Annotated in this window: 109 protein-coding genes and 2 tRNA genes (1 of these 111 only partly in view); 46 read left to right on the forward strand and 65 right to left on the reverse strand. The window is 51.9% G+C overall.

Annotated elements, in window-relative coordinates:
* From rnhA to MWU62_RS09315, 3 genes are all read left to right on the forward strand, one after another.
* Window positions 1-258, forward strand: the 3' portion of a protein-coding gene (gene rnhA, locus MWU62_RS09305) for a ribonuclease HI (protein WP_247114592.1). The gene continues 180 nt to the left of window position 1, outside the view; 258 of the gene's 438 nt are visible here — the last part of the coding sequence; its start codon lies off the left edge, out of view; its stop codon occupies window positions 256-258.
* A 10-nt stretch (window positions 259-268) separates the two neighbouring features.
* Window positions 269-979, forward strand: coding sequence for a DNA polymerase III subunit epsilon (gene dnaQ, locus MWU62_RS09310; RefSeq protein ID WP_247114593.1), 711 nt, complete (start codon window positions 269-271; stop codon window positions 977-979).
* A gap of 172 nt (window positions 980-1151) precedes the next feature.
* A complete protein-coding gene (locus MWU62_RS09315; protein ID WP_247114594.1) occupies window positions 1152-2858 on the forward strand; it encodes a chemotaxis protein in 1707 nt (568 codons plus the stop codon).
* A gap of 90 nt (window positions 2859-2948) precedes the next feature.
* Here MWU62_RS09315 and MWU62_RS09320 read toward each other — a convergent pair whose 3' ends face one another.
* Window positions 2949-3263: an SCP2 sterol-binding domain-containing protein gene (locus tag MWU62_RS09320; protein ID WP_216008966.1), complete on the reverse strand. Its 315-nt coding sequence runs from the start codon at window positions 3261-3263 to the stop codon at window positions 2949-2951.
* 228 nt (window positions 3264-3491) lie between these two features.
* On the opposite strand from MWU62_RS09320, the gene sohB reads away from it, so the two are divergent.
* Both sohB and MWU62_RS09330 read left to right on the forward strand, forming a co-directional pair.
* The gene (sohB, locus tag MWU62_RS09325) at window positions 3492-4556 is read left to right on the forward strand and encodes a protease SohB (protein WP_247114595.1); all 1065 of its coding nucleotides are present in this window, start codon (window positions 3492-3494) and stop codon (window positions 4554-4556) included.
* A gap of 22 nt (window positions 4557-4578) precedes the next feature.
* Window positions 4579-5577 carry a YhdH/YhfP family quinone oxidoreductase gene (locus MWU62_RS09330; protein WP_247114596.1) on the forward strand — a complete coding sequence of 333 codons (999 nt, stop codon included), beginning with the start codon at window positions 4579-4581 and terminating at the stop codon, window positions 5575-5577.
* Between the two features lie 146 nt (window positions 5578-5723).
* Here MWU62_RS09330 and MWU62_RS09335 read toward each other — a convergent pair whose 3' ends face one another.
* The 4 genes from MWU62_RS09335 to metH form a co-directional block, all read right to left on the reverse strand.
* Window positions 5724-6230: a DUF934 domain-containing protein gene (locus tag MWU62_RS09335; protein WP_247114597.1), complete on the reverse strand. Its 507-nt coding sequence runs from the start codon at window positions 6228-6230 to the stop codon at window positions 5724-5726.
* Window positions 6223-7875, reverse strand: a complete 1653-nt coding sequence (locus tag MWU62_RS09340; RefSeq protein WP_247114598.1) for a nitrite/sulfite reductase — start codon at window positions 7873-7875, stop codon at window positions 6223-6225. The genes MWU62_RS09335 and MWU62_RS09340 overlap by 8 nt, the downstream gene beginning before the upstream one ends.
* Window positions 7876-8237: 362 nt before the next feature.
* Window positions 8238-8474, reverse strand: coding sequence for a DUF2970 domain-containing protein (locus MWU62_RS09345; protein ID WP_247114599.1), 237 nt, complete (start codon window positions 8472-8474; stop codon window positions 8238-8240).
* 33 nt (window positions 8475-8507) lie between these two features.
* On the reverse strand, window positions 8508-12206 hold the full coding sequence (gene metH, locus MWU62_RS09350) for a methionine synthase (RefSeq protein ID WP_247114600.1): 3699 nt from the start codon (window positions 12204-12206) through the stop codon (window positions 8508-8510).
* Window positions 12207-12447: 241 nt separating this feature from the next.
* On the opposite strand from metH, the gene nfuA reads away from it, so the two are divergent.
* The 3 genes from nfuA (at window position 12448) to MWU62_RS09365 (ending at window position 14980) form a co-directional block, all read left to right on the forward strand.
* On the forward strand, window positions 12448-13035 hold the full coding sequence (gene nfuA, locus MWU62_RS09355) for a Fe-S biogenesis protein NfuA (RefSeq protein ID WP_247114601.1): 588 nt from the start codon (window positions 12448-12450) through the stop codon (window positions 13033-13035).
* A 334-nt stretch (window positions 13036-13369) separates the two neighbouring features.
* Window positions 13370-14569 carry a hypothetical protein gene (locus MWU62_RS09360; RefSeq protein ID WP_247114602.1) on the forward strand — a complete coding sequence of 400 codons (1200 nt, stop codon included), beginning with the start codon at window positions 13370-13372 and terminating at the stop codon, window positions 14567-14569.
* Between the two features lie 33 nt (window positions 14570-14602).
* Complete coding sequence (locus tag MWU62_RS09365) at window positions 14603-14980, forward strand: hypothetical protein (protein ID WP_247114603.1); 378 nt, start codon at window positions 14603-14605, stop codon at window positions 14978-14980.
* Between the two features lie 45 nt (window positions 14981-15025).
* Here MWU62_RS09365 and MWU62_RS09370 read toward each other — a convergent pair whose 3' ends face one another.
* The 5 genes from MWU62_RS09370 to MWU62_RS09390 all read right to left on the reverse strand — a co-directional run bounded on the left by MWU62_RS09370 (window position 15026) and on the right by MWU62_RS09390 (window position 17261).
* On the reverse strand, window positions 15026-15352 hold the full coding sequence (locus MWU62_RS09370; protein WP_247114604.1) for a TusE/DsrC/DsvC family sulfur relay protein: 327 nt from the start codon (window positions 15350-15352) through the stop codon (window positions 15026-15028).
* Window positions 15353-15355: 3 nt separating this feature from the next.
* Window positions 15356-15640, reverse strand: a complete 285-nt coding sequence (gene tusB / locus MWU62_RS09375; RefSeq protein ID WP_200364701.1) for a sulfurtransferase complex subunit TusB — start codon at window positions 15638-15640, stop codon at window positions 15356-15358.
* Window positions 15641-15671: 31 nt separating this feature from the next.
* A complete protein-coding gene (locus MWU62_RS09380) occupies window positions 15672-16022 on the reverse strand; it encodes a DsrE family protein (protein WP_247114605.1) in 351 nt (116 codons plus the stop codon).
* Between the two features lie 2 nt (window positions 16023-16024).
* Window positions 16025-16441, reverse strand: coding sequence for a sulfurtransferase complex subunit TusD (gene tusD / locus MWU62_RS09385; protein ID WP_247114708.1), 417 nt, complete (start codon window positions 16439-16441; stop codon window positions 16025-16027).
* A gap of 103 nt (window positions 16442-16544) precedes the next feature.
* Entirely contained in the window at window positions 16545-17261 is a 717-nt protein-coding gene (locus tag MWU62_RS09390) for a Bax inhibitor-1/YccA family protein (protein WP_200364697.1), read from the reverse strand.
* A 257-nt stretch (window positions 17262-17518) separates the two neighbouring features.
* On the opposite strand from MWU62_RS09390, the gene MWU62_RS09395 reads away from it, so the two are divergent.
* Together MWU62_RS09395 and MWU62_RS09400 are read left to right on the forward strand one after the other, a co-directional pair.
* Window positions 17519-17609, forward strand: a tRNA-Ser gene (locus MWU62_RS09395).
* A 183-nt stretch (window positions 17610-17792) separates the two neighbouring features.
* Complete coding sequence (locus MWU62_RS09400; protein ID WP_247114606.1) at window positions 17793-18011, forward strand: hypothetical protein; 219 nt, start codon at window positions 17793-17795, stop codon at window positions 18009-18011.
* 8 nt (window positions 18012-18019) lie between these two features.
* On the opposite strand, the gene MWU62_RS09405 is transcribed toward MWU62_RS09400, so the two are convergent.
* The 6 genes from MWU62_RS09405 to MWU62_RS09430 form a co-directional block, all read right to left on the reverse strand.
* A complete protein-coding gene (locus tag MWU62_RS09405; protein WP_247114607.1) occupies window positions 18020-19927 on the reverse strand; it encodes an acyltransferase family protein in 1908 nt (635 codons plus the stop codon).
* A 71-nt stretch (window positions 19928-19998) separates the two neighbouring features.
* Window positions 19999-21108 (reverse strand): ferrochelatase, encoded by a 1110-nt coding sequence (gene hemH, locus MWU62_RS09410; protein WP_247114608.1) that lies wholly within the window; start codon window positions 21106-21108, stop codon window positions 19999-20001.
* 38 nt (window positions 21109-21146) lie between these two features.
* Window positions 21147-21575, reverse strand: a complete 429-nt coding sequence (locus MWU62_RS09415) for a TIGR01244 family sulfur transferase (RefSeq protein WP_247114609.1) — start codon at window positions 21573-21575, stop codon at window positions 21147-21149.
* An 86-nt stretch (window positions 21576-21661) separates the two neighbouring features.
* On the reverse strand, window positions 21662-22132 hold the full coding sequence (locus MWU62_RS09420) for a YeeE/YedE family protein (RefSeq protein WP_200364688.1): 471 nt from the start codon (window positions 22130-22132) through the stop codon (window positions 21662-21664).
* Between the two features lie 4 nt (window positions 22133-22136).
* Window positions 22137-22574 carry a YeeE/YedE family protein gene (locus MWU62_RS09425; RefSeq protein ID WP_200364687.1) on the reverse strand — a complete coding sequence of 146 codons (438 nt, stop codon included), beginning with the start codon at window positions 22572-22574 and terminating at the stop codon, window positions 22137-22139.
* Between the two features lie 16 nt (window positions 22575-22590).
* The gene (locus MWU62_RS09430; RefSeq protein WP_200364686.1) at window positions 22591-22752 is read right to left on the reverse strand and encodes a hypothetical protein; all 162 of its coding nucleotides are present in this window, start codon (window positions 22750-22752) and stop codon (window positions 22591-22593) included.
* A gap of 227 nt (window positions 22753-22979) precedes the next feature.
* Here MWU62_RS09430 and MWU62_RS09435 point away from each other — a divergent pair, with 227 nt between their 5' ends.
* Window positions 22980-23396: a phasin family protein gene (locus MWU62_RS09435; protein ID WP_200364685.1), complete on the forward strand. Its 417-nt coding sequence runs from the start codon at window positions 22980-22982 to the stop codon at window positions 23394-23396.
* A 44-nt stretch (window positions 23397-23440) separates the two neighbouring features.
* Here the strand turns inward: MWU62_RS09435 and MWU62_RS09440 are convergent, their stop codons facing one another.
* The 10 genes from MWU62_RS09440 to MWU62_RS09485 form a co-directional block, all read right to left on the reverse strand.
* Window positions 23441-24073 (reverse strand): TetR/AcrR family transcriptional regulator, encoded by a 633-nt coding sequence (locus tag MWU62_RS09440; protein WP_200364684.1) that lies wholly within the window; start codon window positions 24071-24073, stop codon window positions 23441-23443.
* A gap of 18 nt (window positions 24074-24091) precedes the next feature.
* A complete protein-coding gene (gene xthA / locus MWU62_RS09445; RefSeq protein ID WP_247114610.1) occupies window positions 24092-24904 on the reverse strand; it encodes an exodeoxyribonuclease III in 813 nt (270 codons plus the stop codon).
* Window positions 24905-24985: 81 nt separating this feature from the next.
* Entirely contained in the window at window positions 24986-25729 is a 744-nt protein-coding gene (locus tag MWU62_RS09450) for a hypothetical protein (RefSeq protein ID WP_247114611.1), read from the reverse strand.
* The gene (locus tag MWU62_RS09455) at window positions 25726-26244 is read right to left on the reverse strand and encodes a DUF2878 domain-containing protein (protein WP_247114612.1); all 519 of its coding nucleotides are present in this window, start codon (window positions 26242-26244) and stop codon (window positions 25726-25728) included. The genes MWU62_RS09450 and MWU62_RS09455 overlap by 4 nt, the downstream gene beginning before the upstream one ends.
* Complete coding sequence (locus MWU62_RS09460; RefSeq protein WP_247114613.1) at window positions 26241-27515, reverse strand: cyclopropane-fatty-acyl-phospholipid synthase family protein; 1275 nt, start codon at window positions 27513-27515, stop codon at window positions 26241-26243. The genes MWU62_RS09455 and MWU62_RS09460 overlap by 4 nt, the downstream gene beginning before the upstream one ends.
* Entirely contained in the window at window positions 27503-28387 is an 885-nt protein-coding gene (locus MWU62_RS09465) for a DUF1365 domain-containing protein (protein ID WP_247114614.1), read from the reverse strand. Before MWU62_RS09465 ends, MWU62_RS09460 begins: the two co-directional genes overlap by 13 nt.
* 2 nt (window positions 28388-28389) lie before the next feature.
* The gene (locus MWU62_RS09470; RefSeq protein ID WP_247114615.1) at window positions 28390-29655 is read right to left on the reverse strand and encodes an FAD-dependent oxidoreductase; all 1266 of its coding nucleotides are present in this window, start codon (window positions 29653-29655) and stop codon (window positions 28390-28392) included.
* A complete protein-coding gene (locus MWU62_RS09475) occupies window positions 29655-30449 on the reverse strand; it encodes an SDR family NAD(P)-dependent oxidoreductase (RefSeq protein ID WP_247114616.1) in 795 nt (264 codons plus the stop codon). The genes MWU62_RS09470 and MWU62_RS09475 overlap by 1 nt, the downstream gene beginning before the upstream one ends.
* Window positions 30446-30913, reverse strand: coding sequence for a nuclear transport factor 2 family protein (locus MWU62_RS09480; protein ID WP_247114617.1), 468 nt, complete (start codon window positions 30911-30913; stop codon window positions 30446-30448). Before MWU62_RS09480 ends, MWU62_RS09475 begins: the two co-directional genes overlap by 4 nt.
* Window positions 30910-31866 carry an acyl-CoA desaturase gene (locus MWU62_RS09485; RefSeq protein ID WP_247114618.1) on the reverse strand — a complete coding sequence of 319 codons (957 nt, stop codon included), beginning with the start codon at window positions 31864-31866 and terminating at the stop codon, window positions 30910-30912. The genes MWU62_RS09480 and MWU62_RS09485 overlap by 4 nt, the downstream gene beginning before the upstream one ends.
* Before the next feature lie 115 nt (window positions 31867-31981).
* On the opposite strand from MWU62_RS09485, the gene MWU62_RS09490 reads away from it, so the two are divergent.
* On the forward strand, window positions 31982-33025 hold the full coding sequence (locus tag MWU62_RS09490; protein WP_247114619.1) for an FAD-dependent oxidoreductase: 1044 nt from the start codon (window positions 31982-31984) through the stop codon (window positions 33023-33025).
* Here the strand turns inward: MWU62_RS09490 and MWU62_RS09495 are convergent.
* Window positions 33015-34499, reverse strand: coding sequence for a phosphohydrolase (locus MWU62_RS09495; RefSeq protein WP_247114620.1), 1485 nt, complete (start codon window positions 34497-34499; stop codon window positions 33015-33017). The genes MWU62_RS09490 and MWU62_RS09495 overlap by 11 nt on opposite strands.
* Before the next feature lie 113 nt (window positions 34500-34612).
* Here MWU62_RS09495 and MWU62_RS09500 point away from each other — a divergent pair, with 113 nt between their 5' ends.
* From MWU62_RS09500 to MWU62_RS09530, 7 genes are all read left to right on the forward strand, one after another.
* Window positions 34613-35833, forward strand: a complete 1221-nt coding sequence (locus tag MWU62_RS09500; protein ID WP_247114621.1) for a SpoIIE family protein phosphatase — start codon at window positions 34613-34615, stop codon at window positions 35831-35833.
* A 16-nt stretch (window positions 35834-35849) separates the two neighbouring features.
* Window positions 35850-36341 (forward strand): STAS domain-containing protein, encoded by a 492-nt coding sequence (locus tag MWU62_RS09505; RefSeq protein WP_200364666.1) that lies wholly within the window; start codon window positions 35850-35852, stop codon window positions 36339-36341.
* Window positions 36342-36404: 63 nt separating this feature from the next.
* On the forward strand, window positions 36405-37472 hold the full coding sequence (locus MWU62_RS09510; protein WP_247114622.1) for an NAD(P)H-dependent glycerol-3-phosphate dehydrogenase: 1068 nt from the start codon (window positions 36405-36407) through the stop codon (window positions 37470-37472).
* Window positions 37473-37487: 15 nt separating this feature from the next.
* Window positions 37488-37937: a phosphohistidine phosphatase SixA gene (sixA, locus tag MWU62_RS09515; protein ID WP_247114623.1), complete on the forward strand. Its 450-nt coding sequence runs from the start codon at window positions 37488-37490 to the stop codon at window positions 37935-37937.
* A 43-nt stretch (window positions 37938-37980) separates the two neighbouring features.
* On the forward strand, window positions 37981-38877 hold the full coding sequence (locus MWU62_RS09520; protein WP_247114624.1) for a radical SAM protein: 897 nt from the start codon (window positions 37981-37983) through the stop codon (window positions 38875-38877).
* Window positions 38878-38901: 24 nt separating this feature from the next.
* Window positions 38902-39468: a DUF1285 domain-containing protein gene (locus MWU62_RS09525; RefSeq protein ID WP_247114625.1), complete on the forward strand. Its 567-nt coding sequence runs from the start codon at window positions 38902-38904 to the stop codon at window positions 39466-39468.
* A 200-nt stretch (window positions 39469-39668) separates the two neighbouring features.
* Window positions 39669-40130 carry a peptidylprolyl isomerase gene (locus MWU62_RS09530; RefSeq protein WP_247114626.1) on the forward strand — a complete coding sequence of 154 codons (462 nt, stop codon included), beginning with the start codon at window positions 39669-39671 and terminating at the stop codon, window positions 40128-40130.
* A 158-nt stretch (window positions 40131-40288) separates the two neighbouring features.
* Here MWU62_RS09530 and MWU62_RS09535 read toward each other — a convergent pair whose 3' ends face one another.
* Complete coding sequence (locus tag MWU62_RS09535) at window positions 40289-41941, reverse strand: electron transfer flavoprotein-ubiquinone oxidoreductase (protein ID WP_247114627.1); 1653 nt, start codon at window positions 41939-41941, stop codon at window positions 40289-40291.
* A 523-nt stretch (window positions 41942-42464) separates the two neighbouring features.
* Between MWU62_RS09535 and MWU62_RS09540 the strand changes: the two genes are divergently transcribed.
* The 3 genes from MWU62_RS09540 to MWU62_RS09550 all read left to right on the forward strand — a co-directional run bounded on the left by MWU62_RS09540 (window position 42465) and on the right by MWU62_RS09550 (window position 45106).
* Window positions 42465-43214: an electron transfer flavoprotein subunit beta/FixA family protein gene (locus MWU62_RS09540; RefSeq protein WP_247114628.1), complete on the forward strand. Its 750-nt coding sequence runs from the start codon at window positions 42465-42467 to the stop codon at window positions 43212-43214.
* A complete protein-coding gene (locus MWU62_RS09545; RefSeq protein ID WP_247114629.1) occupies window positions 43215-44156 on the forward strand; it encodes an FAD-binding protein in 942 nt (313 codons plus the stop codon). It begins immediately after the preceding gene.
* Between the two features lie 107 nt (window positions 44157-44263).
* A complete protein-coding gene (locus MWU62_RS09550; RefSeq protein WP_247114630.1) occupies window positions 44264-45106 on the forward strand; it encodes a putative RNA methyltransferase in 843 nt (280 codons plus the stop codon).
* Window positions 45107-45119: 13 nt separating this feature from the next.
* Here MWU62_RS09550 and MWU62_RS09555 read toward each other — a convergent pair whose 3' ends face one another.
* Window positions 45120-45599, reverse strand: a complete 480-nt coding sequence (locus MWU62_RS09555) for a hypothetical protein (RefSeq protein ID WP_247114631.1) — start codon at window positions 45597-45599, stop codon at window positions 45120-45122.
* 12 nt (window positions 45600-45611) lie between these two features.
* Window positions 45612-45953, reverse strand: coding sequence for a hypothetical protein (locus MWU62_RS09560; protein WP_247114632.1), 342 nt, complete (start codon window positions 45951-45953; stop codon window positions 45612-45614).
* Between the two features lie 200 nt (window positions 45954-46153).
* Between MWU62_RS09560 and MWU62_RS09565 the strand changes: the two genes are divergently transcribed.
* The gene (locus MWU62_RS09565; protein ID WP_247114633.1) at window positions 46154-47395 is read left to right on the forward strand and encodes a saccharopine dehydrogenase NADP-binding domain-containing protein; all 1242 of its coding nucleotides are present in this window, start codon (window positions 46154-46156) and stop codon (window positions 47393-47395) included.
* 9 nt (window positions 47396-47404) lie between these two features.
* Here MWU62_RS09565 and cydC read toward each other — a convergent pair whose 3' ends face one another.
* Genes cydC through MWU62_RS09585 form a run of 4 tightly spaced genes read right to left on the reverse strand, consistent with a single transcriptional unit; the run spans window position 47405 to window position 53161 of the window.
* Window positions 47405-49021: a thiol reductant ABC exporter subunit CydC gene (cydC, locus tag MWU62_RS09570; protein WP_247114634.1), complete on the reverse strand. Its 1617-nt coding sequence runs from the start codon at window positions 49019-49021 to the stop codon at window positions 47405-47407.
* Window positions 49014-50729 (reverse strand): thiol reductant ABC exporter subunit CydD, encoded by a 1716-nt coding sequence (cydD, locus tag MWU62_RS09575; RefSeq protein WP_247114635.1) that lies wholly within the window; start codon window positions 50727-50729, stop codon window positions 49014-49016. Before cydD ends, cydC begins: the two co-directional genes overlap by 8 nt.
* On the reverse strand, window positions 50730-51731 hold the full coding sequence (gene cydB, locus MWU62_RS09580) for a cytochrome d ubiquinol oxidase subunit II (RefSeq protein ID WP_247114636.1): 1002 nt from the start codon (window positions 51729-51731) through the stop codon (window positions 50730-50732).
* 2 nt (window positions 51732-51733) lie between these two features.
* Window positions 51734-53161 (reverse strand): cytochrome ubiquinol oxidase subunit I, encoded by a 1428-nt coding sequence (locus MWU62_RS09585; RefSeq protein ID WP_247114637.1) that lies wholly within the window; start codon window positions 53159-53161, stop codon window positions 51734-51736.
* Window positions 53162-53344: 183 nt separating this feature from the next.
* On the opposite strand from MWU62_RS09585, the gene MWU62_RS09590 reads away from it, so the two are divergent.
* The 5 genes from MWU62_RS09590 to MWU62_RS09620 all read left to right on the forward strand — a co-directional run bounded on the left by MWU62_RS09590 (window position 53345) and on the right by MWU62_RS09620 (window position 61633).
* Window positions 53345-53983 (forward strand): class I SAM-dependent methyltransferase, encoded by a 639-nt coding sequence (locus MWU62_RS09590; protein WP_247114638.1) that lies wholly within the window; start codon window positions 53345-53347, stop codon window positions 53981-53983.
* Window positions 53984-54056: 73 nt separating this feature from the next.
* Window positions 54057-54143 (forward strand) — tRNA-Leu (locus MWU62_RS09595).
* 136 nt (window positions 54144-54279) lie between these two features.
* On the forward strand, window positions 54280-55251 hold the full coding sequence (locus MWU62_RS09600) for a helix-turn-helix domain-containing protein (protein ID WP_247114639.1): 972 nt from the start codon (window positions 54280-54282) through the stop codon (window positions 55249-55251).
* Between the two features lie 112 nt (window positions 55252-55363).
* Window positions 55364-60811, forward strand: a complete 5448-nt coding sequence (locus MWU62_RS09615) for an autotransporter domain-containing protein (RefSeq protein WP_281494847.1) — start codon at window positions 55364-55366, stop codon at window positions 60809-60811.
* Between the two features lie 174 nt (window positions 60812-60985).
* A complete protein-coding gene (locus tag MWU62_RS09620) occupies window positions 60986-61633 on the forward strand; it encodes a glutathione S-transferase (protein WP_247114640.1) in 648 nt (215 codons plus the stop codon).
* A 12-nt stretch (window positions 61634-61645) separates the two neighbouring features.
* On the opposite strand, the gene MWU62_RS09625 is transcribed toward MWU62_RS09620, so the two are convergent.
* Window positions 61646-61789: a hypothetical protein gene (locus MWU62_RS09625; RefSeq protein WP_247114641.1), complete on the reverse strand. Its 144-nt coding sequence runs from the start codon at window positions 61787-61789 to the stop codon at window positions 61646-61648.
* A 173-nt stretch (window positions 61790-61962) separates the two neighbouring features.
* Here MWU62_RS09625 and MWU62_RS09630 point away from each other — a divergent pair, with 173 nt between their 5' ends.
* Complete coding sequence (locus tag MWU62_RS09630) at window positions 61963-62748, forward strand: enoyl-CoA hydratase (protein ID WP_247114642.1); 786 nt, start codon at window positions 61963-61965, stop codon at window positions 62746-62748.
* Here the strand turns inward: MWU62_RS09630 and MWU62_RS09635 are convergent.
* From MWU62_RS09635 to MWU62_RS09645, 3 genes are read right to left on the reverse strand one after another with little or no spacing between them, the layout of a single operon-like run.
* Window positions 62745-63239: a DUF192 domain-containing protein gene (locus MWU62_RS09635; protein WP_247114643.1), complete on the reverse strand. Its 495-nt coding sequence runs from the start codon at window positions 63237-63239 to the stop codon at window positions 62745-62747. The genes MWU62_RS09630 and MWU62_RS09635 overlap by 4 nt on opposite strands.
* Window positions 63239-64000 carry an ABC transporter permease gene (locus MWU62_RS09640; protein WP_247114644.1) on the reverse strand — a complete coding sequence of 254 codons (762 nt, stop codon included), beginning with the start codon at window positions 63998-64000 and terminating at the stop codon, window positions 63239-63241. Before MWU62_RS09640 ends, MWU62_RS09635 begins: the two co-directional genes overlap by 1 nt.
* A gap of 12 nt (window positions 64001-64012) precedes the next feature.
* Window positions 64013-64945 carry an ABC transporter ATP-binding protein gene (locus MWU62_RS09645; RefSeq protein WP_247114645.1) on the reverse strand — a complete coding sequence of 311 codons (933 nt, stop codon included), beginning with the start codon at window positions 64943-64945 and terminating at the stop codon, window positions 64013-64015.
* A 170-nt stretch (window positions 64946-65115) separates the two neighbouring features.
* Between MWU62_RS09645 and MWU62_RS09650 the strand changes: the two genes are divergently transcribed.
* A complete protein-coding gene (locus MWU62_RS09650) occupies window positions 65116-65589 on the forward strand; it encodes a hypothetical protein (RefSeq protein ID WP_247114646.1) in 474 nt (157 codons plus the stop codon).
* Window positions 65590-65679: 90 nt separating this feature from the next.
* Window positions 65680-65982 carry a hypothetical protein gene (locus MWU62_RS09655; protein WP_247114711.1) on the forward strand — a complete coding sequence of 101 codons (303 nt, stop codon included), beginning with the start codon at window positions 65680-65682 and terminating at the stop codon, window positions 65980-65982.
* A gap of 4 nt (window positions 65983-65986) precedes the next feature.
* Here the strand turns inward: MWU62_RS09655 and MWU62_RS09660 are convergent, their stop codons facing one another.
* Window positions 65987-66559 (reverse strand): hypothetical protein, encoded by a 573-nt coding sequence (locus MWU62_RS09660; protein WP_247114647.1) that lies wholly within the window; start codon window positions 66557-66559, stop codon window positions 65987-65989.
* A gap of 178 nt (window positions 66560-66737) precedes the next feature.
* Here MWU62_RS09660 and cls point away from each other — a divergent pair, with 178 nt between their 5' ends.
* Window positions 66738-68168 carry a cardiolipin synthase gene (gene cls / locus MWU62_RS09665; RefSeq protein ID WP_247114648.1) on the forward strand — a complete coding sequence of 477 codons (1431 nt, stop codon included), beginning with the start codon at window positions 66738-66740 and terminating at the stop codon, window positions 68166-68168.
* Window positions 68169-68202: 34 nt separating this feature from the next.
* Window positions 68203-69615: a MipA/OmpV family protein gene (locus MWU62_RS09670; RefSeq protein WP_247114649.1), complete on the forward strand. Its 1413-nt coding sequence runs from the start codon at window positions 68203-68205 to the stop codon at window positions 69613-69615.
* Window positions 69616-69636: 21 nt separating this feature from the next.
* Here the strand turns inward: MWU62_RS09670 and MWU62_RS09675 are convergent, their stop codons facing one another.
* The 3 genes from MWU62_RS09675 to MWU62_RS09685 are packed head-to-tail and all read right to left on the reverse strand — an operon-like array spanning window position 69637 to window position 72641.
* Window positions 69637-71103 (reverse strand): ABC transporter permease, encoded by a 1467-nt coding sequence (locus MWU62_RS09675; protein WP_247114650.1) that lies wholly within the window; start codon window positions 71101-71103, stop codon window positions 69637-69639.
* 15 nt (window positions 71104-71118) lie between these two features.
* The gene (locus tag MWU62_RS09680; RefSeq protein WP_247114651.1) at window positions 71119-71769 is read right to left on the reverse strand and encodes an ATP-binding cassette domain-containing protein; all 651 of its coding nucleotides are present in this window, start codon (window positions 71767-71769) and stop codon (window positions 71119-71121) included.
* Window positions 71769-72641 carry a putative selenate ABC transporter substrate-binding protein gene (locus tag MWU62_RS09685; protein WP_247114652.1) on the reverse strand — a complete coding sequence of 291 codons (873 nt, stop codon included), beginning with the start codon at window positions 72639-72641 and terminating at the stop codon, window positions 71769-71771. Before MWU62_RS09685 ends, MWU62_RS09680 begins: the two co-directional genes overlap by 1 nt.
* 196 nt (window positions 72642-72837) lie before the next feature.
* Between MWU62_RS09685 and senB the strand changes: the two genes are divergently transcribed.
* Window positions 72838-73824 carry a selenoneine biosynthesis selenosugar synthase SenB gene (senB, locus tag MWU62_RS09690; RefSeq protein ID WP_247114653.1) on the forward strand — a complete coding sequence of 329 codons (987 nt, stop codon included), beginning with the start codon at window positions 72838-72840 and terminating at the stop codon, window positions 73822-73824.
* Between the two features lie 2 nt (window positions 73825-73826).
* Here the strand turns inward: senB and selD are convergent, their stop codons facing one another.
* From selD to MWU62_RS09710, 4 genes are all read right to left on the reverse strand, one after another.
* Window positions 73827-76103: a selenide, water dikinase SelD gene (selD, locus tag MWU62_RS09695; RefSeq protein WP_247114654.1), complete on the reverse strand. Its 2277-nt coding sequence runs from the start codon at window positions 76101-76103 to the stop codon at window positions 73827-73829.
* A complete protein-coding gene (locus tag MWU62_RS09700) occupies window positions 76103-76732 on the reverse strand; it encodes a phage tail tube assembly chaperone (RefSeq protein ID WP_247114655.1) in 630 nt (209 codons plus the stop codon). The genes selD and MWU62_RS09700 overlap by 1 nt, the downstream gene beginning before the upstream one ends.
* 38 nt (window positions 76733-76770) lie before the next feature.
* Window positions 76771-77169: a hypothetical protein gene (locus MWU62_RS09705; RefSeq protein ID WP_247114656.1), complete on the reverse strand. Its 399-nt coding sequence runs from the start codon at window positions 77167-77169 to the stop codon at window positions 76771-76773.
* A gap of 116 nt (window positions 77170-77285) precedes the next feature.
* Window positions 77286-78806: a bifunctional GNAT family N-acetyltransferase/carbon-nitrogen hydrolase family protein gene (locus MWU62_RS09710; RefSeq protein ID WP_247114657.1), complete on the reverse strand. Its 1521-nt coding sequence runs from the start codon at window positions 78804-78806 to the stop codon at window positions 77286-77288.
* 114 nt (window positions 78807-78920) lie between these two features.
* On the opposite strand from MWU62_RS09710, the gene MWU62_RS09715 reads away from it, so the two are divergent.
* Complete coding sequence (locus MWU62_RS09715; RefSeq protein ID WP_247114658.1) at window positions 78921-80807, forward strand: methyl-accepting chemotaxis protein; 1887 nt, start codon at window positions 78921-78923, stop codon at window positions 80805-80807.
* A 7-nt stretch (window positions 80808-80814) separates the two neighbouring features.
* On the opposite strand, the gene MWU62_RS09720 is transcribed toward MWU62_RS09715, so the two are convergent.
* Window positions 80815-81828 (reverse strand): transporter substrate-binding domain-containing protein, encoded by a 1014-nt coding sequence (locus tag MWU62_RS09720; protein ID WP_247114659.1) that lies wholly within the window; start codon window positions 81826-81828, stop codon window positions 80815-80817.
* A 218-nt stretch (window positions 81829-82046) separates the two neighbouring features.
* On the opposite strand from MWU62_RS09720, the gene MWU62_RS09725 reads away from it, so the two are divergent.
* Window positions 82047-82601 (forward strand): DUF4442 domain-containing protein, encoded by a 555-nt coding sequence (locus MWU62_RS09725; RefSeq protein WP_247114660.1) that lies wholly within the window; start codon window positions 82047-82049, stop codon window positions 82599-82601.
* 20 nt (window positions 82602-82621) lie between these two features.
* Here the strand turns inward: MWU62_RS09725 and recQ are convergent, their stop codons facing one another.
* Window positions 82622-84490, reverse strand: a complete 1869-nt coding sequence (gene recQ / locus MWU62_RS09730) for a DNA helicase RecQ (protein ID WP_247114661.1) — start codon at window positions 84488-84490, stop codon at window positions 82622-82624.
* Window positions 84491-84679: 189 nt separating this feature from the next.
* Here recQ and MWU62_RS09735 point away from each other — a divergent pair, with 189 nt between their 5' ends.
* Together MWU62_RS09735 and MWU62_RS09740 are read left to right on the forward strand one after the other, a co-directional pair.
* Window positions 84680-85873: a 1-acyl-sn-glycerol-3-phosphate acyltransferase gene (locus MWU62_RS09735; RefSeq protein ID WP_247114662.1), complete on the forward strand. Its 1194-nt coding sequence runs from the start codon at window positions 84680-84682 to the stop codon at window positions 85871-85873.
* A gap of 37 nt (window positions 85874-85910) precedes the next feature.
* On the forward strand, window positions 85911-86570 hold the full coding sequence (locus MWU62_RS09740; RefSeq protein WP_247114663.1) for an alpha/beta hydrolase: 660 nt from the start codon (window positions 85911-85913) through the stop codon (window positions 86568-86570).
* Window positions 86571-86601: 31 nt separating this feature from the next.
* Here the strand turns inward: MWU62_RS09740 and MWU62_RS09745 are convergent, their stop codons facing one another.
* Window positions 86602-88014, reverse strand: a complete 1413-nt coding sequence (locus tag MWU62_RS09745; protein WP_247114712.1) for a TrkH family potassium uptake protein — start codon at window positions 88012-88014, stop codon at window positions 86602-86604.
* A 249-nt stretch (window positions 88015-88263) separates the two neighbouring features.
* On the opposite strand from MWU62_RS09745, the gene MWU62_RS09750 reads away from it, so the two are divergent.
* The 3 genes from MWU62_RS09750 (at window position 88264) to MWU62_RS09760 (ending at window position 91280) form a co-directional block, all read left to right on the forward strand.
* Window positions 88264-88839, forward strand: coding sequence for an ACP phosphodiesterase (locus MWU62_RS09750; RefSeq protein WP_247114664.1), 576 nt, complete (start codon window positions 88264-88266; stop codon window positions 88837-88839).
* Entirely contained in the window at window positions 88836-89468 is a 633-nt protein-coding gene (locus MWU62_RS09755; RefSeq protein ID WP_247114665.1) for an ATP-dependent zinc protease, read from the forward strand. The genes MWU62_RS09750 and MWU62_RS09755 overlap by 4 nt, the downstream gene beginning before the upstream one ends.
* A gap of 171 nt (window positions 89469-89639) precedes the next feature.
* The gene (locus MWU62_RS09760; RefSeq protein ID WP_247114666.1) at window positions 89640-91280 is read left to right on the forward strand and encodes a carboxypeptidase regulatory-like domain-containing protein; all 1641 of its coding nucleotides are present in this window, start codon (window positions 89640-89642) and stop codon (window positions 91278-91280) included.
* 74 nt (window positions 91281-91354) lie between these two features.
* Here MWU62_RS09760 and MWU62_RS09765 read toward each other — a convergent pair whose 3' ends face one another.
* Window positions 91355-92158, reverse strand: coding sequence for an alpha/beta hydrolase (locus MWU62_RS09765; RefSeq protein ID WP_247114667.1), 804 nt, complete (start codon window positions 92156-92158; stop codon window positions 91355-91357).
* A 172-nt stretch (window positions 92159-92330) separates the two neighbouring features.
* Here MWU62_RS09765 and MWU62_RS09770 point away from each other — a divergent pair, with 172 nt between their 5' ends.
* Both MWU62_RS09770 and MWU62_RS09775 read left to right on the forward strand, forming a co-directional pair.
* Complete coding sequence (locus tag MWU62_RS09770) at window positions 92331-92900, forward strand: NAD(P)H-dependent oxidoreductase (RefSeq protein ID WP_247114668.1); 570 nt, start codon at window positions 92331-92333, stop codon at window positions 92898-92900.
* Entirely contained in the window at window positions 92897-93823 is a 927-nt protein-coding gene (locus MWU62_RS09775; RefSeq protein WP_247114669.1) for a pirin family protein, read from the forward strand. The genes MWU62_RS09770 and MWU62_RS09775 overlap by 4 nt, the downstream gene beginning before the upstream one ends.
* A gap of 159 nt (window positions 93824-93982) precedes the next feature.
* On the opposite strand, the gene MWU62_RS09780 is transcribed toward MWU62_RS09775, so the two are convergent.
* On the reverse strand, window positions 93983-95662 hold the full coding sequence (locus MWU62_RS09780; RefSeq protein ID WP_247114670.1) for a diguanylate cyclase: 1680 nt from the start codon (window positions 95660-95662) through the stop codon (window positions 93983-93985).
* Between the two features lie 144 nt (window positions 95663-95806).
* On the opposite strand from MWU62_RS09780, the gene MWU62_RS09785 reads away from it, so the two are divergent.
* The gene (locus MWU62_RS09785; RefSeq protein ID WP_200364539.1) at window positions 95807-96253 is read left to right on the forward strand and encodes a DUF1499 domain-containing protein; all 447 of its coding nucleotides are present in this window, start codon (window positions 95807-95809) and stop codon (window positions 96251-96253) included.
* Here MWU62_RS09785 and MWU62_RS09790 read toward each other — a convergent pair.
* From MWU62_RS09790 to MWU62_RS09810, 5 genes are all read right to left on the reverse strand, one after another.
* Window positions 96250-96528, reverse strand: coding sequence for a DUF6172 family protein (locus tag MWU62_RS09790; RefSeq protein WP_247114671.1), 279 nt, complete (start codon window positions 96526-96528; stop codon window positions 96250-96252). The genes MWU62_RS09785 and MWU62_RS09790 overlap by 4 nt on opposite strands.
* Window positions 96529-96682: 154 nt before the next feature.
* Complete coding sequence (locus MWU62_RS09795; protein ID WP_247114672.1) at window positions 96683-98374, reverse strand: protein adenylyltransferase SelO family protein; 1692 nt, start codon at window positions 98372-98374, stop codon at window positions 96683-96685.
* Window positions 98375-98394: 20 nt separating this feature from the next.
* Complete coding sequence (locus MWU62_RS09800; RefSeq protein ID WP_247114673.1) at window positions 98395-101514, reverse strand: CusA/CzcA family heavy metal efflux RND transporter; 3120 nt, start codon at window positions 101512-101514, stop codon at window positions 98395-98397.
* On the reverse strand, window positions 101514-102797 hold the full coding sequence (locus MWU62_RS09805; RefSeq protein ID WP_247114674.1) for an efflux RND transporter periplasmic adaptor subunit: 1284 nt from the start codon (window positions 102795-102797) through the stop codon (window positions 101514-101516). The genes MWU62_RS09800 and MWU62_RS09805 overlap by 1 nt, the downstream gene beginning before the upstream one ends.
* A gap of 5 nt (window positions 102798-102802) precedes the next feature.
* Window positions 102803-104122 carry a TolC family protein gene (locus MWU62_RS09810; protein WP_247114675.1) on the reverse strand — a complete coding sequence of 440 codons (1320 nt, stop codon included), beginning with the start codon at window positions 104120-104122 and terminating at the stop codon, window positions 102803-102805.
* Between the two features lie 226 nt (window positions 104123-104348).
* Between MWU62_RS09810 and MWU62_RS09815 the strand changes: the two genes are divergently transcribed.
* Entirely contained in the window at window positions 104349-104675 is a 327-nt protein-coding gene (locus tag MWU62_RS09815) for a hypothetical protein (protein WP_200364526.1), read from the forward strand.
* Between the two features lie 155 nt (window positions 104676-104830).
* Window positions 104831-105076 carry a hypothetical protein gene (locus MWU62_RS09820; protein ID WP_247114676.1) on the forward strand — a complete coding sequence of 82 codons (246 nt, stop codon included), beginning with the start codon at window positions 104831-104833 and terminating at the stop codon, window positions 105074-105076.
* Window positions 105077-105230: 154 nt separating this feature from the next.
* On the opposite strand, the gene MWU62_RS09825 is transcribed toward MWU62_RS09820, so the two are convergent.
* From MWU62_RS09825 to MWU62_RS09865, 9 genes are all read right to left on the reverse strand, one after another.
* Window positions 105231-105974, reverse strand: coding sequence for a glutaredoxin (locus MWU62_RS09825; RefSeq protein ID WP_247114677.1), 744 nt, complete (start codon window positions 105972-105974; stop codon window positions 105231-105233).
* 62 nt (window positions 105975-106036) lie between these two features.
* Window positions 106037-106459, reverse strand: coding sequence for a cytochrome c (locus tag MWU62_RS09830; RefSeq protein WP_247114678.1), 423 nt, complete (start codon window positions 106457-106459; stop codon window positions 106037-106039).
* A gap of 38 nt (window positions 106460-106497) precedes the next feature.
* Window positions 106498-108810, reverse strand: coding sequence for a heavy metal translocating P-type ATPase (locus MWU62_RS09835; RefSeq protein ID WP_247114679.1), 2313 nt, complete (start codon window positions 108808-108810; stop codon window positions 106498-106500).
* The gene (locus MWU62_RS09840; protein ID WP_200204630.1) at window positions 108803-109030 is read right to left on the reverse strand and encodes a hypothetical protein; all 228 of its coding nucleotides are present in this window, start codon (window positions 109028-109030) and stop codon (window positions 108803-108805) included. Before MWU62_RS09840 ends, MWU62_RS09835 begins: the two co-directional genes overlap by 8 nt.
* Window positions 109031-109060: 30 nt before the next feature.
* Window positions 109061-110413 (reverse strand): APC family permease, encoded by a 1353-nt coding sequence (locus tag MWU62_RS09845; RefSeq protein WP_200364516.1) that lies wholly within the window; start codon window positions 110411-110413, stop codon window positions 109061-109063.
* Window positions 110414-110424: 11 nt separating this feature from the next.
* Window positions 110425-110778: a hypothetical protein gene (locus MWU62_RS09850; RefSeq protein ID WP_200364514.1), complete on the reverse strand. Its 354-nt coding sequence runs from the start codon at window positions 110776-110778 to the stop codon at window positions 110425-110427.
* A 162-nt stretch (window positions 110779-110940) separates the two neighbouring features.
* Window positions 110941-111690 (reverse strand): copper resistance protein B, encoded by a 750-nt coding sequence (locus MWU62_RS09855; protein WP_247114680.1) that lies wholly within the window; start codon window positions 111688-111690, stop codon window positions 110941-110943.
* Window positions 111687-113420 (reverse strand): copper resistance system multicopper oxidase, encoded by a 1734-nt coding sequence (locus MWU62_RS09860; protein WP_247114681.1) that lies wholly within the window; start codon window positions 113418-113420, stop codon window positions 111687-111689. Before MWU62_RS09860 ends, MWU62_RS09855 begins: the two co-directional genes overlap by 4 nt.
* A gap of 94 nt (window positions 113421-113514) precedes the next feature.
* Window positions 113515-114048: a cupredoxin domain-containing protein gene (locus MWU62_RS09865; RefSeq protein WP_247114682.1), complete on the reverse strand. Its 534-nt coding sequence runs from the start codon at window positions 114046-114048 to the stop codon at window positions 113515-113517.
* Window positions 114049-114238 lie beyond the last annotated feature (190 nt).

The raw sequence follows: 114238 nt of genomic DNA on the forward strand, positions 1-114238 counted from the left end.
CGTGATTGTGAGGTTGAGCTGTATACGGATTCCCAATATGTACGCAAAGGGATTACCGAGTGGCTATCCGGCTGGAAACGCAATGGCTGGAAAACCTCTGCGAAAAAACCGGTTAAAAACGACGATTTGTGGCGAGAGCTGGATTTGGAAACTACGAAGCACAAAGTTAACTGGCATTGGGTAAAAGGCCACGCAGGCGTGCCGGATAACGAGCTCGCTGACGAGCTTGCGAACAAGGGTGTTGAAGAACTGGGTTAATGTGGAAATTATGAGACAAATTGTACTGGATACAGAGACAACCGGTATTGATCCGGCAGAAGGGCATCGGATTATCGAGATTGGTTGTGTGGAGATGATGGAGCGTCAGCTCACCGGCCGAAACTATCATGTCTACGTAAACCCTGAGCGGGAAGTGGAAGCGGAAGCTATTACCATTCACGGGATTACCAATGAATTTCTTGTGGATAAACCCAAGTTCGCAGATATTGCCGATGAATTTTTTGAGTTTATAAAAGGCGCAGAACTTGTTATCCACAACGCCGCGTTCGACGTGGGTTTTATGGATTCGGAATTTGGCCGGATCAAACCCGTGCGCAAAACCGCGGATTATTGCGGGATTGTGGATTCTCTGGCGCTGGCGCGGGCAAAACACCCTGGCCAGAAAAACAATCTTGATGCCTTGTGCAAACGCTACGGCGTTGATAACAGCAACCGTGAGCTGCACGGCGCTCTGTTGGATGCCGAGATACTGGCCGAGGTTTACCTTCTTCTCACCGGCGGGCAGACGGCGTTGTCTCTGGATGCTGGGTCTGAGAACGGCGGAATTAACGGAGGAATACGTCGGCTGAACCCAGATCGCCCGGCACTCCCGGTGGTAGAAGCCTCCGACGCGGAGCGTGATGCCCATCAGGCCTTTATGTCTGCTTTGGAGAAGAAAGCTGGCGCTACGATATGGAGCAGGCTTGAAGGTGCAGAATGAGAACTGTGTCGGCCTGTACTAATTGTTACAAGCCTGCTTTATTGAGGTACTTGAGTTTTATGTTATAAGTAATGATAAGTACGTCAGTTTTTTGATCACGCACAGGGTGTAATGCCCGGCCACAGCTCACTAGGAAGGTGCGGTAGTTTCCGCAGATTAACAGGAAGCGTTTATGGTCCAATCGTCTCTTGCGACGAAATCGCAGTCGTTTGATCTGGTCAAAGGTGAAATTGAGCAGACCATCAAGCAGGCAGAATCCAGTCTTGAGCGCTTTCAAGAGAACCGCGAGAGCGGTGAGGATTTGCAGAACTGTTTGGATTTTCTCAATCAGCTTCGCGGCATTTTCATTCTGGTAGAGCTTCGCGGTGGTACATTACTGTGTCAGGAAGCGGTCACCATGGCCAACGATGTTCCTGTCGGCGCTAATGATGACAAGAACATTCTGCTTACGACTTTGAGCAATGCGCTGTTTATTCTTCGTCGCTATGTGGAGTACTACCACCAACAACGTGCAGACCACCCTGAGCTGTTGTTGCCGGTGATCAACGAGCTACGTGAGGCCCGCCGTGAAAAACCCTATCCCGAGTCCTGCTTTTTCGATGTAGATCTTATTGATCCGCCAGATTTTTGTGCCGGTGTGTCGGTCCCTGTTTTTGAGGGCAACGAAGCCGACTATGAAATTGTGGCCCGGCGGATGCGCCTGACTTATCAAGTTGCACTACTGGGCATTCTCAGGGACCGCAACCCCGTGGTAAGCCAAAAGCTCATAAGCCGTGCCTCGCGCGGTTTTGTGCGTTTATGTCAGGGCGCGCCAATGGGGCAGATGTGGTGTCTTGTTGCCATTGCTGCAGATACTATGCTCGATCGCGCCATGCCATTCACCAAAGCCCGCAAGCGCACCTTCATGCGTATTGAAAAGTATGCTCGTGAACTGGTTTATGTCGGCAAGGTGGCCACCGCAAAAGATGCTCCGGATTCGCTTATTCGGGATCTTGTTTACTTGCTCTATCGTAGTGGCTCCGGCAACCCAGAAGTTATGCGTGTTCTTTCCGAATTTAAGCTCACCCCTGCGGAGTTTCCAGATTCTATTTTGGAAGCGCACGCGCGTCGCCTGTATGGGCCCGGCACGGACGTGTTGGAGTCTTTGTCTGAAGCTTTGCAAGATGAGCTCAATCAGCTAAAAGACAAACTCGACATAATCGAGCGAGGTATCGAGCCGGATCTTGCTGAGCTCTCGTCCATTGCTGATGCTCTGGAACGGCTATCCAATACTCTGGTTATGCTTGACCTCAATCGGTTGGCGACCATTGCTCGGGAAGAGGCGAGCAGGCTTCGCGACTGGGAAGCTGAATCCCGTTTGCCCGGAGAAGACGAGCTTTTCCGTCTCGCCGACTCGGTGCTAGGCATTGAAGACGCGGTTCTGCAGATTGTAAGCCGGGGCATCACCGCTGAAACAGACGCCCTAGCAGGCAGCGAGCGCAGCCGGGAAGAATCAACCTACCTGAAAGAAGCAGTGTACGTGGTTGCTGATGAGGCGCGTAGCGCGTTGACGCTTGCGAAGCGCGCGATTACGGCCTTTGTAGAATCTGACTACGACAAACTTCACCTCGCGAACCTACCCGCAACCTTACACAGCATTTGGGGTGGGTTGCAGATGGTAAATGACCCGGCCGCTGCTCACGTACTTGAACGTGTTGCCGCCTCGATTCAGGAGCGTTTGTTGGATGCCCGTGAGGCACCAGAAACACAGGTTCTGGAAGCGCTAGCGGATGCTCTTACATCCCTTGAGTACTACATTGAGGGCATCGGAAATCGTGAAGAAAGCAACGTAGATCTTTTGCGACTGGCAGAAACCTCATTGGATGATGTTGGGCTGTAAAAGCCGACCGTAAAGCTCGGCTCCAAAAACAAAAAACCCGCGCCAAGCGCGGGTTTTTTTATGAGCTGGTAGCAACTCAACAAGGCGCAATCAGCCCATGTTGAAAAGCTCACCTAGCTTGGTAGCTAGCATCATGTCGCCTTCAGCGCGCAGCTGACCAGCCATAAAGGCCTGCATACCGTCGGTTTCACCTGAAACGATGCCTTCAAGAGTTTCGGAGTTCATAATCAGAGTTACAGAAGGGTCGTCATGAGGGCCTTCGTGCAGCTTGCATGTTCCGTCTTTGATGACCAAGTGGTGAGTCTTGTCATCTTCGATATCAAACTGGAACACTAGGTCCAGGCCCTGAGCTGCGTCTGCGTTGAAGTTCTGCTCGAGTTTTTCAAAGATTTGATCTACAGACATTGTTTTACCCTTTTTGATGGTTGTCTTGTCATGATAACGGCTTTGTATGCTTGGCCTTACAAGCCTTGGCAGCTGCCGGATAGAGCCGACCTCGCTTTCCGACTTTATGGTGAGACGGAATCACTGTCAAGCTCGATCGAACGCTTGTTTTAATTATTTTGCTCTGCTTATCACTAGAGTTTCGGTAAGTTACACTCTCGTGCTTGCTTAACTAGTTGGAGAAGCGATTTGGAGTTCCTGACTGAATACGGTTTGTTTTTGGCCAAAGTGGTCACCTTTGTTATTGCCGCGGTGGTGGTTGTGTCCATTATTGTCGCCTCTACTCAAAAAGACAGAGGGGATGACGAACACGACGGCGAGCTGCAGATCCGAAAACTCAATGAAAAGTACCGAAAATTGCGCGAGTCAATTCAGGCACGCTTGATGTCTGAGCATGAGCGGAAAACCTGGAGTAAGGCAAAAAAGAAGAAAGAAAAGGCCGAAAAGAAAGCGGGTAAAACGAAAAAAACAGATGCGGACAAACCCGAGGAATCGCCTGCGCGCATTTATGTGTTGGATTTTGATGGTGATATAAAAGCAAGTGATACCGACCCGCTCCGCAGAGCCATCTCTGCTGTACTCAGCGTTGCAGAGCCGGGCAAAGATGAAGTGGTTATTCGGCTGGAAAGCGGAGGAGGGCTGGTGCACTCCTATGGCTTGGCTGCAGCGCAACTTGATCGAATCCGGAGCAAAGGCATTCATCTCACCGCGTGTGTCGACAAGGTGGCGGCAAGTGGAGGCTACATGATGGCCTGCGTGGCAGACCGAATTGTCGCTTCCCCCTTCGCCATACTTGGCTCAATTGGTGTAGTGGCACAACTGCCGAACTTTCATCGCCTGCTCAAGAAAAACAACGTCGACTTTGAAGTGCTGACCGCCGGAGAGCATAAGCGCACCATGACCATATTTGGCGAAAATACTGATAAAGGTCGCCAGAAGTTCCTTGATGATCTTGAAGATACCCATGACCTTTTCAAAGACTACGTAAGTGAGCGCCGGCCCGAACTGGATATTGCAGCGGTAGCGACTGGCGATATTTGGTTTGGCAAACGAGCGCTTGAGGTAAAACTCATTGATGAGATTAAAACCTCCGACGAATATCTCATTGAAGCCTGCGAGCGGGCAGACGTAGTCTCTGTATCCTTCGAGCGCAAACGAACCTTGCCTGAAAAGCTTGGGCTGGCGACCAGTAACGCACTTGAGCACACGGTATGGAAAGTTCTGAGCGCATTCCGCAACCAGAAAATCCAATAACTGACAGCAAACGGGGAAAGCCATGACGAGCGATACACAATTTAAAGCCTGGCGCGTAGAAGAACAGGATGGCGACTATAAAGGTTCCGAGCAGACTCTTGATATCGAGGAGCTACCGGCGGGAGACGTACTGATCAAAGTCAGCCACTCATCCCTGAACTACAAGGACGCACTCTCAGCCTCCGGCAACAAAGGCGTTACCCGCTCGTTCCCCCACACCCCCGGCATCGACGCCGCTGGTGAAGTTATCCAATCCGCCACTGGAACACCTGCCGTCGGCAGCCAAGTCATCGTAACCGGATACGACTTGGGCATGAACACAGACGGAGGTTTTGGAGAGTACATTCGAGTACCCGCCGAGTGGTGTTTAAGCATGCCTGCTGGCTGGAATGCAGAAACCGCCATGACTTACGGAACTGCGGGCCTCACAGCAGGCCTATGCGTGCAAAAAATCCTGACCATGGGTGCTGAGCCAGAGCAGGGCAAAGTAGCCGTTTCCGGCGCCTCAGGAGCCGTTGGCAGCATTGCCGTGGAACTGCTAGCAAAACTCGGCTTTGACGTAATCGCAATCAGCGGCAAAACCGATCACGCGCAAAGCCTGAAAGAACTGGGTGCCATAGAAGTAGTCGGGCGCGACGCACTGGCCGAGGGTAAAAAGCCAATGCTCAAGCCAGTTTTCGCCAACGCGGTAGATACGGTAGGCGGCGCACCTCTGGCGGAACTGCTAAAACAGATCCAACCCGGCGGTTCCGTCTCCTGCTGCGGCCTAGTTGCAGGCCCACAACTCCAAACCACGGTTCTCCCATTCATCCTCAGGGGTGTAAACCTCCTAGGTGTTGATTCGGTAGAAATCCCGCTGGCGGAGAAAGAGGCGGTATGGAAAAAGCTTGCAGGTGACTGGAAGTGTCCGAAGGCAGAAGCTTCTGCGAAACGCATTGGGCGCGCAGAACTGGATGCTGCGTTAAAAGCGTTCCTGAAAGGCGAGTCGGCTGGGAAAATTGTTCTGGATCACGCCATCTGAAACACCATAGTTTGAACAGCTAGGGGCGGAAGGCCTTGTCAAAACACGCTGTTAATACGTCCGTGTACGCTCGGCTCCGCCATCCATGGCTCCGCACGGTTTTGACAAGGCCTTCCGCCCCTCGCTGTGGACTCCAATATTTTCGATCAAGAAGCCCGACGCCTAAACAAGGGCAAGTCGGTATCCGTAGCCGCCTGATACCCCTGACTAAAGAAATTCAAAGCCCGAGCCGCCTTGCGAATATCCTTATCCGGCCGAAGCTCATAGGTATCAAAACCACAGCGCTTCATAAACTGAAGTTGATCCAGCAGCACATCACCAATCGCCCTCAGCTCATTTTTATATCCGAATCGCTCCCGCAACAACCGCGCAATACTGTAACCACGGCCATCACTAAACTTCGGAAAATTAACCGCTATCAAAGGCAACTCATTTACATGATCCGCCAGAACCTCTGGCTCATCATGGCTATCAAACCACACACCAACATTCTCATTGCCAGAAAACTGCTCACGGTTTTCAAGCCACAAGTCAGCAGGAATCAACACCCGCTTCTGCTCAGGAATATCCAGTGTCTCACCGCTCTCGGGACGTGAAATCACAAACCACTGATTCTGACGGATGCCGCCATCCCGAAAAATAATGTCAGGCATAAACCCGCTCCTTGAAAGGATCAATTCCAACACGACGATAAGTATCTAAAAACGATTCCTCATCCGTGCGTTTGTTAACGTATACATCAATGATCTTAGCGATCACATCCGGCATATCATCCCGGGCAAAAGAAGGCCCCAGAATTTTGCCGATGGTTGCATCATGCTGCGATGCGCCACCAAGGCTTACTTGGTAGAACTCCTGGCCTTTTTTATCAACACCCAGAACGCCGATGTTTCCTACGTGGTGATGGCCACAGGCATTCATACAACCCGATATATTCAAGTCGATTTCGCCAAGGTCGTACAGGAAATCCAGGTTGTCGAAACGACGCTGGATGGCATCAGCCACAGGAATCGATTTGGCGTTGGCCAGTGCGCAAAAATCACCACCAGGGCAGCAGATAATATCTGTTAGCGTGTTCAGGTTTGCCGTGCCAAAACCCATGGGGCCGAGCTGCTCCCAAAGTTCCAACAAGCGATCTTGACGCACATCCGCCAAAACCACGTTCTGTTGGTGGGTTACCCGTACCTCACCAAAACTGTACTCATCTGCCAGATCTGCAATCTGTTCAAGCTGCCGATCAGTAACATCGCCTGGTGGGGTTCCGGTTTTTTTCATGGTTAGTGAAACAATGGCGTACCCGGGCTTTTTGTGGACATCTACGTTGTGCTGCAACCACTGGTCGAACCCTCGGTTCTCGAACCGCTGGCGAGCAAGCAAATCTGTAGCATTGTCCAGCGCCGCATAGGCAGGCTCAGTGAAGTAGGCCTGAATACGCTCGATGGCCTCAGGTGTAAGGCGACTAGGGGAGTCCTTGATGTGTGCCCACTCAGCTTCGACTTTTTCTGCGAACCCTTCGGGAGTCAGCGCCTTCACCAAAATCTTGATGCGAGCTTTGAATTTATTGTCGCGGCGGCCGTACCGGTTATACACCCTAAGTACGGCTTCCAGGTATGTTAGCAGGTCAAGTTCCGGCAGGAATTCACGAATAACCGGCGCAACCATAGGAGTGCGGCCAAGGCCCCCTCCTACGTGCACGCGGAAGCCCAATTCTCCGGCGTCATTACGAACGATCTGAAGACCGATGTCGTGGACCCTTATTGCTGCCCTGTCGGTTTTTTCGGATGCGTTGACGGCAACCTTGAACTTTCTCGGTAGATACGCGAACTCCGGGTGAAACGTAGACCACTGGCGAATGATTTCGCAATAGGGGCGCGGATCTGTAAGTTCATCGGACTGCACACCCGCAAACTGATCCGTTGTGGTGTTTCGAATACAGTTGCCACTTGTCTGGTTGGCATGCATTTCCACTTCTGCCAGTTCGGCTAGAATGTCGGGTACATCTTCCAAATTTGGCCAGTTTAGCTGTACGTTCTGACGGGTTGTAAAGTGTGCATAGCCTTTATCGTAATCCCTTGTAATACGTGCCAGACGACGCAGCTGAACAGAGCGCAGCATGCCGTAAGGCACACAAATGCGCAGCATGGGTGCAAGCCGCTGAACATAAAGCCCGTTCTGCAGGCGCAAGGGCAAAAATTCGTCTTCTGCCAGCTCTCCAGCCAGTGCGCGTTCGGTCTGGTCACGGAATTGTGCAACCCGCTCGGCAGCCATCTGCCGATCGTGTTCGTCATATACGTACATAGAGGAAAGTCCTAAAAATAGCGTCGTAATGGCAGGCGCCAGAACATCTGTGCCTTATATCTGAAACGAAGGATAACAGGCGCTCCTTATTCTAGAAACGATTATTTCAAGATATGTTTATCGATTAAGGCGATAAGGCACTTTGTCGTGGGCTGGACGAATATCAATTTGCTGCTTTACTGATAAGGAGCGACCGAGGCGGGAGCTTATTTCGGTTAATGCAAAATTGGCAGACTCTGCACAAGGAGCAGGTAATGAAGAATTTAATGCGGTCAGACAGCAGTGCTGACGCCATAGCATCGGTAGTAATTATTGCGCTTGTGGTTACATTTGCGGTGATTTGGGTAGCTGGCCAGTAAGGGTTACTGGCCGGATAAAACCAACTGAACAACCACAACGAGTGTGCCTATGAAAAGGCCTGTGAATAACAGGCCTCCAATTATGTAGGGCCAGGGGCTGTGACTGCCAAAATCCTCTTCGCGGCGCTTACTGGACTGAACGCCCAGTGCGCCGGCAGCTACGCTTTGCATGACTTTTAAAACGCCGGGCCCCTGAGGTTTTTTGTTTTTATTGCTCTGTGAATTCGGCGAATTTGTCATATACCTCATCCTGTCTGCGTGTGAGCCTTGTCTTTACTCCGCAGGATCGTAGGCAAGGCTTGGCGCCAGCCAACGTTCTGCTTCCGCTTTGGAAAGACCTTTACGCTCAGCATAGTCCTCAACCTGATCAACGCCAATTTTACCGACTGAGAAAAACTTCGACTCAGGGTGGGAGAAGTACCAACCGGAAACCGCGGCAGTCGGGAACATTGCAAAGCTCTCTGTAATTTCGATGCCTGTTTGTGCGGTGGCATCGAGGAGCGTAAACAGGGTCGCTTTTTCAGTGTGGTCCGGGCAGGCCGGGTAGCCCGGAGCCGGGCGAATTCCGTGGTACCGCTCTTTAATCAGATCTTCGTTTGCCAGCTGCTCATCGCTGTTATATGCCCAGAACTCTTTCCGAACCCGCTCGTGCATGCGCTCTGCAAAAGCTTCTGCCAAACGGTCGGCTAGCGCTTTAACCATAATCGCGTTGTAGTCGTCGTTGGCGTTTTTGTATTCCATCGACATTTCTTCCGCGCCAATACCGGTGGTTACGGCGAAGCCGCCGATATAGTCACAGTGTTCCGAGCTTTCTTCCGCTACAAAGTCCGAGAGCGCCATCATCGACTTGTTTGGAGCCTTGTCGTCCTGCTGGCGCAAATGGTGCAGGGTGGTTAGCTCTTCGCTGCGGCTTTCGTCTTTGTAGACGACTATATCGTCACCCCGGCGATGTGCGGGCCAGAAACCTATTACGCCAGAAGCAGTTACACGCTTCTCATCAATCATTTTGCGAAGAATAATCTGGGCGTCATCAAATAGATTGCGGGCTGCCTCGCCACGTTTGGGGTCATCAAACACCTGTGGGTATTTGCCTGCAATATCCCATGAGATAAAGAACGGCGTCCAATCGATGTAGGGCTCCAGCTCACTCAAATCGTATTCTTCAAATAATCGGGTGCCTGTAAACGTGGGCTTGGGTGGTACGTAGTTTTCAAAGTTGATTTCCGGCGCCCGGGCGCGTGCCTCTTTTAAGCTGACAAGCTTGGTGCGATCACCACGCTGTTTGCGGCGCTCCCGAATCATATCGTATTCCTCGCGCGCGTCGCTCACCAGCTTTGCCTTGGCGGTTTTGCTCAGCAGTTGCGAGGCCACATTCACACACCGGGATGCATCTGAAACATACAGTGCAATGTCGTTCTTGTAATGGGGCTCAATTTTAACGGCGGTATGTGCCTTGGAGGTAGTTGCGCCACCAATCATTAACGGCAGGTGGAAGTCCAAGCGTTGCATTTCGCGGGCAACATGCACCATTTCGTCCAATGACGGTGTAATTAGACCGCTCAGGCCTATGATGTCTACGTTATGTTCCTTGGCTGCAGCGAGAATTTTATCGCTGGGTACCATGACCCCAAGATCGATCACTTCATAGTTGTTGCACTGCAGTACCACGCCTACGATATTTTTACCTATGTCGTGCACATCACCCTTAACCGTGGCCATCAGGATTTTACCTTTGGCTTGCTGGTCTTCGGATTTTTCTGCTTCTATATAAGGAATCAGGTGGGCCACGGCCTGCTTCATCACTCGCGCGCTTTTAACCACCTGAGGGAGGAACATTTTGCCGTCGCCAAACAGGTCGCCCACAACGTTCATGCCGTCCATCAAAGGACCTTCAATAACATGAATCGGACGCTCGGCCTGCTGACGGCACTCTTCTGTGTCTTCAATAATAAAGTTGGTGATGCCTTTCACAAGCGAGTGCTCTAACCGCTTGATGACAGGCCACTCGCGCCAGGCGAGATCTTCTTCCTGGGTTTTGCCGCCTTTGCCTTTGTAGCGCTCAGCAATTTCCAGCAATCGGTCCGTAGCGTCGTCGCGGCGGTTTAACACAACATCTTCAACCAGTTCTTTCAGTTCTGGTTCAATCTCATCGTAAATAACCAGTTGGCCAGGGTTTACGATGCCCATGTTCATGCCAGCTTTAATTGCGTGGTACAAAAACACCGAATGGATGGCTTCGCGAACCACATCATTGCCGCGAAAGGAGAAGGATACGTTGCTCACGCCACCTGAGATGGATGCGTGAGGTAGGTGTTCGCGTATCCAGCGACAGGCGTTAATGTAATCTACCGCGTAGTTGTTGTGTTCTTCGATGCCGGTTGCGATGGCAAACACGTTCGGGTCGAAAATAATGTCACCCGGGTTGAAGCCTATGCTAACCAGAACATCATAGGAGCGTTTACAAATTTCTGTCTTACGTTCAAATGTGTCTGCTTGACCATCCTCGTCAAAGGCCATGACCACGACAGCAGCGCCGTATCTCATGCAGTCGCGTGCGCGCTTGATGAACTCCTCTTCGCCTTCTTTCAGGCTGATAGAGTTAACTACCGCTTTGCCTTGGATGCATCGCAGCCCTGCTTCGATGACTTCCCACTTGGACGAGTCGAGCATGATCGGCACACGGGAGATATCCGGCTCCGATGCGACCAGATTCAAGAAGGTGACCATTACCTCCTTGGAATCCAACATGCCTTCATCCATGTTGATATCAATAATCTGAGCGCCGTTTTCGACCTGATCCCGCGCAACGCTTAATGCTTCTTCGTACTGTTCCTCTTTAATGAGGCGGAGGAATCGCTTGGAGCCGGTTACGTTGGTGCGCTCACCAACGTTGATAAATAGGGTGTTTTCATCACCGGTAAAAGGCTCCAAACCTGAAAGCCGCAGGGCTTTCGGGCGTTCTGGAATTTTGCGGGGAGGGTACTTTGATACGGCTTTGGCTATGGCTTCGATATGCTCCGGACGGGAACCACAGCAGCCACCTATAATGTTAAGAAATCCGTCACGCGCGAAACCTTCAATGATTTCGGCCATTTCTTCGGGTGTTTGGTCGTATTCGCCAAACTCGTTAGGTAGGCCAGCATTAGGGTGGGCACTTACGTAGGTTTCAGCTTTGCCTGACAGCTCTTCCACATAGGGGCGAAGAGCGTCTGCCCCCAGAGCGCAGTTAAGCCCAACCGAAATTGGCCGTGAGTGAGCTACGGAGTTCCAGAAAGCTTCGGTGGTTTGGCCCGACAGTGTGCGGCCAGAGGCGTCGGTTATGGTGCCCGAAATCATGATGGGCAGCTCGATACCGCTGTCTTCGAAGTACTGCTGGGTAGCGTAAATGCAGGCCTTTGCGTTAAGCGTATCGAAAATGGTTTCGATGAGGATAATATCGCAACCGCCTTCCACCAGACCCTCTACCGATTCATAGTAGTTGTCTACCAGACTTTGGAAATCTGTGTTGCGATAACCGGGGTTGTTCACATCCGGTGATAGCGACGCCGTTCGCGAAGTGGGACCAACAGCGCCTGCTACAAACCTCGGCTTGGAGGGGGTTTTAGCGGTATATTCATCCGCAACCTGTCTTGCCAGCTTTGCGGCGGCCACGTTTAGCTCTTTGGAAATTTCCTCAAGACCGTAGTCCGACTGGGACACGCGAGTTGAGTTAAAGGTATTGGTTTCGATAATATCCGCACCAGCGTCCAAGTAGTCCGCGTGTATGTTTCGCAGCAGGGAAGGCTGGGTGATGTTAAGAAGGTCGTTATTACCTTTTACCTCACGGTCGTAATTGGCGAACCGATCGCCCCGGAACGCTTGTTCGTCCAGTTGCAGGTTCTGGATCATGGTTCCCATGCCGCCATCGAGTATCACAATGCGCTCTTGCAGGGCTTTGTGAAGTTGTTTCAGGCGAGTGTTGCGATCGGTCATAGTCAGTATTCCGGATGTCGTCATTAACGGCGTATTAGGTTCAATGGCGCGGGATCATAGCAAAAATGCGAGGGCCAGTCGTAGTGCGTGCCCAGCAATTCTTTACTTGGGTCAAGTTCGTGAGCCCAGCTTATAGTAGGTGAAAATCACTAGTCTGTGAAAGACCAACTAAATTACTTGGTCTTTCATGTTGCCACAAACTCCCTTAAAATGAAGTCAAACTTACCAACGGGTTGAAAACATGGCATTGGTTACTGTGACAGATCCCGCACGGGATTATCTTGCACAACTTATCGAAAAGCAGGATGTGGAAGGCATGGGAGTGCGAATTTTCGTAACCCAGCCGGGCACCAAAAATGCTGAAACCTGCTTGGCTTACTGCCCGCCTAATGAGATTGTGCCCACGGATGAGCAGGTGGACCTCCAAAAGTTCACGCTGTATTTGGATCACAACTCCGTACCTTTCCTTGAAGAAGCCTACGTGGACTACTCCAAGGATCAAATGGGCGGCCAGCTGACCATCAAAGCACCGAACGCAAAAGTACCGAGCGTAGACGAAAACGCGCCTTTGCCCGACCGGGTGAACTACGTGCTGGCTTCGGAAATTAACCCGAATCTAGCCGCTCATGGTGGCGATGTGTCACTGGTAGAGATCGTTGACGAGTCGGTTGCTGTACTTCGCTTTGGTGGCGGCTGTCAGGGCTGTTCAGCTGTTAGCCTTACTCTTAAGCAGGGTGTGGAAACCACACTTAAAGACAGGGTGCCGGAAATCACGGCGGTTCGTGATGTCACAGACCACACCAAAACTGAGAACGCTTACTACCAGTGATGTCTAGTAGCCTATTCAGGGCTATTGCTACTAGGCTGGTCTTAATGCTTAATGCCCGAGGTAACCGCTTTAACTTTGGCGGATATCTCGGGTTCATTCGGTTCATTATTGCTCACATACACCTAAAACCCCTCCCTAATCCTATCTGTGATGCCGCACGAGATAACGGTCTGCAGCACTTGCTAATGCTCAATGGCTATTCGGCCAATGCCACGCACCCTTGAACGCCGCATGATTTGTCATTCAGCCAAAGGCGGTAGTTGCTCCCCGCCGATTTACCGTTAACAATAACCTGCAGGTTAATTGCCTGTATTTGTAAAGGCCGGGGTTTCACTTGTTCGACGTTGCACTTTTTTCCGTGCCCATTATGGCAGCTGTTGTGGGTTGGTTTACCAACTGGCTGGCTATACAGATGTCTTTCTACCCGGTTCAGTTCATCGGCATTGGTGCTGTTGGTTGGCAAGGGGTGATCCCCCGTAAATCGGAAAAAATGGCCCATATCTGCATCGACCGAACGCTCCGTCACTTCGGTGACCTAAATGCCGTTTACCAAAAGCTTGAGCCCCAGCGCATCGTTGAGCAGGTCATTTCTCAGGTGACGCCTCGATTGGACGAATACATTGATGAGGTGATGTACGAAATCCAGCCGGTACTTTGGGATAATCTGCCCTTATTTTTACGCAGGCGAATCTATCAGTGGGCGAGGGAGCAACTGCCTGCTCGGGTTGAGGGTCTGGTTGATGATTTTGGTGATGACCTTGACGAACTGGTTGATCTGAAAGCACTACTAAGCCGAGAGTTGCAACAACACCCCGATCTTATGAATCGTATATTCAAGCAAGCGGGCTCTGTTGAACTTAGGTCCGTTATTAATCGCGGAGCAATCATCGGCGGAATTCTCGGATGTGCCCTTGCGCCAGCCTGGACGGTTTATCCTATGCCTTGGGTCTTGCCGATTGGCGGCTTCGTCATCGGTTTTGTTACCAATTGGCTTGCGATAAATCTGATTTTTGCACCGCTGAAGCCCCGCCGAGTCTTATTCTGGAAAGTTCAGGGGTTGTTTTTGCGCCGCCAGCCGGAAATCAGCGAAATCTGGGCAAAATTGGTGGCAGAAGAGTTGATCACCGTGGAGAAAGTGGCGGATGCTATGATAAACGGCGGCCGAGGGGATCGAACTCGAGCGATCATACAAAAACACCTGAGACCCTTGCTAGATAACTCTTTGTTGGTGAAGCTCAGCGCTCAGGTAACCGTAGGGATGAGTGGCTACACCGAACTGAAGAAAGCCATGAATCAACAGGCACTTCTGGCAACTCAAGATGTATTCAGCGACCCTTCCTTTAACAAGGAGCGAGCGCCAGTTGTTGCTAATGTGTTGGCTGGGCAAATGAAAGCGCTACAGCCCGAAGAGTTTCAGGACATACTCCGCCCCGCATTTCGGGAGGAGGAAATACAGCTCATGTTTGTAGGTGGCTTATTCGGGGCGATGGCGGGAGCTATTCAGGTTTTTGCTCTAACGTATCTTTCGTTTTAGCTGCTCCATATTTACAAGAAGGAGGGTGCGTCTATGCCAGCTTGGGCACTGCTTGTTTTGCAGTTTATTGTTACGGCTGCTGCTGTATTGGCGGTTTTGACGGGTTTCTGGGCGCTCGTTATTCGGCCATATCTAGATCGGAAAGTAGCGGAGCTGGTCGCTGTCTCCGAAGAGATCGAGCCTCGGGTGGCGCGCGGCGTAAAAGCAGGCGTTGCAGATACCTTGCGAGAGTTACCAGAAAACGCCTGGGACGGCACAGTGAAAGAATCTACCCGGCAATTCCTCAAATTTGGATCGGGTATCTTCGAGAATGGGCTTAGTAGCTTGCTTGGCAGTGCTGCCGATCTGGAACGGCGCAGACAGCAAGAGCGTGGGTCAACCGCGAACGGTGAAGAGGTAATGCCGAAGTAACTGTGTGGGTGCTGATTAGCAGCCCATTCTAAAAAGATGAAATCTTTACAAGCAGTTTGTCGGCCGGGGTAGGCCAGCTATTCGGCATGCAGTTTTTGCGGGGGTGCCCGGAAACAGCTGCATAAGATAAATGCTGTTGCCCCTTTCGTCGCCTAAAGCCTCTTTTACCGACTTTACAAACAGTCTGTTTGAGGGCGGCGACATTTCATGTTCTTTATAAAATAACCGCAAAAACTCGATGATTTCCCAGTGTTTTTCGTCTAGCTCTATGCTGTCATCAGAGGCAATGAGTGTGGCAATCTCGGGTGTCCAGTCATTGGCGTTTTCGAGAAATCCTTCGTTATTTCTGGCAGGTATTGCAAGCTTTTTCATGGGTTACCAGCTTATTACGTTTTGAGCCCGGGTCGTAAGATCAACCATGGCTGGAAAGTCGACGAGAGAAGCCTCTCGAGCGCATTGCCCAAGCCCGCGAGCAACGATATCCGATGCTAGAGCGTAAACGGGTACATCTGATTCTGGACCACTCTGGGCCGCAAGGGCGAGCACGGCGCTTTCGATGAGAAGCAAAGCGTCTCCGGGCCGTAACGCATCCCGGCATGCCTTCGAACGTGGGTGTTCGGGTGTTTTGTTGAGAATGTGAAGAGTGTGAATGTCAGTCATAACGCTCGGCTCTGCCATGTTCGGGTATTAATTAGCCTGCAAAGGCCGTGTGGGAGTGTTGGCGTATTAACTCAGAGCTGTTTTCAGCTAGCACGACACCATCCACCATGTTTTCAGGCCCGAGTCCGTATTGGGTGCAGGCGCGCGCGCATGCGTACATTGCTTCGACACCGAAAATCGGCGCCGCTGAAAGATTTTTTTCTACGGATTTTTGATTGATTTCTCTTGTGTCTTGATAGGTTCGCAGCCAATTAACGCCAGCACCGGTAAACAGTATGGATACCGGTTGGTCAAACGCCGCAAGAGAAAACGCCATATCCAGCGCTTCACGGCCGGCCCAGATTCCATAGGGCGGTTGATCAATAACCATCAATGTGCCCATATTCAGCCTCCTGCGTGGAAGTAGAGCGTTCGAGACGAGGCCATGTTGCCCTCAACCCACTCGCCAAGCCCGGCAATTATGAATGGCTTCAGAAGGTTGCTAGCGGATAACTCATAACGCTTGCGTTCTGATTCGTTTACCAGCCCGCGCCTCAATGCAGATGCAATGCAAGCGACTCCGGGTATGCCATTGTCTGTGAGAAATATCGACCATTCGGTAGGCCAATGGGTTTCATCCGACGGAGGTGCGCAGAGGGACGACGCAAGGTGAACGCCGTCACCATAGAGGAAGACCCGGTCCACCGTGTGGCCTGCTGCAATGGCGGCGCGAGCGAACGATAAGGCCGTTTGCGGAGCCTGCGTAGAGTAGGGCGCGCCAGTGATGACCAAGGTATAACTGTGTATGGGGTTAGCAGCCATGGATGCGATTCTCGCCGGAAATGTAACCAGTGTACCAATAGCAAAAACCCCGGCAAAGGCCGGGGTTTGCGTAAACACTTATCTGCGCTGTGCGCTCCAAACGTTAGTCGCTGGAGAAGGCGCCAATAAGATGCAGCAGGCTTACAAACAGGTTGTAGATATTCAGGTACAAGCCAGTAGTCGCCATGATGTAGTTGGTTTCACCGCCGTTAACGATACGGCTGGTGTCATACAGGATGAAGCCTGACATTAGGAATACAATGGCTGCGCTCAGAGCCAGACTGAAGGCTGTAACTTCAACACCGAACATCGACGCAACCATGGCGCCCACTGCTGCGACCAGCACCACAACTAGACCAGCAACGAGCATGCCCCGCATGAAGCTGAAGTCTTTCTTGGTGGTCAGCACATAGCCAGACAGTGCAAAAAACACTAGGCCGGTTCCGCCCAGAGCTTGCATGATGATTTGGCTGCCATTAGGGAATTGCAGGTAGTGAAACAGAATTGGGCCAAGGGAAAGACCCAATAGACCGGTAAACGCAAAGACTACTGCAATGCCAGCTGAGCTGTTGGCGGTTCGTGGCAATACAAACCAGATCAGAGCAAGGGCACCCAAACTGCACATAAGGCTTGCGCCTTGGCTCAGACCAATAGACATAGAAACGCTTGCCATAATTGCACTGAAAACCAGTGTCATCGCAAGCAGGGTGTAAGTATTGCGCAAAACCTTGGTCGCCGAAGCACTGATTGGCGCGGTAGCGGACCCACGGGCAATCATGCCGTTGCGGTTCTGCTGAGCATTAAACTGTCTGTTTTGCATTCTGTTCTCCGATTTAAAGCAGCTTGACTGGTTACGGGCAGCAGGCCCAAAGCCTGCTAAACGCCAATCACTTAGTATTGCACACTATAGTAATGTCGAATTCTCAACTTTCAATCATTTACGACACGAAAGTGGTCGCCAGATTCCATTAAAGACAGTTAATGTTCAAATTTACACGGAGTTTAGCCCAGGGCGTTGACAGCACAGGCAATTCCGGTATCATGCACACCGCTGTCGTTTGGCAGCAATGGAAAACCGGTGGGCTGGCAGAGTGGCTTAATGCAGCGGTCTTGAAAACCGCCGTACGTTAGTAGCGTACCCGGGGTTCGAATCCCTGGCCCACCGCCATTTTTTCCAAAGAAGTTATTAGTTTTATCCTTCCTGAATATCTCTGTAGTCAAAAAAATTCTTTTAAGTCACGTATCGCTCTAGCCTTGTGTATTCTGTGGCCTTTAAATCTGTCTTAGTCGCCCCCACTTCGGACTTATAACCCGCCATAGTTCCTAATATCGAGGTAGCTGGAGGATGAGTATGTCCGAGAAACAGGCAGGCAACGACATTAAAACCGACTTAGATGATCGCCGTGATCGAAAATTTGCGGTGTCCACTAACCGTGGCAAAGCGAACCACCGGGTCCGTTACGTGGAGGCAGGCGGTGCCAATGTGAGTGTTGATGAGTGCGCTTTCTGTGAAGCCATGCCGGATCCTTCTGATGAGGGGCGGGAGCAAACAGAGAAGAAGGGCGAGTAATTTCGCCACTAATCGCCCATTTTTTCTACAACTCTCTTTGCGACGACTGTCGCGCCAGCGATAGACATGTGGTCGTCGTCGAAATAGTAGGCAACGCCGTTCTTCGCTGCAAAGCACTGGGTTTCATCACAAAACAGTTGAGTCGGATCAACGATCGCTATTGATTTAGATATTTCTGAGATCCGTGAACGAACAAATTGGTTTCTGTTAAGCCACCACTCCTTTGAGATGCCAGAAATATCACCATTTGAAACCTGATCTCTTTTGATCAGCCTCTCTATGGGCTCTTTCAATTCCGGAGCCTGCATAACAAGAATGACGTTCTTACCGTTTTCGTCAAGCGCGTTCAGAATTTCAACATATGCCCGCCAAATCTTATCCATATCTTGTTTTGAGCGATTGCTCGGCAGTGTAGGAAAGGTTGCTTCGTGCCCGCCAAAAAGAGCTTCATTTATTCGATAGGATACGACAACGGTTTCTATTGAACCTTCGTTGATCACGCGGCTTATCACGTCGTTGGTCCAGTTAGAGCAGTCGTCGTATCCTTCAATCAGGATCCCGTAGCTCGGAATGCAATTAGAGAAGGATAAGTGCTTTAAACGTCGTTGGGTCGGCGCCAATTCTTTGGCCAGCGCATAAGCGAGCTCGACAGTGTGGCTATCGCCAAAAACAGCGACCTTGAGTTCACCCTCAAAATACTCACAGGCGTCGTCATAGCCAAAATAGTCTCGTTTACTGGCATGGCAATCATCGCGCTTTGGACTATTAATCGCCGTGTCCAGCAAACCCCGTTGATTGGCATTTAGCAAGCTGCCTTCGAATCCGTTGTTGGCGTGGCCGACCAGACCCAAGGAGAGCGGAAAGAATAGAAAAACGGGTGTTATGTAAAGAACCATTTTTTTCGAGACTAAAGCCCGGTCTCGAAAAGGTGTTTCAATGAACTTCCAGCTTAGCACCGCCAAACCCATAGATACGGCCGAAAGTATCAGCATATAGGTTGGGCTTGGGGACTCCTGAGCGTGTATCCTTGCGAACGCGAATAGCGGCTGGTGCCACAAATAGGCGCTGTAACTGATCAATCCAATCCCGACGATCACGCGAGTGCTTAAGAGCTTTGCGACCGCCGTGTGTTTGTCTGCGAACAAAATGATGAGTACAACGCCTACAACCGTTGGTAGGGCATATAGGCTAGGGAAGGGCGTGTTTTTATCGTATAAAAAGATAGTCAGCAAAATAGCGAACAAACCAATAAGAGACAGTGTGTTATTTTTATTTATGCCAGCTTTCTGAACGATAAACGCAGACATAGAGCCTGCTAGAAGTTCCCATACACGGGTTGGTGCTAAATAAAAATTTGCTACAGGGCTGTTCCGCCAACTCCATTCACTAAGGGCGAGACTGGCTAAAGAGAGGAGCGCAATCAGCCAAAATACGCGGTTTTTTCCATAACGCCAGGTAAGCAGTAAGAAGATCGGGAAGAGGAAGTAATACTGCTCTTCAACTGCCAGGCTCCAAGTGTGTAGCAGAGGTTTCTCTTCTGCCGCCGGTGCAAAATAATCGCTTTCGCTCCAAAAAAGAAAATTCGACGCAAACAAGCTCACTGCGATAAGGCTTTGAGAGAAGTCCTCCATCTGGCTTGGGACCATCAAAAACCAAGCGAATGGCACGCAAGCTAACATAACGAAGAATAGGGCGGGCAAGATACGCCTTGCCCGCCTCTCGTAAAAGTTAATCAAACTGAACTTATTTTTTTCAATATCAGAAATAAGTATTGTGGTGATCAAGTAGCCACTGATGACAAAAAATACGTCTACACCAACAAACCCACCACTGAACAGATCGAACCCTGCATGGAATAGAATTACTGGCACAACGGCAAGAGCTCTTAAACCGTCTATTTCGGCGCGATACTTCAATATAAAAACCCTGAATCAAGATGCTTATTAAGCCTGAGATCCTTTTTCACTCTTTGGTGAGCCTAATTGCACTAGAGGTCGCGGCCGGGGTAGATGGCTTGTTTTTGCTCGTCTGCACATGTTTGGCGAGCGGCCAAAGTTTCAGGTTGGTTGTTTGGAGGCTGCCAGCCTTGTAGGTTGTCCTCGATTAACTGTACCAACGCATCAATGTGGCCCGGGGTCGCATTCAAGGCAGTTATGTAATTGAAACCTTCGCCACCAGACGCCATGAAGTATTCGCGGTTCTCTTCATCAATCTCTTCAATGGTTTCCAGACAGTCAGATGAAAACCCTGGGCAAAACACATCAATGGATTTAACTCCCTGCCCGGGCAGCGACTTTAGCGTTTCGTCAGTATATGGTTTGAGCCACTCTTCTTTGCCAAAACGAGACTGGAAGGTCGTTATGTAGTCATCTTTTGCCAGCCCCAGACGCTCTGCCAGTAGTCTTGAAGTCTTGTGACACTCACAATGGTAGGGGTCCCCCTTGGTGAGGTACTTCAGTGGAACGCCGTGATAGGAAAGCACCAACTTTTGATTGCGCCCATTATCAGCCCAGTGATTTTCAATGTGACGGGCCATTGCCTCTATGTAGGGCGGATAATCCGGATAGTGGGAGATAAAACGCAGATCCGGCAGCCAGCGGCGCTTCGAAAAGTCTTTCGCGATCGCGTCAAAAGTAGACGCGGATGTTGAGGCGGAATACTGTGGGTAGAGCGGCAGCACTACCAGTTTTCGCACACCTTGTTGTTGCATTTCATCAAGCACCCTCGGAATAGAGGGGTTGCCGTAGCGCATGGCAAAACCTACAACCACGTCAGTGCCGTACTTCTTCTTTAGAGCTTTCTGTATGCCTTCAGCCTGCTTGGCTGTGTGGATTAGCAGCGGCGAGCCTTCAGGCTGCCAAACGCTGGCATAGGCTGCAGCGCTGCGTTTGGGGCGGATTCGCAAGATGATTCCGTGCAATATCAGCCACCACAAAGGGCGAGGCAGCTCAACAACTCTGGGATCGGAGAGAAACTCCCCCAAATAACGCCGTAAAGCTGAAGGGGTGGGTGCATCTGGAGTGCCTAGGTTGGTTACCAGTACACCAAGCCGTTCCGGCTGATTATGCCGGAAGTTCTCTGAACCTTTGTATTGCATGTGAAGGTGGATCCTGAGCGTTGATCGTAAGAAACAAATTACTGATTATTTGCTTGCTGGGCCATGCGCGGAGCAAGGCCGCTGATGTCGTAGCCAGCACTGCGGGCCTTGGTGAAAATTTCCTCCGCCGGAGTGGTGCGGGCTGCGTTTAGCGCCCAAAGGACTGTACAACGAGTTCCGCTTCTGCAAAAGGCCAATACGGGCTTTTCTGACTCGCGGATCATTGCTCCGAAGCGCTCAACGTCTGCGTCTGCTATGTTTCCCGATTCAACGGGCATATAAACCCACGCCATGCCGTTCTCAATAGCGGCCGCTTCAATATCCGCCATAGGGGGCTGGCCAAACTCTTCTTGGTCCGGGCGGTTGGCTACCAGTGTTTTGAAGCCGAGTTTAGCGGCCTCAGCTACATCTGTGTAGGTGATCTGGGGAGCGACGGAAATTGAGTCATCTATTTTTCGGATATCCATGGGGTTCGTCTCCGGATTCAGTAAAAAAACGACGCCATCATCTCATAGCTGATGGCGTCTGTCAGAAGGATACACAGCTAATCCGCTCACTCCTGAGTGGTCGCACTCCAGCCGCTTCCGGACCGGGTTGGGTTTGCGCCAGCCCGGCTACGCTCTATCAGTTCGAACACGCCCATGCCGACGATCATGGAGGCCACGAAAACAGCGGATTTGAGTTCGCCTGCGCCCAAACCTACCAGCCCGGGTCCGGGGCAAATGCCGGCAATACCCCAGCCCACACCAAATAATAAACCACCAATGATCAAGCGTTTATCTACGTGGGACTGGCCGGGCACTTTCATGCTGAAGCCGAGGAAGGAGAGGGTTCTTTTACGGGCGATGGCGAATGCCACAAGGCCAACAAGGATGGCGCCACCCATCACGAAAGCAAGGGACGGGTCCCAGAGCCCGGCAATATCGAGAAAGCCCAAGACCTTTTCCGGATTCGCCATGCCGGAAACCAGTAGGCCGAAGCCAAACAGCAAGCCAGAAAATAGTGCGGCGATAGCAGATTTCATAGAGTTACACTCCCAGCAGATGGCGGATAACAAACACGGTGGCAAACCCGGCAAACATAAAACTAAGGGTTGCTACTAAAGACCGGGGAGAGAGTCGTGACAGCCCGCAAACGCCATGCCCGCTGGTACAGCCTGAGCCGTAGCGAGTGCCAACGCCTACAATAAGGCCAGCCAAAATGAGAACGGGGTATCCCGCATTGATTTCAATGGGCGGCAATTGAGCCACCAAGGCCCAAAGAGCTGGCGCGCCGATGAGCCCGGCCAAAAAAGCAATGCGCCAGCTGATGTCGCCGACAGTCGGCGTTAGCAGGCCGCCTAAAATGCCGCTTATTCCGGCTATCCTGCCATTCAGCAAAAGAAAGCTCGCAGCCGCGAGACCTACAAGCACGCCACCGATGAGTGCTGACCAGGGAGTAAAACTACTCCAGGCAATATCAATCATTCAATCATTCCTCCAGTTAGCCGGTAAGGTAAGGTATTCGAATTGCTTTTTGCGATACAAAAGCGTCTAGTTCTGCGAACTCCAAAGTTGTTTTTGGAATAAGCATATAAGTGCAGGCAATAATAACAAAAAAAAGCCCGGCGTGAATGCCGGGCAGAGGCGTGCGAGTTTTATCCATGAAAGGCTTCCAGACAAACCGGTGTCAACAGGGACTCCGGTATGAATAAGTATTGTCTAAAATTCGTACACTTCAAGCTTGCAGCTATTCGCTTTGGGAACATTTTCGCATATAAATTTCGCCTTTATACTGAGGCCTGTTGTTATGCGGCTTTCAAGCCGACTGAAATTGCGCTTTAGCTGTAATACAATAGGCTTTAAGCGCACTTTTCTTCCCGAGGTTGTTGCATGTCTAATGAGAACGACAAGAAACCCGAAAACGATCCGCAGTTGGCAGCAAAGATAAAAGGCTCTGCCCGACAGATTTGGCTTGCTGGCCTTGGCGCTTACACGAAAGCGGAAGAGGATACAGGTCGGTTTTTTGATCGCTTGGTTCAGGAAGGTGAACAACTGGAGAATAAAACTCGGGGAGTGGTAGAGAAGCAGATACGCTCCGTGGAAGATCGGGTCGAGGGTGTTCGTGAGCGGGCAACCGGCACCTGGGACAGGCTTGAGCACCTATTTGATGAGCGGGTGTCCGGCGCGTTACGTCGCCTAGGCATTCATCGCCGGGAAGACATCGAAGCGCTTGAGCAAAGAATAAATGCATTGGAAGCAGAACTTTCGGCGCTCAGGGATAACAGCAGTAGAGATGAAGAAGAGTAAGCGCTTGGGGGCCTAAGGGACTGAGAGAGGGGCTAAGAGGTGTACTACAGCAAATAGTCCCGGCTAATCAGTTTTGCGTGCTCTTGAACGTCCGGCGCGAAATAGGGCAGCATAAGATTCATCATCTGATAAACACCACGTCCAGGATCGACAGACTCCCTGTCGTCAAGGTGGGAAAGCGTATCGTACGCGCTCCAGTAACACGCAGTCAGGGTTAATTGTTCACACAAGGAGTCTACTTCTTCCTGATCAGCGCTCATCATGTTTTGGTTCCGCAGGCTTTCGCAGATACCCCGGAAAGCCTCCGTTTTCTTCTTCAAAATCCGTTTGAAACGCAGTTGCAAGCGCTCGTATCTGGATAAGACGTTCACCAGGTCCTGATACAAAAACCGGTATCGTGCCACTGCCTCGAACAGCAAATGCAGAAAAAAGCTCTGTTGGTCTAGACTGATGTCAACGTCATCCGGCACCGCGAGCAAGTCCAACATTTCCGTTTCAAAAGCCGAAAACAGCTCCTCGACAATGTCACCCTTGCTCTTAAAGTGGTAATACAGGTTTCCCGGGCTTATATCCAGCTCATCCGAGATCAGCAACGTTGTTACATTTGGCTCGCCCAGACTGTTGAACAGCGAAAGGCTGGTGTTAAGTATTCGGTCCCGGGTTTTTACTTTTGTCATGGGGCGCCCGATCAGATCTCAGAGTTCAAAGGTCGCCCAAACCGGGCAATGATCGGATGGACGCTCCATCGCGCGGAAATCATAAGACACGCCCGCTTCCTTTGCTTTAGGCAGCAGCCCATCGCTCGCCATGATGAGGTCAATACGTAGGCCTCGCTTGGGCTCACGTTCAAAGCCTTTGCTGCGGTAATCAAACCAACTGAATGTTTGTGCCTCATCCGGATGCAGGTGGCGGAACACATCGGTATAGCCGCGAGCCTCAACTTGGCCTAACCATTCCCTTTCTTCCGGAAGAAATGAACATTTACCGGTGCGTAACCAACGCTTGGCGTTGTCCGGGCCTATGCCAATGTCTTTATCCGTGGGGGAAATGTTCATGTCGCCCATAATCACCACGTGGCCATCCCGCTCATTAAGTTCATCCAAATAAGCCATGAGGTCTGCGTAGAATTTCTCTTTGGCTGGAAACTTGATGGGGTGGTCGCGGCTCTCGCCCTGAGGAAAATAACCGTTAAGAACCGTAAGCTTTTTGCCATTGACGGTGAACTGCCCGGTAATCATTCGCCGCTGGGCGTCGTCTTCGTCTCCGGGGTAGCCCTTTAAAACCCGATTCGGCTCCATTCGGGAGAGCAGTGCAACACCATAGTGGGTTTTCTGACCGTGAAAATGTACGTGATAGCCCAGTTCACGAATGGCCTCAACCGGAAACTCTTCGTCTCGTACTTTGGTCTCCTGAAGGCCGATGAAATCCGGGTTATGGCTTTCGATCAGCGCCTCAAGCTGGTGCAGGCGAGTACGTATACTGTTGACGTTAAAAGACACAAACATCATGGCTAAACATTCTCCGGCGTTGGTTGCCGCAGAAGTTTAACACATTGGGACCTGTGCACTGCCTACCTGAAGGGTGCAAGATTAGGGGGTAAGTTCACATTCCGGGTAGGTGGTTACATTATAGCGGATGGTTGCAGTGAAATTTTGATCGGCATTCTCGCGCACATTGGTGAGGCCAGAATAGACTGTGAGCACACCCTTTTTGCTATAGCCGAGGACAATAGGGTCCACCAATAATTTGAGCATAAAGCTGTCTGGGCGAATTTGTACTAAGTGATCTGCTTTCACGGTCTGGCTTTGCGCAGGCTCCAATACAAACGCGTAATCGGTTCCTCGAGTTGGCGCCAGAAAACGAAATTTTACAGACTCATCGTTAATAACCTTGTGCCAATTCCGGCGCACAAAATTATCAAAGCCTGCGTCAACCACCAATTCGTTGGAAATCTCAAGGGTCGACCGACTGGTATCACCTCCGGGCTGTTGCCACACCAGATTCACGATACCTTTAGCAGGATAGGTGATTTCAAGAAACTCGTTAAAATCCGGCTGACGGAAATTCACCGCTGGGCGAACAACCGAAGAGCTGTAATCCAGCCACTTTTCTGCGAATGGTTGATCGCTGCCGCTAGAGGGCAGGTAGGTTACGAGGTGCTTTGCTGGTTGGAATACGCCTTCCTCACACTGGCCCTCGATTCTATGCTCCTCTTCGTATAGCACTGTCCCATCGTTTTTGGCGGCTGATCCGGTAAATTCGAACAAATCTGCACCTACCGGTGCAGCCATAGACGCTGCCACTAATAGAACTCCACCGCGTATGGCCGTCATGACAGCTCCGGGTACAGGGATTTTCGGGTAAACAGCAGCAACGGAAACACCAGCAGCCAACCAATAGCCAGAGCCGTAAGTGAGAGAGCAAGATCCGGCAGGGCAACCGCTCCTAATCTACTTGCCGACCAGTAGGCAAACGGGCCCGCAATGGGGGCAAACACGAACGCAAGCCAGACCTTACGGCTGATCCAGTTTAGGGAGTGACTGAGGGTGGTCATGAATGTCGCCCAGATAGCAACCAGCCATAGCGGGGTAATCACCAAAGCGTCGCTTCCATTATCAAGAACGCCAGTGTTGAGCCAGAGACCATCTAGCAATGAGCCTAAAACCGTTCCCAGCGCGATAAACTGCAGCTCGGTTAAGCGGTTCTGGCTCACCAGTACAAAATGGATCACCAGAAACGACAGCGCGACGGCTGGACCAATCAGGTCGGGGTAGACTACGCAAGAAAGCCACCCAGCCTGAAAGAGTATAAAGTTCAGTATATTACGAGCTGTTTCTGATGTGATCATACACTCAGTATGTTCCGCCGTTTGTTACCGGGTTTGGCGAAAACCAACTGTGATACACCGATAGCTCTCTCGCTAAAGCCTGCTTCGCAGTAGGCAAAGTAGAAGTGCCAGAGCTTGCGAAAAGCCTGATCGTAGCCCATAGACTCTAGGGTTTCGCGGTTGGCCATAAACCGATCGCACCAGTGCCGGAGCGTGCGCGCATAGTGAAAACCGGTGTCTTCCGAGTGAGTCAAAACCATATTGGATTCATTGCGCACCGATTCCAGAATGGCGCCGAATGACGGTATAAAACTACCGGGAAAGATAAACCGTTGGATAAAATCGACGTTTTTCAGGGCGCGCTGGTAACGCTGCTCCGGCATGTTAATGGCCTGAACCAAAGCTATTCCGTCTGGCTTCAGTAGCGCGTTAATTTGACTGAAATAGCTGTCCAGAAACTGAGGGCCTACGGCTTCAATCATTTCAATGGAAACCAGTTTGTCGAACTGGCCCGCAAGGTCACGATAATCGTCGAACAGTAGGGTGATTTTATCTTCGAGGCCTTCACTGCGAACCCGCTCTTGGGCAAGTTCCAGTTGTTCTTTGGAAATTGTGGTTGTGGTTACATGGCAGCCATAGTGTTTAGCCGCATGGATAGCGAAGCCTCCCCAACCGGTTCCTATCTCTATAACTCTGTCACTTGGCTGCAAATCCAGTTTTTTGCAAATGGTGTCGAGTTTGTGAACGGCAGCTTCCTCGAGCGTGGAATCGTCGCTCGGATAAATTGCGGAGGAGTACATCATGGTCGGGTCGAGGAACGTCTCGAACAAGTCGTTTCCTAAATCGTAATGGGCGCTGATGTTCTTTCTCGAGCCGTCTTTTGTATTGCGGTTAAGCCAGTGCAGCCCTTTGAGCGCTGGTTTGGTCACCCAACTGAATTTGTCTTCAAACTCATTCATGCGGTCAATATTACGCGTAAAGAACCGGAGCAGCGCAACAAGATCCGGTGATGACCAGTCCCCGGCAACATAGGCTTCGGCAGCGCCTACGCTACCGCCTGTCAGCAAATCGCGCCAAGTGCTTGGATCATGAATAATCAGCTCTGCAGGTTGATGCGCATCGCTACCATCCCCAAACACCAGATCCACCATTCCGGATTCACGAATGGTGAGCCTGCCGGCTCCCAGTTGCCGCAGTTGTTGGATCACCAAATTGCGCGCTACCCGGCTAACCATTGAGATATTGGCCTGGGGGGCGGCGACAGTATTTGCAGGTGTATTCAGGTTCTCCATGAGCTTACCTTTCCTAGAGTCTTGTTTGAGTCGTCTGTGCTGGTTACATCTGCTCCCTGATCGGTGCTTCCTAGCCTGTGGGCAGGATCACTATCGGCGAGCTTGTCCGGGTGCGTGTAAAAAGGCGCACCTTTGAGTTTCAGCTTCAGGGCGTGCCAGTAGATACCGGCTGCCACCTTGAGTGCCTCCACCGGAAACTGGCGCAGACTTTTATGGAGAGTTTTACGTGTGAGAGGGGCTCTATGGACTACAAGTGTTGCATCAAAATGTTTCTTTCCTTCTTCGAGCACGTTCATGTGGATTCTCAAATCCGGTCCACGGAAGCTGAACGTCCATTCGTACTGCTGTGCCATGGCGTTGAATGGGGATACATGAAAACGCTTGGTAAACTCGAATTTTTCGGTACGCCAGCCAGCGGCATTGGGCTTGCTGTTTGTGCTTTCCAAACAATAAACATGACGCTCATGCCAGGGGGTATTGGTAATCTGGGCCACGATAACAGCGGGAACATCGCCGCTGGCACCGTTCTCGCCAGCGCGATAGCAAAAGTAAAAGCTCACAGGATTGAAAACATATCCTGCGTAACGAGGATGGGTTATGAGTTCCACAGCGCCATCAGGTCGCCAGCCGGTGGCGGTTTCAACATGCGCGCGAAGCGCTTCTGATAAGTCACCGGCCTCGGGCTGAAAATAGTCTTTGCGCTTCAAAGACACCCAGTTGAAGCCTTCCAGAGAAAAGAAGGGGCTTACGTTGGCTATTTGGTTCCACTCATCGGTATTCAAGGCGAGCATGCCAGTATGGTATTCAAACTCGTGCCGAACCGGATACAAGCGCCGGTGCCGGATGGAGCCTTGTAACCATTGGCTATCCATAATCAGAGCTCCACACCAAAGTCACTGGTTACCCGCAGCGCGCTACGCACGCCATCTTCATGGAAACCATTGAACCAATAGGCGCCGCAGTAATGCGTGCGATTTTTGTTACCAATCTCGCTGTAACGCTCCTGAGCTTCTACCGCATCCAAGGTGAACACTGGGTGAGAATAATTGAAGCGCTTGATGACCTTGTCTTGGGCAATATCTTGGCTTCGGTTTAGGGTGACGCAAAAAACCTCTGGAGCCTGATGGAAGTTCTGCAGCACGTTCATGTTGTATGTTACCGAAACCGGCTCTGTGCTGTGCTTTGGAATATAGTAATTCCACGCGGCCCAAGCCCTGCGATTATCTGGCAGAACGCTGCTGTCTGTGTGCAGCACCACATCGTTCTTCTGGTACGGAATGGCTCCTAGAATATCACGCTCTGTATCACTCGGGTCGGCTAGCATGGCTAGCGCTTGATCACTATGGCAAGCAAAAATAACCTGATCGAACTCACGAGTCTGGTCTTCTAGGGTAACCGTAACGCCATTTTCATCCCGGCTAACCGCCTGTACTGGCGTATTCAAGTGCGTGTGTTTTCCGAGTCTTTCCATCATGGCCTTCACATACTGCGCAGAACCACCCGAAATAACCCGCCACGTTGGGCGATCGTCCACTGACAACATGCCGTGGTTATTAAAGAACTGGAGAAAAAAGCGTATTGGGAACTGTTTGAGAACGATTTCCGGGGCCGACCAGATGGCTGCTCCCATAGGTACAATGTAGTAGTTGCGGAAGTACCGGGAATAGCCATTACGGTTTAAGTATTCTCCGAGTGTTTCTGTACTGAGGATCTTACCGGCAGCCATGTCAGCACGGGTTTCTTTATTGAACCTCAGGATTTCCCGCACCATATTTAAAAAGCGGACATTAAACAGATTTTTACGCTGGGCGAAGAGGGTGTTTAAACTCGTGCCGTTGTATTGCAGGCCCGTTGTGCTGCTATCTACACTGAAGCTCATGTCGCTGACTTCCGAGGGCACTCCCAATCTCTCCATAAGGCGCATAAAATTCGGGTATGTCCAATCGTTGAACACAATAAACCCCGTATTTACCGGCCAGATGCGCCCCCCGGCTTCTACAAACTCGGTATTGGTGTGGCCACCGGCGTAGTCAGCGGCCTCAAATATTTCGACATCGTGCTTTTCAGCGAGAAGCCACGCTGCTGTAAGGCCGGAGACTCCGGCGCCAATAACCGCAATACGCTGACGTTCGTTATTCATTATGTATCCTGTTCGCTTGAACTTTTACGGGCCATGGAAGCGGCCATGCGGTCAATTAATGACTGGGGCAGGGCGCCCAGACACTTCAAAATCCATGTAAAGCGTTTCGGGAAGGCAATTTCGTTGTGGCCTTTAGTAAGACCGCTGACGATTCGCTCTGCAGCATCTTCGGCTGTGACTAGAAAAGGCATAGGGAAATCATTCCGGTCGGTCAGTGGCGTTTTCACAAAGCCGGGCGACACCAACACAACATCAATACCTTCTACAGCCAAATCGGCTCTTAGGCTTTGGGCAAAATAGGCTAGGGCTGCTTTGGATGCGCCGTAACCCTCCGCACGGGCAAACGGAAACCACCAAGCGGACGAGCCTACAATAACCAAAGTGGCAGGCAACCCTTTGGCTCTGGTGCGCCGCAACGCAGGCAAGGCAATTTCAACACAACGGGCTGTGCCAATCACGTTGGTATATATGTTCTTCTCGATCACATCACTGCTGTAGTGAGCGGCATCCAGATACTCACAAGTGCCAGCATTCAGAATAGCCATATTTAACTCGCCGAAGGATTCCAATGTTGCGGAAATCGATTGCAAATCCTCCTTGCTGGTTGTATCTGCCGCTGCCGTTGCGACGCGCTCTGGCCCGAGTGTTTTCAACTGATCCAGAGGCTCTACGCGGCGCCCGGTAACTATCAGCCGGTGTTTGCCGCGTATCAATGCACGGGTTACTGATTCACCGATGCCAGAGCTGGCGCCGGTAATCCATATGTTAGATACAGAGTCGAGACGTTTACTCATCCTGCGTAACCCTTCACCCAGCGGATGACACCACCGATCACAGGGAGGTTTTCATACAGCAGTTGCCCAGCGTCGAAATAGTCTCGGTGGTAGCATATTTTGCCGTTTTTCACGACCACATGACTAATGCCTGCAACCTGTATCTCATGGCCACCACGAATGCGCTTGTGGCGAAGGTGCATCACCCAAGGAATGGAGGCGGAGCTGCCTTGGACCACCGAGTCCTCAAAAACAAAGTGACATGAAATAACATTTGTGTAGGCGCTAGCGAAGTACTGAGTTAGTGCATCAAGACCTTCGACCTGACCCAATGGGTCCTGAAACCTTATGTTTTCGCTATACACCGCTGGTAGGGTATGCAGGTTTCCCTTATCCAACTGGTTAAACAGAGCCTTAAAGTCCTCCAGAGTTGCGGGCACAGCACAGTTAGGGTGTCCTACTTCTATTACTGGGGCGGTTGTCATTTTTGCGCCCTCCTCATTTGATCGCGTTGGCGGGTTTCTTCTTGAATGTGTTTAGGTATCGGGTTTAGATCCCAGATAATGCCCAGTTTCGACAGAGCCCAAAGCCCATACCAGGTTACGTCGATTTCGTACCAGCGGAAGCCCTGTCGAACGGATTGGGGCCAACGGTGATGATTGTTGTGCCAGCCTTCCCCTAACGTCAGGAGGGCGAGCCAGAAGTTATTGCGACTGTCGTCAGAGGTATCGAATCGTCGCTTGCCCCAAACGTGCGACAGTGAGTTGATGGACACGGTGGCGTGAAACAGGACAACCGTAGAGATAAAGAAGCCCCACACCAGCATCTGCAGGCCGTTGGTGCCAAGCCCCGGCGCCCATACTGCAAGGGCTTCGCCTGTGCCATAAATTAAAATCGCGGCAGCAGCAGGTACCAGCGCGTCAAATCGGTTGATGACTCTCAGTTCAGGAAACTTTAACCAGTCGCGAATGCGACGTTCGTCTGTAACAAAGCCTGCGTCACAGGTAAACCACCCCATATGGGACCACCAGAAGCCGCCTTGATGCGGGGAGTGCAAATCCTGCTCGCGGTCCGAGTGCTGGTGGTGGTGCCTATGGTGGGCAGCCCACCAAAGCGGTCCACGTTGGGCAGCGCTTGCACCTAACACAGCAAATATAAACTGCGCCTGGCGACTGGTTTTGAATGTCTTATGGGCAAAGTAGCGATGGTAGAATCCGGTAATGGCAAACATTCTGACAACAAAGAAGATGAGTGCGAAACCGACGGCGAATGCACTTACACCTGTATAAAATGCCAACAGGCAGGCCAAATGTAACGCAATAAACGGAATTACGCGCACGAAGCTGAAAGAACGGGAGGTTCTGTCTATGTGATCCAAACCTGCTTCGGAATCGAACCACCTTAGAATGTTTACAAATAAGTTTTGAACGCGGGTCATACCCTGACTGCCTTTTTCTGAATGGAACCTGTTCAGCGATGTTTTCCGAAGTACCGGGCTTTGTCGCTTGCTGGTTTGTACGCTCTGACCACAGTACTTGGATGCACCATAAACCATGTTTAATGAGACGCTCACTAAAAATGTTATACGCCGTACCGCGATCGTTGGTTCAGGCCTAGCGGGTTTGACTGCTGCTATAAAGCTAAAACAGCTGGGACACGACGTGACTGTGTTCGAAAAAAGCCGTGGTCCCGGTGGCAGGCTTGCCGCGAAACGGGTTGCAGAGGGATCGGCGGATATTGGAGCGCAGTATTTCACGTCTCGCACTCCGGACTTTCTTCCGTTCCTTGAAGAATTTGCTGGCAGCCGAAGTTTTAATACTTGGGATGGCTCATTTGGTTTTCAGGATAAAGAAGGCCAGTGGCAGGCGTTCCCTGATGAACACCGGTACGTGGGCGTGCCGAGAATGACAGCGATTTCCCGGGCTCTTTCCAGCCATGTAAATCTGATTGCGGAAACGCGCATAGAGAGCTTAAAACGAAACAGCAAAGGCTGGCGGCTCACTGATACCAGCGGTGATGAAGTAGGCGAATTCGATCAGGTAATTATCACCGCGCCGCCAGCTCAGGCCAGAGATTTGCTTGCACAAAGCAATTTACCGGAACTGGCTGCGGAGCTTAACGATGCCGTAAGCCGGGTTTTGCCTTGCTGGGCGGTGGCTGCGCAATTTACAGAAAACCCATGGCCGCGCCACGTTGGCATGCGGTGTAATCACCGGGCGCTGTTCTGGGTTGCCAACAATTCCAGTAAGCCCGGCCGTAAAACCTCGGACCAGAACAGCGAAGGCGTATGGTGGGTGTTACACGCGAACCCTGAATGGACTGAGCAACATGTTGATGCGGCGCCTGAAAAGGTCACGGAAGAGCTCATTGCGGCATTTCGGGAGCTGACAGGTACAACGGCAATGGTGACGGATTCCGTTGCTCACCGCTGGCTCTATGCTCGCTCAGAAGGTGGTGCCAATCCCGGCCATCTCTGGTTTGAAGATCACGGCATCGGCCTTGCGGGCGATTGGCTCAGCGGTGGCAGGGTTGAAGGCGCCTTCGACAGCGCCTCCAGTTTGGTGGCTGCCTGCAAAGATCAACCTGTTAGCCGTTAACTCCGAGGCTGGGCTTTACGGTGGTGTCTGGCCTTGTGTAGAAATGGGTGATGGTTCCGTCGCTGAACTTGCTGAAAAAGGCACTTACATTGGTGATCTTTTTCAGCGAGCGGGTACGGTTAACAGGGTCTCGAACCAATACCTTAATGCCATTGAAGTTGTCCTGAATATTGGAAAAGCGAGCCCGCATGGAGCAGGTAACCACATGGGCCGGGTTAAGCTCCATTGCTTCGGCCAGCCAAGCGCTGTGACTGGCAATGCCGCTGGTGGAAAGATCTTCCCGTGTATCTAGGTGGTTCAATTTTACCCGGTTCACAATACAGAACGAGAAGCTCTCAGGTCGCTGGCGGGCGACTTTCCGGAAGGCTTCCCAAAAAAAGTTGTCTGTGAGTTCGGCAAAGTACCGCATATTGCTGAGGCAGGTGTCGATCCATTCAAAGCTTTCCGGGTCTTCCAAAACCTCGTTAATGGCTTCTCTCAGTAGCCAGTCAAACCCCAGAGCTGTTTTGTGGGCATAGACTTTGCGGTACATCTGATAGCGGCTGTAAACAAAGTCCTCCAGCGCGCCAAGACCTTTCTGGGTAATGGCTAGGCCCAACCAGGGTTCTGACTCATCCCAGCCAAAACGTAAGTTGCTTAAAAGATGGTCAAGATTGAACCCGCCAATCGTAACGGACGAATGAAACCCATCACGCAGCATGTAATCGGCGCGGTCGGCGTCAATCTCACCAGATACGATGGATGAGAGCAGATCCAGAACCAAGCGTGGAATGTTGTCGCTGATCAACGATCCGGCTTCAGCGTCTTCACCCGCAATGAAGCCCCAAAAAGTTCGAGCATGGCGACAGAAGGTATCGCTGGGCGTAACCTCTGTGGTCTCCATTATTCCGATAACATCTTGAGCGTGGAGGCCTGCTGCGTCCAAATCCACTACGGATAGCACATCGTGCGCTACCCGAACGGAATAGTGCTCATGCTCAAGTTCTTCCGGCTCTGCGCTATGGTAGGCGGAGTAATCAACACCTTCCCAAAGGTCGGCAAACCGCCCTGGGCGACTCATGAGTTCGCGAATCCGTTGAGCCTGAGTGAACTGGTGGGAGAAGCTAGAGTGTCCACTGTCGTGAAGCAGACAGCCAAGGCGGATGGTTTTGGCCAAGTAATCAATAGCATCCAGTTGATTCAAGCTCAGGTCGGTTTGCTCACTGAGTTGACGCTCCCGCAGGTAGGCGTCAATCATTGAGCGGAACATGCGAGTGCCCACATGCATTACGCCAATACTGTGCAAAAAGCGGGAGTGCGTGGCACCGGGGAATACCAAGCTGAGGATGTCGTTCTGGCAAATATTGCGCAGACGTTGGAAAAGCGGATGGTCAATCACCTGAACTTCGTGCCGGTATAACGGAATCGCGCCGTGAACCGGGTCCATAATCAGCTTGTCATAAGCCCCTAACAGGTCATTTACCGCTCTTCTCATTCGCAGGAATCTCCGGATTTGGCCAAACTGGCCTTGTTATATCACAGGGGCATGCCAAAATAGGTTTTGACACGCCATTTTTCGTTTATCGCTGGTAGTTTAGGGCAGCAGCCATGACCTCGCGCACCGGGCGCCTACTTATTCGAATACTGATCATTGATTCAGACGAGAAGGCTCGTGCAGATCTTGCGCGCCACCTTGAAACCAGAGGCTTTTACGTCTCAGGCTATCGCGATCTCTCAACTGCCAGTGCGGTAATTGACGATAACATGCCCGATGTTATCTTTGCAGATCTGGATCCCGTGCAGATAGAAAGCCTGGCGGACCATCTGGAGGAAGCCGAATCCCTCACGCCCATTGTTGCCTTCTCATGCAGTGAATCCAGCAAGCAGGTCGTCGATGCGCTTCGAGCAGGCGCTTCCGATTTCGTGCTTAAGCCTTTTGGTAAAGACAAGAAAGCTCTGGGCGACGTGATTCGCAAGCTGCTTGATCGTGTACGTTTGAGCCGTCTGAACCAGTTATATCGGCAAGAGCTGGAAGAAGCCAATCGAGACCTACGAGACGGTATTGCTGAATTGCGCGCAGATCAGAGAGCTGGGCGCAAAGTTCAACTTCGCATGCTGCCGGAGAAAGAGCAGTTCACCGGTGGTTTGTTTGTGGATCACTTAATTAAGCCGTCGCTCTATCTGAGCGGCGACTTTCTGGATTATTTTCCGCTCACCGAAGATAAAACACTGGTCTATATCGCCGACGTTTCTGGTCACGGCGCCAGTTCTGCCTTTGTAACGGTGCTACTGAAAAACCTCAGTAATCGTTTACAACGCAACCTACGCCGGGGGTCTACTGACGACATTCTCTACCCCGACCGTTTTCTTCAACGCATCAACTCGGAGTTGCTGGATACGGGCCTGGGAAAACACGTAACAATGTTTGTTGGTATTATTTCCCTGAGTGAGCGTAAATTAAAGTATTCGGTGGGGGCTCACTTCCCAATGCCGGTGCTTTCCTTCGAAGGCGGAGAGACAGCGTTTCTGGAAGGTAGCGGGCTTCCTATCGGGCTCTTTGAATCGCCGCAGTGGGAGGTTTATGAAGTCTCACTGGATAAGCCTTTTCACCTGATTCTATTTTCAGACGGAATTCTGGAGGTGATAAAACAGAAGAGTCTTGATGAAAAGGAGCAGAGACTACTTGAACTCGTATCTGCAGGTCGTCACACTGTCGCATCTCTTAGCGAGGCTCTTAACCTCGACGAGATCACAGAGTTACCGGACGATATCGGTATTGTGACGGTTACTGATACGGTGACAGTGTCAGACAACACGTCGATGAAATAGTGGCAGTGTGAGAGACATGGCTGGTTATAAAATTCTGCAGGCTGAAAAACAGGGCATTTATGTTCTGAAGTTCATTGGAGAAATCCGGCTGAACCTATGCTGTACATTAGACAATCTGGTTGATTCCATTACCTTGGATCCGCAGTTCAAAACTGTGGTGATCGATCTCACTGAAACCGAGATCATAGACAGTACTACCCTCGGCCTGCTCGCCAAGATCGCCATGGCAGCCCAAAAGCAAAGCCACTTTTTACCCACGCTGATCTCCACCAACCCGGACATTACCCGTATTATCACCTCCATGGGGTTCGATAAGATCTTTATTATTGTTCGTGAGCCCGCCTCGCGCATTGAAGAACTTGAAGAAATACCTGTGCTAAAGGCAAGTGAACAAGACGTTCGGGATAAGGTACTGGACGCCCACAAAGTGCTTATGGGGCTGAATAAACAAAATCGGGAAGAGTTCAAGAATCTGGTGCGTGCTTTGGAATGTGAAGAGCCCGGCTAAAGGTCACACTTCTCATTTCGGCTTCGCTGATTCGTATCTGAATTAAATAAAGACGGAACAACTATGCCTGAAAAAAATAAGCCTCTTGCAAATGAGGCCGAAGAGCCGGTGCATGATGTGGCGGTTCTCGGAGGCGGCAGCTTCGGTTCTGCCATGGCAAAAGTGCTCGGTGAGAATGGCCATCGGGTGCACTTCTGGATGCGCGATGAGGCTCAGGCCGAAGAAATCCGCACTACTGGTATAAACAGTCGTTACATGCCCGATGTGGAAATTAAAGGCGACATACAGCCGACCACAGATCTTGCGGGCGCTGTCCGCCAAGCAGAGATCGTATTTGTAGCTATCCCCAGTAAGGCCTTCCGCGCAGTCATACGTGAAAACAGCGACAAATTCCGTGAAGGGCAGATTGTTGTAAGCCTTACAAAAGGCATCGAAGCGCACGGCTTTAAGCTCATGAGTGAGGTTCTTCAGGAGGAAATTCCCCGCTGCCGCATTGGCGTATTGAGCGGCCCGAATTTGGCGAGTGAAATTGTAAATCGAGACCTTACAGCAACGGTTATCGCCGCTAAGGACCCGGAAGTAAGGCGAGCTGTTCAGGATCTGCTGGGGTGCGAGTATTTCCGCGTATATGCCAACGTTGATATTTACGGCGTTGAGCTTGCGGGCGCACTCAAGAATATCTACGCGATTGTTGCTGGCTTGGCCTCTGCGCTAAACATGGGTGAGAATGCCAATGCTATGTTGATTACACGCGGGCTGGCAGAAATGAGCCGTTTTGCTGTCAGCCTCGGTGCCAACCCAATGACGTTTATGGGGCTGGCCGGTGTAGGTGATTTAATTGTTACCTGTACGTCCTCAAAAAGCCGTAACTTCCGGGTTGGCCATGCTGTTGGCCAAGGGAAGAAACTGGATGACGCAGTGGCTGAACTGGGTCAGGTAGCAGAAGGCATTTACACGCTGGAATTGGTAAAAGAAAAGGCTGAAGCCATAGGGATATACATGCCTCTGGTACGCGGCCTCTATGAAATTCTCTACGGGGATGCGTCCATCAGCGCAGTAATAAATAGCCTGATGATGTCTGTACAGAACTCCGACGTTGAGTTTATTCTGCCTAGAACCATCGCTGAGTAATACCGGAGGTTGCTTATGCACCTGCTTATCATGCGCCATGGTGAGGCTGGCTGGCACTCGCTGGACCAAGAGCGAACGCTCACCGAAACCGGCCGGCAACAAGTTGCAAACTGCGCTGCCCAGATAGCCGCGTCGCCTTGGCGGCCTGTTCAAATTTGGAGTAGCCCCTATGTGCGGGCAAGACAGACGGCAGCTATTGTTTCTGAAATTCTGAATTGCCCGGTGGAGGAAAAGACCTACATTACCCCGGAAGACGATCCCGGGACCTGCTTAAACGCCTTACTTGAGAACCAGCATACACCGCTGATGCTGGTGTCGCACATGCCGTTAGTGGGCAGCTTGTCTACGCTTTTGGTTGACGGGCATCGCCGCGGCATTCCTTTTATGACCGCGCAGGCTGCGGTGCTTGATATGCCAGTGGTCGGCCCCGGCTGCGCAGACTTGAAAACCCAGTTTTTGCCCTGACTACTTCAGCATCAGAGTCACTTCTAATTATTGAGTACAGAGCATGTACAGTTTTCCTATTGAGTATGTAGAGCCAGTTTTTCGGCCTCCCAGTGAAGCAAAATCGTTGATTCTGCCGGTGACTAACGGCTGCTCCTGGAATAAATGCACCTTCTGCGAGATGTATACCCAGCCTCAGAAAAAATTCCGGGCGCGCAAGCCAGAAGATGTTCGTAAGGATATTGAGAAAGCAGCAAAAAGCTTGGGTGGTGTAAGGCGGGTTTTCTTGGCAGACGGAGACGCCATGGTGCTGCCAACCCGCAGATTGCTAGAAATTCTGGGCGATCTGAATGCGGCCTTCCCGGAGTTGCAACGAGTCTCCAGTTATTGCCTGCCGAGGAATCTTGCGAAAAAGACTGTAGAAGAACTCAAACAGTTAAAAGAAGCGGGACTGAAGATTCTATACGTTGGTATGGAGTCAGGAGACGACGAAGTCCTTCGGCGCATAAACAAAGGGGAAACTTGGGAATCAACTCGATCTGCCTTGCTGAAAATTCGGGAAGCCGGGTTGACCAGCTCAGTTATGGTGCTCAATGGTTTGGGCGGTGAAACGCTTTCGCGCCAACACGCGATAAATACCGCCACTCTGTGCAACGAAACCCAGCCGGACTACTTGTCTACTCTGGTGGTAAGTTTCCCTCAAGGCGAAGAGCGTTTTCGCGAAGGTTTTGGTGAGGATTTTATTCCGCTTTCCCAACAAGGTTTGTTTGAAGAAATTCGCACTTTTCTGGAGCACCTTGAGCTGGAGAAGACCGTATTTAGAAGTGACCATGCATCAAACTATTTAATCCTCAAAGGAAACCTTGGGCGGGACAAACAGAAGCTTTTGGATCAAGTTAACCTTGCTATCACAAGCCCCGGTGCAGTTCCGCTAAGACCTGAATGGCAGCGTGGTTTATAAATTACCGGTTTGCGGAGCAGAACTATGAGTCAGAGCCCGGAGAACCTTGCCGAGCAAGTGCAGAAAACCGCTAAGAATGTCAGCCGGCCGCCAATCGATAAGTGGCACCCAGAGCTGTCTGGCGATATGGATCTGAAAATCAGCAGAGACGGACAGTGGATTCATAAAGGTGAACCACTGGGCCGGGAGGCCATCGTGAAATTGTTTTCCACGATTCTACGCCGAGAAGACGATGGTCACTACTATCTGGTTACTCCTGTAGAGAAATGGCGGATTCAGGTTGAAGACACCCCCTTGCTGGCCCACTCTTTTACCGTTGAAGGCAGCGGCGAACAGCAGATTATAAGGCTGACAACCAATGTGGGAGAAACCATTGAGGTTGGTGACGAGCATGCACTCGAAGTGACTAGTTACGATGGCTCCGGGCAACCTCGTCCTATAGTGCAGGTACGACACGGGCTCGTTGCCCGCCTTGTAACTGCTGCCTACTACGACCTAGCAGAGCATGTTGTGGAGAAAACCATTAACGGAAAGTCGGTGCTAGGCGTTTTCAGCCACGGAAATTTCTACAAAATCGGGCAGGGCGGTTGAAAAGCCTGAAGGCGCCCCCAGAAATGACGGTGGAAAACGCACAGTATCAGTTGTTAAACTGTACTTTCGTGCTTGTTACGAGCCCGGCTCTCAAACGAGGCCTGGTGGTCGTTAGTCCCTCTGTTCAGTCTGGCTGTTCATGATTACTTTCGATTGCCCTTAATCAATCAAACAGTCATTGCGACACTCAAGGAGATCACATGGCCCAACCTCGCGTTGTTACCATCCACTACACGCTTACCAACAATCAGGGAGAAGAGCTGGACTCCTCCCGTGGAGAAGGTCGCGAGCCATTGGCTTATCTGGAAGGTGCACAAAACATCATTGGTGGGCTGGAAAGCGCACTCACCGAAAAGAACCCAGGCGATCAGGTAAAAGTTTCTGTAGAGCCAGCTGAAGGCTACGGCGAAATCAACGAAGAGCTGGTTCAGCCAGTCCCGCGTACTGCTTTTGAGGGCGTAGACACTATCGAGCCGGGTATGCAGTTCCAAGCCCAGACTCCAGGCGGCCCTCAGGTTGTTCGTGTTGTGGAAGTGAGTGAAGAAACCGTCACCATTGATGCGAACCACCCGCTAGCTGGCGAAACTCTGCACTTTGATGTTGAAGTCATCGAAGCGCGTGATGCCACTGACGAAGAAAAGGAACACGGCCACGCTCACTAAGAGTGTTGGTTCCGTTTTCTAAAAGGCTCCTACGGGAGCCTTTTTAGTGTCTGGGATAAGCCAGGCATAAAAAAACGGAGGTGCAGCCTAAGCTGTACCTCCGTTTCAAAAGCAACCATTAAAAACTAGCTGGTGATGCTTTGGGTTAGTAAGCCAAATTACATATTGGGATAATTTGGTCCACCACCGCCTTCCGGCGTTACCCAGGTAATGTTCTGCGAGGGATCTTTGATGTCACACGTCTTGCAGTGAACACAGTTCTGGGCATTGATCTGGAACCGTTTACCGCTGCCATCATCCTTCTCAACCACCTCGTAAACCCCTGCAGGGCAGTAGCGCTGAGCAGGCTCATCGTACTTGGGTAGGTTATGGTTGATGGGAATATCCGGGTCAGTCAGCTTCAGGTGAACCGGTTGGTTCTCAGCGTGGTTGGTGTTGGAAATAAACACCGAGGTAAGCCGGTCAAAGGTCAGCTTATTATCCGGCTTGGGGTAGTTTGGCTTTTTGCAATCAGCGGCGGGCTTCATCGCAGCGTAGTCTGGTGTTAGATCACGCAGCGTGAAAGGCAGACTTCTGCGCAGAATGTTCTGCTCAAAGAATGCGATTGCACCGCCAATGAAGTTACCAAACTTGTGCATTGCCGGGCCAAAGTTGCGCTCGTCATAAAGCTCTTTGTACAGCCAGCTCTTCTCAAAGCGACCAGCAAAGCTGGTGATTTCTTCACCACTCTTGCCGCTCTTGAGGGCTTCAAAAACGGCTTCCGCGCCCAGCAGGCCAGATTTCATAGCAGTGTGGGAGCCTTTAATCTTGGAGCTGTTTAGCGTACCTGCATCACAGCCAAGTAGCAGGCCGCCGGGAAAGCTCATCTTGGGTAGAGCGTTGTATCCACCTTTGGTCAGAGCGCGGGCACCATAAGAAACACGTTTGCCGCCTTCCAGATATTGCTTGAATTCCGGGTGGGTCTTCAAACGCTGGAACTCTTCAAATGGGCTCAGGTGCGGGTTGCTGTATGCAAGGTCAGCAATCAAGCCTACGTAAACCTGACCGTTTTCAAGGTGGTAAAGGAAGGAGCCGCCGGTTGAACCGGTTTCCGTCAAAGGCCAGCCAGTGGTGTGTACAACCAGTCCTGGTTCGTGTTTGGCCGGGTCTATGTCCCACAGTTCTTTGATGCCGATACCGTAATGCTGTGGGTCTTTGCCTTCGTCCAGTTTGAAATCTTTAATCAGCCGCTTGCCTAGATGGCCACGACAGCCTTCTGAGAATAAAGTGTACTTAGCGCGCAGTTCCATACCTGGCATGTAGCCGTCTTTTTCAGAACCGTCGGCTGCAACACCCATATCGCCGGTAAGAATACCTTTAACTTGGCCGTCTTCAATAATAGTCTCGGCTGCAGCAAAGCCCGGGTAAACCTCAACGCCCAGAGCTTCGGCCTGCTCACCAAGCCAACGGCACAGGTTACCAAGGCTAATAATATAGTTGCCATGGTTGTGCATGTTCTTGGGGACAAAGGCGTTCGGGATTTTGGTTCCCTTTTCCTGATCTTTTAGCAGGAAAATATCGTCACGGGTAACCGGGGTGTTCAGGGGTGCGCCTTTCTCTTTCCAGTCCGGGAAGAGTTCATTGAGAGCGGTTGGCTCAAAAACAGTGCCAGCCAAAATATGTGCACCAATCTCAGAACCTTTCTCAACTACGCATACCGTCAGTTCTTCGCCAGCTTCCTGTGCCAACTGCATAACTCGGCAAGCTGCCGACAAGCCAGCAGGCCCGCCGCCGACGATAAGAACATCAAATTCCATCGATTCGCGTTCCACGTTGGTCTCCTCAAACATCTTTAATGGATATTATATGCCCGCAGGCTTTTTAATTTCTGGAGCGCCATCATACCGTTAAAAGTATTCTCAGACGACTACCCATAGCCCAATGCTCCGGCTTTATTGCACATCAAGAATAACGTATTTAGAGTTTCAAACAAACGTTTGTTTGAAATTTGGCCAAAGCTTTGGCATTGTAGATTTGTGCTGCGATACAGCCCGCTGAATCGGTTGTAATGCTATCAACTGCGGACGCAGTGTCGATTGATTGGCTCAGGAAACAGGTGTGGGGCGTCTCATTGGACTATTGACCCACTTTATCTTTGCCTTCAGTATTAGTGCGCCGTGACGGATGGCCCCAGTGTGAGGCCGCTGTTTGTAACGTTCGGTTCCTATACCCATAATTCCGGTATATCACCGAGACGAAGCAATCGAAAATGTTCTGTAACTCGCCCGCACAGGGCCTGCAATAGAGTGTTTTTGGTTGAGAGTCATTAACCCATCGTAGAAGAACGAGGAATCTATGAAGGTTCTGGTCGCTGTAAAACGAGTAATCGACTACAACGTAAAGGTACGTGTCAAGCCGGATAACACTGGTGTTGATCTCGCCAACGTCAAAATGGCAATGAACCCATTCTGCGAAATCGCTGTTGAAGAAGCGGTTCGTCTGAAAGAAAAGGGTATTGCAAACGAAATCGTCGTGGTTTCCATCGGCCCCAAGGCTTGTCAGGAGCAGATTCGTACTGCGCTGGCGCTGGGTGCTGACCGTGGTATCCACATTGAAGCCGACGGAGACGTTCAGTCTCTTGACGCGGCCAAGCTACTTAAAGCCGTTGTTGAGAAAGAAGAGCCAAAGCTCGTCATTCTTGGCAAGCAGTCCATCGATTCTGATAACAACCAAACTGGCCAGATGCTGGCTGCGCTGACCGGAATGGGTCAGGGCACTTTCGCTTCCGAAGTGGTTGTTGATGGCGAAAAAGTGAATGTTACCCGTGAGGTAGACGGTGGCCTTATGACCCTTTCCCTGAATCTCCCCGCGATTGTAACCACAGACCTGCGTTTGAATGAGCCTCGCTATGCGTCTCTGCCAAACATTATGAAGGCAAAGAAGAAGCCGCTCGATACAATGAGCCCGGCTGATCTAGGTGTTGAAATTGCATCGCGCCTGACCACTTTGAAAGTTGAAGCACCGGCTGGCCGTTCAGCAGGTGTTAAAGTGGCCGACGTTGCCGAGCTGGTCGATAAACTGAAGAACGAAGCGAAGGTGATCTAAATGAGCATCCTTGTAATTGCTGAACACGACAACAGCAGCCTGAAGCAGGCTACTCTGAGCGTTGTAGCGGCTGCCAAGGCCATCGGTGGCGATATCGACGTACTGGTTGCTGGTGAAAACTGTGGTGCTGTTGCTGAAGCCGCAGCCAAAGCCGAAGGCGTTGCAAAGGTATTGGTTGCCGACAACGCAGCTTACGGCCACTTCTTGGGTGAAAACCTAGGTGAGTTGGTAGCGGAAGTGGGTAAGGGTTACAGCCACATTCTGAGCTCTGCCGGCACCACGGGTAAGGACTTCATGCCGCGCGTTGCTGCGCTGCTGGACGTTGCTCAGGTATCTGACATCATCCGCGTTGAGTCTGAAGACACCTTTGTTCGCCCGATTTACGCGGGTAATGCCATCGCAACGGTTAAAACCAGCGATAGCATCAAGGTTGTAACCGTTCGCCCGACAGGGTTTGATCCGGTTGCTGCGGAAGGCGGTTCTGCTTCCGTTGAGCAGGTAGACGTTGTTAAAGATGCTGGCCTATCCTCGTTTGTTGGCGAGCAGAAAGCTGAATCCGATCGTCCTGATCTTGCCAGTGCCGGTATTGTTATCTCCGGTGGTCGCGGCATGCAAAATGGCGACAACTTCAAGATGCTGGAGCAGGTTGCTGACGTGCTGGGCGCAGGTATCGGTGCCTCACGTGCAGCGGTCGATGCAGGCTTCGTGCCGAACGACATGCAGGTAGGCCAGACTGGTAAAATTGTTGCTCCCCAGTTGTACATCGCTGTGGGTATCTCCGGTGCGATTCAGCACTTGGCAGGTATGTCTGATTCCAAGGTGATCGTTGCGATCAACAAGGATGAAGAAGCTCCGATCTTCCAGGTTGCCGATTACGGCCTAGTAGCGGATCTGTTTGAAGCAGTACCGCAACTTGAGGAAGAACTGAAGAAAGTTCTGTAACTTTCTATCAGGCAACGAAAAAGGCACCTTCGGGTGTCTTTTTTGTTGTTACGTAATAAACTATCAGCATGTGTTTGTAATCGCCTTCCCAACCCGGATACCTCTCAATGACTATCAGTGCATTCGAAGCTTTTGCTTGCCCACTCGACGGTTCTGCGTTGCAGCTAAAGGGCAGAAGCTGGCAGTGCGAGGCTGGTCATAGTTTCGATATTGCCCGACAGGGTTATGTCCATTTACTACCCGTGCAGAATAAACGCTCTAAAGATCCCGGCGACAATAAAGAGATGGTTGCGGCTCGCCAGCGATTTTTGAACGCTGGTTTTTATCAACCTATTGCAGGTGCTCTCAGCTGTGCCGTTTTTCATAAGAACGACCACAAGACTAAGATGACGTGCTTGGATGCAGGATGTGGTGAAGGGTATTACATGCACTATTTGGCCGAAAAGGCGCCCGACACCATCGAGCTATCTCTTGTGGGGCTGGATATTTCCAAGTGGGCCGTGCTGGCAGCTGCCAAGCAATACAAAGGCCCCGCATGGGTTGTGGGAAGCAATGCAAACTTGCCTGTACTTCCGGAAACATTGGACTGCGTGCTGTGCCTATTCGGCTTTCCCGTGTATCCGGAATTTGCTCGGGTGCTACGTTCAGGTGGAGAGGCTGTTTTGGTGGAGGCGGGGCCGGACCACCTTAGAGAACTGCGTGAAATCATTTACCCGGAACTGAAAGCGCCCAAACAGCCTTCAAATGCAGCTCCGGATGGGTTTACCACGGTAGAGACGAACGTTATTCGTTACAGCCTGACGTTGCCAAACAAAAACGCCATTGCCGATTTGTTGGCGATGACACCGCACCTTTACCGCGCAAGGGCGGAAGGTTTAGCCCGCGCTGAAGAGCTTGAATCACTCACAGTAACGGTTGAAGCCAACCTTAAACGCCTTAAAAAGAATTGATCAACATAACAGGCTATTGGTCTTTATCAGTCGAGTCTGAGCGGTCGCCCCTTCCCAATATGACCCGCTTTTCTGCCTTGGTGATAAACAGAGAATCCGCGAGAATGTGAATGGCTTTGTTGGTGGTGCGCACCGCATGGTAAACTTGCTTACTCGCTTGATCGTGGGTTTGCCGGGCTTTGATTGCACTTTGCCGAAACTCGTCGTCCTTGGAAAAGCGAGCGACCAGACTAAAGGTGGTATTAGAAATGGCTCTGTGCATCTTTTCCACCGCACTGGCGCCGCCGGATACCGTATCTTCCAGCAGCTTCGCCCTGTTACGAACTTCGTAAAGATCTAAACGGCGCTTTTGTATATCGCTGTTGACCGCTATGCGGTAGGCGTTGAGCATGCGCATAAGCGTTCTGGAGCGCTGGAGCTGTAAAAACCCATAAAAAAGACTTCCGGTTGCAGTCACCAGTAAGAGCAATACGAAAGCGAGAGAGGTAGTCACAGCGGGATTCTCCTAGCGGTACTCAATATTCAACTCAACGTCGATGCCACGCTCAACCATCTCCACTTCCAGTTCTTTTATTACTTCTTGATAGACCATTTTACGCACCATTACGGGGAGCTTGTCGGCTAAAACCCGAGCAGAGCGGGATTCACGTTTTGCCACCGCAATCGGATTGAGCACTTTTAACGTAAGGATCAAATCCGGTTCTTTATCTAAATCGGACAAGGGGTCCTTCTGTTTGGTCTCGGTGATCATTCGAGCAACGATTTTGCGTTGCTCGATCACTTGCCAGCAAAGAACTCCGCTGAACACGGCGAGAAATAAGCTGAGTATCAGGAGTAAAGTAGCCAATTCATATCTCCGCGGATTCATTTATTCGATAATCAGCAGTGTGCCTTATAGGTGGGGCTGTGCGATTGGCCGTGACGACGACGCTAAAGCGCTCCGTATGAAGTTAGAACATCAGCTTAAAGCTGTTAAGATCCGTTCATTGCGACTCTTAGTAAAAATCGCTCAATAATCATAGAAAAACCTCTTAAAAAGGATAGGTAATGACCAAGCCAGCACAAACCACTTACGACCTGATTGTCTTCGGGGCCACTAGCTTCGTCGGCCAGATACTCACGCAATATTTGTTTGATTCATACGGCATTGCAGGTGAGGTCAAGTGGGCCATTGCCGGTCGTTCAGAATCCAAACTGAACACCCTCAAGTCCGGCTTGGGGCAGGGCGCTGAAGACCTACCGGTTATACTCGCAGACTCAACCGACGACGCGGCCCTGACGGCCATGTGCAACCAAACCCGCGTGATTATCTCCACGGTAGGGCCTTACGCTTTGTACGGTGAGCCTTTGGTGAAAGCGTGTGTTGAGACAGGCACGGACTACTGCGATTTGACTGGCGAAGTTCAGTGGATCCGCCGCATGGTTGAGCGCTATGAGGATCAAGCAAAGGCATCTGGCGCACGTATTGTGCATTGTTGCGGATTTGATTCTATCCCATCGGATATGGGCGTGTGGTTCCTGCAGCAACAGTCTGAAAAGACATTTGGTGAAGCCTGTCAGGATGTACGCATGCGCGTAAAGGTTGCTAAAGGTGGTATATCCGGGGGTACCGTTGCCTCTATGATCAACGTCGCCAAAGAAGCTGCAAGCGACCCTAAACTGCGCAAAGAACTTGCCAACCCATTTTCTATCTGCCCGCCTGAGCACCGCTCAAAGGTACGCCAGCCCAGCCTTAAAGGTGCGGAGTTCGACAAAACCTTCAACGTATGGCTGGCACCCTTTGTAATGGGGGCAATCAATACCCGCATTGTGCATCGATCCAACGCGATGCAAAACGCACGTTATGGCAAAGAGTTCACCTACGATGAAGCCATGATGACGGGGACAGGCACTAAAGGCCGCCTTACGGCCTACGGTATTACCGCTGCCTTGATGGGCTTCCTGACTGCATCCGCGATCAAGCCAAGTCGCTGGCTGCTTGAAAAATTTGTACCCCAGCCGGGTGAGGGCCCGACTCCGGAAGCCCAAAAAGCAGGATTTTACGATTTGCGTTTTGTGGGTCGCACTCAGGATGGCAAAACCATAATCACAAAAGTGACGGGCGATGCTGACCCAGGTTACGGATCTACCGGAAAAATGCTGGGCGAAGCCGGTATGTGCCTGGCATTCGACATTCCCGCCGACCAGCCGGGCGGATTCTGGACCCCGGCATCGCTACTGGACGGTCATTTGCTTGATCGCCTAACCAGCAAAGCTGGGCTCACGTTTGACGTTGTTGAAACTCGCTAAGATGCTGCTTTAAATCGTAAGCTGAACCACGCGGTCGGTGCCCGGTAGGGCGTCCGGCCCGTGGGCCAAGCTAATAACCGCTTTGCCTTCCAACCACGCATCCATTTGCTTAATAATTTTCTCTCGCGTGGCTGCATCAACGCCCGTAAAAGGCTCGTCCAATATAAGCAAAGAAGCGGGGCTCAAAAGTACCCGGGCAAGGGCAACGCGACGTGCCTCGCCGCCCGACAAGCGACTTCCTGAATTGCCTAACCAAGTATCAAGCTGATCTTTTTCAGTAAGGAACCGTTGCGCCAAATCTACCAACTCCAGGATTCTCCACAACTGCGCATCACTTGCAGTCGGAGCGCCCAACAATAGATTTGCCCGCAAGCTATCTTCGAACAACACGGTTTTCTGAGTGAGGTAAGAGCAGGGCAGACTCGTACAGCCGCCACTCGATGGAGTTAGTAGGCCTGAAAATATATCGGCAAGTGATGACTTTCCGCTTCCTGAATGCCCAAGAACACCCACCCGCTCTCCCTTTTTCACCTGCAGATTAAAATGCGCTAAAAGCGGCGCATGTTCGGGATGTTTCACAGTCAGGTCTTTAGCCAGCAGGGCCGTGTCTGCAGGCAGTTTAATGGGTTCCAATTCAGCTTGATGTCTTGTCGCTGCGCAGTCGCGATTTAGGCGCGCAGCAGAAGCCTGAGTGGCCCCTAGCTTGCTGAAGGCTTCAGGTAGCATGTTGTACACTTCTGCGAGGCCGAGCAGGGCGATAGGCAGCAGAACTAAAACCGGCCCCGAAATAATTCCCGAGCGGAATAGTTCAAAACCCGCCCAAAGCGCAAACACTGCAGCTAGATTTACTAATAAAAGGGAGCCAGCCTGATGCCATCCGGTACGGGAGTCGGCTTTTACCTGCTCTGACGACACCTGATGCGCCTGCCGTAAAAGCCACGCGCCGTGTTTGCCCGTGCGGCCCGCTGCGGTAAGTTCCGCAAAGCCTTCCAAGTGCTCTACAACCGCCATCAGTAGCGCTTCTTGTTGATCACTTTGGCGAGAGGAGGTTTTTACGGTTCGCACATAAACAACCAGCGTTGCCAGCAGAAATGCTGCGCTGAGTATGAGTGCAATGCCTACAGCAATCTGAATATTAAACAGTAACCAAGCCAGCCCGAAGACCAACAGCGTTACAAACGCTGCTAAGCCCGCGGGAGCAATCAGGCGCAAGTACACAGTATCCAACGCATCAACATCGCTGGTCAGTCTGGATAGCCATTGGGCTCCGGTTAGCTCCCGTCTCTGGCCGCGACCGGTAGCCGCAAGCTTACGGAATAGTGCTACGCGAATGTCCGTTAACAGCCTGAGCACGGTATCGTGGTTATAAAGTCGCTCCACATAGCGGGAAACTGTTCGGGATACGGCGAAAAAACGAATACCCCCGCCGGGTACATACAGATTTATTGTGGCGGGTAGGCTGGCTGCCAGAAGAATGCCCACTAGGGCGGTTTCAGTGATAAACCACCCGGAAAGCGCAAGCAAACCAAGCCCGGAGAGCAGGGCGGCTAACATCAGCAAAGCGCCGACAAAAAGCCGTCCCGGGCGGCGGTAGATCAACTTTAGCCAGGGTTTTAATTCAAACATCGTTAACCTCCCCGGCGGACACCAGCAGTACCCGGTTAGCGAGTGCCAAGAGCGCCTGATGATGGGTAGAAAAAATCAATGTTTTTCCGGCTAGAGCAAGCTTGTGGAGCGCCTCCAGTACAAAAATTTCACTGTCGCTGTCGAGGCCGGCAGTGGGCTCATCCAGTAGAATTACATCGTAATTGGCCACAAAAATCCGCGCCAAACTCAAGCGCCGGGCTTGGCCCCCGGATAAGCCTTGGCCATCTTCTGCAACCTTGCTGTAAATCCCGTCTTCCCGACTGTCTAGCAAGGAGCCAAGGCCAACATTTCTCAATGCGGTTTCGATCGCCACATCGGACGAGCTCGGGCTGGTTAACCGAAGGTTGTCGGCCCAAGTACCCTGCACAAGAAAGCCGCTCTGGCCGAGCCAGCCGAAGGCAAAGCTTCCGGATGGCTTGCCAAACAAGTGAACTTCGCCGCTGTTTGGCGTAAGAAACCCTGCCAGAAGATTCAAAAGCGTGGATTTCCCACCGCCGGATGGGCCTGTTAGCGCAATAACATCGCCTTTGTCGATGACCAAAGATACATCGTTCAGAACTTTGTGGTCTGAACGAAAAGCCAGAGATACAGCTCTAAACTCAATCGTTTCGGCGTGGGCAATGGAGGCGGGAGGCATAGGTGCATTATCATGATCTTCGATCTCTGCGCTTGCTGCAGGCTCAGGCGGTTCCACTTCACCCAATCTGGCCAAAATCTCCGCGCCAGCGCCAAGGGCAGCTGCCCGGTCATGATAATGCTGCGAAAGCGTGCGCAAGGGCTGAAAGAACTCGGGCGCAAGCAGCAAAATCAAAAGCCCGGAGAAGAGGGTTAAATCAGAAGACGGGCCGTAGGTGATATAGCCCAGAAGACCAAAACCAATGTAAATGGCGATAACGGCAATGGCCACAGAGGCGAAAAACTCCAGAACCGCCGAGGATAAAAACGCAACGCGCAGTGTTTTCAGGGTAATTTTACGGTAGTGGTCTGACCGCTGCTCAATCACCTGTGCTGCACTTTCGGTTTGCCCAAACAGTTGCAGAGTGGTTAAGCCGCGCACTTTATCCAAAAACTGCCCAGACAACCTGCTGATGGTTTCGAAATGCTGCTGATTAAGCTTTTCCGCACCCATACCCACAAGCGCCATAAAAAAGGGAATCAAAGGCGCGGAAAGAAGCAAAAAGATCCCGGCAAGCCAGTCGAGATAGAACACCAGCGCTAGAATTAGAAGCGGAACAACAAGTGATAGCGCCACCTGAGGCAGAAAGCGGGCGAAGTACCCATGCAAAGCGTCAACGTGGTCTATCCATTCCCGGGCTAAGCTGCCCGCAGAGATTTGCCCCAGCTCTAGAGGGCCGCTGTTGCGCCAATGTTGATGAATCTGCCTTCGGGCAGTGCGGCGCACCTGTTGGCTGCATTGAGCCGCTAGGTGGGCCTGAGCACCTTGAGCAATCGCCCTAACCACAATGGCCAGTACAAGCCCAACGAAAAAAGGCGCCAGCACCGAAGCTGACGCTTTTTCAATAACCCCAAGATGAACAATGTGCGCCAAAAAGACCATCTGTACGATAGTCGCTACGCCCGCGAGAGTTCCCGCAGCAACCGTACCCTGAATCCAGCGCCGGTTGCCGCTTGTAAGCCCTGAAAGCCAGCGCCGGACTGCGCGCTGGTCAAGAGCTGGACTGGACACTTAGTGATATCCCTCCCCGGCGCGTACCTTACCCCGGAACACCCAATAGGTCCAGGCGGTATACGCCAGCACAAAAGGAATCACGATCAACAGGCCGATTAGTAGGAACAGCTGCGAATCGTATGCCGATGCGGCGTCCCATAGCGTGTAGTCGGGTGGTACAAGATATGGCCAACGGCTGACGATCAACCCAAGATAGGTCGTAATAAATAATCCCATCGTGGCCACAAACGGCATACCCTCAAAACGGTTGCGTACCGACCGGAAGATCTGGAAAGCGCAAAGCAGAGTCAGCGCAGGAAATACCCAGATTATGCTCAGGTTAGAGAACCAGCGTTCCCGAACCATATCGTCAATAAACGGTGTCCAAACACTGATAATACCGAATACAACAAGCACGGCCGCCAACAGGGGCAGGGTGATTTTATAGGCCCACTCCTGTAACCGGCCTTCGGTTTTCATAATCAACCAGGTAGACCCCAGCAGCGCGTAACCTGCAAGCAGGCCAAGCCCAGTCAGCACAGTAAAGGGAGTAAGCCAATCCAAGGCGCCACCTGTGAACACGCCGTTAGCTGTTTCATAGCCCTCTATGTATGTGCCAACAACAACGCCCTGAGCGAACGCTGCCACGGTAGAGCCACCTGCAAATGCCCAGTTCCAAAGATAACGAGAACTGCGGGCCTTGAAGCGGAACTCAAAGGCAATACCGCGGAAGATCAGGCCAGCGAGCATTAAGAACACACCAATGTACAAGGCCGGTAGCAGAATGCTGTATACCAGCGGGAAGGCCCCCAAAAGCCCGGCGCCGCCTAGTACCAGCCAGGTTTCGTTGCCGTCCCATACGGGCGCAACAGAGTTCATCATAACGTCGCGATCTTGCTCTGACGGTGCAAAAGGAAACAGAATTCCCACGCCCAGATCAAAGCCATCCATCAGCACATACATGATGACGCCAAAACCGATAATAAATGCCCAAGCCAATGCTAGATCAAGCAGTTCCATAATCAGTGCCCTCCCTGTTTGGTCGGCTGTTCATTCGAGTCGTGAAGCTCAAACTTGGTGTGCGCCGCAGACATAGGCCGCTTAGGGCGTTCCGACTGTATATCCGGCTCATGTTGAGAGCTTTCCATTCCTTCGTACAACACACGCATCAGGTAATAAACACCCGCGGTGAAAACCAACGAATACACAACCACGTAGCCAATCAGCGTAAACAGCGCCATGCCGCCAGTCAGCGATGGTGTAACAGCTTCTGCCTGAGTCATCATGCCGTAAACAAGCCAGGGGGCTCGCCCAACCTCCGTTACAAACCAACCGGTCAGCACCGCTATGAATGGAGCAACACTCATAAAACGCATGCTCTGCAGGAACCAGCGGGAGCGCCAATAGCGGTCACCAAAGCGCAAAGCAAGGCCGGTAAGAGCGCACAAAATCATCAGCATTCCTAGCCCAACCATGATTCGGAAAGACCAGAACACGATGGCAACCGGCGGTTGCTCTTCTACAGCAACCTCCTTGAGGCCGGGGATTTCTCCATCCCACTCATGGGTCAGGATAAGGCTGGCTAGCCCGGGAATGCCAATTTCATAAAGGTTTCTCTGGTTTTCCTGATCCGGAATGGCGAAGAGTAGCAACGGAACATTCCGGGACGTTTCCCAGTTTCCTTCCATTGCAGCGACTTTTGTTGGCTGGTGTTCAAGGGTATTAAGCCCGTGGAAATCACCAACCACCAACTGCGTGGGTGCCAGAATAAGCAGCAGCCAAAGGCACATAGAAAGCGCCTTGCGGTTTGCTTCCACCTCACGACCTTTCAGCAGGTACCAAGCGCTAACGCCTGCTACAACAAAACCACCGGTAAGGAATGAAGCAATCACCTTGTGAGCAAAGCGGAACTGGAATGACGGGTTGAAGATTGCCTCGCTCCAAGAGGTGACATGGAAAATGCCATCCCTTAATTCGGTGCCCGCCGGAGTTTGCATCCAACTGTTTGCGGAGAGGATCCAGAACGATGATATGAAGGTGCCAGTAGCCACCATAATAGCGGCAAACAGGTGAACGCCGGGTGGAACCCTGTCTCGGCCGAATAGAAGTACACCAAGGAAAGCCGCTTCAAGGAAGAAGGCTGTAATAACTTCATAGCTCAGCATTGGGCCAAGAAAGTTAGCAGAGGCTTGAGAAAAGTTACTCCAGTTGGTGCCGAACTGGAACGACATTACGATGCCCGAAACCACCCCCATCCCGAACACAACCGCAAACACAGTGGTCCAGAACGAGGACAGCTTCACCCAAACCGGATTTTTGGTTTTGAAGGCAAGCCCTTCGAGTACGGCAATATAGGAAGCAAGACCGATGGTGAACACCGGAAAAATGGCGTGAAATGACACGACAAAAGCGAACTGGATTCGCGATAGGATGAGAGGATCTAGTTCCATAGGAACCCCCGGTAAGGTTAACGTTACAACAAGCGAGCACTGCATACCCGCCCAACCGCTGCTTAAGCGTGAATTGTTATATTGTTATTACCAGCAGGTATAGAGCATGCTACCGGATATCATAGCAAATCCGATAGGGCAGATTGTCGCACCCATTGATTAAAAACAAGTATGGTGAAACGCATGAGCTTTTACGAAGAACGCATCCTGCCGCACGTTATAAACAAAGCCTGCTCGTTGGGGCAAGTTATGAAGCTGCGCAGCCAGATAGTGCCAAGGGCAAAAGGGCGTGTTTTGGAAGTGGGGATGGGCTCTGGAATCAATCTCGAATTCTACAATCCGGACCAGATAGACATGGTCTACGGACTGGAGCCCTCCGAGGGCATGCGCCGCAAAGCCCTGCCGAACATAAACCGTTCACCTGTCCACGTGGAGTGGTTGGGACTGCCGGGGGAACAAATTCCTTTGCAAGACAACAGCGTGGATACGGTTCTACTTACCTTCACTCTATGCACCATTCCCGATTGGCACGCAGCACTGTTGCAAATGAAGCGCGTGCTGAAGCCCGGAGGAGAGCTCTTGTTTCTTGAGCACGGCGAATCACCCCATGAAAACACCCGCAAATGGCAGAACCGCATAAACCCCGGCTGGAAAAAGCTGGCAGGCGGCTGCAATCTGAATCGCCATATCGCCGATCTGATACGCCACGCAGGGTTTGAGCTGAAAGAGTTGGAAAACCTCTATATGCCGAACGCACCAAAAATAGCTGGTTATGTATACAAAGGCGTCGCTCGCAAGCCGAAAACAGAAGGGAGTCACTGACTAAGGGTATTTTGAATTGCGTTATCGTCCATGGCCTTATACAATTCCGGCCCTCAAAACTTCCCCCCCGAATGCTCCGGTGGTGGAATTGGTAGACACAAGAGACTTAAAATCTCTCGACCTCACGGTCGTGCCGGTTCGATTCCGGCCCGGAGCACCAATTATCTTAATTGCTTGCTACACCTGTTATTTATCAAATAACCTGCTTGCCGCTGTTCGAGAGTGTCGATAACCTGTGAACTTCACAATAAAAACGACGGATTGATGTGCGGACTAACGGGCTATAGTGTCAAACCATGGCAACAGACAGGCAACCGATCTCTCTTCTGTTAAACGACGCTTCAGAACAGGCTGCCGCCCAACCGTGGCTTGATCTGGAAATACACCAGCTGAGTCCGGGCGCCTATGAGGGACACTGCACCATCCAGACACTGGATGGGATGCACTTGGTGCACGAGCGCCAGAACCAATCCGTCCATAAGAGCGGCGTCACTCGGGGCAACCTATGCGCCATTTCCATAGCCAGTAAGGCCACCCCGGGAATGCGCTTTTCCCAGTTTGCGAGCCCGGTGGACTCTTGGATCTATTTTCTGCCCGGGCAAGCGGAGCTCGACGTCAACACAGTCGACAACAGTGAAACCTTTTACCTATGCCTAGATCAGGATGCACTGATCAGAGACATGCACCGGCTCAACCCGGCTAACGGACAAGACCTTGCCGGTGGCCCGCAGGCGTTCAACAGTGCTCAAACCGCGAGACTGGCAATCAATTTCAGCAGAGTGCTTCAGCACAGTCGTAAAGAGGGGGGTGTCCTATCACCCAACTGTGCCAGTTTGCTGAGAGATAGCGTACTAAATGCGCTTAATGACGCAACGGATGTAGCCAAGGTTAACAGGCGCGTCCAGTCCGGGTGGCGAACCCATCGGCTCGTATCGGCCGCGCGTGAATACATTGATGCCTGCCTTAAAACCGGCAGGGTGCCGTCTATTGCAGAGATCTGCGTTGCAACCAGCGCATCGGAGCGGTCCCTCCAGTATGCCTTTCGCAATTTCTTGCAGCTTACCCCCGTTGCGTATCTGCGCACGCTTCGCCTCAACAGGGTACGTGCCGACCTGCTCGCAGCAACGCCCTCGCACACTACCGTCACATTGATTGCCATGCGCTGGGGTTTTGTGCATCTGGGTGATTTTTCCAGAGACTACCGGTGCCTGTTCGGTGAGCCCCCCTCTGAAACCCTGGCCCAAGCCCCTCTTTATTCAGCGCTTTAGAAGGTTTTTTGCGGAAATCCGATAGTCCGTGCAACACGGCTCTATTCATAATTGGTGCAAATAAAAGAGAGCCGGTTGCTCGACTATCAAACCCGTACATGGAGCAGTAACCATGAATCACGTCTATCGCGTTATCTGGAGCGAAGCGCTCAACGTTTGGATAGCTGTTGCCGAGATCAGCCGCGGCAAGGGCAAAACCAAAGCCTCCATCCTGCTCAGCACTTTGTTGCTTGGCGCCTCGCCTGCCGGGGCGGTGGATGAAACCTTTTCGGAGGCATCCGGAAACTGGTCTGTTGATAGCAACTGGGCGGATGGCTCGGCGCCGGTTTCTGCAACAGATCTACACCTACAGTTTGACAGGAGCACAGGCGACCATTCGAATCATGACCTTGGCAACTTGGTGCTGAACTCGCTGGATTTTACTACGCCGTACCCTGGTAGCTCATCGATGGGCATTTCTGCAGATCACGTTGCCAACGATCGGCTTATTTTCGATGGAGCATATCCGAAGGTCACGCTTTCCCCGCCGGCAGGTGCTGCGAGATTTATAGTCTATATAGACCCAGACATAGAGCTCCGTGAGACCCTAAGTATAACGACTTTAGCCCCCTCAACGCGCGCAACGCTCAGTATACTAGGCGGCATATCCGGAAGTGGGGGGCTTAATATAAAGGGAGCGTTTGTCGGACTGTTCAATATTGGCGGCGCGCTTTATTCTGGCGACACGGTAATAGAAGCTGACGGGGTACTGGTTAATGTAGCTGATGCTCCGAATTCTCTCAGTGCTTCATCCCGTCACATCGTAGATGGTGAACTCCTTCTGGTTGATTCCAGCTCCATCGGCAGCCTCGAAGGCAGTGGCCAAGTGGGAATAGGAAACGGTAAAAGTCTGGAGGTTGGTGCCCTGAGTATCGACACTCTTTTTTCTGGAGTCCTAAGAGATCGAGACAATCCAGACTCCGGCCGTCTCATCAAAACCGGCACCGGCACCCTGACACTCACCGGCGCCAACACCTACACCGGTGGCACCACCATCAGTGGTGGGGCACTGCAGATCGGTAATGGCGGCACCTCTGGTTCCCTTACCGGTGATGTGGTCAATCACGGTGCACTGATCTTTAACCGCTCCGATAACGCGGCCTTTGCTGGCGATGTCAGTGGTAGCGGCACAGTCGCCAAGCAGGGCGCCGGTACCCTGACCCTGACTGGCACAAATACCTACACCGGCGGAGCCACCTACACCGATGGCACCACCATATCCAACGGCACTCTGGTTGTGCGCGATGGCGGCAGTATCAGCCATGGAACAACACAGCTGACGGTGGGCGATACCGCCGGTCAAACCGGCACTCTGGAGATCGGGGCTGGCAGCAAGGTAACAAGCCACCGCTCCAGAGTTGGTTCTGGGGGCACCGGTGTGGTGCGTGTTGGCGGCAGCGGTGCGCAATGGCAGGTGACAGAACTGGCCAACATAGGTTCTTCAAGCGACGGAACGCTGGAGGTTCGTGATGGCGGTGAGGTGGATGTTACCAACGGGCTGAACGTGGGCAACAATTCGGGTACAACCGGGCAGGTCACCGTGGAGGGTGCCGGGTCGGTACTCAGGGCGTCGCAGCTTACTCTGGGGGCCGATGGGAACGGCACCTTGACTCTGGCGAACGGAGGGATGGCCTCAGTTGGTGGCGGCAGTGGTGAGGTAAGATTTGGGGGAGCCCCTTCCGGCACCGGCACCCTGAATTTTGGCGCCTACAACCTTGGGGCTGCCACCACGGCTGGCACTCTGGAGGCTAGCCGTATTAGACCCAAAGACGGCTCAGGCACCCTCAATTTCAACCAGACGGATACCCTGACTCTGGCGGCCGATATTGGCATTGGCAGCGGCCCCGGCGGAACGGTCAGCGCCAACCAGCGCGGCATCGGAACCACTATTCTTACCGGGAATAACAGCTACACCGGCGGTACTGTTGTGTCTGGTGGCACGTTGCAGGGTAATACCGGTAGCCTGCAGGGTGATATTACCAATGATGCGCTGGTGATTTTCGATCAGGGCACCGATGGTACCTACGCAGGCACTATGACCGGAACAGGGGCGTTGACCAAGCAGGGTAGCGGGGTGCTGACCTACACCGGCGCTAACACCTACACCGGCGGCACCACCATCAGTAGCGGGGCACTGCAGATCGGTAATGGCGGCACCTCTGGTTCCCTTACCGGTGATGTGGTCAATCACGGTGCACTGATCTTTAACCGCTCCGATAGCGCGGCCTTTGCTGGCGATGTCAGTGGTAGCGGCACAGTCGCCAAGCAGGGTACCGGTACCCTGACCCTGACTGGCACAAATACCTACACCGGCGGCACCACCATCTCCAACGGCACTCTGGTTGTACGCGATGGCGGCAGCATCAGCCATGGAACAACACGGCTGACGGTGGGCGATACCGCCGGTCAAACCGGCACTCTGGAGATCGGGGCTGGCAGCAAGGTAACAAGCCACCGCTCCAAAGTTGGTTATGGGGGCACCGGTGTGGTGCGTGTTGGCGGCAGTGGTGCGCAATGGCAGGTGACAGAACAGGCCTACATAGGTTCTTCAAGCGACGGAACGCTGGAGGTTCTTGATGGCGGTGAGGTGGATGTTACTAACAGGCTGAACGTGGGCAATAATCCGGGTACAACCGGGCAGGTCACCGTCGAGGGTGCCGGGTCGGTACTCAGGGCGTCGCAGCTTACTCTGGGCGCCGATGGAAACGGCACCTTGACTCTGGCGAACGGAGGTGTGGCCTCAGTTGGTGGCGGCAGTGGTGAGGTAAGATTTGGGGGAGCCGCTTCCGGCGCCGGCACCCTGAATTTTGGCGCCTACAACCTTTGGGCCGCCACCATGGCTGGCATTTTGGGCGCCAGTCGTATTACGCCCGAAGACGGCTCAGGCACCCTCAATTTCAACCAGACGGACACTCTGACTCTGGCGACCGATATTGGCCAGGGAGCCTATGGCGGAACGGTCAGCGCCAACCAGCGTGGCACAGGTACCACTATTCTTACCGGGAATAACAGCTACACCGGTGGCACCAGTGTGTCTGACGGCACTTTGTTGGTTAACGGTTCTATGGCTAACTCCCCGTTGGTGGTCACTGGTGGAACCCTGGGGGGAAGTGGCATCGCTGGAGAGGTGACGGCAAGCGGCGGCACTTTGGCGCCGGGCACTTCCGTTGGCACTTTCAATACAGGTAATGTGACCGCTAACACTGGCTCCACCCTGCAGTTCGAGGTGGCGAACACGGGCGCCTCTGACACTCTTAATGTAACGGGTACTGTGGAACTGAACGATGGCATCGCCATTGATGTTATTGCCTTAGGCGATTTGGATGACCGGCCAATCCACAGTGAACACACCCTGATTACCAATGATGGCACTGATGGTGTAAGCGGGACCTATACCCCGGGGGCTGGCAGCCTTGGCAGTGATGGGGCCATATTCTCTCTGTTCTCTACCACTGGCGGAGACGGTAACGACCTGATAGCTGATAGCTACCGAACCGGCCTAACCCTGAATGATGGCGCTACTAACAGCGAAAATGTCACCTTCCCGGACGGTTTCCCCGGCTTCACCTTTAGCGTGGAGGGTAACGACAGCGCCTCCTTCTCAGGTGCTCTGGAGGAGAGCACGACGCCTGTATCTCTGGCCAAAGACGGTTCCGGCACGTTGGTTGTCTCTGGCACCAACACCTACTCTGGCGCTACCACTGTTTTCGAGGGTGCCTTGGTTGTTAACGGCTCTATCAATAACTCCCACGTAGTCCTGGCTGGCGGTATGCTCGGGGGCAGCGGCTCCTTGGGTAGCCTTGAGGTTAACAGCGGTACTGTCTCTCCCGGCAATTCCATCGGTACCTTGGCGGTTGCGGGTGACTGGACACTTGCAGCTGGTGCTACCTATCAGGTGGAACTGGTCGGCGGTGGCACCACCGCAGGCACCCATAACGATTTGGTGGATGTAGCTGGCAATGCCATGATTGACGATGGCGCACTTATCCATGTTACACCGGAAAACGGCACCGACAACGGTTCAACCATCTATGCAGACGGTGCCCGCTACACTTTGGTTCAGGCAGGTGGCAGCGTGACCGTCAATGGTCAGCAGACCGTCACTGACGATTATGCCTATCTAGAGTTCAGTACTGATCATGACAGTAATGCCTACTATCTGCTCAGCAGCCTGCAATCTGTGACGCCTCCGCCTCCACCTCCGCCTCCGCCTCCACCGGCCCCTGAACCGGAGCCTGAGCCAGAACCAGAACCGGAGCCAGAACCTGAGCCTGAGCCAGAACCTGAGCCAGAGCCAGAACCAGAGCCAGAACCAGAGCCAGAACCAGAGCCAGAGCCAGAGCCTGAACCTGAGCCGGAGCCAGAGCCGGAGCCAGAGCCAGAACCGGAGCCAAAGCCAGAACCGGAGCCAGAGCCTGAGCCAGAGCCAGAGCCAGAGCCTGAGCCAGAGCCTGAGCCGCCCATCCAGACCTTTGCTCTGGAAGGCATGAACCGTAACCAAACGGTGATTGCAGACGCTGCCTTCGCTCTTGGAGCCGGGCAGGGCGTGTATGACCGGGTTCTCAATATGAGCGAAGCTCAGGCCGTTGCCGCCATGAGCCGCTTGTCCGGGGAAATCCATACAGGCGCCCGGACCCAGCTGGTGACCAGTGCAGAGCAGGTGCGCAAAACGGCCTTGCAACGGATGAATGCCGTGGTTGATCAGTCCAGAGGGTTATGGTTCTCTGTCATGGGGCAAACTCGGGATCTGGATGGCAACGGCAATGCCGCCGACTTAAGTAGTAAGGATTACGGCCTATTGATCGGTGTAGATGGTCAAATGGGCAATAGTTGGCGTCTCGGCCTGTTCGGCGGCGGCAGCACCGGCGAAGTTGAACTGACGAACCAGCATGCCAGCGGTGATAGCGACACCCTCTATTTGGGCGGCTATGCCCGGAGGCAATGGAATGAGCTTAGTCTGAATCTGGGGTTAAGTTATGGCTGGAGCGAGGTCGAGACCGAGCGCAGGCAAGTGCTCGGGCAAACCCTCACATCTGCATACGATGTAAGCAGTTGGCTGGCGTTCTCCGAGCTGGGTTACCGGTTGCCATTCCAGAGCTACTGGTTGGAGCCGTATGCTGGTGCGTCCTGGGTGGCGCTGCGCAATGAGAGCGCCGTAGAGAGCGGTGGCAGCGCAGCGCTGAGGATAAAGGGCGAGGACAGCGGCACCGGGTTCGGTACCCTTGGTTTGCGAGGCGGCACCGATGTTACTCTGGGCGAGGGCCACATCAGCCTTCACGGTTCCCTGAGCTGGAAGTATGCTTTCGCGGATCGGGACGCGAAAAGCCGTCAGACCTTTGTGGAGGGTAGCAATCCCTTCACTATCCAGGGCGCACCATTGGCTCGCCATACCGCTCAGGTGGGAGTGGGGGCATCGGTGCACGTGTCAGCTAACTCGACTCTGGGGGTAAGCTATCAGGGCGAGTTGGCCAACGATGCTGATAGCCAAAGCGTGAATCTGGAATGGACGCTTAGATTCTGAGGCATGTTTTATCCCGCAGGCAGGGGCAAATTCCTTTAATGGGTTGCCCCTGTTTCTGTAAGCCTGAGAGGGCTATCTTTCGCGATGTAAAACAGACCGGTAATCAGGCTGAAAATAGCAGAAAATTAAAATCTATGAATGGAGCCCAAATTAATAAGGAACGCCACTAAAAATATGACCACCTCTCTTCACCGCCTCTACTCTTTCCGCCGCTGCCCCTACGCTATGCGCGCCCGTCTTGGGCTTTTGTTTGCTGAGCTGCAAGTAGAACTGCGCGAGATTGTCCTGAAATATAAACCAGCTCAAATGCTCGCCATCAGCCCGAAGGGCACTGTGCCTGTTTTACAGCTTACGGATGGCGTTGTGATAGATGAGAGCCGAGATATTATGATTTGGGCTCTGGAGCAGCAAGATCCGCAAGGGCTGTTGGATGCGGCGGTTTTGGACCAAGCCAAGGCGTTGATTGAGCAGAACGATAACGAGTTTAAGCACTGGCTGGATCGCTACAAATACGCGGATCGCCATCCAGAAATGACTCAGGTGGAATATCGGCAACGGGGGGAGGATTTTTTGCAGGTTTTGGAGAATTTGCTGGCCGAAAGCCCATTCCTTATGGGGAATAAGGCCACTGTCGCAGATATCGGCGTTATGCCGTTTGTCCGCCAGTTCGCCCATGTGGATCGCGACGTTTTTTACAGTTTGCCTTATCCGAACCTACAACGCTGGCTGCAACTCTGGTTGGAGCATCCGCTTTTCCTGAAGGCGATGGTTAAGTATCAGCCATGGCAAGAGGGGGATGAATTGGTTGTTTTCCCCTCTTAATGCCACCCTAAATCAAGGCTCATCCTGTTTTGGTAGGGGCTGAATGCTATTAATGTCACCTGTCGGTGTCGCAGGCTCATCAAGAATAATGACGTAGATTCCGCCTGCAATGATAGCTATGGCCACAATCGCTTTAAGGATATTGGAGTTGAGCATTCCCTTCTCCTGTGTAGTGGATTGGTGTCTTACAGACAGACCCTATGGGCAACGCGCTGCTAAAACAACCGCTAAGGTAGATGTTCTACAAAAGTCGCTTCGACAGTCTAAGCGTCCTGCCTGATACTGACTGCTTCTATGCACTCCCAGTTTCCGGGATTACGAGGTAGTTAATGATGACCGATCTAATTACTCGAAGTACCGATAGCAACGGCATTACCACGCTTACCCTTAGCCAACCGAGCCAACGCAACAGCCTTTCGATGGAAATGCTTAATGCTTTGGCTGAGGCGCTATCAGACATTGCTGGTGACGCAAACACACGGGTTGTGGTTATTGCAGCGGCGGGTAAGGTGTTTTGTGCCGGGCATGATCTCAAGGAGATTCGCGACCAGCTAGATAGCAACGAGTTTCAGCTGGCGTTATTTAAACGATGCAGTGAAGTGATGCAGTTGCTAGTTAACCTTCCAAAGCCGGTGATTGCGCGTGTGGCGGGTGTTGCAACGGCTGCAGGCTGTCAGTTGGTGGCTAGCTGTGATCTTGCTGTGGCGGCAGATTCTGCGCGCTTCGCAACGCCGGGTGTGAATATCGGGCTGTTCTGTTCAACGCCTATGGTGGCCTTGTCTCGCAACGTTTCCCGTAAGCATGCCATGGAGATGTTGCTTACCGGCGAGATGATCAGTGCTGCTCGTGCAGAACAGATTGGTTTGGTAAACCGCGTTGTTGATGAATCGCTGTTGGATGACACTGTGTATGGCATGGCTCACACCATTGCAGAGAAGTCCGGTCACACCTTAAAAATAGGTAAGGGCGCTTTCTATAAACAACTCGAAATGCCGTTGGCAGGTGCTTACGACTATACGGCCGAAGTTATGGCTGAAAATCTACGGGCGCACGATGCGCAGGAAGGCATCTGTGCGTTTTTGGATAAGCGCAAGCCGGAATGGAAGGACAGCTAGTCGCTAGAACAGTTGATTTCTCCTAGCTTTAGGCGGTCTCCAACGCCAATGCCGCTGGCCTCGAAAAAGCCCATGTTCATTTCTACGGCCGATACAAATTCAATTTCGGCAGGGTAGCTGGGGCATCGGGCGCCATTGGTTGATTCGCAAGGCTCCATCTGACGAATGTTGCCAATGATGCCTTGCTCATCAAGGTAAGCGATATCCAGCGGGATGAGTGTTTGGTACATCCAAAAGCTGTAATCCGGCCCCCGCACCTTTTTGTATTGAAATAACATTCCAGCGTCTGCGGCCAAAGACTCCCTGCCCATTAGGCCCTTTCTGCGCTCTTGAGCCGTGTCGGCTACCTCTAATTGAACCCTGACGGTGTTTGAGTCGGTCACAAAGCACGCGGCGTGAACCGGCAGGCTGACTGACGGTTCAACCGCTCCAGAGCCGGAGCAGCCTGCCAGCATGGCCGCAAGGCTTAGTGCTGTGCCGTAGTTTCGCATCAGCTACGCAGCCGGTAACCGGTTTTGAAAATCCACCAAATGCCTGCCATACAAGCGCCTAGGAAGAGTAGGGTCATGCCTACGCTTATTCCTATGTGCACATCAGAGACGCCATAGAATGCCCACCTAAATCCGCTGATCAGGTAAACCACCGGGTTAAAAAGACTGATGGTTTGCCAGATTTTCGGGAGCATATCGATGGAATAGAAGGTGCCGCCTAGAAAGGTTAGCGGGGTCACGATCATCATGGGAACAATTTGCAGTTTTTCGAAACCATCGGCCCAGATGCCGATGATAAAGCCGAACAAACTGAAGGTGACGGCCGTAAGTACTAGAAATGAAAACATCCAGAAGGGATGCAATATGCTGTAGTCCACAAACAGGCGTGCAGTGGCGAGAATGATTAAACCTAATATGACGGATTTGGTAGCCGCGGCACCCACATAGCCCAGCACCACTTCAACGTAAGATACGGGCGCAGAAAGCACTTCGTAGATGGTGCCGGAGAACTTCGGCATGTAGATGCCAAACGAGGCGTTGGAGATGCTTTGCATCAGCAGCGACAGCATAACCAAACCAGGAATGATATAGGCGCCGTATGCGATGTTATCGATATCGCCCATGCGCGAACCGATGGCCGAGCCGAATACCACAAAATATAGGCATGTGGAGATGACTGGCGAGAGCACACTTTGCATCAGAGTGCGCCGCATGCGAGACATTTCAAAGTTGTAGATGGCTTTAACACCGTAAAAATTCATGCCTTTCTCCCGTTAGCCTTCGGCTGGTTCATGCACAAGGCCGACAAAAATATCTTCCAAAGAACTCTCCCGGGTGCGTAGGTCTCGGTAGTCGATTCCAATATCCCCAAGTGTTCGCAGTAGTCGAGCCACACCGGCTTGTTCTTGTTGGGAGTCGAAGGTATAGATCAGTTCGTAGCCATCGTCTGAAAGTTCTACCGGTTCCAGCAACAGCTCACCGGGCACCTTATCGAGCTTGGTCTGCAGTTGTAGGCGCAGTTCCTTTTTGCCCAGTTTGCTCATTAGCTGGGTTTTGTCTTCCACTAGAATTATTTCGCCTTGGCGAATGACCCCGATGCGATCCGCCATTTCCTCGGCTTCTTCGATGTAGTGGGTTGTGAGGATGATGGTCACTTCGTCCTCCCGAAGCTTTCGTACCATCTCCCACATATCACGGCGCAGTTCTACATCTACGCCCGCAGTAGGCTCATCAAGAAACAGTATTCGCGGTTCGTGGGAGAGCGCTTTGGCAATCATAAGCCGACGTTTCATGCCGCCAGAGAGGGTCATGATGCGATTGTTGCGCTTATCCCAAAGCGATAAATCCTTTAGCACTTTTTCAATATGGGCCGGGTTGGGCGCTTTGCCGAACAGGCCACGGCTGAATGACACGGCATTCCAGACGGTTTCAAAGGAATCGGTATTGAGCTCTTGCGGCACTAGGCCAATGGTTTCGCGGGCTCTGCGGTAGTCTTTTACGATGTCATAGCCTGCGGCCCGGACTTCTCCGGAAGACATATTGGTAATGCCGCAGATAATGCTGATCATCGTGGTTTTGCCAGCCCCGTTAGGGCCGAGCAAGGCAAAAATTTCGCCTCGATTGATTTCCAGATTGATGTTCTTTAGGGCCTGAAAGCCGCCCTCATAAACCTTGTTCAGGTTCCTAACGGAAATATCCGGCTGCACGGGCGTGTCCTGTTCCTGAAAGTGGGTCAGAGATGAAAGCGCGGTATTTTCTCATGTATGGCGCTGGTTTAGAAATCTTTGCCTTGAGGCAGATAGTGTCCATAATGGTTCGCTGTTTTCAATACGGTTTTCGCGACTGTTTTCACTAGGGGTCTCAACTGAGTACCGGTATGTTACGAGCGATTGTGGTTCTGGGTTTTATTTTGGCCTTTATTTCAGCGGTGGTGTTTGGCGGCCGTTGGCTAGAGCCTGCAGATAAAACCCTCCCGAGTGCGGATCAACCGGTCTGTGATCTGCTGGAGGGGCCCTGTGAGTGGCAAACAAATGCGGGGGTATGGAAGGTTGACCTGCAACATTTGGGCGATGGTGGGCAGGGCGAAGAGTACCAGTTATCTGTTATCGCACCGACTGTGCAGAAGCGGTTTTTGGCTGTGCTGCGTGGCGAATCTATGTATATGGGGGAATACCCGGTACCCATGCGCCACGAAGGCGGCGATAGTTACTCAGTACGTTTTTCGGCACCTTTGTGTACGACGGGCGGCGAAATGGTTTGGCGAATCGATTTACAGGAGGGGCAGAAGCCTCTTTCAGAAGTGGCACCGATCAAGCTGGTATTTCAGGCCAGAGATCACTCAGCCAGTTAAACAGCGGGATTCAATAGATATCCCGGCTGACAAACAGTCAGGAAAGTGTAAAATCGTGCAAAAACTCAGGCTAACTTTAGAGAAATCGTGATGGAATACGGGGACAGCGTACAAAAAGTATTGCTTCGGAAGATTCGCAAGGCAGAACAGGATCTGATGCAGTTGAAGCTGGACTACTGCCGCTTTGTATTTGGCCTCACGCATCGGGCCAGAGTAATATCAGATGGAGCCACTTATCTGGTTCTCTCTGTGGATGTCGAGTCTATGGCAACCACCGATGATGGTGCATTTACCCGCCCATCCGTGGCAGGTGTACCCTCAGATAAGCCGAATCAGACAGAGCCTGTTCCGCTGGGAACAAACTGGGTGCTGGAACAGCAAAATAAAGGTTGAGCAATCAGATCAGTGCGTTCGCTGTAATAGCAGAGTAAAGGCTATTTTCAGGTTGAACGTACTGATGGCTCTGCCAGTATTCCGCGCCTTCCAGTCCCGCTCGAAAACACGCAAGTAACACTCCGCAAGATGTCAGTGTTGCAATGGCTTGAACGGCTTCCGTCTGTCGGATACCGGTTTTTCGGTGGGCAATTTGTGCTACCAAGCCTGCAAGCGCATCACTGTGCCGCTCGGATTGGCTGCATAGGGCGCATCCTGCCCCGTATAACCAAGCAACTGCGTATGCACGAACCGTTTCTGGAGCCTCGCTCAGATGCAGCCCACTTATTCGGCAATCCCGCTCCTGTAACCCTGCAAGAATGTGCAGGTGGGTAAACAACTCTGTACGATCCGTAGAAGCTGGGCGCTTAGGCTTTCGCAACGCGGGTTTTTCTTTGCGCGCGAGTTGTGTCGGCGGGTGTCGGGCACTGGCTACCATAAGTGGCTCGGCGCTGGCCAGCATCAGCATTCGCCACGCTAAAGTCACAAGCAAAACCAGTAAGCCAGCCTGAGTAAGTGCAACAAGTGCGTTGATCATGAGTGGTGCTACCTTGAGTATTGCAGAACGTTTCAGGAGTGTAACGGATTGTATCTACTGGCCGCCGCTAACTCTTGGGCAGAAATGCCCTTAAGTGGGGCCTTGATGCGGGAATTGTGACAAAGTTGGCAATGGTTTATTAAAGAACGATGGATTCCACATCCTCAAAGGCAGCCTGATGACCGTTATTCTGGCACTTCATACACTGTTGGTTCTTACCTTCACCACCCGGATTCTGCTTCGCGATGACCTGTCGCCTCCGGGGCGGCTTGCTTGGTTTGTGGTGCTCAATCTTTTACCTTACTTCGGCAGTGTTATTTATTTCTTGTTTGGCGAAACAGATATTGGTAACCGGGCGAGTAAGCGGCATAAAGAGGTGTTCGAAGAAATACGGGCCAAAGCATCTTGGTTTATGGGGGACGCGGCCAATACAGAAAAGCTGATTGAGCCGGTTTATCAACCTGCCTTCCGCTATGCTGGTTCCATCAATGGTTTTCACCCGTCGACGGGCAACAGGGCAGAGTTAATGAGCGACGGTGCCGAAACACTTGCCCGGATGGTCGCAGATATTGATGCGGCAACCGATCACGTACATGTTTTGTATTACATCTGGTTGAACGACAACACAGGCCACGCTATTGCTGAAGCGCTGATCCGTGCTGCCCGAAGAGGCGTTACTTGCCGGGCTATGGCCGATGGACTCGGGTCTCGTGCACTGATTAAGTCTGCGCTTTGGCAGAGTATGAAAGAGGCGGGGGTTCGCTTGGCTGTTGCACTCTCGCTTAAACATCCTATTCGCACTATTTTGACAAGCCGGCTTGACCTCAGAAATCACCGCAAGATTACAGTGATTGATGCACGCATAACCTATTGCGGCAGCCGAAACTCTGCAGATCCGGAATTTTTGGTTAAAGCCAAGTACGCTCCCTGGGTGGATATTATGCTCCGGTTTACGGGGCCGGTGGTGGTCCAGAATCAATTGCTGTTTGCCAGTGACTGGATGCAGGCTACCAACGAATCATTAGATGGCATTCCCTTATCATCGGGCAGGGGAGAAGGCGGTTTTCCTGCGCAAGCCATGGGCGTCGGACCAACAGAACGCCATGGCGCTACGCCACATCTTTTTGCCAACCTGTTTGCCTGCGCTCAAAGTGAACTGACACTGTCCACCCCTTACTTTGTTCCCGATGCTACTGTTCTTGACGCTTTGTGCGCAGCGGCCTACCGGGGTGTAAAGGTGGCACTGATATTCCCGAAGGTAAACGATAGCTGGATTGTAGCGGCTGCCAGCCGCAGTTATTATCACCGACTGCTTGATGCAGGCTGCATCATTCATGAGTTCACAGGAGGGCTTTTGCATGCGAAAACCCTCACTATTGACGGCAAAATCAGTTTGATCGGATCTTCCAACCTCGATTTGCGCAGTTTTGATCTGAATTATGAGAATAATATTCTCCTGCAGGATGAGTCCACGACTCAGGCCATTGCGGAGCGCCAACAGAGCTATATTGATCGATCTGAAATAGTTACCTCGCCCAGCGTACTTGCATGGCATTACCACGAACGAATATGGCACAACGTTATCGCAACCATTGGCCCGGTTTTGTAGGCCGATGGTGTTAGCGGCACGGTGGAAAAACACGATGCGAATGGGATTGATAGGGCAAGGCGTGCTTCTGGGTTTGTACTGCCTAGCGGCAAGTAATAGTTACGCCAGCCTTCCGGATACCAGAACCCCCATAAATGATGTGCCAGAAGGCACGGTAGGTCTTGGGGCAGCGCTACGCAGAGGAACAAGCCCTTACGTTGGCGTCGACAATATTTCTGGTTTGTTGAACGACAATAAAACAGATCTAATACCGCTCTATCTCTATGAAGGCAAATGGCTATTTGCCCATGGAACATCGGCTGGCGCGCACCTTTTGAAGCGAGAGTGGCTATCCGTTGATCTATTAGCAAAATACCGCTTCAACCGTCTGGAATCAGACGCTGCCCCTTATTTTAACGGTGTGCGTGATCGAGATCAGACGGTTGATGTGGGCCTCTCAGCGACGGTTTTTACCGACTGGGGTTCGCTTTCTACAACTTTGGTTAATGACGTTTTAGGCGTTCACAATGGCCATGAGTGGGACTTCACCTACTCCTATGAGTGGGCGCTAGGGCGTTGGTCTGTGTCGCCCTTTATCAGTTACGTATACCAACATAGCGATCTTACAGACTACTACTATGGCGTTGACGCAAGCGAGGCGTTGCCTGAGAGGCCTTTTTACCAGCCGGATTCTGCTGTTTTCTGGCGTGCTGGTGTTAATACCTCCTATCGGGCAACGCCGCACCTGTTGCTGTTTTCAAACATTGCGTCGCAACATGTAGATAGTGAGATCTTCAACAGTCCGTTAGTGGATGAGGCACAGCTTACCTCCGCTACATTCGGTTTTGCCTACTTGTTTGGAAATGCTCTAGATGACTCAACAAAGCGGCCTGACTCGGGTCGTTTCGGAGAGTGGTCGTGGCGGTTGAATGCGGGCTATCAGGCCGAGGGGCCATTCACTCGCACACTCACGGGTACCCTAAAGCGCAGCGAGGATGTTCACGCCTACATGACCGGCTTAACACTGGGAAAACTGATTTCTGATGGCAAGTATTTAGACTACTGGGGACGGGTGTCGCTCAACCGGCGCTTAGAGAATGGTCACCAGAGTGATTTTGGTGAATACAACGCCTACGTTATGGCAATGACGACTGGACACTCGCCATGGACATCCGAAGAGTGGCTGCGTTTTGGTATTGGCTTTGGGTTTTCTTACGCCTCGGAAGTGCCTTACGTTGAGCAGGTGAAACAAGCTAAGCGGGAGCAAAACACCTCGCACTTTCTCAATTACTTGGAGGGGCAGTTTGATGTGCCGCTGCGGCTGATGTTCGACCACAAAGCCGTACGAAACTGCTATGTGGGTATTTCGTTGTTGCACCGATCCGGTATTTTTGCAAAGTCGGATATTCTCAGTAATGTTTCCGGTGGCTCCGATATGGTGTCTGGCCACATAGAGTGCAAACGTTAAGTGGCTTAGCCAGACGGGACACTAGCAGGTTGGCATGGTTTGCAGCGCGAGCTTGCGGCGAATGTATCGTCCGAGTGCATCAACACCAATGTTGAGCAGGGCGGTTACCAAGATCAACACCATGGCGCGGTCGAACCGGATGTTCTGTATGGCGCTGTCCACATAAAACCCCAGAGTGTAGATGCCTAGAATCCCCAAAATCGCGGTTTCACGCATGATGATTTCCCAGCGATAGAATAAAAACGCGAGAAACGCGCGGTACACTCTGGGCACAAGTTCCCAACTGTAGCGATTAAACCCTGTTATGGCGTCGGCACGGAGCTTGATGGAATTGGTTTGCCGACCAATCAGGTGCCCGATAATGCCGCCATTATGCAATGCCAGAGCTACAACAGCCGGTAGCATGGATGGACCCCAGAGCTGTAACAGGATATACGCCAGAATGTATTCCGGCGTAGAGCGCGCAATCACAAGTGCCACATGCCCTGCATTACGCCTTATTGGTCCACCGAAATGGTTGGAAATCAGGGGGAAGGCCAAGAGCGATAAAATGCCGGTGGCCACTAGCGCTATTTGGGTAAGCACGATGGTGTTCCAGATACCCGGCATGGCTTCATTAACCATCAAATCACTCAGCCACGGGGTTACGCCAGCAAGACCCTCTCCATTGCGCAATGGGGCTGGAACTATGTCTTCGGTAAAAAATCGCTGCACATTACCCCAAACGATGGGTAAGCCCTCGCCGAGAAAGAAAGGCGCTCCAAGAATGTAAACCGGCAGAAGTTTGGGTCGCACCCATAAAGGCATGGTAGCGATCAACACGTAAAACAGAATCAGCATGGCACCCGCATCGGAATATAGCCCCTGAGAGAAGGACGCCTCCAGATAGAAACCCAGTGTCGGCAGACCAACGAACCCGAGAATTGCGCTAGAGCGTAAGCCGCATTCAAGCCGATACGCGGTGTAAGTGCGCATCTTCACCCAACAGTCAGGGATGCGGGTATAGAGAAATGCGGTAATATTCCCGGTGCCGGGGGGCAGTACACGGCCGGGTTCCGGGTCAGCTTCTTCCAGAATTTCCGAGTACACCTTGGCAAAGATTCCCGCGTAGGGAATTGCGATGGCCAGCACCCCGGTTAGCGGATGAAACCCAAAAAACTGCAGAAAAATCAGAGCCCAAAATAGCTCGTGAATCGCGCGGACAAATGCGCAAAACATCCGCACGGGCAAAGAGCGGTAAATCAAGGCCAATAGGAACCCGACAACACCCCCAAGCGCAACGCCAACGAATGCAAACGCAACTGTTCTCAACAGGGCGGTCATTAGACCTTCACTACTAAAAAAGTTGGGGGTTACTATTCCCAGAAAAAAATTGCCCAAATCCCGCCAGGGATTGGAGGCGGTGATCGCTATATCGGCAAACAGCAGCCCGACCAAGGCAATGGCAAGGAAAATAAAGCTTGTACGAACCGTTGGAGAAGAAAACATGGAACGGCTGTGCACCTAGTAGAGAGACATGATGTCTGACGACGTAAGGTCTTCGCTGGGCTGATCCAGAGCGACCTGACCATCCTGTATGCCAACAATTCTGGTGCAATAATTTAACGCTAGATCAACATCGTGCAGCGCAATGATACTGGTAGAAAAGCGATCCCGAAGAAGCGCCATCACCGAGTTAGCCATGGGACCGTCGAGTGCCGATACCGGCTCATCGGCCAGCAGCACAGCTGCGTTCCGGTAAAGTGCCCGAGCAATGGCAACACGTTGGCGCTGCCCACCGGAAAGTGAGGCTGTGGGTGTCCAGAGTTTTTCGTTCATTTCCAGAGATTGCAGCAGTGCAGTCACCTCGGCCCGGTCTTTGGCGAATGGCCGAGCAAGCGTTACGGTGTTGTACCAAGTGGCGTGTTTATCCAGTTGACCCATAAACACGTTGTGGAAGACGGAAAGGGCATTCACCAAGCCCAAATCTTGCGGCACTAAGGATGAGTCCCGGTTAACCCGTTCGTGAATCAAGCGAATGAGGGTGGATTTACCGGCGCCACTTTTCCCCACTAAGGCGATTTTATCGCCTGGGTTAACCTGCAGCGACAGCGGGCCAATAACCCGCTTGCCGCTGAATGAAGCCGTAAGGCCAGAGAGGTCGAAGCCTGACATCAATCGAGGATTCCAATCTCTTCTGCTGTTTTACGAATAGGCTCATAATCATCGTTGGAAGCAGGAATGAAACCTGAGCGCGGAAAGCTTTCCAGAAGCTCCGGATTATCAAGATTAAGCAGTGCTTCCGTAACCCGCTGTTTGAAACCGTCACCAAACCGGTCGTTTACATCACCACGGATGGTCCACTGATAATCCGGATAGGCAGGTGTTTTCCAAATAACCTGAACGGCATCGGTGTCAATGTTCCCATCCCCCAGCTCCTTTTCCCAAACTTGGAAATTGAGGGCGCCTATGTCATAGGTGCCAGCTTCAACCAAGCGAAGGGTTCGTGTGTGATTACCACTGAAGCCCACCCGGGAGAAAAAGTCTTCCGGCTTTGAGTCAAAGGTGTCGCGCACATAAAACTCGGGCATCAGGCGACCAGAGGTGGAGCCTTTGGAGCCGAACGTAAAGGTTTTGCCCTTGAGCTGACTTTCTAGCTCAGTAAGCTTATCCGCTGGCTTTATGCCGGTATTGGTATTAGCAATAAAATAGGTTTCGAAGGCCTCGTCTTCAACACCTTGAGCGATTGCTTCCGAGCCTGAAACTAGCCTGCGAGCCTGTACGCCGGAAAGCCCGCCGAACCAGGCTAACTGAACCTGATTATTGCGAAAAGCAGAAACCGCAGCTGCGTAGGACTTCACAGGGATGTAGCGAACATCTACATCGAGTTGCTCGGAGAGGTAATCGGCGACACCACGAAAACGTTCAACAAGTTTGGTCTCGTCTTCATCGGGGATTGCTGTGAATACAAACGTTTCTGCCGATGCAGCAGCGGTGGCGAACAAAAAACTAGAAAGCACAAACTTCCGTATGAAATTCAAAGCCATTTGAAGTCCTTGATTGTTTTATGTGATTGATAGAGCGCAGATGCAGGATACTCTGATTCATCGAAACCCTGAACAGCTATACGAATTACGGGTTTAAATAGGTCATGTGTCCGTGCACTATTCTTGGTGAACGGCCTATAAGTCTAACAAAATTCCATTCCGGCCCTGAACGGGGCAATTTATACCGAAGAGGTCTATGGATATCATCATTCTTACGCCTGCTAACCCGGGTTCGAAAGCTGGCAATAGGGCAACCGCAGAGCGCTGGCAGATGTTGTTGGAGCAGTTGGGGCACAGGGTATCTGTTGTTACGGAGTATAGTGGCGAACCCTGTGATCTGTTCCTTGCTTTGCATGCTTGGCGCAGTCATACCGCAGTGCGCCTGTTTCGGGAGACCTGGCCGGAAAAACCACTGGTGGTGGCGTTAACAGGAACGGATATTTACCGGCACCAGCACGAATTCCCAAAGCAAACCCTATACTCGATGCAGGTGGCCGATGTATTGATTGGACTGCATGACCAAGTGGGTGGTGATATTCCGGAGGCATTTCAAAGCAAGCTGACAACCCTTTATCAGTCTGCTGAGAAGCCTGCTGAAGCATCCTTGAGAGAGCCTAAGGGATCGGCGTATTTTGATGTGTGTGTAATCGGCCATCTAAGGGATGAAAAAGACTCCCTCCGGGCAGCGATGGCGGCTAGGCTGCTACCCGCCAATTCGCGCATTCGGGTCTCCTGTGCAGGTAAACCCCACACTGAGCAATGGGGCGTGCGCGCCAAACAGGAGTTGCAGCAGAACCCACGGTTTAGATGGCTGGGTGAATTGGAGAAAAGCGATATCGAAAAACTAATGGCTGATAGCGATCTACTGGTGATGAGTTCCGTGATGGAAGGTGGAGCGAATGTCGTGTCAGAAGCTTGCCGGGCTGGCTTGCCGATAATCGCCTCGAATATTTCCGGGAATGTCGGGCTTCTCGGCAAGGATTACGCGGGTTACTACCCGGTTGGAGACACTCAAGCCTTAGCCAACGTGCTGGAGCGTGCAGAGAATGATCCAACGTTCGTGGAGCTATTGAGAGATCAGGTAGGCCAGCTTGCTGGTAGGTTCACACCGGAAAAAGAGAGGAAATCTCTGGAGCAGGCGCTTTCACTCGCACTGCGACGAAGCCCCAGAAATATCCTTTAAGCTCAATCCCGTAACGTAATAGGCTCGATTGGCCCACTTTCATCCTGAGGTGTTACCCGGCCAATAATGGCAGTGTGCGGGTAACCGAGTGCCTTGAGGGCCTGCACACAGTCTTCGGCCTTCTCTGCCGCAACACTGGCTAGCAAGCCGCCAGCGGTTTGTGGATCAAAAATAAGCGGATAACGCGGGTTTTTTACCCACTTCTCTTGATCCCGAATACCGCGGCGCAGGCGGATGTTGGCGGGTTGCAGAGAGCTTAGAATGCCCGCCGCTGCGGTTTCTTCGGCACCTGGCAAGATAGGAATCGCAGAAAGATCCAGCTCTGCATCAACACCGGATGGACGAGTCATTTCAACCAGATGGCCTAAGAGGCCAAAACCCGTTACGTCTGTGCAAGCTTTAGACCCGAAACCGCGAAGGCAATCGGCAGCGGCCTTGTTAGACTGCACCATAGAGGCGAGGGCGGAGTCGATCCAACGGCCTTTGGCGGCCAGTCGGGCGTGAGCTGCGAACAGAGTGCCAGTTCCAATCGGTTTGGTGAGAATGAGGGCATCACCGGCTCGTAAGCCACCTTTACTCATCACCTCGTCAGGGTTGATGAGGCCATTCACCGCAAAACCTAACGCAAGCTCGCGGCCTTCACCGGTATGGCCGCCAACGAGTGCGCAACCGGCTTCATTTAATACATCCACGGCACCAGACATCATCTGGAACACCACGTCCTCCACTTTGGACTCAATACCATAGGGCACGGTAGCGACTGCAGTCGCACTCTGAGCTTCAGCGCCCATAGCAAACACATCGCCTAAGGCGTGGTTAGCGGCAACGCGACCAAACGTGTAAGGGTCATCAATAAATGCCCGGAAAAAATCAACGGTGTGTACTACCGCCATACCGGGCGGAACCCGCAGAACAGCGGCATCGTCTGGCGCATGCAGTCCGATCAGAATGTCGTCTCGTTCTATGGGCCTGAGTTCGCCGAGCGCCCGTGACAGGACTGTGCTGCCAACCTTGGCGCCGCAGCCTCCGCACCGCATAGCGACCGCAGATATAGCCTGAGAGGCCTCCTCCGGGTTCTGCGCCGCAGCGGTATCAGGCAGGCTGGAGGCTTCTTCCATGGGGGGCAGGTCGGTGAACTTGCTCATAAACCGACGATCGATCCAGTCTTTCCAGCGCCACACCAGCGCACCTTCAAATTGGGTATCACCGCGAGAAGCGACGGCATACTTATCGCCAGTGCTAATCAGCGCCAGCCACTTTTCTTGAGGTCGAAAATCTTTTGGGGCCTTGCCCAGTGCCAGACGTTTGAGGTTGTCTGCCAAAGGCGGGCCCTGACGGACAGCAAACACACCGGCTTTCTCCCGGGGATGATTGATAACATTAGCAATGTCGCCAGCCGCAAAAATGCTGTCGTCGTTTTCCACCTGTAGAGTGTCTCGGACTCGCAAAAAGAGGCCGTCATCAAGCGCCAGACCCGTTTCTTGCAGCCAAGACGGCCCGCCAGCGCGGGTTACCCAAAGCACTTCGTCGGCTTGAAGAGTTTCGCCCGAGGATGTGCGCAATAACCCTTCACTAACTTTTTCGACAGGCGAGCCAAGATGAAGCTTTACTCCTCGCTCATTAAGCGTTTTTCGAAAAACTTCACGCACTTTCTCATTGTGAGTAGGTAGAATTTCGTCGGCGGCATCAAACAAATGGAAGTGCAGTTGATCAGAGTCTCGACCTCGCTGCGCCATCTCGTTTTTAAGCCGGTACTGCATCGCCAAAGTCAGCTCCACACCACCTGCACCTGCACCGACAACACCAATGGTAAGAGGCCCTTCGTGGGACTCAATGCGAGATAGCAGAGCAAGCCATCGGTTGTTGAAACCGGTAATCGGCTTCACAGGTACTGCATATTTCGCAGCACCTTCCACTTCGTTTACTCTGGGAGATGAGCCGATGTTGATCGATAGTATATCGTAAGGCACATCTGGTCGGCCTTTACAGATAACCCGCTTGTTAGCGCGATCAATGCCGATGGCTTCGGCACGGTAAAACCGCGCTCCTGCAAATTCAGCTAGGCGGCTCAGATCAATGTGCACATCGTCGTAACTGTAATGACCTGCCACATAACCTGGCAGCATTCCGGAGTAGGGCGTGTGGGTATCACGGCAGATAAGGGTCAGGCGCACGCCGGGTACTGGTTTCATTGCAAACCGTTTTAGTACACCGACGTGGCTGTGCCCACCGCCAATCAGGACTATGTCCCGTAGAACAGGCTGGTCAGGCGTTCGCATCAGTTGATTTTCTTGGCTTCAGCTGTGAGTTGATCAAAACCTTTGATGCTGGAGAAAGCGTTCAGTTTTTCTTGATCCGCTTCGGATGGGTCAGCAATTTGATCGATGGAAGTAATCCCGGCGTCTTTCATCTTCTTAGCCGTTGCGGGCCCAATACCTTTTACCAAAGTAAGGTCGCTTCTATCGGTCGGTTTCTTCTCTTTGGGGGTGGCCGGTTTTTTTGTGGCAGGCTTTGCAGCGGCAGATTTTTTGGGTGCTGCCTTTTTAGCCGCGGGCTGCTTCTTGCTAGCCGCAGGCTTCTTCTTAAGTTCTTTTTTGCTCTCTTTTTCGGCTTTCTTGATGTCCTCTTTAGAGGCAACGCCCAGCCGCTCAAGTATGTTGGATTGCAGCTCGTGGAACTCATCCAAGCGACGCTCAAATTCGTCGTTAAACCGCCTTAATTCGCGCTCACGAAGCTCGTCAACTTCTTTTAGCAGTTTACGCACAGGATCCTGAACTTGCTGTTGCAGGCTATCGAAGTGCTTCATCGCATCGCTGATCAAAGCTTCAATCTGAGCGGACGTTTTCTCAAATTCCTTGTTGACCTTCTTAACGATTTTATCAACGCTCGCTTTGGCATTTTTCGCCATGGGTATGTCTCCTTGCGGACAGGTAGAACGGATAATAATCAGGCCATATGCCGCATATTGGGCATGGAACCTGAGGAACGTCGTGATTTCAACGACTGCTTTTTAGAAAGCACCTCTCTAATACGGCGCAATTTTTCTTCAAGAGCGGTGTCGCCGTCAGCCTTTAAATCGGCAAAATCAATCGAGTAAAAGAAATTACTGCAGTGCTTTCTACGTTCGGTAACCAATCCTGAGACGTTCTCTGCGCGGATTTTGTCAAAAGGCATATCCATCACCAGATCGAGCAGGACGGTATCGCCGGGATTGAACATTTTGTCCGTCTTCATAACGCAACCGTAAGAGTCCAGCCCAAACAGCGCGGCCTCAACCCGTTCTTTACGAAACAGGCCGTGCCGAATTGTGAAACGGACAACTAGATCAGGTAACGCTTCGTTCATGAATACGGAGTCTCTAAAGAGGATGGCTATACATTGGTTAAACAATAGACACTGGGCAAAGCTTTTGCAATGCCATCAGTGCCATACGATAAACCTTTAAGACCGTTGTTCAACACTTAACGGGTGATAATTTCATACATATCAACTCTTCGGTCTTTAAGGTTGGTTACGGACCCCTCATTGCGAACCAGAGTGAGTTTTTCCAGATCCATATCTGAAAACATTATCATCTCTGTATTCGGCGTTGTCTCGGCCATCACGGCATCGTGGGGGAAGGCAAAGTCAGACGGTGAGAACACTGACGATTGCGCGTACTGTACGTCTAGGTTCTCAACTTTTGGTAGGTTCCCGACACTTCCTGTGATCACTACATAGCACTCGTTTTCTATTGCCCGGGCCTGTGCGCAATGCCGAACCCTCAGGTAGCCGTTTTTGGTATCAGTCCAGAAGGGCACGCAGATGATATCAACTTCTTTGGAGGCAGCAATTCGGCCCAACTCCGGAAATTCGATGTCATAGCAAATTAGAATCGCGACGCGCCCCGAATCTGTATCGAACACCTCAAACTTGTCACCGCCTTCTACAACCCAATCACGACGTTCGTGGGGTGTAATGTGAATTTTACGTTGTTCGTCTACCCGGCCATCGCGATGACAAAGGTAGGATACGTTGTAGACCCTGTCATTCTCCAGCAAAGGCATAGAGCCGGTCACAATATTGATGTTGTAGCTTACCGCCATGTCAGACATGCGGTCCCGGAACTGTTGGGTGAAGCCGGCAAGAAAGCGAATGGCGCGGGTTTGATCCACCTGATCCGTTAGGCCCATTAGCGGTGCATTGAAGAATTCCGGGAAGAGCGCAAAGTCGCTTTTGTAATCTGAAAGCGCGTCCACGAAGTACTCAACTTGCTCCAGCACTTCCTCGACTGAGGCAAACTCACGCATCTGCCATTGCACCGCCCCCATGCGAACCTGAGTCTTTTTCTCGTTCAGTACAGAGGAAGGTGGTGTGTATAGAATGTTCCGCCATTCCAGCAGAGTGGCATACCCCAGAGATTTCTCATCCTCTGGCAGGTACTTGTGCATCAAACGCGTAACTTTAAAATCATTGGACAGCTGAAAGCTCAGAATCGGATCGTAGATGTCTTTACGATCAACTCGGTCAATGTATTCTGCAGGTGAGTATTGATCTGAATATTTGAAGTAACCTGGGATGCGCCCACCTGCAAGAATAGCCCGCAGATTGATCGAGCGGCAAAGCTCTTTGCGTGCTTCATACAGTCGGCGACCTAGCCGGTACCCGCGGTAATCCGGATGAATGAAAACATCCAGGCCATAGAGGGAGTCGCCCTTTGGATTGTGCCAGATCTGCTCGTTGCGCAAGATCAGGTCATCGTAGGTGTGGGGATTACTGAATCGCTCGTATTTGACGGATACCGTCAGTGCGACGGCAACCAACTGGCCGTTGTCTTCAATACAGATTTGTCCATCCGGGAACTGTTCAACCAGCGCTTTTATGGTGTCTTTTGGCCAAGATCCGCCAATATCATCGTAAACACGATCCATGAGAACCTGAAGTTGTTTATAATCATCAAGTGTTAGGTTTCGAAGGTTTAAGTGCAGTTCTTCATGGGCCATTCAGTGGAACTCCTGTATGGCAGTGGAATGAGGTTGTGACACAAGTTTATCAGAAGGAATTAAAGAGTTCGCACAGGTAGCCGTAAACCACTAAAACAAAATCAGGAGTTAGCCGTGCACCTTACATTCGGTCAAAAACTGTTGGTCACCTTCAGTATTCTGCTCATTCTGGTGATGGCTGCCTTCACAATTTCGGGCAATCTACGTTTGCAGAATACGTCCCAAACCTATGTGGACTCGTTAATAGAAAACACTGCCGAACAGAATACGCCGAGCATCGCCGAATGGCTCAACACTCGGCTTGTAATGACGGAAGCAACAGCTAAAGCCCTTGAAACAAGTGCAGACGATGAGCAGGCACGTACTCTGCTGCAGGCGATTTCTACCGGCGGCGGCTTTAAGGACGTGTACGTGGGCCGCACCGATGGGTATATGCTGATGAAAACTCAGGCTGATAGCGACACACTGCCAGCTGATTATGATCCGCGTACCCGCCCTTGGTACAAGAAGGCCATGGATCTTGGTCGCTCTTCAATCACTACCCCCTATTTAGACGCTGCCTCAGGCGAGTTCATTATTTCCACACTTGCTCCCGTAAAACGGGGCTCTTATCAGGGGGTTGCAGGAGCCGATATTACGCTGAAAGCCATTGATGACATGCTGTCAGTGATTAATCTGGCTGGCACGGGTTATGCCGCGCTCATCAGTCATGAAGGCACAGTGCTGTACCACCCGAATCAAAACTTGATAGGAAAGAACATCAGCTCCCTACTGGGTGAAGCACCAAAGCTTAAAGGCGGCGAACATAGCTATGAGCAGGATGACATCCCATGGAGTGCTAGCTTCCATTCCATCAGCAGCGCTCGCGGCGTCGACTGGTATTTAGGCACTTTCGTGAATGAAGACAAAATACACGCCCCGGTTCGTAGCGCCATAATGGCCGGCGCAGTCATTGCCGTTATCGGCCTTCTGGTGTCGCTAATTGTTCTTCACTTTGGTATCCGCACTCTAATGGCCCCAGTTCGTCGGTTGAATGCGGCGATGGCGGATATTGGCTCGAACGATGCAGACCTAACGCAGCGTCTGGACGACAGTGCCCGCGACGAATTCGGCCAGCTGGCCGCAAGCTTTAATCAGTTTGTTGAGAAAATCCACGAGGTTGTTCGAGAAGTGCAGCAGGGCAGCAATGAGCTAGCCACCAACGTAAAAGCACTGAGAGATACCGCAAAAACTAGTCGTAGTAGCGTTGAGAGCCAGCAAGCGGAAGTGGATATGGTTGCCGCTGCGATTAACGAAATGTCGGCCGCTGCAAGCGAGATTGCGCAGAATGCTCAACAAACCGCTGATGCGGCCAATACTGCCGACGACGATAGCAGAGCCTCGCTGGAAACCGTGTCGGCATCCAGAGATGCCGTGCAAAAGCTGTCTCACGAAGTCAGTGCGGCCACAGAAGTTATAGATGCGCTAGGTAGAGATGTTACCTCAATAACGTCTGTACTTGAGGTTATTCAGGGTATTGCCGAGCAGACTAACCTGCTGGCCTTGAACGCGGCTATCGAAGCTGCGCGAGCGGGGGATGCCGGTCGTGGCTTTGCAGTGGTTGCAGATGAGGTTCGAAATCTTGCCCAGCGCACTCAGTCGAGCACAGAAGAAATCAATAACATGATTGAACGCTTGCAAAAAGGCGCCAGCGACGCGGTAGATGTAATGAAAGCCTCAACAGCTGTGTCTAACGTCAGTATGGAAAAAGCACAAGATGCGATGGATTCCTTAAATCGAATCGCCGAAGCCATTACAGCCATTAGCCAAATGACCTCCCAAATTGCGACCGCTTCAGAGGAGCAAACCTCGGTTACTGAAGAACTGAACTCATCGATTACCCGCATTGCAGATCAAGGGCAAGAAGCTGCAGCGGCCGCTAGTGAAAACGATGTTTATAGTGGACATATCGAACAGATAGGCCAGACGCTGAATGGAAACGTATCTCGCTTCCGAGTGTAAAACGGGGTTAGCGGCTCAGTAATTGGATGCGCCAGCGCAGATTATTCAGTGTTTGGCGCCCAATATTGTCTGACTCTTCGCTCAGTAAGGGGTTTTCCAACACAATGATTTTGCGCTTATCCAAATTCAGGTTGGCGACAGCAGTTCCGTAATACTGCTCAAGGAACACGCCGAAGCTACCATCACGAATGGCACGCTCCAAGCCCAGTTGCAAACGATGGGCAGTTACCTGATCATCTGGAGCAACAAACAGGTAAGAAGGCATTGGGTAGGCCAGGACTAGGCCAGGCTCTATGGTTAGTTTCGGGTCGTTTTCAAGTTTAAGGTCATTTGCAACCTCGCTCACACCTCTGGCAAAGCAGTCGAATCGGTGCTTTCTAAGCATTCCAAACAATATTTCGTAGCGGGAGTGGGTAATCACCGGAATATCGTTTTCTTTGAGAATTGAGGTGTCGGGCCAATGATCGCCTTGCCCGATTCTCACGCCTCTTTCTCGAAGGTCTGCAAGGGAGCTTATTTCATCAAAGAGCGGAAGGTTTTCAGGCATGACGACGCACACGCGAAACCCAAGCAGTCCTCCGTCCACAGGAATCGGAACCGGGGTTAAAAACTGCTCCCGCTCGGCAGTTGTCGCCACGTTAGCAATGTCCACCAAGCGATGATTACCTCTCCCCAGCTCGCGTAAGGCGCGCCCTTGGCTCAGCTCATCGCTCCGGAGTATACGGAAGTCCCCATATTCTGGCGTTTTCTCCAGTGCTAGCGCCACCAGAGCATAGATCGCAGGGCTGTCATAATTTCGGTACCACAACACATAATCTTGAGCAGGAGGGTGTACCGAATTCGCAAAGGCTAGGGATTTTTCTGGTGCTATAACGGTGTCTCCAGAACCTTCGAACGAATTTCCGTGAGCGAAGTCGCCCCAGAAAAGGGTGCCAAGGAGTGTTAAACAGAGACCTACGACAGCCATCAGTTTGGATGTCGCACGGTTACTGATTGAAAAACTGAACGCGTATGGCACCATCTGATTCCTTTTGACGGCTTTCCTATTGCCGGTTTTCCGAATCCGTTCTCACAGCCATTGATTAGCTACAATATCGTTATGTCGATATTCAATGTAGACACTGTAGATCAGAAAGTGGTGAGTGAGCCGTGAATCTTTCAAAAATATTGTAAAAGAGTGTTGCGATATACTCCGGACTTTATAATCATCCGCCTCAATCAAATTACAGGAGCGGAATAATGGCCTTTATTGACAGCATTATCGGGGCAACGGGACAATGGATTTCCACCACAGATCCCAAGGCAACTCTGGCGCAACCTCTGGAGTGGTTAAAGAAAACTGGGGGCTATGCGGCTGTTAACCGTCTTATCGGGCTTTCGATTCCTTTCGCGCCTAGAAATCGCTTTAGCGTAGAAGAAGTTCGCCCGGGCTATGTGAGAGCGCGCATTCAGCTCAAAGGAAATAAGAATCACTTTGGCAGCTTGTATGCTGGCGCCTATTTTTTAGTCGCGGAAATTCCGGGTGGTGTTTTGACCCTTTTTGATCTTGGTCCTGCTTACACACCAATTTTGAAGGAAATGACGCTTCAGTTTCTGCAGCCAGCTAATTCGGATGTCACCGTTGAGTTTGAGCTGTCGCCAGAGGAGGTTGCAGGAATTCTTGCAGATGCAGATGCCACCGGTCGGGCAAAGTTCGCGCTGGAGGGGGTGTTAAGAGATATGGACGGCAATCACGTTGCCACATCCATTGCACAATACCGTGTGCGTAAGAAAGGATTTAAGCCCGAAGCCTAAAGCGATGCTTCGAGCATTCCTTAAGCTTGATCTAGCTCGGCAATGGCGGCGAGGAAAATCTCGCCGTATTTCTCAAGCTTGGCAGCACCCACACCGCTCACGCCAGCAAGTTCATCAAGGGTTTGGGGTTTACGTTCCAACATGTCAAACAAGGTAGTGTCGTGGAAAATTACGTAGGGCGGCACACCTTGTTTTTCAGCAAGCTGCTTGCGACACGCGCGCAACGCGTCCCAGCCCACATGGTCCGTAACCTGATCTTTCACTGCGTTGCTTGATCTACTACTTGAAGAGCGACTTGACGACGTTTTAACCACAGGATCTTTGCGCAGTTCAACCCTGTGTTCGCCTTTAAGCAATGGCCGGCATTGCTCGGTAAGCTGCAAAGCCCCATAGCCTTCGGGGTCGGCACGTAGATAGCCGTTAGCCACCAATTGACGGAAGACCGACTTCCATTCGTTAACGGAAAGTTCGGTTCCTATGCCATAGGTTGATACTTGGTTATGCCCCAGCTGTTGAATACGTTCATTTTCTGAACCGCGCAATACGTCAATTAGGTGCGTAACGCCAAACCGCTGGCCTGTGCGGAAAACACAAGACAGGGCTTTTTGCACGGCAACTGTGCCATCCCAAGTTTCAGGTGGGTTAAGGCAGGTGTCGCAGTTCCCACATGGCGCCTCTAACTCGTCTCCGAAGTAGTTGAGTAAAACTTGTCGGCGGCATTTGGTTACTTCGCATAAGCCCAGCATGGCATCCAGCTTCTGCCGCTCGATACGTTTGAAGTGGTCGTTACCCTGAGAGGCTTCCAGCATCTGCCTTAGCTTGATGACATCTTGGAGGCCGTAAACCATCCACGCTGTTGAAGGCTTGCCGTCACGGCCTGCACGGCCAGTTTCCTGATAGTAGGCTTCCAGACTTTTAGGCAGATCCAGATGCGCCACAAAGCGCACATCCGGCTTATCAATGCCCATACCGAAGGCAATGGTGGCAACGATAATTACGCCGTCTTCCCGTAAAAATCGTTCCTGATTGCGAGCCCTGTCATTTGCCGGAAGCCCTGCATGGTAGGGCAGTGCGGTATAGCCTTTCTGCGCGAGCATCTTTGCCGTAGCGTCAACCTTGTTTCGGGATAGGCAATAGACTATGCCACAGTGGGATTCATGTTCTGCTTTAATAAAGTCCAGCAATTGTTTGTTTGCATTCGTTTTGGGTGCAATACGATACTGGATATTCGGACGATCAAAACCGCTAACAAAGTGTCGCGCGTTAGTGAGAGAAAGGCGTTCAGCAATCTCTTTGCGGGTACGTTCATCGGCAGTTGCAGTGAGCGCAATCCGGGGAATCGAGGGAAATTCGTTAGCCAGTAGCGCCAGTTGCAGATAGTCAGAGCGAAAGTCGTGCCCCCATTGGGAGACGCAGTGGGCTTCATCGATGGCAAACAACGAGATAGAGGCATCGCGCAGCAGTTCGAGCGTGCGGGGCTGTATCAATCGCTCGGGTGCACAATAGAGCAAATCCAGGTCGCCGGTGCTTAGTGCGTACTCCGTAGCACGTGCTTGCTCAAAATCCATGGTGGAATTCAGGAACGCCGCGCACACATCTAACTCACGCAGAGCTGCAACCTGATCCTGCATGAGGGCAATCAACGGTGAAATCACAATTGCGGTACCCGGGCGAACAAGAGCCGGAACCTGATAACAGAGCGATTTACCGCCGCCCGTGGGCATAAGTACCAGAGCATCGCCGCCCGAAACCACCTCACGAATGATTTCCCCCTGCAAAGGCCGGAAGGATTCGTATCCGAACACCTCGTGCAAAACCTGTTCGGGGCTCTTGCCTGAGGTGGTAGGCCTCTCTGCAGAAAGCTGTTCAAAGTCCTGGTCGGGATACATAGAATAACCGGTCAATCGCGAAGCTGGTGTGAAATCAGGGAGCGGATCATACCAGATTCGCAGGGAGTAATGGCCGGGGAAGCTATGTTTTGGGAGGCAAAACTAAGGGAAAGCCGATACAATATCGCGGTTTTAATTTAAGGTCTCTCGGCTCACTATATCCGCTATTCACATAAGAACAGGGCATACATGCAGGAATTTGACGCCATCCGTCCCTATTCGGACGAAGAAACCGGGCCAGCAATCAAACGATTGGTCAACGATCAGGAATTTCTGGACATGGTCGGCCGCTTCAAGTCGCCTCTGCTGGCTCGTTGGGCTCCCGGCCCTTTGCGTTTTCTAACGCGCCGCTGGCTGAGTACACGCTTCGGCCACTTCACCCAAGTGGATGACCTGCAGGCGGGCCTCTCGGGATATATTGGTGAGCTGATCGAAAACACCACCACCCGTGTGACTACGAGTGGTATTGAGAATTTGGGCAAGCAGGGTGCCTATCTGTTTATCTCAAACCACAGAGACATTGTGTTTGATCCCATGGTGGTGAATTACCTGTTGTTCCACAACAATCTGCGCACCACCCGCATAGCGATTGGCGACAACTTGCTAGCCAACCGCGTGTTCGCTGAAATGATGCGGCTTAATAAGAGTTTTATCGTTCGCCGTGACATGACCAGCCCACGGGAAATGCGCGACGCATACCTTACGCTTTCCGGCTTTATCAATCACAGCATCGCCAATGACGAGAATATCTGGATTGCCCAGCGTGAGGGGCGCGCGAAAGACGGTCTGGACTATACCGACCCGGCGATCATAAAAATGTTTTACATGAGCTGCAAAAAGAGCGGGCTGAGCTTCGCCGAAGCCATGAACAAACTTCGCATCGTTCCGGTTTCTATTTCCTACGAATATGACCCCTGCGATGCAGACAAAGCCCGTGAATTAGAAACCAAGGCCCGCTGCGGCAGTTATAAAAAAGCAGAAGGTGAAGACACCGAGCAAATAATGAAGGGCCTAACCGAGTTTAAGGGCCATGTTCACGTCCATTTTGGAGCTCCTATTACCGATTCTCCGGAGAATGCTAAAGAGCTTGCAGGGCTGGTTGATAGCGAAATACACGCTAATTATCACTTGCATGCATCAAACCTTGTAGCCTATGAAGCACGAAGCTCGCATGCTGAAAATGCCACGAGCTTTGATGCCGCTCGCAGCTCCGTTGTTACTGCAGGGAATTGGACTGAAGAAGAGGTGCAGGCAGCTCGCGCGGAAATGGATAAGCGATTGTCAGCTTGTGATCCTGCTATCCGTTCCTATCTATTGGACATGTATGCCAACCCGGTTCAAACCGCACTGGATGCAAACACCAAGCTACACACGCCGGGCTAGCCCGGACAAACTCCCTTTGAAATAAATGAGGTACTGCGTGCAGGATCTTCAGTATATTGAGCTGGAAACTCGAGCTAATCCGACAGCTTCCGTTATCTGGTTGCATGGACTCGGCGCCAGTGGCCACGATTTTGAGCCGGTAGTGCCGGAACTTGGCCTGCCAGACGATGCGGCCGTGCGTTTCATATTCCCGCATGCGCCCAACCTGCCTGTCACCATCAATGGCGGTATGAGCATGCCCGCTTGGTATGACATCAAAGCCATGGATATTGACCGGGTTGTAGATACGGAACAGTTGATGGATTCAGCGCGCGCCGTGGGTAAGCTCATCGAACGGGAAATTGAGAGGGGTATTCCATCTGAAAACATTGTGATTGCAGGGTTTTCGCAAGGTGGGGCAGTTGCCTATGAGTTAGGACTGGCCTATCCGAAACGCTTGGCGGGGATCTTGGCGCTTTCTACCTACTTCGCCACGGCAAATACCGTGCAGCCTTCTGAGGCGAATGCGGGTATACCCATCAACATCTACCACGGAACATTCGATCCCATGGTTCCCGAGGCGCTTGGCGTGCGCAGTGTAGAAACCCTTAAAGAAATGGGCTATGAGCCAGATTATATGACTTTCCCGATGGAGCACAGTGTTTGCTTGGAGGAGGTTCAGGAAATCGGGCGCTTTATCCGCAAGCACGCTCTATAGATAGGCATTAGAGATCAGTTCACCGGCATTTTTAACTTCGCCAAAATGCCGGTGAAAGTACAATCACTACGCTTAGAATCTCCAGTCGCCCCATTAGCATGCCAACAGCCAAAATCCACTTGGCGGGGTCGGGTAGGGGGCCAAAGTTCCCCGCAGGGCCTATGATATCGCCAAGTCCCGGGCCGACGTTGGTGAGAGCCGTGAGCGCACCTGACAAAGACGTTATAAAGTCCAGTTGCATGGCTGCCAATGAAACGGTGATCAATAAAAGGCACAGCAGAAAAATAAACGTGTAAGCGATCATCGATGCAATTATGTCGTCACTGACCGCGCGACCGTTGTAGTTGCGGGTTAGCACAGCGCGTGGGTGCAACAAGCGAATCATCTGCTCCCGAAGCACAATCAGCGAGAGCTGGAAGCGGAAAATCTTCATCCCCCCTGACGTTGACCCGGAACACCCGCCAATAAACATTAAAAAGAAAAACAGCACGAACGCCAGCGGCCCCCAAGCTGAGTAGTCCTCTGACGCATAGCCGGTTGTTGTCACCACTGAGGTAACGTTAAACAAGGTAGCCACATAGTTGTGCAGCGGGTCAAAAGGCACCGGCGACACCGACCAGCGGTACAGTGTGAGTAGCGCTGGCACCACCAGAAGTATGGTTAAAAACAGCCTAACTTGTTGGTCTCTGAACAGCACGCCGCGCTGTCCATGAAGCTCTCGCACGAAAAGGAAGAACGGCAAGCTGCCAATCATCATAAAGAAAGACGCTTCCATCAGAATCAAATCATTGAACTTACCCATGCTCAGATCCGATGTGGAAAAGCCACCTGTGGCGATGCTGGTTAAGCCGTGATTGAAGGCATCAAACAGCGTCATGCCTGAAAGCCAGTAAGTGACGACCGCTATGGTAGAAAAAATGATGTAAACGAAGAGTAGGCCGCGACTCAGTGTTTTCATTCTCGGTAGAGCTTTGTCTGTCCACTCTGACGACTCAGTAGCAAACAACCTCATTCCGCCAACACGGAGAAACGGCAGAACGGCAACGAACATGCCGATTATCCCAATCCCGCCTATCCACTGCAGAATCGAGCGCCAGAGGAGTAGGTCTCTATCCATATTATCCAAACCACTGAATACCGTAGCGCCTGTGGTGGTAATGCCTGAAGCACCCTCGAAGAATGCATCTGCAGCAGAAATGCCGTCGTCACTGAGGTAAAAAGGTAGAGCGGAGAGCAGGGCGATGATGAACCAGGACGACACGGTAAGTACGAACATATACCGTGGTTTCAAATCTCGGGGCTTGCGATAAGTGGAGACTATACCAAGCAGCCCAATAGCCAATACGATAGCTGCAGATTCTACAAACGACAGCGCATTCGGCGCGTCAGAACCGAGCAACAGAAACACCGGCAGCGTCATGAATATGCTTAGCAGCACAAACATAAGGCTTACAATAAAAATAACAGGGTAGAGGTTTCTCAATGGATGCCCGAGCTAGCTGAACCGAGAGAGTGCGCCAGAATACCTGTGAGAGAACTCATCCGCAAGGAAACTCGCGGGCTGTGGCTTGATTAACTGGGCATTAAAATGCCGTCAGCAAGCAAGCTATTGCGAGTATACATATAGCAAAGCCAAGTCGATTCATGCAATCTGATTAGCAGTCAGCCATGGAACCTAAACAGGACAGTCACGTTGAACCACCTCGCCCATCTTTTTCTTGCTCCCGACTCGCCAGAGGCGCGTGTGGGGAGCATGCTTGGAGATTTTACCCGAGGGATAGACGTGTCGGCGCTTCCACCTTCCGTAAGACTTGGCGTTCGCCACCATTTGGCCGTCGACAGCTTTACTGACAGGCATCCGGACGTGCTCGCCAGCAAGCGGCTGTTCTCTGCGCAACGTCGCCGGTTTGCGGGCGTTGCTCTGGACGTTTTATATGATCACTTTCTATTACAGCATTGGAGTGAATTCACAAACACCGATCAAAATGCCTTTATAAGAACGGTGTATGCGGAGCTGCAGAGCAATGAGAGCTTGATGTCACCCACTATGAGTAAAACAACGCGGCATTTGGTATCCCACGATTGGTTCGGCTCCTATCGCGACCTCGACAACATCGGTTACGCGTTAGATCGGGTGGCGGCACGTATTCGATTCCAGAATTCGTTCGCCGGCATGATCGAAGAAATTCGCCCATTACATTCACAACTGGAAGAGCACTTTTTATCGTTTTTCCCTGATTTACAGGAATTTGCAGGAGTAATTGAATGAAGTTTCTGGCCCCTTTTTCCCGCGCCGCAGCCTTCGCACTCGGTACGGCGCTTGTTATGCCAACTGCGGTTTTGGCAGAACCAGCACCTAAAGACGAACCTCCGATTCCCGAAACCCTAGGGTTTGTTGAATGGGTCGTGATGAATGATACTGGCTTGCGGCTCAAAGCCCGGCTGGATACCGGCGCCAAAACCTCATCGTTGCATGCGGTGAACGTGGAAGAGTTCAAGCAAGACGACCAGAAATGGGTGAAGTTTCAAATCCCTCTGGCAGACCACAAAGATCACCCTGTGGACGATGAAAGCAGCATTAACCAAGAAGAGATTATTCTTGAGCTAGAGCGGCCGGTGGTGCGGACTGTACTAATAAAGCGTAAAGGCGCCCCTTCCCAAAGACGTTACGTTGTGATGATGGATTTTTGCATTGCCGGAACCCATCACCAAACCCAGTTCTCACTGACGGACCGGGGTAACTTCTCCTACCCGGTTTTGCTGGGCCGACGGTTTATGCGGGACGACAACATATTGATAGACTCCGCAGATAGCTTTATTGCTAATAAAGAGTGCGAGTATATGGGTTTGGAGGAGCTTTTAGATAATCAACAGGCCAAGATTATTGATAAAAGCTAAGTTCATTTCTACTTGCTGAGACATGCTCGCTTTGGAATGAGATATACTAGGAAATAAGCTGATTTATTTATTTATTGAAAATGCGGTAAGCCACTTTATACTGATCTAAGCACGGTTATTGCTGGCATGTTAAACAACGTTGACGAATAAATATTCCGAAGGAAAGGGATTATGAAACAATACAAAACGTTATATCTGTTTTCTGCTGCCGTACTGTCATCAGCTTTAGCAGGTTGTGGCGGTTCTTCCTCGTCTAGCTCTTCCCCCGACGTTTCCGGTCCTGATGATCAGGATTCTGGTATTTCAGGTGTTGTGCGCAACTACTACACAGGTGAGCCTATTGCAGGGGCTTTGGTTACGCTAAACGCCTCGGGGCTTGATGAACCCCTGCGTGTAACCTCGGGCGACGGAGGCGCATTCAGCTTTGATGCACCGGAACAGGCCGGAAGAGCGACACTATCTGGCCGCGCTACAGGATTTGGCTCCAACTCGCTTGTCACTTCCACTGCAGCAGATGCCGATAATGACAGCCTTGAGCTTTCATTGCTCCCGGCTCAGCTCACCACCACATTCGCAGGCGACACCGGAGCTTCTTTGGAAGTAGAAGGGCGCCCGGATATTGCAGTTCTGCCAGCAAATGCATTCGGAACTAACGGTACGCCCTACACCGGTACCGTAAATGGTCAAGTCACTATCCTTAATCCGGCGAGTGATCCGTCTATTATCCCAGGGGCCTACACCATTCTGGATGAGAATGGCCAACCGGGGCTTTTAACCACGTTTGGTGCTGTTACTTTTGACTTCACAGATGAAAGTGGAAACCCACTGCAGCTTAATAGTGGCACTCCTGTAACGATTAGAATTCCGTTGGCCGACGGCATCAATTCAAGCAACGCCCCTGCCTCTGTTCCTCTGGCATGGTTTGATGAAACAACCGGAGATTGGGTTCAAGAGGGCGAAGCCTCGTTGGCCGGTGGCTATTACGAGGGCACTGTAACGCATTTCACAACATGGAATACGGTTGATGTGTATACGCCCGTGGATGTAACTGGGCGTGTCGTTGATGGCGCGGGCAATCCTGTGGCTGGCGCTGAGGTTCGGGCTCAGGGATACGACTATATCGGAATGAATACAGTTCTCACTCGGGCTGATGGTTCTTTCTCGTTACCTGTCCGGGCAAACTCGGAGATATTGATTTCAGCGTACCGAAATACCACATCGAATACTCGTGAAGTTGAAGTCGGTTCCGGCAATACAGCCTTGGAAAACGATCTAGTTCTGTCTGAGTCAGCGGTTTCAATCACGCTCACTTGGGGACAAAATCCGAGTGACCTAGACTCCCATCTACTTGGACCTTCAGACGAGTCAGATACTCGTGACTTCCATGTCGCGTATTACAATCAGATTGTGACTGTTGGTGACACCACTATTGAATTAGATGTGGATGACGTTACAAGCTTCGGCCCTGAAGTTGTAACGATTCCAAGCTTCCCGTTCGCCGGACGCTATCGCTACCTTGTGCACTTGTTCTCTGGCAGTGGCACGATAGCCAACTCACCTGCGCGCGTTGAGTTTTCAATTGGTGGTCAGACACAAATCTTCTCTCCGCAAAACGCACAAGGTAGTGTTTCGGACTGGTGGGCCGTAGCAGATCTTGTTGTAGATGGAGCAGGTAATGTTCGTCTTGATCCAGTACAACAATGGCGTGAAGACGAAGGGGAAAGGTTCTCAGTTTCAGGGTTCAGTCTGAACTCTATGGCCAATCCGGCTGCAACAGCTGCTAAGCGTAAGTACTATAGTGAAGCGCAGTAAGTAATAATTTGCTTCAATACAAAGGCCCGCGCATGCGGGCCTTTGTAATTTATAGAACTTAATTGAGAGCTTTCTCAGCTCACATACTCTCGACAAAACCTCTCAATCACTGCCGTCACAACGTCCGGCTTTTCCCTGTGTGGAACATGCCCGCAATCCTTTAGAAGCTCCATAACACAAGGCCCTGCAGGCAGTGAGGTGTAAAGCTCGGGGTGGACGCCTGAACCAAATTCGTCATCTTCGCCGTGGATGGCAAGAACAGGGCAGCGCACTTTTGTTAGGACTTCTTTCATAGTCCAATGTTGGAACTCCTCGGAGAGCCACGTATCCGTCCATGCCCCCAGCACCCACTCCGCTTTTTCGCCGTGATACTTTCTTAATCTATCTATCTGGCCATCTTGCGCAAAAGCCTGTTTTGCCTCTCGGATACCTTCGACAGTTCGGTCCTCAACAAATGCTTGAGCCGCTTCGGTAATAAGCGCAGCGCATTGCTCCGGAAAGGAGGCTGCACACACCGCAGCCATGGCGCCACCCACGCTATGTCCTAAGGCAATGAACTCTTCTATACCTAGCTCTGAGCGAATTGCTGCAAATGGGCCGCTGGCTTCATTAAGAATGAAATCGGTTTCCAGTTTTTCCGTTCGGATATACGAGCGCCCGAAACCGGGCCGGTCGTATGCGATCACTTTTCGGCCAAGAGACAGCGCAAGCTGTTCTGGGAAATCACGCCAAAGCTCCACGCTTCCTAGCGAGTCATGAAACAGCACAACAGGCGCCATGGTTGACGTCTGGGGGCTTGCCTCAGGCAACCAGCTCTTTACATAGATGCCACCGGCAGGGGTGGAAACGAAGTGTTCTTGTTTGTAGGTCGAATGCATTGGTATTTCAATCCTGTCAGCGCTTTACACTTTATTTCGACATATTATGGCGTTATCCATTACCACCGTACTTTGTCTTTTTGGTGACAGTATGTCGCCTGCTAATGGAATTGTAACGATAGAGGTGCCAAGTTAAAGTGGCAAATACAACAAAATTCTCTAGGGAGATCACATGTCGAACACGCTTAAGGTGCTCTTTATTTCCGGCAGTCTACGAAAGAACTCATACAACACTGCCGCCTTGCGGGCCGCTAAAGAAGACGCCCCAAATGATATGCAAATTGAATTCGCCGACCTTTCAGGCATTCCGCTGTATGACCAAGACCAGCGCGACGAGAAGGTACCTGCTGCAGTAAGCAAACTCGTTGAGCAGGTGAGGGCGGCTGACGCTCTGCTTTTCGCCACACCGGAGTACAACTACTCCATGTCTGGTGTTTTGAAAAACGCCATTGACTGGGTCTCCCGAGAGCAGCCCCAACCGTTTGCTGGCAAGCCCGCGGCGATTATGAGCGCCAGCATGAGCTTGCTTGGCGGTGTGCGCGCTCAATATGACCTTCGACGCGCCATGGTCTTTCTGGACATGCACTGCATTAACAAGCCTGAAGTCATGATTTCTACTGCACATGAGCGCTTTGATGCTGAAGGCAGGCTCACGGATGACACGACACGGGAGTTCATCGGCAAGCTGGTGTCGGCATTGGGTGACTGGACTCGCAGGCTACAAGCGGGAGGACAACAATGAGCACACAGGCACGTAACCCGGAAGAAGCCTTTGAGCAAGACTGTGTTAAACCGTCTGGCTGCAAGTCAGTCGAGCTGTTGATTGAGCCCAGAGATCGAGATCTTGGTGGCTTTTCGGTTCGGCGCGTTTTACCGACTACACAGCGCCGCATGGTCGGGCCGTGGATTTTCTTCGACCATATGGGCCCGGCTGAGTTTGCCGCCGGTGATGGCATCAATGTTCGGCCGCATCCTCATATTAATCTGGCGACGGTTACCTATCTGTTCGAGGGGGAGATCTTGCACCGAGATTCACTAGGCAGCCTCCAACCGATTCGCCCGGGCGACGTCAATCTTATGGTTGCAGGCAGGGGCATTACTCACTCTGAACGTGAGCGCCCAGAAGTTACCAAAACAGCACACCGGCTCCATGGGCTCCAACTTTGGTTAGCGCTGCCGGAGGCCGATGAAGAGATTGATCCTGCGTTTTATCATTACCCAGATGACGACATTCCACGTGTTGAAGTAAACGGCGTGCCGACCCGAGTGATTATGGGCAGTGCCTATGAAGCCACATCGCCGGTGAAGGTATTCGCCGACACACTTTATGTAGAGGCGCACTTACGGGCAGGACAATCAATCCCTGTGCCGGATGCGGATGAGCGAGCCGTTTACGTGGCCGAGGGCGAATTAAGCGCGGGCGATACTAAAATTCCAGAATATGCGATGGCCGTGCTATCCGATAAGCCAGACATAGAGCTGACAGCAACGCGGGACTCTCGCATTGCGATCGTAGGTGGGGAACATCTTGGCAAACGCTATATGGAATGGAACTTCGTTTCCAGTCGCCGTGAGCGCATTGAGCAAGCCAAATCCGAATGGAAAGCACAGACTTTCCCCAAAGTGACCGGGGACGAAGATGAATTTATCCCGATGCCGGAATAGATTTTAGTTCGCTGCTAGTTGTATATGGAGCTTGGTGTCAGGTTTGAGTGGCATCAAGCCCGTACTTTTTTCATGGGTTATTTTATGCTATTTAACATAATATACATTATGCGCAGTACGGTGTGTGATTTGAAGGGCTTCGCGTCATACTCTTTATGCTCAACTCTGCTTATCCAGCTTCTCTGCCAACGCATAAGAAAGCCCTTGCCGTTTGGCTTCAAACATAGCCACGTCACTCGCTTCCATTAAAGCTGTTTGGGTTTGCCCATGGTCGGGATATAGCGCTATACCAATGCTGACGCCAAGGCTAACGCTATGGCCGCATACCTCAAAGGGTTCGCTTATAGCTCTAGCTATTCGCTCAGCCACAGAGCAATACTCGCTTTCGTTTTCCAAGCCAACAATAATGCCAAAGAATTCATCGCCACCGATCCGTGCAATAGTATCCACGGATCGCACTAGCTTTGATATTTTAAGGGCGACAGACTGAAGAACGGTATCGCCAACGGCATGACCATAAAGGTCGTTAATCGGCTTAAACTTATCCAAATCAAGATAAAGGCACGCAAAAGTGGTCCCTTGACGAATGGATGTGTTCAACGCAACTTCAAAGCGATCACTCAAAAGAAGTCGGTTTGGCAAACCGGTGAGTGGATCGTTACCAGCGCTGAAGCGCAGCGTCTCGTCTTTTATGCCGCGTTCGGAGAAATCGCTTAAAATCAACGTGTAATGAGCTTCGGCAGTTGTTGTTTGTTGGACTTTGGTTATCGCGGCCCAAGTAGCCTGAATGCCACCCTCTGCGTCGCGCAGCCAAAGTTCGCCTCGCCAATTCCCATTTTCGGCTAACGCTGGCCAGATCGTTGATGAAAATAACCCTTCCGACCTCCCATCCAATGAGATGTCATCAAGACTACGACCAACCCAGAATGCTCGCGTGCTCTGGGTAATTCGTAAAAATGATTCGTTAGCGTCTTTAATCACACCATTTTCATCAGCGATAACAATGGCTTCGCCACTAAAACGATAAACAGTCGACCAGCGCTTTAACTGGCTTTCCCGTTCTACCTGCTCAGTTACATCACTGAATGAGACTACCACCCTAGCCTGCCCAGACTCAGCACAACCGCTAGTTTCAATTAGTCGTGAGTTGATACAAATCCATCGATATGCGTTCCATCGGGGATTGTGTACGCCCATTAATACGTTGCTGCACGGCTCTCCTGAATTCAGTGTAACCAATACCGGGTGAGCCTGAGCTGGGAAAGGAGTGCCATCGGTGTAAACAGTGCGCCATTGGGGATCTTTAGGCACACGGCCGGTCAATTCATCACCCGTCAAACCAAGAATGTCGCAGGCTCTGGGGTTGTGTGCGATTATTTGGCCACTGCCATCGTGGACAACAACGCCCTCTTGCAGGCTGTCCATGGCAACTCGGTAAAGGGTTTCACTTTCGGCCAACTCGTTTTCGAGGTTAACCTGTTCAGTCACATCTCTGGAAATCGTCTGAAGTTCAACGACTTTTCCAATCTCATTTGTGATTGGCTGGGTAAGCGTTTCGAACCAGATATAGTCGCCCACCGAGCGGCGAATGCGGTAACGGATACGGATATTTCCATCCCCGTCTACCGCTGGCTGATGGGTTTTGTTTCGGATTAACTGTTTGTCGTTTGGGTGAAAGAGCGCATAGGGATCGGTGCCAACAAGTTCATTCGGCGTAAAGCCGAGAATTCTCTCTACCGATGGGCTGACCCATAGATAGCGCCCATCCGGCGAGTGGAGCGCAACCAGATCACTCATGTTCTGTGCAAGACGCTCGTATACACTTTCTGTAGAGGGCATTGGCAATGTGCAGCCGAGGTTAATGGTTCTATTTTCGTTCTTAGTATGAAATTTACCCTATTCTTGACCGGAATAATAATGGCCACCTAACGACATGGCAATGTTCACCATGTTTAGCCTTCAACTAAGGAACCACCCACAACTATGCGTTATTTCGCCCTACCACTACTCTTGCTTTCAGGATGCGCATCCACCAGCAATGTGCCACCATCAGGGCTCGAATTCAGTCTCGACGGTTGTACACCGTTTTTAAACTGTGTATCGAGCACATCCACAAAGAGTCTCTATTCGGTAGAGCCTATTCGCTTAGCAGAGCCACTGGATTCCTCCTCATGGGAGCTTATCAAGGCCGAAGCTCTGAAGCTGTCCGGAGCTTCATTGAACAGTGCCCGCTACGGCTATGCGGATATCACCTGCTACAGCGATGGAGTTGGCTTTCCGGATTATTTCGAGCTGCTGGTCGATACTATCAGGCAGCAACTTGATGTCAGGTCGCAATCACTTCTAGGGTTTTACGATATGGGTGTGAACAGAGAAAGGGTTGAGTTGTTGAGAAGCCGCCTTATAGAGCGCGGCATTGCGGTCAACTAGCCAGCAGACATGGCTTTTGGTGTAATCTCAACATAAACCGTCATGATCTTGTTCTCAACAAGGTCGTCAATGTGCTGCATCAGGGATGAAAGCTCTATCTCCGATGCTGTCTCTTCCGATTGCCCAAACTTACAGTCGAAGCCCCAGTATTTCGCGCCAGCTGGCAGGGGCTTCTTACGCTCATTCTTCAGGAATTTCTTGATGTCGTGCTTCATCGAATCGACAAGGCGCGGCACTTTGATTTTTGGGTGGTCTAATTTAAACGTCTTCTTCATTGGAATCCTACTGGGGTGGGCAGACATTGTGCGCTGGATAGAAATCTATGGCGCGCAGTGTAGTTGGTACCAGAAAATACTTCCATCACTCGTAAAGAGCGTGCCCTACTCGGCAAGATGAGTGTTCGCGCAATTCCCGAATAACGGTTCTGAATTATGACGAGCAACTGTAATGGGATGCGCCACCAACACCGAAGAGCTCTAGGGGTTTTAACCGGTAGTATTTATCTTCTATGTGCTGTGACTGCTCCGTGTATGGCTGCGTCATAACATCCTGCAGTTCTCGCAGCGCCTCATAATCTCCCGCTGCCGCCTGTTGATATGCCGGTACCAAATGCCATTCGCGAAGGCTGTATTTCGGGTTAACCTGCTTCATCTGGCTCGACAGATCTTCACCCGAGTATGCTGACTTCACGTTTTCTGAATTGGTGATTCCCACCAGCGTTCGCCACTGATTAAGCCAGGCGGACCAGCGTTCGTTCAGGCCGTCTGGGTTTTTATAGAAGCTCTTTTTCAGCGGGCCTATATCATCCGGAAGCGCTGAAAGCTCACGGAAAAAAAGAGTGTAATCCACCGGCGTTTGCATCATCAGCTCTGCCAGATCACGAAACAATGGTGGGTTAAATTTATCCAGCCCAAGTTTCGCTGCCCACATTTTTTCCATCTCGGCCTGCATTGCTGCTGCAAAGCCTTCTCTAATCTCGTTGAGTTTTTGCAAGCAGTGCGGGTGTTCAGCCAATAACGGTCGCAATGCCACGCAAAACATGTGGAAATTTGCCTCGGCGGCCACGGGCTGGTTTAGAAATGAGTAGTGAACTCCCCCACCCGTCCAAGGCTGGAAGCGCGGATTGAATACGTCGCAGAAGCCGAAGGGGCCGTAGTCCAGAGTATAGCCGCCTGCGGCGCAGTTATCGCTGTTGAAGTTGCCTTGGCAGTAGCCAACGCGGATCCAGTTGGCCACCAGCGATGTGAGCCGGCTGCGAAATTCCTGCGCAAGCGCCACTACCTTGTCCTGCATGGCCAAGGTGGGGTCAATCACGTTACTGTAGTCGCGGTTAATCAGGTGCAACACAATCTTTTCGAGTTCTTCCAGCGCTTGCGGGTGCTCATTTTTGCGAGCGCGACGACCAAACAACTCAAGCTGCCCGACACGAATAAACGAAGAAGCCACCCGAGTTGTGATGGCCACAGGCTCGGATACCAGAATATCCGGATCCCTCGACCGTGAACCTTCGGAATACCAGGGGCGCCTGACTTTCTCGGTTTTTGACACATACAGGCTTAGTGATCGTGACGTGGGCACACCCAGCGCATGCATGTGCTCCTGTGCCAGAAACTCCCGTACGCTGGAACGTAAAACCGCTCGGCCATCGCCACCGCGACAATAGGGTGTGCGGCCACCGCCTTTTAGCTGCATTTCCCAGCGGTGACCGTTGATTACCGCTTCCAGCACCGAAATCGCACGGCCGTCGCCATATCCGTTGCCGGTCTGAAACGGGCATTGTTGAACATATTCGGTGCCCATAATGGACAATGCGTAGCCACAGGCCCAACCCACCTTGCGCATAGGCGCGGGTGCAAACGAAAGGTCTCCGGAGAAGATGCGCACGAAGTCGTCAGACTGCGCGAAATCGTCAGCAAGACCCAGATCGCGAAACAGGTTGTAGCTGTGGGCCACGTACTCGGGGTTTTCCATGGGCGTAGGAACAACCGGTACGTAATGGCCACTGAATACTTGCCGTGGTGCGTGATCCTGCCCATCTGGCGTCGCATCCGGATCGCAGTTGAGCGAGTCCATCAGCGAATAGTTGGTCAACACTGCAAGATCGTCGAGGGTTTCGATCATAGGGGTTCCTCAAGAGTCGGTTAGGATAGCGCCCTGCGCCTCCACAGATAAAACAACACCGGGATTACCAACAAAGCCAAAATCACCGCCGTCACCATACCACCTACCATCGGCGCTGCAATACGGCCCATAACCTCAGAGCCTGTTCCGGTGCCAATCATAATGGGAACCAGGCCACCGATGATCGCGGCGGCAGTCATCATCACCGGTCGCACCCGCATACCGGCGCCGTGAAGTACCGCATGGCGCAGTGTTTCCCGCCTCGGCGTCAGGCCTTTCTTCTCGCAGGTTTCAAGCATTGCCCGGTAGGACTGGTTGAGGTACACCAGCATGATGACACCTATCTCTACGGCGACACCGGCCAGCGCAATAAAACCAACCCCCACCGCTACCGAGAAGTTGTAGCCTAACAGATACATCAGCCACACAGCTCCAACCATTGCGAACGGAAGCGTGCCCATTATGATGCCCACTTCTGTAAAGTTTCTGAAATTCAGGAACAGCAGGATGATGATAATGGCCAGAGTTAACGGCACCACGTAAGACAGCTTTTCTTTCGCGCGAAGCATGTACTCATACTGGCCCGACCAGGCGATGGAGTAACCCGCTGGCAGATCCAGCTCTGCTTGCACGGTCGTCATTGCCTGCTCCACGTAGGTGCCCACATCCACACCTTCGATATCCACAAAAGACCAGCCGTTCAGACGGGCATTTTCGCTTTTGATCGCCGGTGGCCCATCTTCTATCCGGATATCCGCGACATCAGCCAGCGCGATCCTCTGGCCCGAGGCCGTGACGATGGGGAGCTGTTCCAGTTTCTCGGGTGAATCCCGGTAGTCTTCCGGATAGCGAAGGTTAATGGGGTAACGCTCAAGGCCCTCGATGGTTCTGGAGACATTGATCCCGCCAATCGCAGAGGCAACCACTTGCTGTACGTCCGCAATATTCAAGCCATAACGCGCAGCGCGTTCACGATTGATATCCACCTTGATGTATCGCCCACCTGCTACTCGCTCTGAGTAAACCGAAGCGGTGCCGGGCACGTCAGCCAGAATTTCTTCCAGACGTTTTCCGACATTTTGAATAGTAGCCAAATCTGGCCCGGCGATTTTGATGCCTACGGGGGTTTTGATACCCGTCGCCAGCATGTCGATGCGGGTGATGATCGGCATAACCCAGGCGTTGGTGACACCAGGAAAACGAATCAGTGTGTTGAGTTCATGTTTGAGCTTGTCTGTGGTCATGCCGTCACGCCACTGATCCCGGGGTTTGAGCTGAATGAAGGTTTCAATCATGGTCAAAGGTGCAGGGTCGGTTGCCGTATCTGCACGCCCTACTTTACCGAACACGGTTTCCACTTCCGGTACCGTTGCAATCAGTTTGTCCGTCTGCTGAAGTAGCTGACGGGCTTTGCCGATTGAGATGCCCGGATAGGTCGTGGGCATGTACATCAAGTCCCCTTCGTCCAGCGGGGGGATGAACTCACTACCAATTTTTGTTGCAGGCCACAGGCCCACAGCCAATACCAGAATTGCACCGAGCACGGTTGACAGAGGAAACCTGAGTACCAGTTTCAGCACCGGCATATAAGCGCCCACCAGCAGGCGGTTCACGGGATTCTTATGCTCCGGTAACACCTTACCCCGGATAAAGTAGCCCATTAGTACTGGAACCAGCGTCACCGCAAGCGCGGCACTGGCTGCCATAGCGTAGGTTTTGGTGAACGCCAGTGGCGCAAACATTCGCCCTTCCTGTGCTTCAAGCGCAAACACAGGCACAAAACTGACGGTAATGATCAACAGCGAGAAAAACAGCGCCGGGCCGACTTCCGAAGCAGACTTGGTGACAATCTCCCATCGATTCTCCGGCGTGAGCGGCGTTCGCTCCATATGCTTATGCATGTTCTCTATCATGACTATGGCCCCATCAATCATGGCGCCGATAGCAATGGCGATACCGCCGAGGGACATAATGTTGGCGTTGATGCCTTGCCAGTACATGATGATAACCGCCGTCAAAATACCCACAGGCAAGCTGAGGATCGCCACCAGCGAAGACCGCAGGTGGAACAAAAACACGATACAGACCAGACCCACCACAAAAAACTCTTCCAGCAGCTTGAACCAGAGGTTGTTGACGGCTCGTTCAATCAGGCCCGAGCGATCGTAAACCGTGACCACTTCAACGCCATCAGGCAGGCTCGATTGCAGTTCGCCCAGCTTAGCCTTAACGCCATTGATGGTTTCCTGAGCATTTTCGCCGAAGCGCATCACCACTATGCCACCAACGGCCTCCCCTTCCCCGTTCAGCTCGGCAATACCGCGCCTCATCTGTGGCCCCACTTCGACACTGGCCACATCCTGGAGCAGAACCGGTGTGCCGTTCACATCCAGGCCTAGCGGAATTGCCATCAGGTCCTCGCGGGATTGAATATAACCTGAGGTGCGAACCATGTATTCCGCCTCCGCCATTTCAATAACCGATGCCCCGACCTCCTGATTGCCCTGCTTGATCGCTGTCTGGATAAGAGAAAGTGGAATCCCCAGCGCACGGAGCTTCTCGGGGCTGACCTTGACCTGATATTGCTTCACCATGCCGCCGAGCGCAGCAACCTCTGAAACACCTGGCACGGTTTGCAGTTCGTACTTGAGAAACCAATCCTGAAGACTACGCAACTGGCTCAGGTCGTTCTGCCCTGTGCGATCAACCAGCGCGTAGAGATACACCCAGCCAACACCGGTAGCGTCCGGCCCCAACTGAGGACGTGCCGAATCAGGCAGGTTGGGTGCCACTTGCGAGAGATACTCCAGAACTCTGGAGCGAGCCCAATACATATCGGTATCTTCATCGAAAATCACGTAAACGTAGGAGTCCCCGAAAAACGAATAGCCACGCACGGTTTCCGCACCGGGAACCGACAGCATGGCGGTCGTCAAGGGATAGGTCACCTGGTCTTCTACGACCTGTGGAGCTTGTCCCGGGAAGCTGGTTTTAATGATAACTTGCACATCAGACAGATCTGGAAGAGCATCGACCGGGGTTTTACTGAGTGAGTACAGACCCAGCCCTGTTATTAACAAACTCGCCAGCAGAACCAGAAAGCGGTTTCGAATGGACCAATAGATAATCGACTGAATCATCAGTTGGCCCCCTTATGGTTCATGTTTCCATGATCCATTTCTGCGTGATCCATCGAATCAGCGGGCTTGGCCGACATACGCAGAAAATCCGAGGTCTTGCTGGATTCGGAATCAATCAGGAATTGGGCGGATGTCACTACCTCATCACCTGGCATGACACCCTCAAGGATTTCAGCGTACTTCTCACCAACACGTCCGACCTTCACCGTGACGGATTTGAACGCCCCGCCATCCAGAGCCAGCACCAGTCGGTCGGTCTGGCCGGTTCGAATAACCGATTCACGAGGTACCAGAAGCTGTCGGCTGGTGCGGGCACCCTGAATGTTCAGCTCTGCAAACATGCCTGGCAACAAAGTGCCATCAGCATTGTCAAAACGCATTCTTACCCGGGCGGTACGGGTTTTGGGGTTAACTTCCGGGTACACATAATCCACTTTTCCGGTCCATTGACGACCGGGCAGATAGTCCAGCGTCATCGCCACGCGATTGTCAGATGCCACTGCGGACAACTGACGTTCAAATACTTCACCAATAACCCACACCTCATCCAGCGCAGCAATGGATAGAACCCGATCCCCTGGCTTGATAAACATACCCTCGCGAACATTGAGGTTGTCGATAACACCAGAGGTGGGCGCATAAACCGTTAAAGTACGCTGCAATTCCCGGGTTTTCGTGAGCTGGCGGATCAAACCTTCAGGCACGTTAAGCGCAGCCAGGCGCTCCTTGGCAGCATTAACCAAACGCTCATTGCCCCGGTTTAACGCCAGAATCAGTTCATCCTGAGCGTTGACCAGCGTAGGCGAATAAAGTGTGTAGAGCGGCTTGCCCTTCTCCACCGGTTCGCCCTCTGCCTTCACATAGAGTTTCTCGATCCACCCCTCAACCCGAGGATGGACATGAGCCATGTCGTCTTCACTATATTGAACGTATCCCACCGTTGTTATGTTGTTCGGTAGCCTCCCCTGAATGACCCGATCCGTCCTCACACCCAGGTTGTTAACCACATTCGGCGAAATACGAACAGTACCAGGGGCATCTTCGCCCAATACGCTATCTGCATAGACCGGTATCAGGTCCATCCCCATGGGAGATTTACCCGGTTTGTCGCTCTTGTAATTGGGATCCATGGGGGCTACCCAATGCAAGGGCTCTTTACTGGCATTGCTGGTGGCCTTGGCCACAGCAGCCTGTGGTGCTTCTGGGGTAAGCCAGTAGGTCGCTGCTGCCCCGGCCACGCCACCTAACAACAAAAAGCCCAATGGGCGTATAACATTTGCCATGATTGTTATTCCTGGGAGTTTTTCAGTGAGAATGAGGGGCTGCCAGACGTTCCGGCTGTGAGATAACGGAAGCTCGCCAGGTTTTTAGCACGTTCAGCCGTCATCTGTATAAAATCAACCTGCGCGTTCAGCTCCGCGATACGCGCACGGACGGCTTCGGCAAAATCGCCATCATCGTTGTTGTAAGCTGAGAGCGCAGCATTGGCCTGCTCCCTTGTTTGCGGAAGCAGCGCCTGCTCATAAAGCCTGATGCGGTCATCGAGCCGTTTAATTCGGGTAGCCGCCGCACGGGCCTCGGCTTTAATTCGCCGAACCTGCAGCATTCGGTCAGACTTCGCGGCTTCCACGCGCGCGATTGCAGCGCTCACGGTGCGATCCTGGCGATTGCCAGTGAAGATAGGCAGATCAAACCCGATCCCGATTGAAAACAGATCCGCCCGGTCCTGGCCGTTCGGTGCCTGATCCCGATACCCATACTGGGCGGACACAGTCCACTCCGGCTTGTAAGCCTGGCGAGCCAGCTCAACATCAACAGACCCGGCATCAATCAACTGGTCTGTGGCGCGAATTGAAGCGTGGCTGATCACGGGGTTATCACTGAAATCAAACGCTGTACCTGGAAGCCTGGCTAACAGATTCGGTGGAATATGCTCGCTTACCCGCAAACGAAAGGTGTCAGTACCTACCCACTCCCCCAACTCTTCCTGGGCGGTTTCCATCTGCGAGTGTAGTGCCGTCAAGCGGTCATCAAGGCGGGTCAACTCCAGGGAAGCACGGATAATATCCTGCTGTCGTGAACCGTTCATTGTTGAGGTGTACCCGGCCTCCGCAACATCGGCCAACTGCTCAAAAAGCCCCCGATTGCTTTCAATCAATCGAATACTTTCTTGGGCTTTCCAAAGTTCAAGCCAAAGGTAAGTGACCGACCTGACCACCAATTTCTCTCGATTCTCGCGCTGAAACGATTGGGAATCTGCAAGCTCTTTCTTCTTTTCGCGGGCGAGATACCGGCTATCACCACGGGGGAATCGCTGACTGAGGCCGATAGTGGCTTGTGTCATGCCTTCTTGGCCGGTATCGAAGGTATCCGTGGGAAGGTTTGCGGCACCTATGGTAATTCGCGGATCCGGTAACGCAGCTGCTGCAACAGATTCATCAAGTAGCGCCTTCTGCAGTTGGATGCTTTGGGCCGACCAGGGGTCCCCACGAACCGCAATATCAATAGCCTCTTCAAGGGCAAGTCTCGGTTCCGCAGAAAGACCGAGACTCGTAAAAAAAAGGGCACCTATTATAGCTGTCTTATAAACATGAAGCAGATTATTCAAGTTGCATTCTCCACTAAATTGGTACGCAGCGAAGAATCATAGAAGTGTTATCTGAACTCAGACTGAAATTTCACAACCAATTATGTGATTTTGATCTGAGTCAATTATTCTTAATTACTGATAAATATCAAAAAAATAATTGCGTTTATTTTATTATTTATTTCAGTGTCAGTTCAGGAATGGGTGTTTAAATGACTCCATCAACAAACCAACCAGTAGGTGAATTATGAAAAAGCAAATTATATTCTTAGCTGCAATTACTTTATCTTCCGGTATTTTCGCGGGCAACATACATGAAAGCAATGGTGGCGTAACAATGAAAGGAGATATGAATTCAATGCATAGTAAGATGAAATCAATGCATAACAGTATGGAAAAAGAAGTGACGCAATCAGGAGTCCTTAAAAATGAGGACATGCAACGACTTCACAAAAGAATGACACTTGATGGAATGTCCGAAGGCGGTATGGAGGCTCGGCTTGATATGATGGGAGAAAAAGGTAGAGCCTACCATCGAGCGTTGGAACAACAGCAAAAAAATACCGCAAGGTAACCCTTGCGGCTAAATCAACTCGCAAAAGTTCAAGAGCCGTTGGCACTACTATCTCGCGCTAGCGGCACCTTGAATATCGAGAAGTACAACACACAAACCTGAAACCAAGCTGAATTACAGTGCAATTATCGGTAATTCAGAGCGAGGAGTCCAACATGAAAAATATCATTATCGCTGCTGCTATCACAGCTTTGTTCTCCACTATGGTGCATGCAAACTCTGGTTTAGCAGATCGGATAAACGAGGCACGAAGCTTCCCGGACAAAAAAACTGAAAGCACTATGGATATTACGGAGATGAGTATTCATCATGAAAAAATGCATATGAAAATGAGCGAAATGGAACTAAAACGCCATCATAAAAAGATGCATATTATGATGAGCAAGATGCACAAGAAATAACCAAAACGTAAAAGTTGATTGGCATTAGAAGCTGTCTATAAAATCTATCGGTATAACGGCCCGTGCTCATAAAAGCTCGGGCCGTTATAACAGTCTTATAGTTTACAAGGAACTTTTCGTGTTTAACTCGAAACGCATATTTTACCTGGGTTCATTATTTGACCCAAATCCACAAACCCATGGCAATCATCATCAAATTCTCGGTTAAGGATACGAACCCCAAAGGCACGTTACTGTTTCCACCCACACAAGCACATTTCAGCTCGCGCTTGTCCACATACACCGCTTTAAATACCGAAAATGCGCCTATGGAGCCAATGAACAGTGCGATAGGTGCAGAGAGCCAGGTGAGCGCGCCTGATATCATCAATACCCCCGCCAACGCTTCTCCAGACGGATACAGATAGCCGTATCGCACCCACCTTTGGGCCAGCAGGTCATAGTTGAGAAACATTGTTGAGAAGCTTTCAATGTCCTGCAGCTTTTGTACGGCGAGTAAACACATGGCAACGGAGATAAACCACTCAATAGCGCGAACCGTCAGGATGCTACCGTAGGCATCCCAGCTCATGGCGAACGCCATAAGAAAGGACAGCCCGAATATTGCAATGACCGGTGTGTAGCTGGTTTCGTCGCTTCCTTTTACCTCTTTTCCGAAATACTCCCGCAGTTCATCGTACCCACCAATCAGGTGGCCGTTAATCCAGGTTTGAGGTGTAGTATCAACATTGTGCTTCTTCTGAAATGCATCGGTTTGTTCACGGGTTTCCAGGTGATGATCCTCAACCTCAAAACCTTTACGCTCAAGCAGGTCTATCGATTTAAGGCCAAAAGGACATAAATGATTTTTCATCACCATGCGGTATATGGTCGCGTGGTTTTGGCTATTTGAGGACATACCCATTCTCCCCTATTCCAGCGGATGCATTTCAACCCTCTTTGTAGTAAAGCACATTATGATCAGAGCCCACTCCGTTCAGCCCAGGCATCATAAATCCGTTTATCCCATTTGTTTTGGAAGAACGCGATAGCGGCTTTTTGATCGTCCTTGGAGAGTTCATCTCCGAACGCGGGCATTTGGCCACCCATGGGAGCGCCACCCTGATTGATCGTACCCATCAGCATGTCGAATGGATGGTGCCAGGCGTGCCCCGTTCCGTTAAGTGGCGGCGGCGGATAGGAGCCATCCTCAAGTCGCTTTCTCCAATTAAAGGCCCCCTGTGCGTTTGAGCCGTGACAGCTTGCGCAGTTGCTGTCGAACACGGTTGCGCCACGCTCGACCTGGGTTTGGGTGTACCAGCGGCCATCTACCGTCCCGTCACTGCAGCCGCTGATCACTCCGATCGTAAGAATGCCCAAGGTCAGTTTTAACCTACCGATCATATCTTTGTACCTCTGTTCAAGAACTCCTCAAACCTTGTTTATTTCAACTTAACCACCCGCAATCGCAGCGCATTGGCAATGACGCTCACCGAAGACAGTGACATCGCTGCAGCTGCAAAAATTGGTGATAAGAGAATCCCTGCGAGCGGGTAAAGCACACCGGCCGCAATCGGTATACCCGCCGCGTTATAGATAAAGGCAAAAAACAGGTTTTGCCGTATGTTGCGCATGGTCGCGATTGATAAGTGGCGCGCTTCCACAATACCCATCAGATCCCCACGCAAAAGGGTTACGCCCGCGCTTTCAATCGCCACATCTGTGCCGGTACCCATGGCAATGCCCACATCGGCCGTTGCCAGCGCCGGTGCGTCGTTCACGCCATCTCCGGCCATGACCACGATACGGCCCTGATCCTTGAACCGCTGAACGATCTTCGCTTTGTCCTCTGGCAGCACTTCTGCTTTGACTTCATCGATATGGAGCTTGCGGGCAACGGCTTCGGCAGAGGTCTGGTTATCCCCTGTCAGCATAACCACGCGGATGCCGTCCTTCTGCAACGAGGTTATAGCTGCTTCGGTGGTTGGTTTTATGGGATCTGCAATGGCAATCAACCCACAAACCTGACCATCCACTGCGGTGAATATCACCGTCGCTCCATCCACACGAAGCTGATCCGCCTTTTCTTCAAAGGCAGAGGTGTCGACACCTTGTGACTCCATCAACAACCGGTTACCAATCAGAACGCTTTTCCCATCAATCTTGCCGGTTACACCTTTACCATTGGGCGAGTCGAACTCCTCTGCATCCGGCAAGGCAAGTTCCATGGCTTTGGCTTTATCAAGAATCGCATGCGCAAGCGGGTGCTCACTGCCCTTCTCCAGTCCACCGGCATATCGCATCAGATCTTCTTCACTGAAGTCGTTAGCCGGAACCAGTTTCGTCACCTTGGGCTTACCTTCGGTCAGTGTGCCGGTTTTATCGACCACCACCGTATCGACCTTCTCCATACGCTCAAGCGCTTCGGCATCACGGATCAACACACCATTTTGTGCGCCCCGCCCTACGCCAACCATGATTGACATAGGCGTCGCCAGACCAAGAGCGCATGGGCACGCAATAATCAGCACGCTCACCGCTGCAATAAGGCCATAGGCCATTGGAGGCGTTGGCCCGACGACGGACCAGACAATAAAGGCAATAACGGCGATCACGATGACCACTGGAACAAACCAGCCGGACACTTTGTCTACCAATGCCTGAATCGGTGCACGGCTGCGTTGCGCATTGGCTACCATCTGCACAATCTGCGACAGCATGGTGTCGCGCCCGACTTTGTCAGCTCGCATGATGAAGCCGCCTTGCTGGTTCATGCTGCCACCAATCACCTGATCACCCGTCTGCTTGCTCACAGCCAGGGGTTCACCCGTCACCAGGGATTCGTCGACATTGGAGCGCCCCTCAAGAATCTCTCCATCCAAGGGCACTTTGTCGCCCGGGCGTACTCGCAAACGATCACCGACCTTCACCTGATCAAGAGAAACGTCGGACTCACCCCCGTCATCGTCCAGCTTTCTTGCCGTGGCCGGGGCCAGATCCAGCAGGGCTTTTATCGCACCCGAGGTTTTCTCTCGAGCACGGAGTTCCAGCACTTGCCCAAGCAACACAAGCACCACAATAACGGCAGCTGCTTCGAAATAAACGGCGACCGAGCCATCCACCTGGCGGAAAGCATCGGGGAAAATCTGTGGAACCAAAGTCGCGACAAGGCTATAGATCAGCGCAACGCCAGTACCCATTGCGATCAACGTGAACATGTTCAGGTTGCGGCTGAGAACTGATTTCCAGCCTCGCACAAAGAACGGCCAACCACTCCAGACAACAACAGGCGTTGCCAGCACCAACTGAATCCAGTTAGAAGTTTGCGGCGAGATGATGTGATCGAGGCCTGTGAGGTGGCCGCCCATTTCAAGCAAAAACACCGGAAATGCGAGAAGCAGTCCAATCCAGAATCGACGAGTCATATCCGTAAGCTCTGCCGAAGGCCCGTCGTCGAGGCTCACTTGTTCCGGCTCCAGACCCATGCCGCAAATCGGGCAATCTCCAGGCCCTTGCTGACGAATCTCCGGGTGCATCGGGCAGGTAAACATGGTTCCGGGGGCTGCCGGCTCCGCAGGCTCCTGTTTCTCCCCGAGGTATTTATCCGGGCTTTCATCAAACTTCGTCTGACATCGGGAAGAACAGAAATACCAGTTTTTGCCAGCATGCCGGCTGCGATGCTCCGCGGCATGGGGGTCTACAGACATTCCGCAAACCGGGTCTTTAACAGCGTGTTCATCGTGATGCTCACTCATTACGCGCTCCTGCTTTATCTGCCGGCCAATCCGCAAACGCAACGAAATATAGAAGAACCAGGTTTACCATCGGTATAAGGATCAATATTCCCATCCAACCGGGGTAACCGGTACGCTGACAGATCCGCCACGCGGGTATGACCACAACAATGGCGATGACCAGCATCCATAGCCAATGCCCTGCCCACATTGTATTCCCAAACATATCCCCTTCCATCATGGGGTTACCCTCCGATTTGCGTGTTGAATGTCAGTGATGGTGTTCATGAGATTCATCACTGTTTAGCGACTTTCTTCTAGCGGACGACTTCAGGAATATCTGCTCGGCAACCGCTATTACAACCATTGTGGCCACCGCCACGCCTATTACAAAGGGGTCGGTGTTCAGCTTGACCCACACAAAGCCGCCCAGAATCATTAAATCCAGGATGATCGCCACCGCTGGTACCCATCTCGCAGCCTTCACATCCTGATGCAGGTAGCGCAGCACGCCCCAATGAATGGATATATCCATGATCAGATAAAACACAATGCCCAGTGCTGCAATTCTTGATAGATCGAAGAAAGCGGTCAGAACCAGGCCGAGCACCACGGTGTATACAAGAGTGTGTTTCTGGATGCTGCCAGGCATTCCAAAGTGGCTATGGGGCACCAGCTTCATCTCGGTCAGCATGGCCAGCATGCGAGAGACTGCAAAAATACTTGCGAGAATGCCTCCGGCCGTTGCCATCATGGCGAGCACCACGGTGAACCACAGGCCGTAGTCACCCAGTGCCGGGCGCGCTGCCGCTGCAAGAGAGTAATCCTGGGTTTCAATGATTTCAGAGAGGGAGAGGTTGCTCGAAACAGCGAATCCCACCAGTGTGTAGAGCACAACGCAGACGGCAATGGAGATGACAATCGCGCGACCGACATTGCGATGCGGGTTTTTCACCTCGGAGCCGCTGTTGGTAATGGTGGTGAACCCCTTGAAGGCCAAGATGCCCAGTGCCGTTGCACCCAGAAAGTTGCCGGCAGTGCCAGCCTCACCACTTCTGGAAAAATCGACCGCAAGGCTGTCCGCCAGCCAGACACCCACCAAACCAAACACCAGAATACCGCCAATCTTGAGGATCCCGATCAACGACGCTGTGCCCTGAATCCAGCGGTTACCAAGCAAGTTGATCAGGAATGCCGCAACAATCAGCGACACACCCAGGATGGAAACCATGCGCCCGCTTTCATCGCCGCCGAACAATTGCATGGTGTATGACCCGAATGTTCGAGCCAGGAAGCTCTGGGCAATCACCATGGAGAAATACATCAATAGCGCGTTAAATGCCGTTGCCAGCTTGTCCCCATAAGCCTTATGAAGATACATGCCAATACCACCCGCCGATGGGTAGGCATTGGAAATCTTGATATAGGAGTAGGCGCTGAACGACACAACGATTGCTGCCGCGAGAAAGGCCAGTGGAAAAAGAGCCCCGGCCATCTGGGCCATTTGTCCGGTCAGCGCAAAGATACCGGCGCCAATCATGACGCCGGTGCCCAGCATGACGGTCCCTGATAGGCTCAGGCTACCTTCCTTGTAGCGAGTGGTTCTGTCTTGCTCCCTGCTCATTGAAACTCCTGTTATTTTTTCATGGGTGGGATTTTCGAACAGCAAAACGGCTCATGCTTTGCGTTTGCACGGACGTTGTCATCGGTGAACCGATACCACGCGAGCTTTTGTCGGTGCCACCAACCGCTTTTTAAACGCCCCCCGTTAGCTTCAACAAGAGCAACCAACTCGTCAGTGGACCAATGTGTTCCATCAAACACAGCAATCAGCTTTCCTTCCGGTTTAGCCTCCGCAAAATCCACACATGGATGATGGTTCAGCTCCTGGATCAAGTCGCTCCATTGAACCTCAGAAAGGCCTTCAACCGTCAGCTTGCGCCGAAGCAGAAACTGCTCCTGATTTGTTGCTTTGTGGACTTTAGTCATGATGTTGCACCTCTCAACCCGTGTCCCAGTCTCCATCAGAACATGTCCAACTGAATTACAACTGAAAATCGGAGCGCAAAAGACCCACGCATACCGTAATTTGCGTTACATCAATGTATGAAGAAACAGGCCAGGGGCTGCTGCCCTGGCCTGTTTGTCACCTCAGAAGGAGAGCCGAGCCCCAATAACCGCAAACCAATCCTCTGTGCTTCCGACACCGGCTCTGGCGTAATCCGCCGTGTCACCGTATTTACGTTCGTGAACAACACCCACGTAAGGCGAGAAGGCGCGGTCAATCAGGTCGTAGCTCAACCGTAATCCGCTTTCTGTGGATACCAGGCCCTTGCCGACTCCAATTTCTCGATCCTCGCTGAATGCCACCGTTGCATCGAAGGTCGCTGTGAGTATCCAGTAATTGGTGAGCAGCAACTCATATTCCGCATCGAGATCAGCGAAGGTGTCGCCGTCCTTGCTCACGTATAGGTTCGCATCAATTTCAATCCACTGCGGCGCCAGGCCTGCCACACCGAGAACTGCATAGGTTCGATCCGGGCCTTCCGGAGTGTCGAATCGTACCCCGGCTTTTGCGTCGAAAAACTTGGATATGGGAATTTGCCCGACCAACTGATTTTCGAGTTTTTCGTAGGCTCGCTCTTCGAAGGAATACTCGCCACTAGTAAGCCAGCGAGCTTTGAAATTGTCAGTGCCGTAGAAGAAATCCGCGTCCCAGACGCCTGCTTCCTCATCGTCGTCACTGTAACGGTATTCAAGCTCTTCGAACTGCGCACCCCACACCTTCAGCGGTTGCTTGCGCTGGGTGGTGTCCGGCATCCGTTCTTGAGCGGATGCCAACACCGGTATGACACTCAGGCTCACAACCGCGCTTGCAATCACCGGTATCCAAAGCTTCATACGTCACCCCCAACTTCGCTCAGCTGCTCACTGGATGCGGCCTGTGTCGATTCCGGCCCACCCTCAACAATCACTTTTCGGAACATGCCAGCCGCCATGTGGTAAGTCAGGTGGCAATGGAAGGCCCACTGCCCAGGCGCATCCACTTCGGTTTCCATGTAAACCGTGGTACCAGGCTGCACACTGACGGTGTGTTTGATCGGATTCCATTGGCCCGCGCCAACATCGAGAATCGACCACATACCGTGCAGGTGCATGGGGTGCGTCATCATGGTTTCGTTTACAAATTTGAAGCGAACTCGTTCGCCATATTTCAGGCGTATGGGCTCAGCGTCCTCGTATTTAACGCCATTGATGCTCCAGGTATAGCGTTCCATGTTGCCTGTGAGGCGCAACTCGATTTCCCGTGCAGGCTCCCGTTCTTCGTAAAGTGGCTTCTGTGCTTTGAGGTCGGCGTAGGAGAGGAATTTGCCGCCATTGGCTGCGGTCGGAACCAGCCCGCTGCCTTTGGCGTAAAAGGGATCACTTGCACCACCCTCGGGCATCGTCATCGAGCTATGATCCATACCCTCCATCCGGGAATGATCCATATCAGACATATCGGCCATCTCGTTTTCGCCGACCATGTCACCGTGATCGCCCATGTCGCCGTGATCCATGCCGGGCATATCCCCGTGATCCATTCCCGGCATGCCGCCCATGTCCGCCATGGTCAATCGTGCGGGCTCACGTAATCCGGGAACAGGCGCTTCCATCCCCTCCTCTGGCGCCAGCGTTGCTCGCGCATAGCCGGAGCGTCCCATGGACTCGGCAAAAATCGTATAGGCCTGCTCGTCCTTGGGCCGAACGATCACGTCGTAGGTTTCCGCGACGCCGATACGGAATTCATCCACATTGACCGGCTGTACGTTATTGCCATCGGCCTGCACGACGGTCATTTTCAGGCCCGGAATCCGGATGTCGAAATAGGTCATTGCGGATGAGTTGATAAAACGCAGCCGAACTCGCTCGCCGGGCTCAAAGAGACCTGTCCAGTTCTGTTCCGGACCTTTGCCATTAATCATGCCGGTAAAACCCTGCAGATCCTCAACATCGGCCTGCATCATGCGCATGTCGCCCCATGCCAAGCGTTCTTTCACAGTGTTCAGGAAGCCGTTTTCTGAAGCGTCTGAAAAGAACTCACCCACGGTTTGCTGTTTACGGTTGTAGTAATCCGGCGTTATCTTGAGGTTGCGCATAACCCGTTCGCTGGCGTGCGGGTGCTTATCCGTCAACTGAACCACGTATTCGCGATCGTAGCGAAACGGCTCTCGCCCTTCTGGTTCGATGATAATGGAACCAAAGGCCCCCTCCGGCTCCTGAAAGCCCGAGTGGCTGTGGAACCAGTAAGTTCCCGATTGTGTAATGGGAAACTTGTAAGTGAACGTCTCCCCGGGTTTGATGCCAGGAAAGCTGATCCCCGGAACACCATCCTGCTCAAAGGGAAGAATCAAACCGTGCCAGTGAATAGAGGTCATCTCGTCAAGGTTGTTGGTAACGTTGATGGAAACCTCTTCTCCCTCTTTGAAGCGTAAAGTGGGGCCGGGAGATTTGCCGTTGTAACCTACCCCCTCTTTCACAAATTCCCCGGTATCGATTGTCACTCGGTCCACGGTCAGGTTGTATTCACCCGCTAAGCCAATAGCGGGTAAAAGCAGGCTTAAAGTGCCTGCGACAAGAGTCCTCTTCATGATCAACTGCTCCCGAACTACTTCGTCGTATTCAAAGATCCCAACGCGCCGGCTATTGAGCGGGCGCGATAAACTGTTACTTGTTCGAAAGTATTCAGTTGAAATTTACTTCGCCGTACATGCCTGCCTGATAGTGCCCTGGCACGTTGCAGGCAAACTCGATATTGCCCTTTTCAGAAAACGTCCAGATGACTTCCTGGCTCTCTCCCGGCTCTAACAGCACGCTGTTCGGGTCGTCGTGCTTCATGGACTTGCCGTGCCCCATATCCATTTCCATCATGTCGTGATTGAGCTTTCCGCCCTGAATAGCGCCGTGCTCAACCATCATCATCATTTCTTTTTGATGGGCTTCGTGCATCTCGGGGGTGCCAATGTTGAACTCGTGCACCAATTGACCTTTGTTCTGAACCACAAAACGCACCGTTTCTCCTGGTTTGACTTCGATAGCTTCAGGCTCGTAGTAGTTGTCATACATCTCCACTGTAATGCTGCGACTGGCATCAGACGCTTTACCCGGTTCGCCGCTCTTGGCGCTTTGACCGTGTCCGCCTCCGTGGGTACCCGCGCCTAGTGCTGTTAACGAAATTGACATGGCAACTGCTGCAACTGCGAACTTTGCTAGACTCATTAAACCTTCTCCTATGGTGCGGCGTAACGTGCGTTCGAAATCTGCGTTTGCCCCGCAACGTGAATGTTGTGCTAAAACGCTTGATACCATCGCGCACGAACCTGAACTCTTTCTGAAAATCCGGATTTATTTGCAGTTCAGGCTCAATTCAGTTTGATAAGCGACACTGCTGTTGCCTGTTCTGACTTAA

This window comes from Marinobacter sp. S6332 (assembly GCF_023016045.1).
In the GTDB taxonomy this organism is placed as follows: Bacteria; Pseudomonadota; Gammaproteobacteria; order Pseudomonadales; family Oleiphilaceae; genus Marinobacter.

What these genes read in the sequence shown, in the direction of transcription:
- MWU62_RS09700 (WP_247114655.1), bottom strand. Translation starts at nt 76,732, where the DNA reads ATGGCGAAAAATGCCAAAGCGAGCGTTGATAAAATCGTTAAGAAGGTC.
- selD (WP_247114654.1), bottom strand. Translation starts at nt 76,103, where the DNA reads ATGCGAACGCCTGACCAGCCTGTTCTACGGGACATAGTCCTGATTGGC.
- MWU62_RS09330 (WP_247114596.1), top strand. Translation starts at nt 4,579, where the DNA reads ATGACGAGCGATACACAATTTAAAGCCTGGCGCGTAGAAGAACAGGAT.
- MWU62_RS09640 (WP_247114644.1), bottom strand. Translation starts at nt 64,000, where the DNA reads ATGAATTTTTACGGTGTTAAAGCCATCTACAACTTTGAAATGTCTCGC.
- MWU62_RS09505 (WP_200364666.1), top strand. Translation starts at nt 35,850, where the DNA reads ATGGCTGGTTATAAAATTCTGCAGGCTGAAAAACAGGGCATTTATGTT.
- MWU62_RS09320 (WP_216008966.1), bottom strand. Translation starts at nt 3,263, where the DNA reads ATGTCTGTAGATCAAATCTTTGAAAAACTCGAGCAGAACTTCAACGCA.
- MWU62_RS09485 (WP_247114618.1), bottom strand. Translation starts at nt 31,866, where the DNA reads ATGACCCGCGTTCAAAACTTATTTGTAAACATTCTAAGGTGGTTCGAT.
- MWU62_RS09710 (WP_247114657.1), bottom strand. Translation starts at nt 78,806, where the DNA reads ATGGCCCATGAAGAACTGCACTTAAACCTTCGAAACCTAACACTTGAT.
- MWU62_RS09705 (WP_247114656.1), bottom strand. Translation starts at nt 77,169, where the DNA reads ATGAACGAAGCGTTACCTGATCTAGTTGTCCGTTTCACAATTCGGCAC.
- MWU62_RS09680 (WP_247114651.1), bottom strand. Translation starts at nt 71,769, where the DNA reads ATGTCAGGCTTCGACCTCTCTGGCCTTACGGCTTCATTCAGCGGCAAG.
- MWU62_RS09835 (WP_247114679.1), bottom strand. Translation starts at nt 108,810, where the DNA reads ATGAGTGAGCATCACGATGAACACGCTGTTAAAGACCCGGTTTGCGGA.
- MWU62_RS09440 (WP_200364684.1), bottom strand. Translation starts at nt 24,073, where the DNA reads ATGACAAAAGTAAAAACCCGGGACCGAATACTTAACACCAGCCTTTCG.
- metH (WP_247114600.1), bottom strand. Translation starts at nt 12,206, where the DNA reads ATGACCGATCGCAACACTCGCCTGAAACAACTTCACAAAGCCCTGCAA.
- MWU62_RS09620 (WP_247114640.1), top strand. Translation starts at nt 60,986, where the DNA reads ATGACCACCTCTCTTCACCGCCTCTACTCTTTCCGCCGCTGCCCCTAC.
- MWU62_RS09805 (WP_247114674.1), bottom strand. Translation starts at nt 102,797, where the DNA reads ATGGCAAATGTTATACGCCCATTGGGCTTTTTGTTGTTAGGTGGCGTG.
- MWU62_RS09600 (WP_247114639.1), top strand. Translation starts at nt 54,280, where the DNA reads ATGGCAACAGACAGGCAACCGATCTCTCTTCTGTTAAACGACGCTTCA.
- MWU62_RS09490 (WP_247114619.1), top strand. Translation starts at nt 31,982, where the DNA reads ATGTTTAATGAGACGCTCACTAAAAATGTTATACGCCGTACCGCGATC.
- MWU62_RS09755 (WP_247114665.1), top strand. Translation starts at nt 88,836, where the DNA reads ATGAAGTTTCTGGCCCCTTTTTCCCGCGCCGCAGCCTTCGCACTCGGT.
- MWU62_RS09795 (WP_247114672.1), bottom strand. Translation starts at nt 98,374, where the DNA reads ATGATCGAAACCCTCGACGATCTTGCAGTGTTGACCAACTATTCGCTG.
- MWU62_RS09675 (WP_247114650.1), bottom strand. Translation starts at nt 71,103, where the DNA reads ATGTTTTCTTCTCCAACGGTTCGTACAAGCTTTATTTTCCTTGCCATT.
- MWU62_RS09845 (WP_200364516.1), bottom strand. Translation starts at nt 110,413, where the DNA reads ATGAGCAGGGAGCAAGACAGAACCACTCGCTACAAGGAAGGTAGCCTG.
- MWU62_RS09800 (WP_247114673.1), bottom strand. Translation starts at nt 101,514, where the DNA reads ATGATTCAGTCGATTATCTATTGGTCCATTCGAAACCGCTTTCTGGTT.
- MWU62_RS09760 (WP_247114666.1), top strand. Translation starts at nt 89,640, where the DNA reads ATGAAACAATACAAAACGTTATATCTGTTTTCTGCTGCCGTACTGTCA.
- MWU62_RS09655 (WP_247114711.1), top strand. Translation starts at nt 65,680, where the DNA reads ATGGAATACGGGGACAGCGTACAAAAAGTATTGCTTCGGAAGATTCGC.
- cydB (WP_247114636.1), bottom strand. Translation starts at nt 51,731, where the DNA reads ATGGAACTGCTTGATCTAGCATTGGCTTGGGCATTTATTATCGGTTTT.
- cls (WP_247114648.1), top strand. Translation starts at nt 66,738, where the DNA reads ATGACCGTTATTCTGGCACTTCATACACTGTTGGTTCTTACCTTCACC.
- MWU62_RS09435 (WP_200364685.1), top strand. Translation starts at nt 22,980, where the DNA reads ATGTCTAATGAGAACGACAAGAAACCCGAAAACGATCCGCAGTTGGCA.
- MWU62_RS09545 (WP_247114629.1), top strand. Translation starts at nt 43,215, where the DNA reads ATGAGCATCCTTGTAATTGCTGAACACGACAACAGCAGCCTGAAGCAG.
- MWU62_RS09480 (WP_247114617.1), bottom strand. Translation starts at nt 30,913, where the DNA reads ATGACAACCGCCCCAGTAATAGAAGTAGGACACCCTAACTGTGCTGTG.
- senB (WP_247114653.1), top strand. Translation starts at nt 72,838, where the DNA reads ATGGATATCATCATTCTTACGCCTGCTAACCCGGGTTCGAAAGCTGGC.
- MWU62_RS09530 (WP_247114626.1), top strand. Translation starts at nt 39,669, where the DNA reads ATGGCCCAACCTCGCGTTGTTACCATCCACTACACGCTTACCAACAAT.
- MWU62_RS09585 (WP_247114637.1), bottom strand. Translation starts at nt 53,161, where the DNA reads ATGGAACTAGATCCTCTCATCCTATCGCGAATCCAGTTCGCTTTTGTC.
- MWU62_RS09725 (WP_247114660.1), top strand. Translation starts at nt 82,047, where the DNA reads ATGGCCTTTATTGACAGCATTATCGGGGCAACGGGACAATGGATTTCC.
- cydC (WP_247114634.1), bottom strand. Translation starts at nt 49,021, where the DNA reads ATGTTTGAATTAAAACCCTGGCTAAAGTTGATCTACCGCCGCCCGGGA.
- MWU62_RS09370 (WP_247114604.1), bottom strand. Translation starts at nt 15,352, where the DNA reads ATGAAAAAGCTTGCAATACCTGCCAGAAATAACGAAGGATTTCTCGAA.
- MWU62_RS09565 (WP_247114633.1), top strand. Translation starts at nt 46,154, where the DNA reads ATGACCAAGCCAGCACAAACCACTTACGACCTGATTGTCTTCGGGGCC.
- MWU62_RS09830 (WP_247114678.1), bottom strand. Translation starts at nt 106,459, where the DNA reads ATGATCGGTAGGTTAAAACTGACCTTGGGCATTCTTACGATCGGAGTG.
- MWU62_RS09630 (WP_247114642.1), top strand. Translation starts at nt 61,963, where the DNA reads ATGATGACCGATCTAATTACTCGAAGTACCGATAGCAACGGCATTACC.
- MWU62_RS09825 (WP_247114677.1), bottom strand. Translation starts at nt 105,974, where the DNA reads ATGTCCTCAAATAGCCAAAACCACGCGACCATATACCGCATGGTGATG.
- MWU62_RS09815 (WP_200364526.1), top strand. Translation starts at nt 104,349, where the DNA reads ATGAAAAAGCAAATTATATTCTTAGCTGCAATTACTTTATCTTCCGGT.
- MWU62_RS09660 (WP_247114647.1), bottom strand. Translation starts at nt 66,559, where the DNA reads ATGATCAACGCACTTGTTGCACTTACTCAGGCTGGCTTACTGGTTTTG.
- MWU62_RS09625 (WP_247114641.1), bottom strand. Translation starts at nt 61,789, where the DNA reads ATGCTCAACTCCAATATCCTTAAAGCGATTGTGGCCATAGCTATCATT.
- MWU62_RS09635 (WP_247114643.1), bottom strand. Translation starts at nt 63,239, where the DNA reads ATGCGAAACTACGGCACAGCACTAAGCCTTGCGGCCATGCTGGCAGGC.
- MWU62_RS09840 (WP_200204630.1), bottom strand. Translation starts at nt 109,030, where the DNA reads ATGATGGAAGGGGATATGTTTGGGAATACAATGTGGGCAGGGCATTGG.
- MWU62_RS09335 (WP_247114597.1), bottom strand. Translation starts at nt 6,230, where the DNA reads ATGCCTGACATTATTTTTCGGGATGGCGGCATCCGTCAGAATCAGTGG.
- recQ (WP_247114661.1), bottom strand. Translation starts at nt 84,490, where the DNA reads ATGTATCCCGACCAGGACTTTGAACAGCTTTCTGCAGAGAGGCCTACC.
- MWU62_RS09855 (WP_247114680.1), bottom strand. Translation starts at nt 111,690, where the DNA reads ATGAAGCTTTGGATACCGGTGATTGCAAGCGCGGTTGTGAGCCTGAGT.
- MWU62_RS09365 (WP_247114603.1), top strand. Translation starts at nt 14,603, where the DNA reads ATGCCAGCTTGGGCACTGCTTGTTTTGCAGTTTATTGTTACGGCTGCT.
- MWU62_RS09770 (WP_247114668.1), top strand. Translation starts at nt 92,331, where the DNA reads ATGTCGAACACGCTTAAGGTGCTCTTTATTTCCGGCAGTCTACGAAAG.
- MWU62_RS09850 (WP_200364514.1), bottom strand. Translation starts at nt 110,778, where the DNA reads ATGACTAAAGTCCACAAAGCAACAAATCAGGAGCAGTTTCTGCTTCGG.
- MWU62_RS09415 (WP_247114609.1), bottom strand. Translation starts at nt 21,575, where the DNA reads ATGGATATCCGAAAAATAGATGACTCAATTTCCGTCGCTCCCCAGATC.
- MWU62_RS09340 (WP_247114598.1), bottom strand. Translation starts at nt 7,875, where the DNA reads ATGTACGTATATGACGAACACGATCGGCAGATGGCTGCCGAGCGGGTT.
- MWU62_RS09510 (WP_247114622.1), top strand. Translation starts at nt 36,405, where the DNA reads ATGCCTGAAAAAAATAAGCCTCTTGCAAATGAGGCCGAAGAGCCGGTG.
- sixA (WP_247114623.1), top strand. Translation starts at nt 37,488, where the DNA reads ATGCACCTGCTTATCATGCGCCATGGTGAGGCTGGCTGGCACTCGCTG.
- MWU62_RS09420 (WP_200364688.1), bottom strand. Translation starts at nt 22,132, where the DNA reads ATGAAATCTGCTATCGCCGCACTATTTTCTGGCTTGCTGTTTGGCTTC.
- MWU62_RS09450 (WP_247114611.1), bottom strand. Translation starts at nt 25,729, where the DNA reads ATGACGGCCATACGCGGTGGAGTTCTATTAGTGGCAGCGTCTATGGCT.
- hemH (WP_247114608.1), bottom strand. Translation starts at nt 21,108, where the DNA reads ATGCAATACAAAGGTTCAGAGAACTTCCGGCATAATCAGCCGGAACGG.
- MWU62_RS09790 (WP_247114671.1), bottom strand. Translation starts at nt 96,528, where the DNA reads ATGAAGAAGACGTTTAAATTAGACCACCCAAAAATCAAAGTGCCGCGC.
- MWU62_RS09735 (WP_247114662.1), top strand. Translation starts at nt 84,680, where the DNA reads ATGCAGGAATTTGACGCCATCCGTCCCTATTCGGACGAAGAAACCGGG.
- MWU62_RS09345 (WP_247114599.1), bottom strand. Translation starts at nt 8,474, where the DNA reads ATGACAAATTCGCCGAATTCACAGAGCAATAAAAACAAAAAACCTCAG.
- MWU62_RS09470 (WP_247114615.1), bottom strand. Translation starts at nt 29,655, where the DNA reads ATGAATAACGAACGTCAGCGTATTGCGGTTATTGGCGCCGGAGTCTCC.
- MWU62_RS09590 (WP_247114638.1), top strand. Translation starts at nt 53,345, where the DNA reads ATGAGCTTTTACGAAGAACGCATCCTGCCGCACGTTATAAACAAAGCC.
- MWU62_RS09460 (WP_247114613.1), bottom strand. Translation starts at nt 27,515, where the DNA reads ATGGAGAACCTGAATACACCTGCAAATACTGTCGCCGCCCCCCAGGCC.
- xthA (WP_247114610.1), bottom strand. Translation starts at nt 24,904, where the DNA reads ATGATGTTTGTGTCTTTTAACGTCAACAGTATACGTACTCGCCTGCAC.
- MWU62_RS09425 (WP_200364687.1), bottom strand. Translation starts at nt 22,574, where the DNA reads ATGATTGATATTGCCTGGAGTAGTTTTACTCCCTGGTCAGCACTCATC.
- MWU62_RS09720 (WP_247114659.1), bottom strand. Translation starts at nt 81,828, where the DNA reads ATGGTGCCATACGCGTTCAGTTTTTCAATCAGTAACCGTGCGACATCC.
- MWU62_RS09500 (WP_247114621.1), top strand. Translation starts at nt 34,613, where the DNA reads ATGACCTCGCGCACCGGGCGCCTACTTATTCGAATACTGATCATTGAT.
- MWU62_RS09765 (WP_247114667.1), bottom strand. Translation starts at nt 92,158, where the DNA reads ATGCATTCGACCTACAAACAAGAACACTTCGTTTCCACCCCTGCCGGT.
- MWU62_RS09430 (WP_200364686.1), bottom strand. Translation starts at nt 22,752, where the DNA reads ATGGATAAAACTCGCACGCCTCTGCCCGGCATTCACGCCGGGCTTTTT.
- nfuA (WP_247114601.1), top strand. Translation starts at nt 12,448, where the DNA reads ATGGCATTGGTTACTGTGACAGATCCCGCACGGGATTATCTTGCACAA.
- MWU62_RS09650 (WP_247114646.1), top strand. Translation starts at nt 65,116, where the DNA reads ATGTTACGAGCGATTGTGGTTCTGGGTTTTATTTTGGCCTTTATTTCA.
- MWU62_RS09520 (WP_247114624.1), top strand. Translation starts at nt 37,981, where the DNA reads ATGTACAGTTTTCCTATTGAGTATGTAGAGCCAGTTTTTCGGCCTCCC.
- MWU62_RS09465 (WP_247114614.1), bottom strand. Translation starts at nt 28,387, where the DNA reads ATGGATAGCCAATGGTTACAAGGCTCCATCCGGCACCGGCGCTTGTAT.
- MWU62_RS09670 (WP_247114649.1), top strand. Translation starts at nt 68,203, where the DNA reads ATGCGAATGGGATTGATAGGGCAAGGCGTGCTTCTGGGTTTGTACTGC.
- MWU62_RS09380 (WP_247114605.1), bottom strand. Translation starts at nt 16,022, where the DNA reads ATGGGCACATTGATGGTTATTGATCAACCGCCCTATGGAATCTGGGCC.
- dnaQ (WP_247114593.1), top strand. Translation starts at nt 269, where the DNA reads ATGAGACAAATTGTACTGGATACAGAGACAACCGGTATTGATCCGGCA.
- MWU62_RS09860 (WP_247114681.1), bottom strand. Translation starts at nt 113,420, where the DNA reads ATGAAGAGGACTCTTGTCGCAGGCACTTTAAGCCTGCTTTTACCCGCT.
- MWU62_RS09550 (WP_247114630.1), top strand. Translation starts at nt 44,264, where the DNA reads ATGACTATCAGTGCATTCGAAGCTTTTGCTTGCCCACTCGACGGTTCT.
- MWU62_RS09820 (WP_247114676.1), top strand. Translation starts at nt 104,831, where the DNA reads ATGAAAAATATCATTATCGCTGCTGCTATCACAGCTTTGTTCTCCACT.
- MWU62_RS09455 (WP_247114612.1), bottom strand. Translation starts at nt 26,244, where the DNA reads ATGATCACATCAGAAACAGCTCGTAATATACTGAACTTTATACTCTTT.
- MWU62_RS09540 (WP_247114628.1), top strand. Translation starts at nt 42,465, where the DNA reads ATGAAGGTTCTGGTCGCTGTAAAACGAGTAATCGACTACAACGTAAAG.
- MWU62_RS09525 (WP_247114625.1), top strand. Translation starts at nt 38,902, where the DNA reads ATGAGTCAGAGCCCGGAGAACCTTGCCGAGCAAGTGCAGAAAACCGCT.
- tusB (WP_200364701.1), bottom strand. Translation starts at nt 15,640, where the DNA reads ATGACTGACATTCACACTCTTCACATTCTCAACAAAACACCCGAACAC.
- MWU62_RS09495 (WP_247114620.1), bottom strand. Translation starts at nt 34,499, where the DNA reads ATGAGAAGAGCGGTAAATGACCTGTTAGGGGCTTATGACAAGCTGATT.
- MWU62_RS09745 (WP_247114712.1), bottom strand. Translation starts at nt 88,014, where the DNA reads ATGTTTGTGCTGCTAAGCATATTCATGACGCTGCCGGTGTTTCTGTTG.
- MWU62_RS09785 (WP_200364539.1), top strand. Translation starts at nt 95,807, where the DNA reads ATGCGTTATTTCGCCCTACCACTACTCTTGCTTTCAGGATGCGCATCC.
- MWU62_RS09685 (WP_247114652.1), bottom strand. Translation starts at nt 72,641, where the DNA reads ATGGCTTTGAATTTCATACGGAAGTTTGTGCTTTCTAGTTTTTTGTTC.
- MWU62_RS09865 (WP_247114682.1), bottom strand. Translation starts at nt 114,048, where the DNA reads ATGAGTCTAGCAAAGTTCGCAGTTGCAGCAGTTGCCATGTCAATTTCG.
- MWU62_RS09390 (WP_200364697.1), bottom strand. Translation starts at nt 17,261, where the DNA reads ATGCAAAACAGACAGTTTAATGCTCAGCAGAACCGCAACGGCATGATT.
- tusD (WP_247114708.1), bottom strand. Translation starts at nt 16,441, where the DNA reads ATGGCTGCTAACCCCATACACAGTTATACCTTGGTCATCACTGGCGCG.
- MWU62_RS09780 (WP_247114670.1), bottom strand. Translation starts at nt 95,662, where the DNA reads ATGCCCTCTACAGAAAGTGTATACGAGCGTCTTGCACAGAACATGAGT.
- MWU62_RS09400 (WP_247114606.1), top strand. Translation starts at nt 17,793, where the DNA reads ATGTCCGAGAAACAGGCAGGCAACGACATTAAAACCGACTTAGATGAT.
- MWU62_RS09475 (WP_247114616.1), bottom strand. Translation starts at nt 30,449, where the DNA reads ATGAGTAAACGTCTCGACTCTGTATCTAACATATGGATTACCGGCGCC.
- MWU62_RS09315 (WP_247114594.1), top strand. Translation starts at nt 1,152, where the DNA reads ATGGTCCAATCGTCTCTTGCGACGAAATCGCAGTCGTTTGATCTGGTC.
- MWU62_RS09775 (WP_247114669.1), top strand. Translation starts at nt 92,897, where the DNA reads ATGAGCACACAGGCACGTAACCCGGAAGAAGCCTTTGAGCAAGACTGT.
- MWU62_RS09615 (WP_281494847.1), top strand. Translation starts at nt 55,364, where the DNA reads ATGAATCACGTCTATCGCGTTATCTGGAGCGAAGCGCTCAACGTTTGG.